97 protein-coding genes, 1 tRNA gene and 1 other RNA gene (1 of these 99 cut by a window edge) are annotated in these 113,497 nt (G+C 67.5%); 47 read left to right on the top strand and 52 right to left on the bottom strand.

Annotated features, from left to right (window positions below; translation table 11 throughout):
- Window positions 1-356, top strand: partial view of a tetratricopeptide repeat protein gene (locus tag AB4120_RS10780; protein ID WP_441642221.1) — the 3' end only. 496 nt of this gene lie to the left of the window's left edge; only the last 356 of its 852 coding nucleotides appear in the window; its start codon lies beyond the left edge, outside the window; its stop codon occupies window positions 354-356.
- A 58-nt stretch (window positions 357-414) separates the two neighbouring features.
- Window positions 415-966 (top strand): nucleoside 2-deoxyribosyltransferase, encoded by a 552-nt coding sequence (locus tag AB4120_RS10775; RefSeq protein WP_149136583.1) that lies wholly within the window; start codon window positions 415-417, stop codon window positions 964-966.
- 14 nt (window positions 967-980) lie between these two features.
- Here the strand turns inward: AB4120_RS10775 and AB4120_RS10770 are convergent, their stop codons facing one another.
- The 6 genes from AB4120_RS10770 to AB4120_RS10745 all read right to left on the bottom strand — a co-directional run bounded on the left by AB4120_RS10770 (window position 981) and on the right by AB4120_RS10745 (window position 7,046).
- Window positions 981-1,586 carry a PqiC family protein gene (locus tag AB4120_RS10770; RefSeq protein WP_149136582.1) on the bottom strand — a complete coding sequence of 202 codons (606 nt, stop codon included), beginning with the start codon at window positions 1,584-1,586 and terminating at the stop codon, window positions 981-983.
- A complete protein-coding gene (locus tag AB4120_RS10765) occupies window positions 1,583-3,247 on the bottom strand; it encodes a PqiB family protein (RefSeq protein ID WP_149136581.1) in 1,665 nt (554 codons plus the stop codon). The genes AB4120_RS10770 and AB4120_RS10765 overlap by 4 nt, the downstream gene beginning before the upstream one ends.
- Entirely contained in the window at window positions 3,234-4,013 is a 780-nt protein-coding gene (locus tag AB4120_RS10760) for a paraquat-inducible protein A (protein WP_144197364.1), read from the bottom strand. Before AB4120_RS10760 ends, AB4120_RS10765 begins: the two co-directional genes overlap by 14 nt.
- Complete coding sequence (locus tag AB4120_RS10755; protein WP_149136579.1) at window positions 4,010-4,690, bottom strand: paraquat-inducible protein A; 681 nt, start codon at window positions 4,688-4,690, stop codon at window positions 4,010-4,012. Before AB4120_RS10755 ends, AB4120_RS10760 begins: the two co-directional genes overlap by 4 nt.
- Window positions 4,687-5,790 (bottom strand): AI-2E family transporter, encoded by a 1,104-nt coding sequence (locus AB4120_RS10750; protein WP_149136578.1) that lies wholly within the window; start codon window positions 5,788-5,790, stop codon window positions 4,687-4,689. Before AB4120_RS10750 ends, AB4120_RS10755 begins: the two co-directional genes overlap by 4 nt.
- Before the next feature lie 116 nt (window positions 5,791-5,906).
- Window positions 5,907-7,046, bottom strand: a complete 1,140-nt coding sequence (locus AB4120_RS10745) for an HPP family protein (RefSeq protein WP_441642220.1) — start codon at window positions 7,044-7,046, stop codon at window positions 5,907-5,909.
- Between the two features lie 106 nt (window positions 7,047-7,152).
- On the opposite strand from AB4120_RS10745, the gene AB4120_RS10740 reads away from it, so the two are divergent.
- Window positions 7,153-8,997 (top strand): chloride channel protein, encoded by a 1,845-nt coding sequence (locus AB4120_RS10740; protein ID WP_149136576.1) that lies wholly within the window; start codon window positions 7,153-7,155, stop codon window positions 8,995-8,997.
- Here AB4120_RS10740 and AB4120_RS10735 read toward each other — a convergent pair.
- The gene (locus AB4120_RS10735) at window positions 8,985-9,407 is read right to left on the bottom strand and encodes an Lrp/AsnC family transcriptional regulator (RefSeq protein ID WP_144197369.1); all 423 of its coding nucleotides are present in this window, start codon (window positions 9,405-9,407) and stop codon (window positions 8,985-8,987) included. The genes AB4120_RS10740 and AB4120_RS10735 overlap by 13 nt on opposite strands.
- A 143-nt stretch (window positions 9,408-9,550) precedes the next feature.
- Between AB4120_RS10735 and AB4120_RS10730 the strand changes: the two genes are divergently transcribed.
- Both AB4120_RS10730 and AB4120_RS10725 read left to right on the top strand, forming a co-directional pair.
- Window positions 9,551-10,429, top strand: a complete 879-nt coding sequence (locus AB4120_RS10730) for a dimethylarginine dimethylaminohydrolase family protein (RefSeq protein ID WP_441642219.1) — start codon at window positions 9,551-9,553, stop codon at window positions 10,427-10,429.
- A 13-nt stretch (window positions 10,430-10,442) separates the two neighbouring features.
- Window positions 10,443-11,492, top strand: coding sequence for an ornithine cyclodeaminase (locus tag AB4120_RS10725; RefSeq protein WP_262389475.1), 1,050 nt, complete (start codon window positions 10,443-10,445; stop codon window positions 11,490-11,492).
- Between the two features lie 130 nt (window positions 11,493-11,622).
- On the opposite strand, the gene AB4120_RS10720 is transcribed toward AB4120_RS10725, so the two are convergent.
- The 5 genes from AB4120_RS10720 to AB4120_RS10700 form a co-directional block, all read right to left on the bottom strand.
- Entirely contained in the window at window positions 11,623-12,222 is a 600-nt protein-coding gene (locus AB4120_RS10720; protein WP_144197371.1) for a helix-turn-helix domain-containing protein, read from the bottom strand.
- Between the two features lie 457 nt (window positions 12,223-12,679).
- Window positions 12,680-14,050 carry a sigma-54-dependent transcriptional regulator gene (locus tag AB4120_RS10715; protein ID WP_222944696.1) on the bottom strand — a complete coding sequence of 457 codons (1,371 nt, stop codon included), beginning with the start codon at window positions 14,048-14,050 and terminating at the stop codon, window positions 12,680-12,682.
- On the bottom strand, window positions 14,040-15,962 hold the full coding sequence (locus AB4120_RS10710) for a sensor histidine kinase (RefSeq protein WP_441642218.1): 1,923 nt from the start codon (window positions 15,960-15,962) through the stop codon (window positions 14,040-14,042). The genes AB4120_RS10715 and AB4120_RS10710 overlap by 11 nt, the downstream gene beginning before the upstream one ends.
- A 229-nt stretch (window positions 15,963-16,191) precedes the next feature.
- A complete protein-coding gene (locus tag AB4120_RS10705) occupies window positions 16,192-17,502 on the bottom strand; it encodes a dicarboxylate/amino acid:cation symporter (protein WP_149136575.1) in 1,311 nt (436 codons plus the stop codon).
- A gap of 239 nt (window positions 17,503-17,741) precedes the next feature.
- Window positions 17,742-20,486, bottom strand: a complete 2,745-nt coding sequence (locus AB4120_RS10700; RefSeq protein WP_441642217.1) for a diguanylate cyclase — start codon at window positions 20,484-20,486, stop codon at window positions 17,742-17,744.
- Between the two features lie 326 nt (window positions 20,487-20,812).
- Here AB4120_RS10700 and AB4120_RS10695 point away from each other — a divergent pair, with 326 nt between their 5' ends.
- The 4 genes from AB4120_RS10695 to AB4120_RS10680 all read left to right on the top strand — a co-directional run bounded on the left by AB4120_RS10695 (window position 20,813) and on the right by AB4120_RS10680 (window position 25,120).
- Window positions 20,813-21,694: a c-type cytochrome gene (locus tag AB4120_RS10695; protein WP_149136574.1), complete on the top strand. Its 882-nt coding sequence runs from the start codon at window positions 20,813-20,815 to the stop codon at window positions 21,692-21,694.
- Window positions 21,695-21,923: 229 nt separating this feature from the next.
- Window positions 21,924-22,382 (top strand): (2Fe-2S)-binding protein, encoded by a 459-nt coding sequence (locus AB4120_RS10690; protein WP_092298240.1) that lies wholly within the window; start codon window positions 21,924-21,926, stop codon window positions 22,380-22,382.
- Between the two features lie 13 nt (window positions 22,383-22,395).
- Window positions 22,396-24,663: a molybdopterin cofactor-binding domain-containing protein gene (locus AB4120_RS10685; protein ID WP_441642216.1), complete on the top strand. Its 2,268-nt coding sequence runs from the start codon at window positions 22,396-22,398 to the stop codon at window positions 24,661-24,663.
- A 172-nt stretch (window positions 24,664-24,835) separates the two neighbouring features.
- The gene (locus AB4120_RS10680) at window positions 24,836-25,120 is read left to right on the top strand and encodes a winged helix-turn-helix domain-containing protein (protein WP_149136572.1); all 285 of its coding nucleotides are present in this window, start codon (window positions 24,836-24,838) and stop codon (window positions 25,118-25,120) included.
- Here the strand turns inward: AB4120_RS10680 and AB4120_RS10675 are convergent.
- A complete protein-coding gene (locus tag AB4120_RS10675) occupies window positions 25,117-25,992 on the bottom strand; it encodes a DUF1653 domain-containing protein (protein WP_262389666.1) in 876 nt (291 codons plus the stop codon). The genes AB4120_RS10680 and AB4120_RS10675 overlap by 4 nt on opposite strands.
- A 252-nt stretch (window positions 25,993-26,244) precedes the next feature.
- On the opposite strand from AB4120_RS10675, the gene groES reads away from it, so the two are divergent.
- Together groES and groL are read left to right on the top strand one after the other, a co-directional pair.
- Window positions 26,245-26,535 (top strand): co-chaperone GroES, encoded by a 291-nt coding sequence (gene groES / locus AB4120_RS10670; RefSeq protein ID WP_008644494.1) that lies wholly within the window; start codon window positions 26,245-26,247, stop codon window positions 26,533-26,535.
- A 37-nt stretch (window positions 26,536-26,572) separates the two neighbouring features.
- A complete protein-coding gene (groL, locus tag AB4120_RS10665; RefSeq protein WP_144197379.1) occupies window positions 26,573-28,216 on the top strand; it encodes a chaperonin GroEL in 1,644 nt (547 codons plus the stop codon).
- 127 nt (window positions 28,217-28,343) lie between these two features.
- Here the strand turns inward: groL and AB4120_RS10660 are convergent, their stop codons facing one another.
- From AB4120_RS10660 to AB4120_RS10605, 12 genes are all read right to left on the bottom strand, one after another.
- The gene (locus AB4120_RS10660; RefSeq protein ID WP_149136571.1) at window positions 28,344-29,132 is read right to left on the bottom strand and encodes a metallophosphoesterase; all 789 of its coding nucleotides are present in this window, start codon (window positions 29,130-29,132) and stop codon (window positions 28,344-28,346) included.
- 176 nt (window positions 29,133-29,308) lie between these two features.
- A complete protein-coding gene (locus AB4120_RS10655) occupies window positions 29,309-30,361 on the bottom strand; it encodes a TadG family pilus assembly protein (protein WP_441642215.1) in 1,053 nt (350 codons plus the stop codon).
- Window positions 30,362-30,387: 26 nt separating this feature from the next.
- Window positions 30,388-30,873: a TadE/TadG family type IV pilus assembly protein gene (locus AB4120_RS10650; RefSeq protein WP_149136570.1), complete on the bottom strand. Its 486-nt coding sequence runs from the start codon at window positions 30,871-30,873 to the stop codon at window positions 30,388-30,390.
- Between the two features lie 17 nt (window positions 30,874-30,890).
- On the bottom strand, window positions 30,891-31,835 hold the full coding sequence (locus AB4120_RS10645; protein WP_149136569.1) for a type II secretion system F family protein: 945 nt from the start codon (window positions 31,833-31,835) through the stop codon (window positions 30,891-30,893).
- Window positions 31,836-31,887: 52 nt separating this feature from the next.
- A complete protein-coding gene (locus AB4120_RS10640; protein ID WP_149136568.1) occupies window positions 31,888-32,865 on the bottom strand; it encodes a type II secretion system F family protein in 978 nt (325 codons plus the stop codon).
- Between the two features lie 9 nt (window positions 32,866-32,874).
- Window positions 32,875-34,287 carry a CpaF family protein gene (locus tag AB4120_RS10635; RefSeq protein WP_149136567.1) on the bottom strand — a complete coding sequence of 471 codons (1,413 nt, stop codon included), beginning with the start codon at window positions 34,285-34,287 and terminating at the stop codon, window positions 32,875-32,877.
- Window positions 34,288-34,320: 33 nt separating this feature from the next.
- Complete coding sequence (locus AB4120_RS10630; protein ID WP_149136566.1) at window positions 34,321-35,514, bottom strand: AAA family ATPase; 1,194 nt, start codon at window positions 35,512-35,514, stop codon at window positions 34,321-34,323.
- A 39-nt stretch (window positions 35,515-35,553) separates the two neighbouring features.
- Window positions 35,554-35,865, bottom strand: coding sequence for a hypothetical protein (locus AB4120_RS10625; RefSeq protein ID WP_149136565.1), 312 nt, complete (start codon window positions 35,863-35,865; stop codon window positions 35,554-35,556).
- A gap of 26 nt (window positions 35,866-35,891) precedes the next feature.
- Window positions 35,892-37,688: a type II and III secretion system protein family protein gene (locus AB4120_RS10620; protein WP_441642214.1), complete on the bottom strand. Its 1,797-nt coding sequence runs from the start codon at window positions 37,686-37,688 to the stop codon at window positions 35,892-35,894.
- A gap of 81 nt (window positions 37,689-37,769) precedes the next feature.
- On the bottom strand, window positions 37,770-38,615 hold the full coding sequence (gene cpaB, locus AB4120_RS10615) for a Flp pilus assembly protein CpaB (RefSeq protein WP_149136563.1): 846 nt from the start codon (window positions 38,613-38,615) through the stop codon (window positions 37,770-37,772).
- Window positions 38,616-38,948: 333 nt separating this feature from the next.
- Window positions 38,949-39,413: a prepilin peptidase gene (locus tag AB4120_RS10610; RefSeq protein WP_149137576.1), complete on the bottom strand. Its 465-nt coding sequence runs from the start codon at window positions 39,411-39,413 to the stop codon at window positions 38,949-38,951.
- Window positions 39,414-39,519: 106 nt separating this feature from the next.
- Entirely contained in the window at window positions 39,520-39,699 is a 180-nt protein-coding gene (locus AB4120_RS10605; protein ID WP_377731478.1) for a Flp family type IVb pilin, read from the bottom strand.
- 1,176 nt (window positions 39,700-40,875) lie between these two features.
- Here AB4120_RS10605 and AB4120_RS10600 point away from each other — a divergent pair.
- Window positions 40,876-42,144 (top strand): MFS transporter, encoded by a 1,269-nt coding sequence (locus AB4120_RS10600; RefSeq protein WP_149136562.1) that lies wholly within the window; start codon window positions 40,876-40,878, stop codon window positions 42,142-42,144.
- 52 nt (window positions 42,145-42,196) lie between these two features.
- Here the strand turns inward: AB4120_RS10600 and AB4120_RS10595 are convergent, their stop codons facing one another.
- From AB4120_RS10595 to hemL, 4 genes are all read right to left on the bottom strand, one after another.
- Window positions 42,197-42,715 (bottom strand): TPM domain-containing protein, encoded by a 519-nt coding sequence (locus tag AB4120_RS10595; RefSeq protein WP_149136561.1) that lies wholly within the window; start codon window positions 42,713-42,715, stop codon window positions 42,197-42,199.
- Window positions 42,716-42,730: 15 nt separating this feature from the next.
- Window positions 42,731-43,528, bottom strand: a complete 798-nt coding sequence (locus AB4120_RS10590; protein ID WP_149137575.1) for a TPM domain-containing protein — start codon at window positions 43,526-43,528, stop codon at window positions 42,731-42,733.
- Between the two features lie 68 nt (window positions 43,529-43,596).
- Window positions 43,597-44,223, bottom strand: coding sequence for a LemA family protein (locus AB4120_RS10585; RefSeq protein WP_149136560.1), 627 nt, complete (start codon window positions 44,221-44,223; stop codon window positions 43,597-43,599).
- 128 nt (window positions 44,224-44,351) lie between these two features.
- Window positions 44,352-45,644: a glutamate-1-semialdehyde 2,1-aminomutase gene (hemL, locus tag AB4120_RS10580; RefSeq protein WP_149136559.1), complete on the bottom strand. Its 1,293-nt coding sequence runs from the start codon at window positions 45,642-45,644 to the stop codon at window positions 44,352-44,354.
- A 249-nt stretch (window positions 45,645-45,893) separates the two neighbouring features.
- Between hemL and AB4120_RS10575 the strand changes: the two genes are divergently transcribed.
- From AB4120_RS10575 to AB4120_RS10550, 6 genes are all read left to right on the top strand, one after another.
- Window positions 45,894-46,064: a rubredoxin gene (locus AB4120_RS10575; protein WP_092298462.1), complete on the top strand. Its 171-nt coding sequence runs from the start codon at window positions 45,894-45,896 to the stop codon at window positions 46,062-46,064.
- Window positions 46,065-46,506: 442 nt separating this feature from the next.
- The gene (locus AB4120_RS10570; protein WP_092298294.1) at window positions 46,507-46,992 is read left to right on the top strand and encodes a response regulator; all 486 of its coding nucleotides are present in this window, start codon (window positions 46,507-46,509) and stop codon (window positions 46,990-46,992) included.
- A 41-nt stretch (window positions 46,993-47,033) separates the two neighbouring features.
- A complete protein-coding gene (locus AB4120_RS10565; protein ID WP_144197394.1) occupies window positions 47,034-47,402 on the top strand; it encodes a response regulator in 369 nt (122 codons plus the stop codon).
- Between the two features lie 130 nt (window positions 47,403-47,532).
- The gene (locus AB4120_RS10560; RefSeq protein ID WP_149136558.1) at window positions 47,533-48,099 is read left to right on the top strand and encodes a chemotaxis protein CheW; all 567 of its coding nucleotides are present in this window, start codon (window positions 47,533-47,535) and stop codon (window positions 48,097-48,099) included.
- A 78-nt stretch (window positions 48,100-48,177) separates the two neighbouring features.
- Window positions 48,178-50,379, top strand: a complete 2,202-nt coding sequence (locus tag AB4120_RS10555) for a methyl-accepting chemotaxis protein (RefSeq protein WP_149136557.1) — start codon at window positions 48,178-48,180, stop codon at window positions 50,377-50,379.
- Window positions 50,380-50,430: 51 nt separating this feature from the next.
- A complete protein-coding gene (locus tag AB4120_RS10550) occupies window positions 50,431-56,505 on the top strand; it encodes an Hpt domain-containing protein (protein ID WP_441642213.1) in 6,075 nt (2,024 codons plus the stop codon).
- An 87-nt stretch (window positions 56,506-56,592) separates the two neighbouring features.
- Here AB4120_RS10550 and AB4120_RS10545 read toward each other — a convergent pair whose 3' ends face one another.
- The 4 genes from AB4120_RS10545 to AB4120_RS10530 form a co-directional block, all read right to left on the bottom strand.
- On the bottom strand, window positions 56,593-57,906 hold the full coding sequence (locus AB4120_RS10545) for an MFS transporter (protein WP_149136556.1): 1,314 nt from the start codon (window positions 57,904-57,906) through the stop codon (window positions 56,593-56,595).
- A 60-nt stretch (window positions 57,907-57,966) separates the two neighbouring features.
- Window positions 57,967-58,749: an SDR family oxidoreductase gene (locus tag AB4120_RS10540; protein ID WP_149136555.1), complete on the bottom strand. Its 783-nt coding sequence runs from the start codon at window positions 58,747-58,749 to the stop codon at window positions 57,967-57,969.
- Between the two features lie 74 nt (window positions 58,750-58,823).
- A complete protein-coding gene (locus AB4120_RS10535; protein ID WP_144197400.1) occupies window positions 58,824-59,066 on the bottom strand; it encodes a hypothetical protein in 243 nt (80 codons plus the stop codon).
- Complete coding sequence (locus AB4120_RS10530) at window positions 59,059-60,495, bottom strand: aldehyde dehydrogenase family protein (protein ID WP_149136554.1); 1,437 nt, start codon at window positions 60,493-60,495, stop codon at window positions 59,059-59,061. Before AB4120_RS10530 ends, AB4120_RS10535 begins: the two co-directional genes overlap by 8 nt.
- Before the next feature lie 191 nt (window positions 60,496-60,686).
- Here AB4120_RS10530 and ppa point away from each other — a divergent pair, with 191 nt between their 5' ends.
- Window positions 60,687-61,214 (top strand): inorganic diphosphatase, encoded by a 528-nt coding sequence (gene ppa / locus AB4120_RS10525; RefSeq protein WP_149136553.1) that lies wholly within the window; start codon window positions 60,687-60,689, stop codon window positions 61,212-61,214.
- A 56-nt stretch (window positions 61,215-61,270) separates the two neighbouring features.
- Here ppa and AB4120_RS10520 read toward each other — a convergent pair whose 3' ends face one another.
- Window positions 61,271-62,494 (bottom strand): GNAT family N-acetyltransferase, encoded by a 1,224-nt coding sequence (locus AB4120_RS10520; protein ID WP_149136552.1) that lies wholly within the window; start codon window positions 62,492-62,494, stop codon window positions 61,271-61,273.
- A 208-nt stretch (window positions 62,495-62,702) separates the two neighbouring features.
- On the opposite strand from AB4120_RS10520, the gene AB4120_RS10515 reads away from it, so the two are divergent.
- Together AB4120_RS10515 and glnK are read left to right on the top strand one after the other, a co-directional pair.
- Window positions 62,703-64,769 carry an NAD(+) synthase gene (locus tag AB4120_RS10515; protein WP_441642212.1) on the top strand — a complete coding sequence of 689 codons (2,067 nt, stop codon included), beginning with the start codon at window positions 62,703-62,705 and terminating at the stop codon, window positions 64,767-64,769.
- Window positions 64,770-64,872: 103 nt separating this feature from the next.
- Window positions 64,873-65,211 carry a P-II family nitrogen regulator gene (gene glnK / locus AB4120_RS10510; protein ID WP_061957551.1) on the top strand — a complete coding sequence of 113 codons (339 nt, stop codon included), beginning with the start codon at window positions 64,873-64,875 and terminating at the stop codon, window positions 65,209-65,211.
- Between the two features lie 78 nt (window positions 65,212-65,289).
- On the opposite strand, the gene AB4120_RS10505 is transcribed toward glnK, so the two are convergent.
- The 3 genes from AB4120_RS10505 to trxB form a co-directional block, all read right to left on the bottom strand.
- Window positions 65,290-65,931: a trimeric intracellular cation channel family protein gene (locus AB4120_RS10505; protein WP_187645182.1), complete on the bottom strand. Its 642-nt coding sequence runs from the start codon at window positions 65,929-65,931 to the stop codon at window positions 65,290-65,292.
- A gap of 5 nt (window positions 65,932-65,936) precedes the next feature.
- Entirely contained in the window at window positions 65,937-66,602 is a 666-nt protein-coding gene (locus AB4120_RS10500) for a Smr/MutS family protein (RefSeq protein ID WP_149136549.1), read from the bottom strand.
- A 99-nt stretch (window positions 66,603-66,701) separates the two neighbouring features.
- Window positions 66,702-67,655, bottom strand: a complete 954-nt coding sequence (gene trxB / locus AB4120_RS10495) for a thioredoxin-disulfide reductase (protein WP_149136548.1) — start codon at window positions 67,653-67,655, stop codon at window positions 66,702-66,704.
- Window positions 67,656-67,840: 185 nt separating this feature from the next.
- On the opposite strand from trxB, the gene AB4120_RS10490 reads away from it, so the two are divergent.
- From AB4120_RS10490 to AB4120_RS10480, 3 genes are all read left to right on the top strand, one after another.
- The gene (locus AB4120_RS10490) at window positions 67,841-70,177 is read left to right on the top strand and encodes a DNA translocase FtsK (protein ID WP_149136547.1); all 2,337 of its coding nucleotides are present in this window, start codon (window positions 67,841-67,843) and stop codon (window positions 70,175-70,177) included.
- 152 nt (window positions 70,178-70,329) lie between these two features.
- On the top strand, window positions 70,330-70,968 hold the full coding sequence (gene lolA / locus AB4120_RS10485) for an outer membrane lipoprotein chaperone LolA (RefSeq protein ID WP_144197409.1): 639 nt from the start codon (window positions 70,330-70,332) through the stop codon (window positions 70,966-70,968).
- 8 nt (window positions 70,969-70,976) lie between these two features.
- Entirely contained in the window at window positions 70,977-71,408 is a 432-nt protein-coding gene (locus AB4120_RS10480; protein ID WP_250025094.1) for a hypothetical protein, read from the top strand.
- Between the two features lie 45 nt (window positions 71,409-71,453).
- On the opposite strand, the gene AB4120_RS10475 is transcribed toward AB4120_RS10480, so the two are convergent.
- Complete coding sequence (locus tag AB4120_RS10475; RefSeq protein WP_186296817.1) at window positions 71,454-71,621, bottom strand: hypothetical protein; 168 nt, start codon at window positions 71,619-71,621, stop codon at window positions 71,454-71,456.
- A gap of 104 nt (window positions 71,622-71,725) precedes the next feature.
- A complete protein-coding gene (locus AB4120_RS10470) occupies window positions 71,726-72,409 on the bottom strand; it encodes a hypothetical protein (RefSeq protein ID WP_144197411.1) in 684 nt (227 codons plus the stop codon).
- 180 nt (window positions 72,410-72,589) lie between these two features.
- Here AB4120_RS10470 and AB4120_RS10465 point away from each other — a divergent pair, with 180 nt between their 5' ends.
- The 3 genes from AB4120_RS10465 (at window position 72,590) to AB4120_RS10455 (ending at window position 75,553) form a co-directional block, all read left to right on the top strand.
- On the top strand, window positions 72,590-73,933 hold the full coding sequence (locus AB4120_RS10465; RefSeq protein ID WP_149136546.1) for a replication-associated recombination protein A: 1,344 nt from the start codon (window positions 72,590-72,592) through the stop codon (window positions 73,931-73,933).
- A 142-nt stretch (window positions 73,934-74,075) separates the two neighbouring features.
- Window positions 74,076-75,383 (top strand): serine--tRNA ligase, encoded by a 1,308-nt coding sequence (gene serS, locus AB4120_RS10460; RefSeq protein ID WP_144197527.1) that lies wholly within the window; start codon window positions 74,076-74,078, stop codon window positions 75,381-75,383.
- Between the two features lie 80 nt (window positions 75,384-75,463).
- Window positions 75,464-75,553: transfer RNA gene (locus tag AB4120_RS10455), tRNA-Ser, on the top strand.
- Window positions 75,554-75,680: 127 nt separating this feature from the next.
- Here the strand turns inward: AB4120_RS10455 and AB4120_RS10450 are convergent.
- Window positions 75,681-76,580 carry a LysR family transcriptional regulator gene (locus tag AB4120_RS10450; RefSeq protein ID WP_149136545.1) on the bottom strand — a complete coding sequence of 300 codons (900 nt, stop codon included), beginning with the start codon at window positions 76,578-76,580 and terminating at the stop codon, window positions 75,681-75,683.
- Between the two features lie 143 nt (window positions 76,581-76,723).
- On the opposite strand from AB4120_RS10450, the gene AB4120_RS10445 reads away from it, so the two are divergent.
- Window positions 76,724-77,488 carry an SDR family oxidoreductase gene (locus AB4120_RS10445; RefSeq protein ID WP_149136544.1) on the top strand — a complete coding sequence of 255 codons (765 nt, stop codon included), beginning with the start codon at window positions 76,724-76,726 and terminating at the stop codon, window positions 77,486-77,488.
- Window position 77,489: 1 nt separating this feature from the next.
- On the opposite strand, the gene AB4120_RS10440 is transcribed toward AB4120_RS10445, so the two are convergent.
- A complete protein-coding gene (locus AB4120_RS10440) occupies window positions 77,490-78,812 on the bottom strand; it encodes a hemolysin family protein (protein ID WP_149136543.1) in 1,323 nt (440 codons plus the stop codon).
- A 118-nt stretch (window positions 78,813-78,930) separates the two neighbouring features.
- Window positions 78,931-79,884 (bottom strand): LysR family transcriptional regulator, encoded by a 954-nt coding sequence (locus AB4120_RS10435; protein ID WP_149136542.1) that lies wholly within the window; start codon window positions 79,882-79,884, stop codon window positions 78,931-78,933.
- A 193-nt stretch (window positions 79,885-80,077) separates the two neighbouring features.
- Between AB4120_RS10435 and AB4120_RS10430 the strand changes: the two genes are divergently transcribed.
- The 4 genes from AB4120_RS10430 (at window position 80,078) to AB4120_RS10415 (ending at window position 84,190) form a co-directional block, all read left to right on the top strand.
- A complete protein-coding gene (locus tag AB4120_RS10430; protein WP_144197417.1) occupies window positions 80,078-81,355 on the top strand; it encodes a D-amino acid dehydrogenase in 1,278 nt (425 codons plus the stop codon).
- Window positions 81,356-81,447: 92 nt separating this feature from the next.
- Window positions 81,448-82,368, top strand: coding sequence for a glutamate/aspartate ABC transporter substrate-binding protein (locus AB4120_RS10425; RefSeq protein WP_149136540.1), 921 nt, complete (start codon window positions 81,448-81,450; stop codon window positions 82,366-82,368).
- Window positions 82,369-82,579: 211 nt separating this feature from the next.
- Window positions 82,580-83,392, top strand: a complete 813-nt coding sequence (locus AB4120_RS10420; protein WP_149136539.1) for a transporter substrate-binding domain-containing protein — start codon at window positions 82,580-82,582, stop codon at window positions 83,390-83,392.
- Window positions 83,393-83,530: 138 nt separating this feature from the next.
- Window positions 83,531-84,190 (top strand): amino acid ABC transporter permease, encoded by a 660-nt coding sequence (locus AB4120_RS10415; protein ID WP_149136538.1) that lies wholly within the window; start codon window positions 83,531-83,533, stop codon window positions 84,188-84,190.
- Window positions 84,191-84,200: 10 nt separating this feature from the next.
- Here AB4120_RS10415 and AB4120_RS10410 read toward each other — a convergent pair whose 3' ends face one another.
- The 3 genes from AB4120_RS10410 to cphA (AB4120_RS10400) form a co-directional block, all read right to left on the bottom strand.
- Window positions 84,201-84,680 carry an SRPBCC family protein gene (locus AB4120_RS10410; protein ID WP_144197421.1) on the bottom strand — a complete coding sequence of 160 codons (480 nt, stop codon included), beginning with the start codon at window positions 84,678-84,680 and terminating at the stop codon, window positions 84,201-84,203.
- Between the two features lie 183 nt (window positions 84,681-84,863).
- Entirely contained in the window at window positions 84,864-87,434 is a 2,571-nt protein-coding gene (gene cphA / locus AB4120_RS10405) for a cyanophycin synthetase (RefSeq protein WP_441642211.1), read from the bottom strand.
- A gap of 30 nt (window positions 87,435-87,464) precedes the next feature.
- Window positions 87,465-90,110, bottom strand: coding sequence for a cyanophycin synthetase (gene cphA, locus AB4120_RS10400; protein WP_149136537.1), 2,646 nt, complete (start codon window positions 90,108-90,110; stop codon window positions 87,465-87,467).
- 254 nt (window positions 90,111-90,364) lie between these two features.
- On the opposite strand from cphA (AB4120_RS10400), the gene AB4120_RS10395 reads away from it, so the two are divergent.
- A complete protein-coding gene (locus AB4120_RS10395) occupies window positions 90,365-92,665 on the top strand; it encodes a cyanophycin metabolism-associated ABC transporter (RefSeq protein ID WP_441642210.1) in 2,301 nt (766 codons plus the stop codon).
- A 34-nt stretch (window positions 92,666-92,699) separates the two neighbouring features.
- The gene (locus AB4120_RS10390) at window positions 92,700-93,170 is read left to right on the top strand and encodes a cyanophycin metabolism-associated DUF1854 family protein (protein ID WP_149136536.1); all 471 of its coding nucleotides are present in this window, start codon (window positions 92,700-92,702) and stop codon (window positions 93,168-93,170) included.
- Window positions 93,171-93,240: 70 nt separating this feature from the next.
- On the opposite strand, the gene AB4120_RS10385 is transcribed toward AB4120_RS10390, so the two are convergent.
- The 6 genes from AB4120_RS10385 to ompA all read right to left on the bottom strand — a co-directional run bounded on the left by AB4120_RS10385 (window position 93,241) and on the right by ompA (window position 98,260).
- Entirely contained in the window at window positions 93,241-93,645 is a 405-nt protein-coding gene (locus AB4120_RS10385; protein WP_144197529.1) for a hypothetical protein, read from the bottom strand.
- A gap of 343 nt (window positions 93,646-93,988) precedes the next feature.
- A complete protein-coding gene (locus AB4120_RS10380) occupies window positions 93,989-95,356 on the bottom strand; it encodes an O-antigen polymerase (protein ID WP_441642209.1) in 1,368 nt (455 codons plus the stop codon).
- A gap of 278 nt (window positions 95,357-95,634) precedes the next feature.
- Window positions 95,635-95,995: a transfer-messenger RNA gene (gene ssrA / locus AB4120_RS10375) on the bottom strand.
- A gap of 54 nt (window positions 95,996-96,049) precedes the next feature.
- Window positions 96,050-96,709 carry a phosphoglycolate phosphatase gene (gene gph, locus AB4120_RS10370; protein ID WP_149136533.1) on the bottom strand — a complete coding sequence of 220 codons (660 nt, stop codon included), beginning with the start codon at window positions 96,707-96,709 and terminating at the stop codon, window positions 96,050-96,052.
- 3 nt (window positions 96,710-96,712) lie between these two features.
- Entirely contained in the window at window positions 96,713-97,468 is a 756-nt protein-coding gene (ubiG, locus tag AB4120_RS10365) for a bifunctional 2-polyprenyl-6-hydroxyphenol methylase/3-demethylubiquinol 3-O-methyltransferase UbiG (RefSeq protein ID WP_149136532.1), read from the bottom strand.
- Window positions 97,469-97,603: 135 nt separating this feature from the next.
- Complete coding sequence (gene ompA / locus AB4120_RS10360) at window positions 97,604-98,260, bottom strand: outer membrane protein OmpA (RefSeq protein ID WP_144197428.1); 657 nt, start codon at window positions 98,258-98,260, stop codon at window positions 97,604-97,606.
- A 447-nt stretch (window positions 98,261-98,707) separates the two neighbouring features.
- Here ompA and gyrA point away from each other — a divergent pair, with 447 nt between their 5' ends.
- From gyrA to aroA, 7 genes are all read left to right on the top strand, one after another.
- Window positions 98,708-101,458: a DNA gyrase subunit A gene (gyrA, locus tag AB4120_RS10355; protein WP_441642208.1), complete on the top strand. Its 2,751-nt coding sequence runs from the start codon at window positions 98,708-98,710 to the stop codon at window positions 101,456-101,458.
- A gap of 81 nt (window positions 101,459-101,539) precedes the next feature.
- A complete protein-coding gene (locus AB4120_RS10350; RefSeq protein ID WP_144197430.1) occupies window positions 101,540-102,109 on the top strand; it encodes a DUF2059 domain-containing protein in 570 nt (189 codons plus the stop codon).
- Window positions 102,110-102,225: 116 nt separating this feature from the next.
- On the top strand, window positions 102,226-103,389 hold the full coding sequence (gene serC, locus AB4120_RS10345) for a 3-phosphoserine/phosphohydroxythreonine transaminase (protein WP_144197431.1): 1,164 nt from the start codon (window positions 102,226-102,228) through the stop codon (window positions 103,387-103,389).
- 57 nt (window positions 103,390-103,446) lie between these two features.
- Entirely contained in the window at window positions 103,447-104,595 is a 1,149-nt protein-coding gene (gene pheA, locus AB4120_RS10340) for a prephenate dehydratase (RefSeq protein ID WP_149136531.1), read from the top strand.
- Window positions 104,596-104,611: 16 nt separating this feature from the next.
- On the top strand, window positions 104,612-105,757 hold the full coding sequence (hisC, locus tag AB4120_RS10335; RefSeq protein WP_149136530.1) for a histidinol-phosphate transaminase: 1,146 nt from the start codon (window positions 104,612-104,614) through the stop codon (window positions 105,755-105,757).
- Between the two features lie 48 nt (window positions 105,758-105,805).
- Complete coding sequence (locus AB4120_RS10330; RefSeq protein ID WP_149136529.1) at window positions 105,806-106,702, top strand: prephenate dehydrogenase; 897 nt, start codon at window positions 105,806-105,808, stop codon at window positions 106,700-106,702.
- A gap of 21 nt (window positions 106,703-106,723) precedes the next feature.
- A complete protein-coding gene (gene aroA / locus AB4120_RS10325; RefSeq protein WP_149136528.1) occupies window positions 106,724-108,037 on the top strand; it encodes a 3-phosphoshikimate 1-carboxyvinyltransferase in 1,314 nt (437 codons plus the stop codon).
- Window positions 108,038-108,050: 13 nt separating this feature from the next.
- Here aroA and AB4120_RS10320 read toward each other — a convergent pair whose 3' ends face one another.
- Window positions 108,051-108,281 carry a DUF2061 domain-containing protein gene (locus AB4120_RS10320; RefSeq protein WP_262389472.1) on the bottom strand — a complete coding sequence of 77 codons (231 nt, stop codon included), beginning with the start codon at window positions 108,279-108,281 and terminating at the stop codon, window positions 108,051-108,053.
- Window positions 108,282-108,448: 167 nt separating this feature from the next.
- Here AB4120_RS10320 and cmk point away from each other — a divergent pair, with 167 nt between their 5' ends.
- The 6 genes from cmk to AB4120_RS10290 all read left to right on the top strand — a co-directional run.
- Window positions 108,449-109,111, top strand: a complete 663-nt coding sequence (gene cmk, locus AB4120_RS10315) for a (d)CMP kinase (protein WP_149136527.1) — start codon at window positions 108,449-108,451, stop codon at window positions 109,109-109,111.
- 40 nt (window positions 109,112-109,151) lie between these two features.
- Entirely contained in the window at window positions 109,152-110,939 is a 1,788-nt protein-coding gene (rpsA, locus tag AB4120_RS10310) for a 30S ribosomal protein S1 (RefSeq protein WP_280527750.1), read from the top strand.
- A gap of 30 nt (window positions 110,940-110,969) precedes the next feature.
- On the top strand, window positions 110,970-111,377 hold the full coding sequence (locus tag AB4120_RS10305; protein ID WP_144197439.1) for an integration host factor subunit beta: 408 nt from the start codon (window positions 110,970-110,972) through the stop codon (window positions 111,375-111,377).
- A 211-nt stretch (window positions 111,378-111,588) separates the two neighbouring features.
- A complete protein-coding gene (locus AB4120_RS10300; RefSeq protein ID WP_092298428.1) occupies window positions 111,589-111,912 on the top strand; it encodes a lipopolysaccharide assembly protein LapA domain-containing protein in 324 nt (107 codons plus the stop codon).
- Between the two features lie 3 nt (window positions 111,913-111,915).
- Window positions 111,916-113,145: a lipopolysaccharide assembly protein LapB gene (gene lapB / locus AB4120_RS10295; protein WP_149136526.1), complete on the top strand. Its 1,230-nt coding sequence runs from the start codon at window positions 111,916-111,918 to the stop codon at window positions 113,143-113,145.
- A 44-nt stretch (window positions 113,146-113,189) separates the two neighbouring features.
- Window positions 113,190-113,497, top strand: a 308-nt coding sequence (locus AB4120_RS10290; protein ID WP_441642207.1) for a 2-dehydropantoate 2-reductase N-terminal domain-containing protein, incomplete at its 3' end; no start/stop codon positions are given.

Here is a 113,497-nt window from a genome sequence, read left to right as displayed (position 1 = left end):
CCGGCGATGCGGGCGCCGCCTACTACCTCGGCCTGCTGTGCCGGGGCGGCTATGGCCGCGCGCCGGACGCCCCGGCAGCCGTGCGCTGGCTCACCGTGGCGGCCGAGGGCGGCGTGGCGCCGGCCATGTTCCTGCTGGCCAATGCCTACCGCGAAGGGGCGGGCGTGCCGCGCGACGACGCCCGCGCCGTGGACTGGTACGAAGCCGCCGCCGAGCGCGAGCATCCGGCGGCCCTCCAGGCCCTGGCCATGGCCTACCTCAACGGCGAACTGGGCCTGGCGCGCGACGACAAGGCGTACCGGCAACACATGGCCGAGGCGGCGCACGCGCTGCGGCACCCGGCGCTGACGCCCTGAGGTGGCTGGTATCCGGTAAGCTGGCATCCCCACGACGGATGCGCTTGCTCCACGCCCCATGAAATCGATCTATCTCGCCGGATTCGACGTTTTCCGCAAGGACGCGCTCGCCCACGGCGCGCATCTCAAGGCACTGTGCACCCGGCACGGCTACGAAGGGCTGTATCCGCTCGACAAGGCCGCGCCGGCCGGGCTCTCCGGCCCCGACACCGCGCAGTGGATCTACGAGGCCAATCTCGCGCTGATCCGGCGCGCGGACCTTGTCATGGCCAATCTCGATGACTTTCGCGGCCCGGGTGAGCCGGACAGCGGCACGGCGTTCGAAGTGGGTTTCGCGGTGGCGCTCCAGAAGCCGGTGTGGGCCTATTCGGCCGACGCCGGCACGCTGCTGGACCGCGTGCGCGTAGGCACCGATGCCGATGGCGATGCGCTCGATGCGCGCGGCTACGTGGTGGAGGATTTCGGCCTGCCCAAGAACCTGATGCTGGCCTGCAGCGTGCGGCTGGTGGCTGGCGACGCCGAAGCCTGCCTGGCCGCGATAGCCGAGGCGGACCGGCGCCGCGCCGCGCGCCGGGCGCAGGCGCTGGAAGCCGGCGGCCCGGAAGACTGACTAATAGATAAGGATCAGGGCCGCAGCGACTGCACGCCGGCGGCGATGTCGGCGGCGGTGGTCGCCACGATCTGGCGATAGGCGGTGACCATGCCGTCCACCTGACCCGGCGCGGGCAGCTCGGTCTGCGTGCGGCCGCTCAGGACCTTGCCGTCGGGCAGCTTGCGCACGGTCCAGGCGATGGTCGCAGCGGCGCGCTGGCCGAGATCGCCATCGAGCCGCACCACCTCCGTGGTCACGCGGTACACCGGCGTCACTTCCGACAGGCCCTGCTGGTAGGTGTCCACCGCGCCGAGCCGCGCCTGCAACTGCTGCGACAGCGCGTCGCGCAGCTCGTCCGGCAGCGGCGACGACCAGCGCGACAGGTCAAGCAGCTTCAGCCCGCCCTCGCTGCCGTCCGCCACTACCAGCTGGGGCCGGTTCAGCCGCTCGGGCACCCGCACCGGGGCCACTTCGATCCAGAGCGGCGTTGTCGTCGCTGCGGGCGCCGTGGCCTCGCCGTTGGCCAGCGTGTAGTAGCGCGGCTCGGGCGAGGCGCAGCCGGCCAGTACTGCCAGCGCGGCGAGTGCAGCCAACGCAGCCGGCGCCATCCTCTTTTTGTCAGCAGATCGCTTCATCATGGTTTCTCCGCCTTGCCGCGCAGCAGCGCCTCGGGGTGGCGTTCCAGGTAGTCGGTCAGCGCGCGCAGGGACACAGCCGTGCGCGTCAGTTCCTGCAGCATGCGCCGCGTGTCCTGCTGCAGCGGCGCGTCAGACGCCAGCGTGCCGTTGGCCGCCGTCAGCGTGCGGCGCGCGTCCTGCAGCGCGGCCAGCACCTGCGGGGCCACGTCGCCGTTGAGCTGGGCCACGAGCTTGTCGGCGGAGGCCATCATCGCGTTCATCGACGCCATGGCCGTGCGCAGGTCCTGCCCGATCTGGTCGAACGGCACTTTGTCGATCCGGTTGACGATATCGCCCAGCTTGGCCTGCAGCGCGTCGAAGGTGCCCGGCGTGGTCGGCAGCTCCGGCATCGCCCCTTCGAGGTTGATGTCGGTCGGCGGCGGCGCCTTCGGGAAGAAGTCGAGCGCCACGTAGAGCTGGCCGGTGAGCAGGTTGCCGGTGCGCAGCTGCGCGCGCATGCCGCGCTTGACCAGCCCCTGCACGATGGCGCGCTTGCGCTCCTCGTCGGCCACGTCGCGCTCGCGGAAGCCCATGCGCGACGGATAGAACTCCACCACCACCGGCATGCGGAACGCCTTCTTGTCGCGCACGTATTCGATGCCGATGGAGCGCACCGTGCCCACCACCACGCCGCGGAAGTCCACCGGCGCGCCGGGGGTCAGCCCGCGCACGGACTGGTCGAAGTTGAGCACGGCCAGCGCGGGCGCCAGTTCGTCGGGCTCCTTCATGGCCTCGGTCTGGTCGCCGGCGAGCAGGTATTGCGTGTTCTCGGCGGCGGCGGTGCGGGCCGAGGAGTTGTCCGGCGACTGGAACGCCACGCCGCCCAGCAGCACCGTCACCAGCGACTGCGTGGAGAGCTTGAGCCCGCCCGCATCGAGCTTCAGGTCCACGCCGCTGGCGTGCCAGAAGCGGGTGTCGGCGGTGACCAGCGTGTCGTACGGCTTGTTGACGAACACCCGCAGCGTGATGTCGCGCCCGTTCGGCTCAAGCTGGTAGGCCACCACCTGGCCCACCTGCACGCGGCGGTAGTAGACCGGCGAGCCGATATCGAGCGAGCCCAGGTCCTGCGCGCGCAGCACGAACTGCCGCCCGGAGGCATCGGTGGTGACTACCGGCGGCACCTCCAGCCCGGTGAAGCTGCGCGTGCTGGCCTGCGACTTGCCGGCATCCACGCCGATATAGGCGCCGGACAGCAGCGTCTCCAGCCCGGACACCCCGCTGATGGCAAAGCGCGGCCGCACCACCCAGAAGCGCGTGTCGGCCACGGCGAAGTTCTCGGCATCCTTGGTCAGCTCGATGATCGCCACCACGTGCGAGCGGTCCGGCGCCAGCCGCACGGACTTCACCAGGCCGATATCGACGTCCTTGTAGCGCACGGCGGTCTTGCCCGGCGTCAGGCCCTCGGCGGTGCGGAAGGTCACCGTGATGTCTGGGCCGCGTGAGGCCAGCGTGTTGATCAGCAGCGAGATGCCCACCACGGCGGCGACGATCGGGATCAGCCAGACCAGCGAGGGCAGCCAGCGCGCGGGCTTGCGCCGCGCGGGCTGGGGCAGGCCGCCGGGCGGGGGAGGCGGGGGCGGCGGGGGCGGCAGGGGAGGCGTGGCGTTGTCAGTGTCGGGCATCGTTGGATTCCGGCAATTCGAGTGAGTCCCACAGCAGGCGCGGATCGAAGCTCAGCGACGCCATCATGGTCAGGACGACCACGGCGCCGAAGGCCATCGCGCCGCCGCCGGGGATGATCGTGGCGAGCGCGCCGGCGCGCACCAGCGAGGCGAGCAGCGCCACCACGAAGATATCGAGCATCGACCAGCGGCCGATGATTTCCACCAGCCAGTACAGCCGGGTCTGCTGGCGGATGCGCCACGACGTGCGCAGGTGTACCGAAACCAGCAGCAGCGTCAGGATCATCATCTTCAGCAGCGGCACGACTATGCTGGCGATCAGCACCACGCCGGCCAGCAGGTGCGAGCCGGACACCCAGAGGTAGATCACGCCCGAGAGGATCGTGTCGCGCTGGGTGCCGAGGATCGACTGCGTGACCATCACCGGCAGCAGGTTGGCGGGGATATAGAGAATATAGGCGGCCAGCAGGAAAGCCCAGGTGCGCGCCAGGCTGGCCGGCTTGCGATGGTGCAGCGTGGCGCCGCAGCGCGGGCAGGGCTCGCCTTCCAGCGTGCGCGGGCTGACCAGATCGCAGGCGTGGCAGGACACCAGCCCGCGCGAGGCGGCCGTGGGCACCTGGGCCAGCGGCGTGCGCTCGTCGTCATCGGTCAGTTCGGCCACCACGTCGGCGGCCATGCGGCGCGAGCGCGCCAGCCGCTCGCGCGCGGCGGCGGTGCGCGAGGCGTGGGTGGGGCGGGGGGGCTGGGGGGGCGCGGCGGGGCTCATGGGCGATGGGTCTCGTCATGGGGCGGCACCTCGTCCGCGCCGGGCGGCTCGAGGTAGTGCCACAGGTCGCGCGGATCGAACGACAGCATCGCCGCCAGCACCACCACCAGCGCGCCGAACGACCACAGCGCCACGCCCGGCAGCACCTGCGCCATGGTGGAGAGCTTCACCAGCGTGACCAGCACGCCGATCATGAACACCTCGATCATGCCCCAGGGCCGGGTCTGGCGGATGCCGCGCACGATGCGGTCGAACCCCGGCGGCATCTGCCGGCGGGCCATCGGCACCAGCAGGTAGCCCATCATCAGCATCTCGGAGAGCGGGAACAGGATGGTGGTGGCGAAGACCAGCAGCGCCACCGGCGCCATCTGGTCCGCGAACAGCGCCTGCACGGCACCGATCAGCGTGGTCTGGGTGCGCACGCCCTTGAGGTCCATCTCCACGATGGGGAAGGCGTTGGAGATCAGGAACAGGATCAGCGCCGTCACCACCAGCGGCAGCAGGCGGCGGTAGGCGCGCGAGCTTTCGCGGTAGAGCGGGCCGCCGCAGCGCAGGCAGGCGGCGCGCTCGCCGGGGGCCAGCGCGGTGCGTTCGTAGAGCGCGTCGCAGTATTCGCAGGCCACCAGCCGGTGCAGGTCCTGCGGGGTGTCGGAAGGAGCGTGCGGCGCCGGCGTCATGCGTCCGGGGTGAGCGTCTTGGGCGGCGCGGCCGTGACGGCGGTCACCGGCGGCCGTTCCTGCGTGCCGATGGTCCAGTCGCGCAGCAGCGCGTAGGCCACCGCCAGCACGGTTGGGCCGATGAACACGCCGAGGAAGCCGAAGGCCAGCGCCCCGCCCAGCACGCCCATCATGATCCAGATCAGCGGCAGGCCGGTGCCCTTGCTGATCAGCAGCGGCTTGACCACGTTGTCCGCCATGCCGACCACGGCGCCGCCCCAGATCACCATGAAGACCGCCCAGCCGGTGTGGCCCGAGTGGTAGAGCCACAGCGCGGCCGGAATCCAGATCAGCGGCGGGCCCATCGGCACCACGGAGAGGAAGAAGGTGATGAAGCCGAGGATGGCAGCGCCGGGCACGCCGGCAATCCAGAAGCCGATAGCGGCCAGCAGGGCCTGGATGAAGGCGGTGCCGAGCACCCCGTAGACCACGCCCTTGACCGTGCTGCCGGCCAGCGCCAGCAGGTGATCGGCACGCTCGCCCGCCACGCGGCGCATGCCGCCGCGCAGCCACTCCACGGCCAGCTCGCCGCCGGTATAGAAGAAGAACGCCAGGACGATGGAGAGCGCCAGCTGGCCCAGCCCGGCGCCAATCGACAAGCCCGCGCCCAGCAGCACATGGCCGACCGGCGCGATCAGCTTGCGCAGGTTGGCCACCATCTCGGAGTCGGCGGTGATGACCTGGTTCCACGCACTGGAGAGCTGGCTGCCGACGAACGGCAGGCTGCTGAGCCATTCGGGCAGTTGCGGAATGCCGTGTTCGGTGTAGCGCTCGACCAGCGCCTGGAGATCGTCCAGATGGGCGGAGAAGCTGGCGCCGGCATAGACGAACGGGCCGAGCACGATAACCGTGGAAATCAGCACGCAGATCAGGGCGGCGATGCCGCGTCGGTTGCCGAGCCAGCGCGTGAGTACGGTGTAGGGGTACCAGGAGGCGTAGGCGAGGATGGCGCCCCACAGCAGCGCGGTGGCAAACGGGGCCAGCACCAGCAGCGAGCCGCCGATCAGCACGATCAGCGCAAAGACGGCGGCGAGCTTTTCAATCAATTGTCCGGAACTCATCGGGCAGATCTCCAGGGGCGCCGTGTGACGGAAACGCCGTAAGCATAGCGGAAATCGATGACAGCGCCGCCGGGGGGCGCTGGCCTGGATGAGTGTAATAGGACGTCAGCCCGCCATCACGACTCCGTGACCCCTCGGCGCAGCAGCGCGGCTACGAGATCGGATTGCGTGACTATGCCGACCACGCAGCGGTTGTCGTCGATCACGGGCACGTGGTGCAGCCCGCCGTCGGAGAACGCCCGGCCCAGCTCCACGATGGGCTGGTCCGGGCGCGCCGTGACCACCGCGCGGGTCATCAGGTCGCGCACGGTGCCGTTCACGCGGCGCGAGTGCATGCGCTGGGCGCGGAAGAAGTCACTCTGGGTGAGGATGCCGAGCAGGCGGCGGCGGCCATCCACCACCGGGAGCGCCTTGATGTGATGGCGCGCCAGCAGCGCGGCGGCGTCCGCGGCGGCCTGGCCGGGGCGCACGGCCACCACGTCGCGCGACATGATGTCCCCGCACGACACATCGCCAAAGCGGCGCCGGTAGGCGCGCAGCTCCGCCTCCACGATGATCGCCTCGAGATCGTCTTCCTCGATGTCCAGGAACTCGCCGCGCGCGGCCAGCACCGCGTCCAGGTCGGCGCGCGTCACGCCCACGCGCTGGCTCGGCGGCACGTCGCGGGTGTGGTGCTGCGTGGCGGCCTCGGGCGGCCGGTGCGGATAGCGCCGCCGGGCGAAGTTGTTGAAGGCGAGCGCGGTCAGCAGCAGCAGCATCGAATTGATGGCCACCGGCATCACCACGAAGCCGAAGCCCTGCGCCTGCACGGCCGGGCCGCCGAGCACCGCTGTGACGGCTACGGCACCGCTGGGCGGGTGCACACAGTGCAGCTGGAACATCAGGGCGATGGCGACCGCCACGGCCACGCCCGCCGCCAGCCCGGGGTCCGGAATCCAGCGCGCGCAGGCCACGCCCACCGTGGCGGCCACCAGATTGCCGCCGATGATCGACCACGGCTGGGCCAGCGGGCTGGCCGGCACGGCGAACAGCAGCACGGCCGACGCGCCCATCGGGGCGATGAACCACGGATTGAAGCCCTGCAGGAAGCGGCGGCAGATCCACTCGGTGAGGAACAGGCCGATCAGCGCGCCAAGGCAGCTTTTCAGGCGCTCGCCACGGCTGGCGGCGATCGGCATCGGCGCGAAAGTGCGCAGCCAGGCACGTGCCTCGGTAACGGGATGGGAGGGTTGGGAAGAGTCGAATTCGGCGGGCATCGAAATCGGGGGCAGGGGCGCTCAGGATGCGGGGGTCCGCAAATATATCATGGCATGATATATTGCGCCGGCCTCCGGACTGCCCACCCCTGCCCCCAACCCGATTATGCCTCTCTCATCACATTCCGGCCCCGCCGCGTTCGAGAAGCGCGACTACGCCGCCAACGGCCGCCTGCCCATGCTGGCCGGCATCGCGCTGGCGATCGGCGCGGTCAGCACCGGCGCCGCCTTCGTGCTGGTCAACCTGATCCGCTTCTTCACCAATCTGTTCTTCTTCCAGACGATCTCCTTCGCGGAGCGCTCGCCGGCCAGCCACGCGCTGGGCGCCTGGGTGATCGTCGTGCCGGTCATCGGCGGGCTCATCGTCGGCCTGATGGCGCGCTACGGCAGCGACAAGATCCGGGGCCACGGCATCCCCGAGGCGATCGAGGCGGTGCTGTTCGGCAAGAGCCGCATGTCGCCGAAGGTGGCCGTGCTCAAGCCGCTGTCGTCCGGCATCGTGATTGGCAGCGGCGGGCCGTTCGGGGCCGAGGGGCCGATCATCATGACCGGCGGCTCCATCGCCTCGCTGCTGGCCCAGTACCTGCACCTGACCGCCGCCGAGCGCAAGACGCTGCTGGTGGCGGGCGCCTGCGCCGGCATGACGGCGATCTTCGGCACGCCGGTGGCCGCGGTGCTGCTGGCCATCGAGCTGCTGTTGTTCGAGCTGCGCCCGCGCAGTCTGCTGCCGGTGGCGCTGGCCTGCGCCGTGGCGGGCTTCCTGCGGCCGTTCGTGTTCGAGGCTGGCCCGCTGTTCCCGCTCCAGACCGCGCCGGCCAGCACGCTGGCGCTGGGCTCGTGCGTGCTGGCCGGGCTGCTGTGCGGCGTGCTCGGCGCCGGGCTGACGCTGGCGCTCTATCGCACCGAGGACGCGTTCGGCAAGTTGCGGCTGCACTGGATGTGGTGGCCGGCCATCGGCGGTCTGGTGGTGGGCATTGGCGGCTATTTCGAGCCGCGCGCGCTGGGCGTGGGCTATGACGTGATCGGCGACCTGCTCAACAACCGCCTCGCGCTGGAGGTGGCCGTGGCGCTGCTGGCCGTCAAGGCCGTGATCTGGATTGCCGCGCTGGGCTCGGGCACCTCGGGTGGCGTGCTGGCGCCGCTGCTGATGCTGGGCGCCGGGCTGGGCGTGGTGCTGGCGCCGGTGCTGCCGGGCGGCTCGCCGGCGCTCTGGGCGCTGGTCTGCATGGCCGGGGTGCTGGGCAGCGTGCTGGGCGCGCCGCTGACTGCCATCGTGTTCGCCTTCGGCCTCACGCATGACAGCGAGGCGCTGCTGCCGCTGCTGCTGACTACGGCGGTGGCCTACGGCTTCTCGGTGCTGACCATGAAGCGGTCGATCATGACCGAAAAGATCGCCCGGCGCGGGCTTCATATCTATCGGGAGTACGGCGTGGACCCGCTCGAACGCGCGCACGTGGACGAGCTGATGACGCGCGAGGTGGTGACCATCGACGCCGACCTGCCGGTGGCCGACGCGCTGCCGCGCTACTTTGGCGATCACACGGCCCAGCGCGCCACCCATCGCGCCTACCCGGTGGTGCGCGCGGGCCGGCTGGTCGGCATGCTCCATCGCACGGCCATCGTCGCGGCCCATGCCGGGGACGCGAGCGACCATGCGGGCCTGCGCTGCGGCGATCTCGTGGCCGGGCAGGGTGATGCCGCGCCCGCCGTGCTGCTGCCCGCGCTGACCGGCCGCGCCGCCGCCGGCCGCATGGCCGAACTGAGCGTGGCGCGCCTGCCGGTGGTGGAGAGCCTGGCGACGATGCGCATCGTCGGCATCGTCTCGCTGCGCGACCTGCTGGCGCCGAGCGGCCATGTGATGCACGAGGAAACCCGCCGCGAGCGGCTGCGCGGGGCGGTGCGCCGGGTCGACCATGCGGGCCATGCGGGCGGGGTGGGTCAGAGCTTGTAGCTCGTCAGCAGGATACTGGTCTCGGTGGCCGAGATCCCCTCGATCAGCCGGATCCGGTCCAGCGTGCGGTCGAACTGCTCCAGCGTATCCGCACGCAGCTCGGCGATGATGTCCCAGCGGCCGTTGGTCGTATGCAGGGTCTGCACATTGGGCTCGCCGCGCAGGGCCTGCAGCACCTGCCGGGCGCGGTTGCCCTCCACGGCCACCGTCATCCAGGCCCGAATGCGGTGCGGCTCGGCCTCGGCCTTCAGCCGCACCGTGTAGCCGACGATCAGTCCTTCCTTCTCCAGTTTGTCGATCCGGTTCTGCACCGTGGCGCGCGAGACGCGCAGCGCCTTGGCCAGCGCCGTCACGGGCGTGCGGGCGTTGTCGCGCAACAGGCTCAACAGTTGCTGGTCGGTGGCGTCCATTGGGGGCTCCTCTGGCGATTTGTCGCCTTATGTTGGCGGATTGTCGAATCGTGCGCGCAATTTGTCCATTTTGCTGGCTATTTGTTGGCGTGGACGGGCATCAGAATGCACCCACGGCAGCCACATCAGACAAAGGAGCCCCCGTGACCGACCGCCCGACCATCCTCCTCATCGCCCCCACGTTCTATGACGTGTCCTACAGCATCAACCCGTGGATGGACCCCGCGGCCTGGGCGCGCGACCCGCGCGGCATGCATCGCCAGGCCCGGGCGTCGTTCGACGCGCTCCACGCCGCGCTGACCGCCGCCGGGTTTGCGGTCGAGGTGGCCGAAGGGGCGCCGGGTCAGCCCGACATGGTGTTCCCGGCCAACGCGGCGGTCGTGCTCGACGGCAAGGCCGTGCTGGCACGCTTCCGCTACCCGCAGCGCCGGGGCGAGGAAGCGCCGTTCGCGGCCATCTTCGAGGCGCTGCGCGCGCGCGGCCTGCTCGACAGCGTGACCACGCTGCCCGAGGGCTGTTATCAGGAAGGGGCGGGCGACTGCATCTGGGACGCGCATCGCGGCCATTTCTGGGCCGGCTTCGGCCCGCGCTCCTCCCGGGAGGCCGCCGATGTCATGGCCGCGCAGTTCGGCCAGGAGGTGGTGGCCCTGGAGTTGGCCACCGAGCAAAGCTATCACCTCGACGTCTGCTTCTGCCCGCTGGCCGGCGGCGAGGTGCTCTATTACCCGCCCGCCTTCTCGGCGGCGGCGCTGCGCCTGCTGCACGCGCGTGTGCCGGCGGCGCTGCGCATCGAGGCCACCGAGGACGACCTGCGCCACTTCAGCGTCAACGCCGTGAATCTGGACGACCAGGTGGTGATGACCCGCACCACGGCGCATCTGCGCGGCGAACTGGGCCGGCGTGGCTACCGGCTGCACGAGGTGGACCTGTCGCCGTACATGCTCTCCGGCGGCGGAGCCTACTGCATGACGCTGCGCCTGGATCGCACCAGCACGCCCGCGCGCCGCGCCGTGGCCGCATGACCAGGAGACCGCCATGACGCCCAGGATGACAACCTTCCTCGACGCCGCCGATGCCGCCACGCTGGTGCGCCGCATTGGCGTCGCCCGGGCCATCGGCGAGGTGGCCGAGCACGTCCGGCATGACTTCCTGCGCTGGCCCGCCTTCGAGAAATCGGCCCGGCTGGCCAGCCATTCGCCGGTAGGCGTGATCGAGCTGATGCCGGTCAGCGACGGCACCCAGTTCGCCTTCAAGTACGTCAACGGGCATCCCGGCAACGCGCAGCAGGCACTGCCGACGGTGATGGCCTGCGGCATGCTGGCCGACGTGCGCACGGGTTTCCCGCTGCTGCTGGCCGACCTGACGCTGGCCACGGCCCTGCGCACGGCTGCTACCTCGGCGCTGGCGGCGCGCGCCATGGCCCGGCCCGGCGCGCGCACGATGGCGCTGGTCGGCAATGGCGCGCAGGCCGAGTTCCAGTCGCTGGCCTTCCACGCCCTGCTTGGCGTGCGCGAGATCCGCGCCTACGACATCGACCCGGCCGCCACCGCGCGGCTGGTGCACAACCTCGCCGGCGTGGCGGGTCTGTCGATCGTGCCGGTGGGGTCGATCTCCGCCGCACTGGCTGGGGCCGACATCGTGACCACGGTGACGGCCGACAAGACCCACGCCACCATCCTCACGCCGGACATGATCCGGCCCGGCATGCACCTGAACGCCGTGGGCGGCGATTGCCCGGGCAAGACCGAACTGCACGCAGACATCCTCCACGCCGCGCGGATCGTGGTGGAGTACGCCCCGCAGTCGCGCATCGAGGGCGAGATCCAGCAATGGCCCGAGGCGCCGGTGCAGGAGTTGTGGGAAGTGCTGTCCGGCGCCGCACCGGGCCGGGTGTCGGCGGACGACGTGACGATCTTCGATTCGGTGGGATTCGCGCTGGAGGACTACGCCGTGCTGCGCTGGCTCCATGCCGCCGCGCGCGCGCATGGCGTGGGGCGGCCGATCGCGCTGGTGGCGCTGCCGCCAGACCCGCGCGACCTGTACGGCTGGATGATGGCGTCCTGCCAGGAAGCCGTGGCAGCGTGAAGGGGTGCGTGAGGGGGCGTGAGGGGTGCGGGCGGGGTGCGGGCGGGGGAGTGTACGGGGCTCTTACTTAATACCGGACGGGTCGATGGGCTCCCCGCTCCCGAAGGAGCAGGGGAGTCAGTCCGGGCGCTCAGGCGCCCACGCGCCCCATCATCAGCTGCGCGCGCAGGAAGCCCTTGATCTCTTCCAGCGACGGCGTCTTCAGGAACACCATGATGCCCCATTGCTGGAGCGCATCGGCCACGCCGTCATAGGCCTGGCGGTTGGTGATGACGGCGAAGATCACGCGTTGCCGGGCGAAGAAGTTCTGGAGCTTCTCGATGATCGCCGACTCGGCGTCGTTCAGCTCTTCCACGTAGTAGAGCACCACGCGCGGCCGGGCATCGACCGAGGTGATGACCGTGTCGACCACGTCCTCGAGCACCTGGCTCTTGAGCGGCAGCGACCACTTGCCCAGCTGGGCGCTGATGCGCTGCGCTTCCTGGTGGTTCGGGTGGAACACCACGAGGTCGAGATCGTGCTCGGCGGCCATGTCGGGCGCGGCGCGGCTCGCCAGCAGGCGGTGGACAGTTTCCTTGTGAATGCGCCGATGGCCGCCGTTGGTCTTCCACGCGCCCAATTCGCCGCGTTCGACCATTTTCTGGACGGTGCCCAACGAGACGTTGAGAAGTTTTGCCGCAGTCCGCGTGCTGTAGTAGGGCTTTTCAGCCAGTTCCGGATCCAGTTTCATCCAATCACCCGTAGTGTCGATCGGCAGCACGGCGCCAGTTGCTCGCCGCGTGGCACCCTCGGACGCGCCACGCCGTTTTGATCCGGGCTGCCGGATTTACTGACCCTGACATTTGCGACCCGCTCCCCGGCCGGTCTTTGTTGCTTTTTCCCGCGCCCGGGCTCAGGTGCCCATGCACGGTGTTGGAACCTGGCAGTCTGTGCCGCCTGTTAGCGTTCCGCCATGCCAATAGTATGGCTTCAACGCGCTGTGCCGCCACGGGGAAATCCGCGATTGGCGTCACACTTTTGTTGTTTAACGTACATCGGGCAGCTTCGGTGGACGGCACCAACGCTGTCGGTTCGCATTCTCGCCGGCATTTTTGCCCGCGAGCCAGTCCCAGCGCACCTCTCAAGGGACACGGCGGCAGCGCGGCAGTTCCCCGTTCGGTACATTCGATACATTGATGCCGACGGCGTTACCCTTTTTCGTGCAGTCCGTACTTCCTGACCTTGTCGAACAAGGTGGTCTTGGCCACGCCCAGCGCCTCGCCGGCGCGGCTCAGGTTGCCGTCGTGGCGGCGCAGCGCATCGGCAATCAGCGCGCGCTCGAACTGCTCCACCGCCTGGGGCAGCGGCAGCGCGTGCGGCGCGGCGCCGCCCTGGGCCGGGTCGCAGCCCAGCCCGAGCACGTGGCGTTCGGCCAGATTGCGCAGCTCGCGCACATTGCCGGGCCAGGGGTAGGCCACCAGCCGCGCCAGTTCGGCCGCCGTGGCCGGCACGGCCTCGCGCTCGAAGCGCAGCGCGGCCTGGGCGACAAAATGCTCGAACAGCTGCGGCACGTCCTCGCGCCGCTCGCGCAGCGGCGGCAGGGCCAGCGTCACCACGTTCAGCCGGTAGTACAGGTCGGCGCGGAACTGGCCGGCGTCGGCCAGCGCGCGCAGGTCCGCCTTGGTCGCCGCCACCACGCGTGCGTTCACCGGCACCGGCAGGTTGGAGCCCAGCCGCTCCACCACGCGCTCCTGCAGCACGCGCAGCAGCTTGATCTGCATCGGCATGGGCATGCTCTCGATCTCGTCGAGGAACAGCGTGCCGCCGTCGGCATGCTCGATCTTGCCGATGCGGCGCCGCGCGGCGCCCGTGAACGAGCCGGCCTCGTGGCCGAAGATCTCCGATTCGAACAGCTGTTCGGGCAGGCCGCCGCAGTTGATCGGCACGAAATGGCGCGCGCGCCGGCCGCTGGCTTCGTGCAGGCAGCGCGCCACCAGTTCCTTGCCGGTGCCGGTCTCGCCGTGGATCAGCACGTTGGCGGCGGTGTCCGCCAGGTCGGCAATCATCTGGCGCAGCCGGCCGATGGCGGGGGAGTCGCCGATCAGCCGAGCGGACAGCGCCTCGCGCCCGGCCAGCCGCGCGCGCAGTTCGGCCACTTCCAGCGCCAGCCGGCGCTTGTCTAGCGCGCGGCGGCACGTGGCTACCAGCCGCTCGGGCGAGAACGGCTTCTCGAGGAAGTCGTACGCGCCTTGTTTCATGGCTTGCACGGCCAGCGACACGTCGCCGTGACCGGTGATCATGATGACCGGCAGCGAGGCGTCGCGCGCCATCAGCTCGCGCAGCAACGCCATGCCGTCGGCACCGGGCAAATGGATGTCGCTGACGACGATGCCGGCGTAGCCGGCCTGCACCTCGCGCAGCGCGGCCTCGGCGCTGGGCACGGCGCGCGTGGCCATGCCCTCGAGCCGCAGCGCCTGCTCGCAGCCCAGCCGCACGTCCGGGTCGTCCTCGACGATCATCACCGTCATCGCGGTCATGCCGGCCGTCATGGCGTCCGGCTGCGGTGCCTCAGCCGACATGGCGCGCCTCCGGCCCGGCCTCTGGCAGGGCGAGCGTAAAGCAGGCGCCGCCCTCGGGATGGTTGATCGCGGTCAGCGTGCCGCCGTTCTCGTTCAGGATGCCGGCGGACAGTGTCAGGCCGAGGCCCAACCCCTCGCCAGCCGGCTTGGTCGTGAAGAACGGCTCGAACAGCCGCGCGAAGGCCGCCTCGGACAGCCCCGGGCCGCTGTCGCGCACGGTCAGGTGGACCAGCCCGCCGCTCTGGTAGGCGTGCAGCGAGAGCCGCGGCGCGGCGCGGCCACCCATCGCGGTCATCGCATCGAGCGCATTGCCGACGAGGTTGACGAGCACCTGCTCAAGCCGGTTCGGGTCGCAGGCCACCATCAGATGCGGATCGATGTCGCGCTCGATGGCCGGCGCCACCGCTGCGATGCGCGTCTCCAGCAGGAACAGTGCGTTGTCCACCGCCTCGGCCAGCCGGGCCGTGCCGCGCTGGCCCACCGAGGGGTTGCGCGCGAAGGACTTCAGCGCGCCCGTGATGCGTCCCATGCGGTCCACCAGCCCGATGATCTTGCCGAGGTTTTCCTGCGCCGTGGCGTGGTCGCCGCGTTCGAGGAACTTGCTGGTATTGCCCGAGAGCGTGCGCAGCGCCGCGAGCGGCTGGTTCAGTTCATGGGCGATGCCGGCCGACATCTGGCCCACCGCGGCGAGCTTGCCGGCCTGCATCAGCCCATCCTGTGCCTGGCGCAGGAAGGTCTCGGTGCGGGTGCGTTCGGCCACTTCGGCATGCAGTTGCTGGTTCGCGGCGGAGAGGTCGGCGGTGCGCTCGGCCACCTTGCGTTCGAGTTCACTGTTGGCCGCCTCCAGCGCCGCGCGCGCCGCCAGCCGCTCGCTGACGATGCGCCGCCGCACGTTCCACGCCGCCCCGAGCAGCAGCACGAAGGCCGCCAGCACGCCGGCCAGCGCCGCACTGTTGAGCGCGGCCACGCGGGCCTGCGAGGTGTTGGTCAGCAGCGTCAGGTTCCAGTCGGTGCCCGGCAGGGCGAGGTGCTGGGCCAGCATCGGCGGGCCCTGGCGCAGCCGCACCAGCGCGTCGCCGCCTTCGCTCGGGCCGGGGCCGAGTTCGCGCACCGTGGTCAGCGCCAGCGGGGGCAGCGGGGCGCGGTTGTACTGGAGCGAGCGGTCCAGCTTCTCGCGCTGGGCCGGCGCCAGCGGGCGCAGCGCGGCCAGCTTCCAGGACGGATCCGAGGCCAGGATCACCACGCCGTTCTCGTCGGTCAGCAGCATCTGGCTGTCATTGCCCTGCCAGCGGTTCTCGAGCGGCTCCAGGCCGATCTTGACCACCGCCACGCCCACCGGCTTGTCGCGGTCGCCTAGCGGCGCGGAGAGGTAGTAGCCAGACTCGCTGCGCGTGGTGCCCACGCCGTAGAAGCGGCCCAACTGGCCTTCGATGGCGCTGCGGAAGTAGGGGCGGAAGCTCAGGTCTTCGCCGAGGTAGCTGTCGGGACGCTGGAAATTGCTGGTGGCGAGGACCTTGCCGCGCGCATCGAGGATATAGACCACGCGGGTGCCGGCCCGGCCGTTCAGCGCGGCGAGGTAGGCGTTGGCGGCGGCCACGCGTTCGGGGTTGCCCGGCTGGCGCAGCAATCCCTCGACGCGGGCATCGAGCGAGAGCAGGCTCGGCACGTAGTCGAAGCGGGCCAGTTCGCTCTCCAGCGTCTGGGCGTACAGGCGCATCTGCACCTGGCCGCGCTCGGCCTGGCGGCTCAGTGCGGTGTCATAGGTCAGGCGATAGCCGAGCCAGCCCGCAGCCGTTACCAGCGCGGCCAGGGCCAGCAGGGCGACGATCGGCGCGGCGCGGCGCCAGGGCGAGGTGCCGCCGCCCCCGCCAGGAGCGAGGCCGGTATCGGCGGAAGACAGGGGGCCGGTCATGAGGAATTCTGTGAGGCGGATGCACAGCCACCAGGTGACGCCGACACCGCATTCCGCGTGCGCGGATCGGGCCGGATCGGCGGCGAGGCACACGTTTTACCATACCCCGCCCACCCCTCGCCCAAATGCCGGCCAAATGCGGGCCAAATCGGGCCGGCCCGAAGCCCCGGTAAACGCAAAAAGGCCCGGCCGCCTGATCGGCAACCGGGCCCTGGCACGCCTGGCCGGCTTACTTGCTGGCCAGCGCCTGAACGGGTGTCAGGCCGGGGTTGCTGTCCGCCGAGGTGTCGTCCTCGTCGGAAAGATCCGGCGCGCCGATCGCGCCTTCGCTTTTGGCGACGACGGTCGTGGCAATCGCATTGCCAAGTACATTGGTCACGGTACGGCCCATGTCCAGGATGTGATCGATCCCCAACACGAGCAGGATGCCGGCCTCCGGCAGGCCGAACATCGGCAGCACGGCGGCCACCACCACCAGCGAGGCACGCGGCACGCCGGCGATGCCCTTGCTGGTCACCAGCAGCACCAGCAGCATGGTGATCTGCTGCGTAAGCGAGAGCTGGATGCCGTACACCTGCGCCACGAACAGCGCGGCGAACGAGGTGTACATGATGGAGCCGTCCAGGTTGAACGAGTAGCCGAGCGGCAGCACGAAGCCCGTGATGCGCGGCTTCACGCCGAAGCGCGTGAGCTGCTCGATCACCTTCGGGTAGGCCGATTCGCTGCTGGCCGTGGCGAAGCCGATCATCAGTGGCGCGCGCAGCTGGCGGATCAGGCGGAAGATGTCGCGGCCCAGGAAGTAGTAGCCGCCGGCAATCAGCGCCACCCACAGCAGCGCCAGCGCCAGGTACAGGCTGCCCAGCAGCTTGGCGTAGATGGTCAGCACGCCCAGGCCCTGCGCCGTGATCACGGCGGACACCGCGCCGAACACGCCGATGGGCGCGAACGCCATCACGTAGTTGGTCACCTTCAGCATCACGTGGCCGAGGCCGTCCACGCCCTGCAGCACCGGCTTGCCGATGCCGTCCTTGAGGGTGCCAAGCGCGAAGCCGAAGAACAGCGAGAACACCACGATCTGCAGGATCTCGTTGGTGGCCATGGCCTCCACGAAGCTCTTGGGGAACATGTGCGCGATGAATTCGCGCAGGTTCAGCGCCCCGGTCTTCAGGTTCGAGGCGGCGTCCGCGGCCGGCAGCGGCAGGTTCATGCCGTGGCCCGGCGCCAGCAGGTTGGCCATCACCAGGCCCAGCAGCAGCGAGGTGATCGAGGCGCCCAGGAACCACGCCATCGCCTTCAGGCCGATGCGGCCGACCGCCTTGCCGTCGCCCATGCCGGCGATGCCGGCGACCAGCGTGGCGAACACCAGCGGGCCGATGATCATCTTGATCATCCGCATGAAGATGTCGGTGAGGATGGAGAAGTGATCCGCGATCGATTTCGCGGTGGCGGCGTCGGGCGCCAGGTGGTGGGCAGCGGTGCCGGCCAGAACGCCGAGCAGCATCGCGATGAAGATCAGTGTGGGCAGTCGCTTCATTGTCATCGTCAGTACATCCTCCTTGGGGTCGGGCACGTAGGCGTCGCGCCCTGACAGCGGCGCCTAGGCGTGCACGAGGCGTGCCAGCGCGGCGGCCCCCAAGGGAGGGTGTAAGTCGATGAATAAAAAGGGAATTTCGATGTGGCGGCGGCGCGGCGTTCGGAAATCCGGACAGCCGGGCGGCAGGGCCATTCGGAAATCCGAACGGCAGGGCGGGCCGGTGTGATGCCGGCGCCCCAAGGGTGTCAGGCCGTGTCCGCCTCGCGCTCCCACGACTCGAGCAGTTGCTCCACCGGCACCGGCCGGCCGATCACATAGCCCTGCGCGTAGTCCACGCCAATCGCGCGCAGCGTGCCCAGCGTCTCCTCGTCCTCCACGGACTCGGCCACGGTCTGCACGCCGAGCCGGTGGCCGATATCGTTGATCGAACTGACGATCTCGCGGTCCACCACGCTGCCGGTGAGGTTGCGGATGAAGCTGCCGTCGATCTTGAGGTAGTCCACCGGGAACTGCTTCAGATAGGAAAACGACGAAAGGCCGGCGCCGAAGTCGTCCAGCGCCACGGTGCAGCCGGTGCTGCGCATCTCGGCCACCAGCCGGCTGGCGGCGGTCATGTTATTGATCAGCGCGGTCTCGGTGATCTCCAGCCGGATGCGGCTGGCGGGCAGCACGGAGTCGCGCAGGGCGTCGTGCAGGAAGGGCAGCAGGAACGGCTCGCCCAGCGAGTTGGCCGACAGGTTGATCGACACCGACAGCCCCGGCACCGCCGCCAGCCGCCGCCCGTACTGGTGCAGCACGTTGCGGATCACCCAGCGGTCGATGTGGCCCATCAGGTCGTAGCGCTCGGCCGCCGGGATGAAGGCGCCGGGCATGATCAGCGTGCCTTGCTCGTCCACCATGCGGACCAGGATCTCGACGTGCCGGCCCTGTTCGCCCTCGCGCAGCGAGCGGATTTCCTGGGCGTAGAGGCGGAAGCGGTTGGCGTCGAGGGCCGAATGGATGCCGGCGGCCACCTCCAGTTCGCGGTGGTGGCGGCGCGCGTCGCTCTCGTCGCGCCGATAGACCGAGACCCGGTTGCGGCCGGCGGCCTTGGCGGCGTAGCAGGCCACGTCGGCGCGGCTCATCAGCTCGCCCACCGGCGGGGCGTCGGCGTCGATGGCGGCGATGCCGATGCTCGCGCCCACATCGTAGACACGGCCTTCCCACGGGAAGCGGCGTTCGTGCACGGCGTCGATGACCTTCTGGCACACATGCTCGGCATGGTCCACCGAGCAGTCCTTGAGCAGCAGCGCGAATTCGTCGCCGCCCAGCCGGGCGAGCAGGTCGTCGGGGCGTACGTGGTGGCGGATCACATAGCCCAGTTCGCGCAGCAGCACGTCCCCGGCGCCGTGGCCGGCGGTGTCGTTGACGATCTTGAAGCGGTCCAGGTCGATAAAGCACAGCGCGGCGCGGTGGCCGTGCAGCCGGGCGGCCTCGCAGGACTCGCGCAGGCGCTTTTCGAACCAGGCGCGGTTGGGCAGGCCGGTCAGGGCGTCGTGGGTGGCCGAGTGGGCCAGTTCGCGCTGGAGCGCCCGGGAGGTGGTGATGTCCTGGAACACCAGCACGGCGCCCAGCACGCCGCCGTCATTGGTCAGCACCGGCGCGGCGGAGTCCTGCACGTCGTGGCGCTCGCCGGTCAGGCTTTGCAGCACGGCGCCTTCCTGGAGGTAGGCCGGGCGCAGGGTTTGCAGACACTGCTCCACCGGGCTGGGGATGGTCACGCCGGTGATTTCATCGACGATGCGGAAGACCTGCTCGAGCGGCTGGCCCATCGCGGCGTCCAGGCTCCAGCCGGTAAGCTGCTCGGCGATCGGGTTCATGAAGGTCACGCGCATCACGCGGTCCGTGCAGATCACCGCGTCGCCGATCGAGCGCAGGGTGATGTGCAGCCGCTCCTTCTCCTCGAACAGCGCGCGGTTCAGGCGGCGCTGCTCGGTGATGTCCCAGTTCGTGCCGACCAGGGCGCGCGTCATGCCGCGGCGCGTGGGGGTGCCTGCGCTGGCGCCGCCGCCGGTGCCGCCTTCATCCTCATCGTCGTGGTGCGAGACCATGGCCATGGCGCGCACGTGGCGTACCTCGCCGGTGGGGCATACCACGCGGTATTCGGTGTCGAAGCGGTGCACGCCGCGAATCGCCTGGCGCATCTCCGTGCTGACGCGGCTCACGTCCTCGGGGTGCAGCATGGCGATCCACTGCGCCAGCGTGGGCGCGCCCAGCTCCACCGGGGTGCCGTGCAGCGCGTGCATGCGGGCATCCCAGGTGATGGTGGCGTTGGTGAAATCCCATTCCCAGATGCCCACGCCGCCGGCTTCCACGGCCAGTTCCATGCGGCGCGCCAGTTGTTCCATGCGCTCGTGGTCCAGCTTGCGGCGGTGGATGTCCTCCACCTGGGCGATGTAGTGGTCCGGGTGGCCGGTCTGCTCGTTGCGCACCATCGACACGGCCAGCAGCGCCCAGCGGTAGCGGCCGTCCTTGTGGCGGTAGCGCTTTTCCATGCGGTAGGCGTCGATCTCGCCGGCGGTCAGGCGCTCCAGCTGGCGCAGGTCGGCGCCCAGGTCGTCCGGGTGAGTGATCAGCTGGAACGGGGTCTCGCGGAACTCCTCGGGCGTGTACCCGAGCAGCTCGCACATGGCGCGGTTCACCAGCTGCCAGCGCCCATCCAGCCCGACCAGCGCCATGCCGATGGCCGAATGCTCCAGCGCCTGCCGGAAGCGCTGCTCGCTGCTGCGCAGGTTGGCGCGGCTCTTGCGATTCTGCGCGCTCATGAAGGCGATGCAGGCGGGGAAGACCGTCACCAGCGCTGCCGAGACCAGCAGCTCGTGGCCGGCCCAGATGGCTGCCACCCCGCCGAGCGTGCACAGTGCCAGCAGCCCGCCCTGCAGCGGCCGCCGCCACGGGGCAGCCGCCGGGGGCGGGGGTTGGAGGGGGTTCGCGGCCGTCTCTGGCGTCATGTCTTGTGTTGTCGATGGCTGCCCCTGTGCATCAGGGGGCGGTCCGGGGTACGGCGGGCGCCGGCGCAATGGTCGCACCCCTGCCCAGCGTATGGCGCAATGTAATCGTTCTGCGGGGCGGACCAGCCCCGAGATACGAGGCATGGCGGGGCGTTGTTGGGGCTGGCGCTCGGGCGCATTTTTTGGTAAGGGGGGTGGGGAAGACCCGATGCCGGGGCCGGTCGGCGTCTGTATCATCGCGCACAGAATCCGCGCCCCGATCCGGCTGCAATCAGGCCGGGGCGGGCCGCGCGGCGGCCGTGCTTCCGCCACGGAGAGGGGAACCCATGGATATTGCGCGATTCTTCCGCATCGCCAGTTCGGCGTCGATTGCTTTCGTTGTCGTGGTGGCGGTGGCCGTGGGCAGTACCTATTGGTGGGGCGGACGCAAGCTCGCGCGGACGGTGAACGTCAGCGTGGCCCCGGTGACGATTCCCACCGACGCCGCCGCCATTGCCCATGGCAAATATCTCTACGAATCGCGCGGCTGCATGGACTGCCACGGCGCCAAGGGTGCCGGCAAGCAGGTCTTCGACGAGCCGAACGGCCTGCGCGTGCGGGCGCCCGACATCACCCAGGCCAACCCCGACGTCGCCAGATACCGCCCCGAGGACTGGGACCGCGCCATCCGCCACGGCGTGGCGCAGTCCGGCCGGCCGCTGCTGATCATGCCGAGCGAGGATTACAACCGGCTTTCAAATGAGGACTTCGGCGCGCTGGTGGCCTACGTGCGCAGCCTGCCGCCGGCCAATGGGCAGCCCGCCGAAGTGCGCTTCCCGTGGTTCGCGCAGGGGCTGTACGGCGCAGGCGTGATCCGGGACGCCGCCGAGAAGATCAACCATGACCTGCCCCCCGCGCCGGCCATTGCCGCCGGGGTGACGCCGGCCTATGGCCAGTACATGGCCAACGCCTGCATGGGCTGCCATGGCGGCGACCTGCGCGGCGGCCATATCCCCGGCGCGCCGCCCGACTGGCCGCCGGCCGCCGACCTGCGCCCGACCGGCGTGATGAAGCGCTACCCCCAGCCGGACCAGTTCGTCGCCATGATGCGCACCGGCAAGCGCCCCGACGGCACCGACGTGAGCCGGGTCATGCCGTTCTCGTCGTTCGCCAAGATGAACGACACCGACCTCAACGCGCTGCATCTCTATTTGTCCGCGACTAAATAGAAGGTAGAAGGGGCGCACTACTAATTAGCAGGGGGCCAGCAAACCTCGGTTTCGCCCCATCCCGGTGCACGTCAACCCATGTGCGGGGCCGACGCACGTTTCTCGAATTTGTTCTATCCTCCGTGGGCACCGCCGGGTGGCCAGGGATCCCGTGCCACGTTGCATGCCAACGAGCCCGGCGGTGCGATGCAAGAAGACTAAGGGCAACGCACCCAAGGAGTTCCCCGCAATGACTACCCTCACCCTCAACGGCAAGACCGTGGACGTGGACGCCGATCCGTCCACGCCACTGCTCTGGGCCCTGCGCGACAACCTCGGCATGACCGGCACCAAGTTCGGCTGCGGCATGGCCGCCTGCGGCGCCTGCACGGTCCACATCAACGGTCAGGCCACGCGCAGCTGCGTGATGCCGATCTCGGCCGTCGCCGGCAGCAAGGTCGGCACCATCGAATCGATGCCGGACGACAAGATCGGCCGCGCCGTGCTCGACGCCTGGCTGCGCCACGACGTGGCCCAGTGCGGCTACTGCCAGAACGGGCAGGTGATGAGCGCCGTGGGCCTGCTGCGCAGCAAGCCGCGCCCCACCGACGCCGACATCGACCAGGCCATGGCCGGCAACATCTGCCGCTGTGGCACCTATCAACGGATTCGCGCGGCCATCAAGGATGCCGCCCGGGCCATCGCCTGAGCGGGGAATCATCATGCGAATTCGTGGCATTGAAGCATTGGCCGGCGGCAGCGGCGCGCCGGTGACCGAGGCGTCCGCGCCGGCCGAAGGCATTGCACCGCTCTCGCGGCGCAGCTTCCTGAAGCTGGGCGGGATGGCCGGCGGCGGGCTGGCGATCGGAATTGGCGGGATGGCCGGCCTCAGCTCGGTCGCCCAGGCAGAGGAGGGCGCGCCCAAGGCGCCGTCCGCGCCGCAGGCGTTCCTGATCATCGCCCCGGACAACACCGTGACGGTGGCCGTGAACCGGCTCGAGTTCGGCCAGGGCGTGCAGACGGCCCTGCCGATGGCGCTGGCCGAGGAACTGGACGTGGACTGGAAGAACGTGCGCGCGGTGCTGGCGCCGGCCGGCGATGCGTACAAGGACCCGGCCTTCGGCATCCAGATGACTGGCGGCTCCACGGCGCTGAACCACTCGTTCCAGCAGTACCGCGAACTGGGCGCGCGTGCCCGGGCGATGCTGATCTCGGCGGCGGCGCAGCAGTGGAAGGTGGACCCGGCGAGCTGCAGCACGTCGCTGGGCGTGGTCACGTCCGGCAGCCATCGCGCGACGTATGGCGAGCTGGCCAACGCCGCCATGGGCCTGCCCGTGCCGGCGCAGGTCACGCTCAAGGACCCGGCGCAGTTCCGCATCGTCGGCAAGCCCACGCCGCGCCTGGATTCGGCCGCCAAGCTGCACGGCGACGCCGTGTTCGGCATCGACACCCGGCTCAAGGACATGGTCGTGGCCGTGGTGGCCCGCCCGCCGCGCTTTGGCGGCAAGGTCAAGTCGTTCAACGCCGACCGCGCGCGCAAGATCAAGGGCGTGGTCGATGTGATGCTGGTGCCCGTGGACCGTGGCGGCAGCGGCGTGGCCGTGGTGGCCGACGGCTACTGGCCCGCCAAGACCGCGCGCGAGGCGCTGGAGATCGTCTGGGAAGACAGCGGCTCGACGGTGAGCACCGCCGCGCTGTTCGACCAGTACAGCAAGCTGGCCACGCAGCCGGGCACGGTGGCGAAGCCGCTGGAGGGCATCGACGCCTCGCTCAAGGGCGCGGCGAAGGTGATCGACGCCGAATACCGCCTGCCGTACCTGGCCCACGCGCCGATGGAGCCGCTCAACTGCACCATGCAGGCCGAGGTGGCCGGCAACAAGGCCACGGCGGTAAAGGTGTGGGTGGGCTCGCAGTTCCAGACCATCGACCAGGCCGCCATCGCCCGCACGCTGGGGCTGGCGCCGGAGAAGGTCACGCTGAACACGATGATGGCTGGCGGCGGCTTCGGCCGGCGCGCGGTGCCGACCTCGGACTATCTGGTCGAGGCCGCCAACGTGCTGCGCACGTGGATCGGCAACGGCCACACCGAGCCGCTCAAGGTGATGTGGAGCCGTGAGGACGACATCAAGGGCGGCTACTACCGGCCGCTGCACGTGCACCGCGCGCGTATCGGCGTGGACGCCAAGGGCGGCGTGGTGGGCTGGCAGCACACCATCGTCGGCCAGTCGATCATCGCCGGCACGCCGTTCGAGCCGATGATGGTCAAGAACGGCGTGGACGCGACGATGACCGAAGGCATCGTCGAGAACGACTACGACCTGCCGCTGCAACTGGCCGTGCACCATCCGAAGGTGGACGTGCCGGTGCTCTGGTGGCGCTCGGTGGGCAACACGCACACGGGTTTCGTCAAGGAGACGCTGGCCGACGAGATGGCCACCGCCGCCAAGCAGGACCCCGCGGCGTGGCGCCTGGCCCGGCTGGACCCGCAGAAGCACGCCCGGCACCGCGCCGCGCTGCAACTGGCGGTGGACAAGTCCGGCTACGGCAAGAAGAAGCTGCCGAAGGGGCATGCCTGGGGCGTGGCCGTGCACGAGTCGTTCGGCTCGGTGGTGGCCTATGTGGTGGACGTGTCGGTGGTCAAGGGTGAGCCGCGCGTGCACCGCGTGACCGCCGGCGTGCATGCCAACCGCGTGGTCAATCCGCTCTCGGCCGAGGCGCAGATCCAGGGCGGCTGCGTGTTCGGGCTGTCGATGATCCGACCCGGGTTTGCCATCGAGATCGAGAACGGCGCGGTGAAGAACAGCAACTTCCCCGACTACCCGCCGCCGCGCATGCCGGACGCCCCGCAGGTGGACGTGTTCTTCGTCCCCTCGCAGGACAACCCGACCGGCCTGGGCGAACCGGGCGTACCGGCCATCGCGCCGGCGGTGGCCAACGCGCTGTTCCGCCTCACGGGCAAGCGCCAGCGCCAGTTGCCGTTCGTGGTCTGAGGCGGGGCCCGGCGGGTCCGGGCCGTTCGCATCGTCTGAGTCAGGCCCCGCAGCCAGGTCCATGTCGCCCCGCTTCCCGTGCCACGGGGGGCGGGGCGAATGCCGTCCAGGCTTGCGTTTGCCCCGTTACCGCGCTACAAACCAGTGCATACACGACGACACGGGGTTGGACATGGCCACTCAGGAAAGCGCGCTGACGTTTGCGCTGCTCGCCGTGCCCGCGCGCGCGGCCATCTGCCGCGCCTTGCTCGAGGCGGGCGACGACGGCCTGCCGGCCGACCAGCTCGCCCGGCTTGCCGGGCTCACCCTCCATCGCGCGGCCCATCACTTCGGCGAGATGGTGCAGGCCGAGGTACTTGTCCTCGTGATTCGCGACCGCCGGGTCGGCTATGTGCTCAAGGCGCGCCGCGAGGTGCGCGAGGCGCTGAGCTACCTCGACAGCAGCGGACTCGACTAGGCCTGGGGCAGGGCGGCTGCAATCCGGGCGATGATCCGGGCGATATTGTCGCGCGCGGGTTGCTCGGCATCGGCAAAGGCGGGGGTCAGGAACAGCCGCTCGCGCTGCGCCAGCGTGGTGAGGAATCCCACGCGGCGCGCCATGAAGGCGGCGTGCAGCGCCGCGCCCGCCAGCCCGGTGCGGCGGGCCAGCAGCGCGCGGTTCTCCTCGAACACGGCGGCCGTGTAGGCATCGAACGCCTCGGCGGGGGCCGCCAGCCGGTACAGGTCCAGATCGAGCACCGTGGCCGCGTCGGGCGTGGTCGGCGCGTGCGTGCGGGTGTCCAGGACGATCTGCATGGCCTGGCGCACCACGTCGGCGTCCACATCGCTCGCCATGTTTTCGATCAACGCCGCCGAAGCGGCTTCGTTGTGCTCGCAGCCGGGCACGTACACCGCGTCATGGAACAGCACCGCCAGCGCCTGCGCCGGGCTCAGCGCGATGCCACGGGCGTGCGCGACATCGAACATCTCCAGCACATGGGCGCGGTCGTGGTAGCGGCGGTAGGGCGCTTCATAGAGCGCCAGCGCCTGGAGCACGGCCTGGCGCGGCAGGAAGCCCAGGCAGTCCAGCGCTGCCGGCCAGTCCGGCGCGAAGCGGGGCACTTCGCCCGCCTCGGTCCGCACTGGCTCGGTGAAGACTTCCGCCGTGCGCACCCACAGGATCGAGCGGTCGCGCATCGACTCGTAGACCACCACGGGCGCCAGGTCGGCCTCGAAGCGGCCCAGGCCGGTCACGCGGTAGGCGCCGCCCTTGTAGTGGCGGTAGGGCATGCCCGGCACGAGGTCCGGGTCGTTCGGCATCGGCATCGGCATGGGCATCAGCATCGGCATCGGAAAGGGATTCGCCAAGATATAGACTCCACGGTTGCGGCGGATCATAAGCTATGCTATAGGGTAAACCCTTGCATAGGGAAACCCCGTATTCAGCCCTTGTCTTGAAAACGACAACCCTCGTCCCTATAATTAGCACTCCCCGGGGGTGAGTGCTAACAGAGCCCTCGCGGTACCCGAAAACTCGTTGGCCGTCGCCTTCAGACGGCCATTTGTGAATCAAAACTCACTTTTTTGTACCTAGGAGTCCGTATGAACCTGCGTCCTCTGCACGACCGTGTGATCGTGAAGCGTCTGGACAATGAAACCAAGACCGCATCCGGCATCGTGATTCCCGACAATGCTGCCGAGAAGCCCGATCAAGGCGAAGTCCTCGCCATCGGCCCCGGCAAGAAGGATGACAAGGGCAACAACATTGCCCTCGACGTCAAGGTGGGTGACCGCGTGCTGTTCGGCAAGTATGCCGGCCAGGGCGTGAAGGTGGATGGCCAGGAACTGCTGGTCATGCGCGAAGAAGACATCATGGCCGTGGTCAACAAGTAATCCACGCGTCACTCGTACAGATCAGGAGAAACAGAACATGGCAGCAAAAGACGTAGTGTTTGGCGACGCCGCCCGTGCCAAGATGGTCGAAGGCGTGAACATTCTCGCCAACGCAGTGAAGGTGACCCTGGGCCCGAAGGGTCGCAACGTGGTGCTGGAGCGCAGCTTCGGCGGCCCGACCGTGACCAAGGACGGCGTGTCCGTGGCCAAGGAAATCGAACTGAAGGACAAGCTCCAGAACATGGGCGCGCAGATGGTCAAGGAAGTGGCTTCCAAGACCAGCGACAACGCCGGTGACGGTACCACCACCGCTACCGTGCTGGCCCAGTCGATCGTCCGCGAAGGCATGAAGTTCGTGGCCGCCGGCATGAACCCGATGGACCTGAAGCGCGGCATCGACAAGGCTGTCGGCGCTGCCGTGGAAGAGTTGAAGAAGCTGTCCAAGCCCACCACCACCAGCAAGGAAATCGCCCAGGTTGGCGCGATCTCGGCCAACAGCGACGCCTCGATCGGCGAGCGCATTGCCGAAGCCATGGACAAGGTTGGCAAGGAAGGCGTGATCACCGTGGAAGACGGCAAGTCGCTGGCCGACGAGCTGGAAGTCGTGGAAGGCATGCAGTTCGACCGCGGCTACCTGTCGCCGTACTTCATCAACAACCCGGAAAAGCAGGTTGTTGCCCTGGACAGCCCGTTCGTGCTGCTGTTCGACAAGAAGGTGTCGAACATCCGTGACCTGCTGCCGGTGCTGGAGCAAGTGGCCAAGGCTGGCCGTCCGCTGCTGATCATCGCCGAAGACGTCGAGGGCGAAGCCCTGGCAACGCTGGTGGTGAACAACATCCGTGGCATCCTGAAGACCGCCGCCGTGAAGGCCCCGGGCTTCGGCGACCGCCGCAAGGCCATGCTGGAAGACATCGCCATCCTGACCGGCGGTACCGTGATCGCCGAGGAAATCGGCCTGACGCTGGAAAAGGCCACGCTGCAGGACCTGGGCCAGGCCAAGCGCATCGAGATCGGCAAGGAAAACACCATCATCATCGACGGTGCCGGCGACGGCTCGGCCATCGAAGGCCGTGTGAAGCAGATCCGCGCCCAGATCGAGGAAGCCACCTCGGACTACGACCGTGAAAAGCTGCAAGAGCGCGTGGCCAAGCTGGCCGGCGGTGTTGCCGTGATCAAGGTTGGCGCTGCCACCGAAGTCGAAATGAAGGAAAAGAAGGCACGCGTGGAAGACGCGCTGCACGCCACCCGCGCTGCCGTGGAAGAAGGCATCGTCCCCGGCGGCGGTGTGGCCCTGCTGCGCGCCCGCGCTGCGATCTCGGCCCTGCAAGGTGAAAACCCCGACCAGAACGCCGGTATCAAGATCGTGCTGCGCGCCATGGAAGAGCCGCTGCGCCAGATCGTGCTGAACGCTGGTGAAGAGGCTTCGGTCGTGGTGGCCAAGGTGATCGAAGGCAAGGGTAACTACGGTTACAACGCTGCCTCGGGCGAGTACGGCGACCTGGTGGAAATGGGCGTGCTGGACCCGACCAAGGTGACCCGCACCGCGCTGCAGAACGCCGCCTCGGTGGCTTCGCTGATGCTGACCACGGACTGCGCCGTGGCTGAATCGCCGAAGGAAGAGTCGGCTCCGGCCATGCCGGGCGGCATGGGCGGCATGGGCGGCATGGACGGCATGATGTAAATCACGCCGGACCAGACGGGGCCTCCGGGTCTCGTCAACGTCTGAAAAGAAACCCCCGCGGGCGCAAGCTCGCGGGGGTTTTTGTTTTGGGGGCGGAGGGGGCGGAGGGGGCGGAGGGGGCGGGGGTCTAGATCTCCACCACCCGCCCCCAGTCAAACACCGGGTTCTCCGGGTTCCCCGTACGTCTCGATATATACCCGCGCGGGTTGCAGACTACGCGGGACTGGTCGATCCAGTAGTCGAAGCTGGTGTGGGTGTGGCCGTGGATCCAGAGGTCGGCTTGCGCCACCAGGTCGGGGCGGCGGGAGAGGAAGCCGGCGGAGACGATGTCGTGGGCGTAGCGGGGGTCCAGGCTGCCGAGGTCGGGGCCGTGGTGGGTGACGACCACGGTCTTGCCGTCGAAGGGTTCGGCCAGCGTGTCCGTCAGCCAGGCGGTGGCCGCGCGGTGGCGGGCCAGGGCGTCGGCGGGGGTGTAGGGGCGGTGCTGGCCGGCCGCGTCGGTGGTCTCGATCAGCCGGTGGTCCACCACCACGCGGGCGCAGGCCTGCATGGCGTCGTCGGCGCGGTCGGTGCCGTAGAGGCAGTAGTCGGTCCACCAGGTGGTGCCGATCACGCGCACCGGGCGGCCGTCAGCATCGGCGTACTCGGCCACGGCGCCGTTGAGCAGCGCCACGTTGGGCGCCGCCTCGGCCGCTTCGGCCATCAGGCGGTCCACGGTGTCGAAGTTGTTCTCGTAGTACTCGTGGTTGCCGGGCACGTAGACCACCGGCACGTCGAAGGTGCGGGCGGCCCAGTCGATGCCGTCGCGGCCGTTGGCGATGTCGCCGGCCAGGATCACGAGGTCCGCCGCGCACGCGGGGACGGCGTCGGTCTGGTTGTGCTCCAGGTGGATGTCGCTGAGGATGCGCAACTTCATGGGGGCTCCCGGACTCGCCATGTGGGTGTGCGGTCGATTCTTCAAAAAAAAGACAGCCTGGTCAAGACCAGGCTGCAAAAGAGGAGCCAGGGGGGCCTCGGCGCTGCTCATGGGGGGCAGCGCGAGGGGCTGGCCGTGCCCGGGAGACCCGGCCGTGCCACTGGCTCCTTTCCTGGCTAGTGGGCCAGTCGCGGGGGGACGTAGCCGCCGTAGTACGGACCGACGCCGCCGCCGCTGTTCGTGACCTTGAAGTTGGGGATGAAGTAGCCCTCGATGTACTTGCCGCTGCCGCCCACCGAGGCGGTGATATGGAACGCCGCGAACGCGGTAATCGGCCCGAGCGAGCCCGGGTTGAGCGACGAGGTGACCGGCAGCAGGTAGTCCTGGTTGACCCCGACATAGTTGTAGTTCGAGGTCTTGGTGCCGTCCTGCATCCAGATCTGGTCGCCGATGGCCACCGGCGCCGGGTTGCCGGTCTGGATCAGGTCGCGCGTGGCGGTGGCGCTGTTGTCGGTGGACTTGAACGTGGTCCACTGGCCCGATTCGCACGGCCCGTAGTGGTAGGCGGAACCGATGCGGAACACATAGGGCTTGTTGGTGGCCGGATCGAGCTTGGGCTGGTTGGTGGCGCTGTCCCAGAAGTTGTTGTACAGGCACTGGCTCAGCGCCACCGGGAACAGCCCGCCATTGCCGATGATGCCCGGCGCCGCGATCACCGCCACGGCGGTGGCCGTGGTGCTCGCCGCGGCACCGTCGAAGATCTGCGCCAGCAGGGTCGGCACCGGCCCGCCGTTGCTGCCCGCGCCGCGGCTGATGGTCACCTGCACCGCGGGCACGTCATTGGACGTCGGCGTGATGTCCTGCGGCTGGAGCCCGGCCGGCGTGCCGGTCAGGTTCCAGTAGCCGGCCTGCACCGTGCCGCTGGTCAGCGTGACCCCGGCGGCCTTGTTCAGACTGATGGCGTTCGTGCCCTTGGTGACGCCGATGGTCCAGGCGGGCTTGGGATTGGCCGGGAACAACCCGGCCGCCCCGGCCAGCGCGGCAGCGTCGGCGGCGTTCTGCAACTCGTTGCGGACGATGGCCAGATGGGCCACATCCACCGCCAGCGCGCCCACCGACAGCACCGAGATCAGCATGAACGGCATCATGATGCCGACGGCGCCGCGCTGGCGCTGCCGGCGGGTCGGTCGGGCGCGTGGCGGGTTCTGCTGCAGGGTTTCCTGGCGCATGGCACACCTCCTGTCTCTGGATTGGGCTACTCGCACAGCATGGTGGTGAGCGCGTTGATCGTCAGCGGCCCGGTGAAGGGCCGGATCAGCGGGCCGAGCAGCAGGCCGTTGAACGTGTACGACACCTGCACGGTCAGCGCGGTCCCGGTCGATGCGCATGGCGAGACCGTCAGCGGGAAGGTGCAGGTGGCGGCGGCGCCATAGGTGACCAGCTTGTTGGTGCAGTAGTTGAGCGCCACCTGCTTGATCTGGGTGCTGGTCATTGCCGGGGACTTCAGCACCACGCCGGCGCGGGCGGCCTCGCGGCTGGCGTTGGTGACTACGGACTTGTCATAGAGCGCGGTGCCGAACTCGATCACGCCGAACACGATGAACAGCAGCAGCGGAAAGATCAGCGCGAATTCCACGGCGGCGGCGCCGGCGTGGCGCGGGCCGCCCGGCTGGCGGTGCCGGGGGAGAGGGCGGCGAAGGGGGCGAAGCGGGCGAAGGGGGCGGTCGGCAGGTGGGCGCATGGCGGTCTCCGGCGGGGTCAGTTGCTGGCCACGCTGCGCAGGGCGGTGACCACCTGGATGGCGGCCGGCCCGAGCAGCACCACGAACAGCGACGGGAAGATGCAGAAGATCAGCGGGAACAGGATCTTGGTGCCGATCTTGGCCGCGCGCTCCTCGGCCAGCGAGTGGCGCTTGGTGCGCAGCATGTCCGAATGCACGCGCAGCGAGTCCGCCACGCTGGTGCCGAAGCGGTCCGCCTGGATCAGCATCGCCACCAGCATGCTCACATCCTCCACGCCGGTGCGCGCCGACAGGTTGCGCAGCGCCTTGTCACGCGGCAGGCCAGCGCGCAGTTCCAGCGTCAGCAGCTCGTATTCCTCGGCCATGGCCGGGCGGGCGGTGCGCATCTCGGCCACCACGCGCAGGATCGCGGCATCCAGGCTCAGGCCGGCTTCCACACAGACCATGATCAGGTCCAGGCTGTCCGGGAAGGACTCGAAGATATCGCGCTGGCGGCGGCGCACCTTCCAGCGCAGCGCGAAGTTGGGCAGGTAGAAGCCCGCCACCGCCACTGCGAACAGTCCTGTCATGAATTCGGACTGCCGCGCGGCCTCCACCTCGCCCACCAGCGCCACCCACAGCGCCATCGGCAGGCCGAACGCGAGCACGGTCTTGATGCCGAAGTAGAACGGAATCGCCTCGGGCGAGCGCCATCCTGCGTGGATGAAGCGCGTGCGCAGCGCGGAGTTCTCCCAGCCTTCCTTCGGCAGCGAGAGCTGCGCCAGCGGCCGGGCCAGCCGCTCCATCTGGCGCATCCATTCGCGGCGGCCGTCCGGGATCGGCGCGCCGCCGGGCGCCTCGCGCTCGATCTGGCCGAGCCGGCGTGCCACGGGGTTCGGGCGCATCACGATCATCGCGACCCAGACCGCGCCGAAGACGATGGCGAAAGTGACGCCCAACAGCAGGATCGTTGTGGTTGGCATGGTTGTCCGGGAATCTTCCCGCCTCGGTAATTGGGGTGCCTGAATGCCTGCCCTAGACGTGGATCCGCACGATCTGGCGCATCCACAGGATGCCCACGCAGGTCATGGCAACGGCGTACCAGAGCATCTGGATGCCGGTCGGGTCGGTCCACAGCGTGGCCATCATCTCGGGATTGATCTGGAACACGATGCCGCCGACCACCACCGGCAGCAGCGTCAGGATCCAGCCGCCGAGCCGGCCCTCGGCCGACAGCACGCGCACCTTGTCCAGCAGCTGCAGCCGCTTGCGGATCAGGCCGGCCACGTTGTCGAGGATCTCGGCCAGGTTGCCGCCGGATTCGCGCTGGATCAGTACCGCAATGACCAGGTAGCGCAGGTCTTCGATCGGTACCCGGTCGGTCAGGCCCGCCAGCGCGTCGTGCAGCGGAATGCCGTAGTTGATCTCGCCGAACACCAGTCCCAGTTCCGTGCCGATGGGCGCCGGCAACTCGTGGCCGGCCATGTCCAGCGCGCTGGGCAGCGAGTGGCCGGCGCGCAGCGCGCGGCTGATCAGGTCGGCGGCCTCGGGCAGCTGCGCTTCCAGCGTGGCGAGTCGCCGGGCCCGCTTGCGCAGCACGAACAGCAGCGGCAGCGTGCTCGCCGCGCCGGCCATCAGCAGCACGGCGTACCACGGCGCGTTCAGCGTCGCCAGCACCATGCCGACGAGGCTGGGCGCCGCCAGCGTGAGAATCAGGAAGCGCCCCACGGAAACATTCATGCCCGATTGCAGCAGCACGTGATCCAGTGCCTGCACGCGCGGCAGCCGCCGCAGCAGACGGGCCAGCGCCGGCGACTGGCTCATCACGCGCTGCTTGAGGATGCCGGCGTCCTGCCCGTGGCCAGCGCTGTTGAGCAGCGCCGCCTCCACGCGATGGCTGAAGCGCCGCGCGTGCTGGCTGTGATACGTGTTCCACCACAGGTAGGCGCCGATCCCGCCCAGCACAATGGCCAGGAACACCGACAGCGCGAAGGCGATCATCATCGGATTCATGGCGCGCTCCTAGACTTCGTGCTGCACGGCGGGGTCGAACAGCGCTTCCGGCAGGTGGATGCCGAAGGCCTGGAGCCGCTCGCAGAACTTCGGCCGCACGCCCGTGGCGCAGAAGTGCCCGCGGATGCGGCCGTCGCGCTCCACGCCCTGGCGGCGGAAGGTGAAGATCTCCTGCATGTTGACGACCTCGCCCTCCATGCCGGTGATTTCCTGCACGCTGACGAGCTTGCGGCGCCCATCGGTGAGGCGCGAGACCTGTACCACCACCGACAGCGCCGAGGTGATCTGCTGGCGCATGGTGCGCGTGGGCAGCGCCAGTCCGGCCATGCTGATCATGTTCTCAAGCCGCGTCAGTGCGTCGCGCGGCGTGTTGGCGTGGATGGTGGCCAGCGAGCCCTCGTGGCCGGTGTTCATCGCGTGGAGCATGTCCAGCGCCTCCGCGCCGCGCACTTCGCCCAGGATGATCCGGTCCGGCCGCATCCGCAGCGCGTTCTTGACCAGCGCGCGCTGGGTGATCTCGCCACGGCCCTCGATATTGGCGGGGCGCGTCTCCAGGCGCAGCACGTGCTGCTGACGCAGTTGCAGTTCCGCCGCGTCCTCGATCGTCACCACACGCTCGTCGGCTGGGATGAAGCCCGAGAGGATGTTCAGCAGCGTGGTCTTGCCGCTGCCGGTGCCGCCCGAAATCAGGATGTTGAGCTTGGCGCGCACCATGGCGTCGAGCAGCTGGGCCATCTCGTCGGTCAGCGTGCTCAGGCCGATCAGGTCCTTGACCTGCAGCGGGTTCACCGCGAACCGGCGGATCGAGAGCAGCGGGCCGTCGATGGCCGAGGGCGGGATGATGGCGTTGATGCGCGAGCCGTCCGGCAGGCGCGCATCGACCATCGGGCTCGATTCGTCGATGCGGCGGCCCATGCGCGACACCATCTTGTCGATCACGCGCAGCAGGTGGGCGTCGTCGAGGAAGGTCACGTCGGTCAGTTCGAGCTTGCCGCGCCGCTCCACGTACACGTGGCGGGCGGTGTTGACGAGGATGTCCGAGATGGTGGGGTCGGCCAGCAGCGGCTCGAGCGGCCCGTAGCCGAGCATCTCGTCCTGGACGTCCGAGACCAGGCGGCGCCGCTCCGACTCGTTCACCGGGTGGTTGCCTTCCTCGATGATCCGCTCCACCAGCTGCGCCAGCTCGCGCCGGACCTGTTCGGGCGGCATGTGCTGGAGGCGGCTGAGTTCCACGCGATCGACCAGCGTCTGGTGAATCTCCAGCGCCAACTGCTGGTAGGCGGGCGTCACCGCGCCCGAGCCGGCCGTGCCGCTGGCAGCGTGGCTGCCGTTGACACCATGCGCGGCGCCGCCATTGGCGCGCGCCACGCGCTCGGGCAGGGCTTCGCCGGCCTGGCGGAAGAGTTGTTCTCGCAGTGACATCTTGGACTCCTGGTGTCGCCGTGGCGGTGCCGGTCAGGCGCGCGCCGGGGCATGGACCTGATTGTTCTGGCCGAACAGCTTGCGCAGCAGGTTGTCGCGGCGCGGCTGGGTGTCGGGGTAGAGCTGCCGGGCCATGTCGGCCAGCGCGCGGGCGATGGCGCTGTTCGGCGCCAGTTGCGCCACCGGCACGCCCTGCTCGCTGGCGTCCCGGGCCGGGCCGGCATCGAGCGGCAGCACATGGGCCACGCGCACGCCGAAGGCGTCTTCCAGCGTGCGCTGGGCGATGCTGGCGTGCCGGTCATCGCCGTTGAGCACCAGGCGCACGCGGTCGGTGTGGTAGCTCAGCGACTGGCAGAGGTCGAACAGCCGGCGGCCCGCGCGCAGGTGGGCCAGGCTGCGGCGCATCACCGCGTAGATCAGGTTGCTGTGGTCCAGCACCACGAGGGTGGCCGGGTTGATATCCTGGCCGATGTCGAAGACCACCGCGTCGTATTGCTGGCGCGCCACGGCCAGGATGCGCTCCAGGTGCGCGGCCTTGATCTCGCCTGCCTTGATCGGGTCGCCGGCGGCGGGCACCACGTCGAAGCCGGGGCAGACGTGGGTCACGCAGGCGTCCAGCAGCGCGGCGTCGAGCCGGTCTACCTGGCGGCAGACATCCGACAGCGTGGCGGGCGGGGTCTGGTCGGTCATCAGGAAGGCGGCGTCTCCATATTGCTGGCTCAGGTCCACCAGCAGCACGCGCTTCTTGTGCCGGGTGGCCACCACGTGGGCGAAGTTGGCCGCCACGAAGGTGGTGCCGCTGCCGCCCTTGCAGGCGGTGAAGGCCAGCACCTGACCCTCGGCGCGGCCATTGCTGAGCGCGTGGCTGGTGCAGCGCTGGAGTTCGTCGCGGAACTCCTGGGCCTCTGGCGGCCAAGGCAGCACGCCCTGCACGCCGGCGCGCATGGCCCGCATCAGCAGGTCGGCGGACGGGTGCGCGGTCAGCAGCATGCACAGCGTTTCCGGATGCTCGGTGGTGATGCGGCGCAGCTGGACGATGTCGTCCGCGCCGACCTCGGGCGCGTCCACGATCAGCAGGTCGGTGCCGAGCGTGAGCGTGGGATCGGCCAGCGCGACGGCCGGCGTGGCTCGCACGCGCTGTACCACGTGGTTGGCGCTCTGGGCGATCAGGCCCGCCACGTAGTGCAGGTGCGCATCGTCGGCGGATACTACGGCGATCTTTGCCATGGCTTCACTCCTGGAAACAGCGTGCGGCGGCCGCGTGGCCTACCGTCCCATGTTGTTGAGACCGCCGGAAGCGCCCACGCCGATCGTGAAGGCGTTGGCGTCGGACTGCGGCGCGCGGAACTGGGTGCCGTAGCGGTCCATCGCCGCCGTGGCGGCGCGCCCGTCGATGCCCGTCACGGGGTCGGTGTTGTTGGAGGCATCGGGGTTCAGGATCTGCATCGCCCGCAGGGTCCGTACGGCGTCGCCGAACTGCTTGTCGTACATCGGCGTGGTGGCCATGCAGCCGGAGAGACCCGCGACGGTGCCGAGCAGGGCCGCGAGCGCGGCGGGGCGAAGGAAGTTGGTCGTCATGATGTGCTCCTGGTTCGGGTCTGCGCTTACGCGCCGGCGGCGCCTTCGGCGGTGGGGGCGGGCACGCTCGTGGTGGGCGCGGCGGAAGGGGCCGTCAGGGGGGCCGCAACCGGGGCCGCAACCGGGGCTGCAACCGGGGCTGCAATCGGGGCCGCAACCGGGGTGCCAACAGGGGCGGGCAGCGCGGCCGGGGCCGGGCGGGCGGGGTGGCCTTCCATGTTGCCGTTGATGTAGACCTCGCCCGGGGTGGTTGGCCCGAAGGTGTCGGTCGGCAGCGGGTAGTTGGCCGGCAGCGGCTTCACCAGGCGCGGCGTGACCACGAACACCAGCTCGGTGCGGTCCTGCTGGAAGTTCGTGCTGCGCATCAGGGTGCCCACCACCGGCAGTTCGCCCACGCCCGGCAGCGCCTTGAGACTGCCCGTGATGTTGTTCTTGATCAGCCCGCCGATGGCGAAGCTCTGGCCGTCGTAGACCTGCAGCGTGGTGGAGGCCCGCCGCGTGTTGATCAGCGGCAGGATCGACGTGCCCGACACGTTCGGCGCGGTCAGCGCCACCCCGGTCGGCGAGAGCTCGGACACCTCCGGCGCCACCTTGAGGTTGATGCGGCCGTTTTCCATCACCGTCGGCGTGAACTTCAGCCCGACGCCGAAGGTTTCCTCCTGCAGGACGATGGTGGTGCCCGTGCCGCCGAAGCTCTGCGGCACCGGGATGAACACCTTGCCGCCGGCCAGGAAGCTGGCCTCCTGCCCGCTGATCGCCATCAGGTTCGGCTCGGCCAGGATCTTGACCAGCCCGTCACCCTTCTGCGCGTCCAGCGCGAACTTCAGCGGCAGGTTGTTGGCCTTGCTGAAGGAGAGCAGGTCCGGCGCGCCGGAGAGGAAGTTGGCCAGCAGCCCGAAGCTCCAGCTGCCGAACGCAGCGTTCAGGTTTGCGGCGGAGCCCATCTGGTCGATCAGGCTCTTGGAGACCTCGGCCACCTTCACTTCGAGCATGACCTGCTGGGGCGCTTCCACCACCAGCATGTTGATGATGCGTGGGCTGCGTACCGGCATGCCGGCGTTGGCGGGATTGTTGGCCATGACGCCGTTCTGCTGCTGGCCCTGGGCCGCGCCGCCCTGCGGGTTCTGCGCGGGGCCGCGCGTCTGGCGCATGACAAAGGCGTTGGCGATATCCAGCACCTTCTGCGCCTGCACCGAGTCCGTCACCGTGCCGCTCAGCACCAGGCTGTCTGCGGCGGAGGAGACCCGCACGCGGCGTGCGTCGGGCATCAGGTCGCGCAGGGTGGCCTGGAGCCCGCCGGGATCGGCGCCGACCACGAGGTCGATCACGCTGCACGAGCCGCTGCGGCCCTGCACGATCATATTGGTGGTGCCCACTTCCTGGCCCAGCACGTAGAGCGTCTGCGGGGAGACCAGCATCGCCTGCGCCACGTTGGGGTTGCCGAGCGAGCGGGCCTTCACCGACTCCGGCATCTCGATCATGGTCGATTTGCCAACCGGCACCTGCACCTCGCGCCGTTCGCGCATGGCGCCGACGCAGTTCGGTCCGCGTGCCGGCGCGGTGTCTCGCGGCGCGGCCGCCGCGGCGGCGACCCCTCCCTGGACACTGCCCTGCATGTTCCCCTGCATATTGCCAACCGCCGCGAGGCGAACCGGGCGGGCGGGGCCGGCGGCGTTGGCCGTGGCCATCGCCGCCTCCATGCCAGCCTGCCCCCGGGCAGGCGCGCCCCACAACATGCCCAAAGCCGTCAATGCGAGCACGGTGGCCTGCAGTTGCGGTGCGATACGGCGCGCTGCGCCTTGATGCGTGGTGATGCGATCCATGATGTTCCCCCGGTGGGTTCGCGCAGTCATTGCGGGCAGTTACCGCGTGGGCCTGCCTTTCTCAGACGCGTGAGCCGTGGTTCAAAAGCATTCCTGGTTGTGCTGGTTGCCGCTGATGACGCCGATGCAGGTACCGGAGAAGGTTTTCTCCGCCACGCGCCGCACCACCTGTACTGTCCGGGTCACGGGGGCGGCCGCCGCGATCACGGGTTCCTTGAGGAGGGAATGCTTGGTGGCGCCGGCGGTCTCGGCCGGGCGCGGGTCCATCTGGTTGCGCAGCACCAGCGAGAGCGAGCCCACGCTGCGTGCCAGGTCGAGCTTCTCGGCTTCGTCGGGCGACACTTCCAGCGTGACCGCGTTCACCACCTTCGGCTTGGTCTCGTCGCGGTTCACCTCCTGGGCCACGGCCAGCACCAGGATCTTCTCGAGCACGATCTTCGAGATCGACTGGTCGGTGCGCTCGGCGCTGGCCTTGCTGTCCTGCTTGTCCTTCTGCGTGTTGACGATGATGTCGACGAAGCTGCCTGGCAGGGCGAAGCCGGCCACGCCGACCACGTCGTTCACGCGCACGGTGATGGCGCGCTTGCCATTGGCGATGACCGCCGAGAGGCCGCCCTTGGTGCCCACCGGCGTCAGCTTGGACTCCAGCACCGGCTCACCGCGCGAGAGGCTGGCCTTGGTGACGCGGCCGGCGAGCGAGGCGGCGTCCTGGACCACGCCGGGCGGCAGGCTGGCGGCGGGCCAGTCCACCAGCTTCACGGCCTCGGGGGTGATCTGCTGGCCCAGGCTGATGTCGGCGGCTGCCACGGCCACCTTGGTGATGCCGTTGCTGCCTTGCTGCAGCAGCCAGCGGGACGCGAGCATGACGGCGCTGAGCCCCGCGACGGTGGCGATCAGCAGCATGAACAGGATGCGCAGGTTCTTCATTTTCGGCTCCTCTTGCTCAGAAGAAGATGGTGCGATGTGCCAGGGTGCGCGGGCACGTGGCGGGAATGGCGGGGCGTCCGGCGCGCCTGGCGGCGCGGTGGCGTCCGGGCCGGCGGGCGGCATCCTGGCCGCCGGCGGCTGTCATGTGGTGGCCTGGGCGCGACCCGGATCCGTGGCGGTGTGCCGAGGCGCAGGGCCTGGCGTCTCCATGTGGCGCATGCATGCGGCTGCTGTGGTGCATGGCGATTCCCCCGTTCCTGGTCCCTGTTGTCACGGCATCGGGACCTTCTCGTTAGTGGCGCGCAAGCCGGAGGCGCGCCGTCTCCGTGTTGTTCAGAACAGCTCCCACTTCACCAGCAGCGTGGCCGCGGCGATGGCCAGGCCATACGGCAGCCGGACGGGCTTGCGTGCGGCGGCCCGGCGCGCCGCAGCGATGCGGCGCAGCAGCAGGGCGGCGATGGCCAGCGCGCCGCCGGCCAGGAAGCCGACCACGGCCACATGCGCGGCGCCCGCCACGCCCATGAAGGCCCCCACGGCCCCCATCAGCTTCACGTCGCCGGCGCCCATGCCGCCCATCAGGTAGACCGCGAGCAGCATGACCGCGCCGGTGGCGGCCCCGCCGATCCAGACCAGGGCGCCGTCCGCCGGGCCGTGGGTGGCGACCTGCGCCACCAGGGCCAGGGCCAGTCCGGCGGCCACGAGCCAGTTCGGGATGCGGCGCGAGCGGACATCGCTCACGGCAGCGACGATCACCATGGCGACGAGGCTCAGATTGGCGGCTGCGGCAACGGAGAACATGGCGGCCTTCCCGTGGATGGGTGCGATCGATGCGATCGGCATGTCAGGAATCTGGCCGGACCGGGGCCCATGGCGCGGAGCCCGGTCCGGGGGTACCGGAAGTCGTTCAGGCCGCGGAGAGCGCGGTGGCGATCGAATTCCAGATGGTGCCGACGGCGGTCTTCACGGTGGTGCCATAGGTCACCATCACGAGGGCCACGAAGGCCAGCAGCAGGGCGTACTCCACACCGGCTGCGCCGTCTTCTTCACGAACGAAACGCTTGATGCCATCGAACATGGTGGACATGTCTTTCTCCTTCACTTCACGGTTGGTGGGGAAAAAAGCGCCCGCTGGAGATCGGGCACAAGGTTTCGGCCGAACTTCCGACCGAGGCCAAACCGAAAAAGCCGCACTGTCGTGACATCTTTCCGATTCCACCTGGCTCAGGCTTGCGCACGCCCGGCAAGGCCGGTCGAACGCTTGTCACCCGATGCATGGCCGCTCCCTGCGGCATGCATCCTGGGCGGGTGCCGCGTACCGGTCCGAACTTCTCCAGGGACCGAAACGCGCCTGAAATGCTGCAAAACTGCGAGGCTGCGCGGCGTGCCGCTGGGCCGGACCGGCCATGCAGCTGGCCGGTCGCTTTTTCCTCCCTGGGCGCTGACTCGCGTCACCGCCGCCCCCGTTCCCACTTGTTCTCTGGATCCGCCTGGCCCCTGTCTTTGCCGGTTGGCCTGGTGTTCCGTGGTTGCGACACATCCAGCGACGAACGTGCCACGGAGGCTAAGTCGTTGATTTGTATAGGGGTGGGGGTTTGCCAATGCGTCGTTTGCGAGACGATGTAACCAAATGTTTCTCGGCAGTTACGAGTCGGCTCATGCACCCGGTTGCGGGTTTTTGCGCGAAATAGGCAGTGCAGTTCCTATATTCGGGCGGCCATGTACCGAATACTTGGCGCCAGCCTGCTCTGGGCCCCGCCGAAAGGCGTAGAAGCGAAAGTGGCCAAAAACGTTACATCTATGAAGCGCCGAGTACGGCATCTTCGGTGGCCCTCATCCTTATGGGCTGGCGGTATGGGGGACACACCTAACTGAAACGCAGTACACCGAAACAGTCGGCGATGCGTTGGGACCGCCCCAGGGTGCGCCCCGGCGGGGGCATCCAGATCGTCCGTTTGGGCGAGGCCAATCGCAGAAGGATTGCCTCCGTCACGTGGCCTCATCCTCGCGGCCTAACGGTGAACCGAAAATCGCAGAAAATGGCCGCTGGGCAAAAACGTTTCAATCATAAAACTAGACCCCCAAATCAACGATTCTCGTTTCGATCATGAAGTCATCGCGGGGGCGCATGGCGTTGCGACGGGCCGGGTGCTGTTACAGCTTGGAAACAGACAGTGGCAATGATTGGTAAGCGTTACACGGTCTGCTCGCTGGGCGGGGGCGTGGTATCTTTCGCAGGTTTTGCACCATGATGGTGAAGATCATGCCAGGCGCCTCCGCGACAACCCCCTCCGATCCCCTCGCTACCCACCCGAACCCCGCCTCCAACGCCCGCTGGCGCGTGCTGGCGGTGTTTTCGCTCGGTTTTCTGGTCTCTTATATCTTCCGGGGCGTCAATCTCGGCTTCGCGCCATTCCTCACGCGCGAGCTCGGGCTGTCGGCGGCCGACCTGGGACTGCTCACCAGCTTCTATTTCCTCGGCTTTGCCTGCGCGCAACTGCCGGCCGGCATCCTGCTCGACCGCTACGGCCCGCGCCGCACCGAGGCCGCGTTGCTGCTGCTGGCCGTGGCCGGCTCGCTGGTGTTCGCCTTCGCCCCGGGCATGGCCGGCCTGGCCGCGGGCCGGGCGATGATCGGCGTGGGGGTGTCCGTCTGCCTCGGGGCGGCCATCCAGGCGCTGTCGATGTGGTTCCCGCTGTCACGCATGCCTTTGCTGAACGGGCTGGTGATGGCTATCGGCGGGCTGGGCGCGGTGGTGGTCGGCAGCCCGCTGTCGTGGCTGCTGGCCTGGACGGACTGGCGCACCGTCAGCATCGGGCTGGCGGCGCTGACGTTCGCCATGGCCGTGCTGCTCTGGTTTGGCGTGCCGGACGCCCGTCGCGCGGGCGAGGAAACCTTCGCCGAACAACTGCGCGGCACGCGGCTGATCCTGGTCAGCGAGAAGTTCTGGCGGGTGGTGCCGCTGACGCTGCTGAACCAGGGCATCTTCCTGGCCGTGCAGACGCTCTGGGTCAGCGCATTCATGCGCGATGTACAGGGGCTGGCGCCGTCCGAGGGCGCGCGGTTGGTGTCGGTGATCGGCTTCGCCATGATGGCCGGCTGCGTCGGCGCGGGCTGGGCCGCCCGGCACCTGGAACGGCGCGGCGTCAGCCTCTACGCGTTCGCCGGCTTCGGGATGACCGGCTTCATCGTCGTGCAAGTGCTGCTGATGGCGCGGCTGCCGTTCCTGCCGCTGGGCGTGTTGTGGGCCGCCTACGGGGTCTTCGGGTCCAGCGGGATCCTGACCTACGCGCTGCTGGCGCGCCGTTTCCCCGATGCGCTGATCGGGCGGGCGACAACCGCCATGACCCTGACCGTGTTCCTGGCAACCTTCGTGTTCCAGGTGGGGATCGGGTTTGTGCTGGACTTCTGGCCGTCATCCGGCGGGCATTATCCGGTGGCGGCGCATTTAGTGGTGTGGGGTGGGTTGGTGGGGCTGCAGGTGCTGGCGGCGGGGTGGTATTTGATGGAGAAGAGAGGGGGGAAGGCTTGAGATTTGGGGTTCTTGGCTGTTGAGCCCGTTGGGCTCAACAGCCAACCCCCCTTCAAAGCACGATCGGCCGATCCTCCAGCTCATTCCGATTAAACCCATCCCCCGACGGAAAATGCTCCGTCAGCAGCGCATGGATCTTCCCCACCGCCTCCAGCACCGGCCGTACCGACAACGACTCCCGTAGCCCTACCGTCAGGTCGGCGCAAACCTTTTGCCAGACCCGTGCACTGACGCAGGCGTCAATGCCTCGGTCTGCGAGGATTTCCACCGCGTGGTCGGCCAGGTTGATATAGAGCAGCACGCCCGTGTGGTCCTCGGTGTTCCACACCTCCAGCGCCCCGAACAGCGCCCGGGCGCGTTCGCGCGGCGTGGTGCCGCGCCAGGCCAGTTCCCACGGCATGCCGGCCTCGATCACCACGCGGACTTCCCCGCGATGGTGCTGTTCGCCGGCGTGCACGGCCACCTGCAACTGGTGCTGGGCCTCGGCGGGAAACGCCTTGCGCGCCGCCGATGACGTAGTGCCCAGGTGCCGTAGCGCCCGCTTGAGAGACTTCTCCCTGATTGCTTTCATCAGCCCGTCTCCCGATTACCAGTTACCTGAGGCGCCGCCGCCGTCGAAGCCGCCGCCGCCTCCGCCACTGAATCCGCCACCGCCACCCCCGCCGCCGAAGCCGCCACCGCCGCCGCCCCAGCGGCGCCCGGCCTCATAGCCACCCAGCCCGCCCAATCCGCCGGCGGTGGTGGTGGGCCAGCCGCGCCGGCCGGTCACGATCTGTGGGCCGCGTCCGCGCCGCAGGATCGCCGAAAGAAAGAAAAATACGACGATGGCGAGCGGGAACAGCACGGGCAGCCAGTCATTGAGAGCGGAGGCCGCCGCGTTGCCAGCTTTCCTGTCGGGCCCCGGCAGCGCCTCCTTGTCGATGGCGGCCTGGATGGCCGAGATGCCCGCCGCGAGGCCGCCATAGAAGTCGTTCTGGCGGAAATGCGGGGCCATCACGTCGCGCAGGATGCGCGAGGACACCGCGTCGGTCAGCGACCCCTGCACGCCGCGCCCGGTCTCGATCCGCATCTTGCGCAAGCCGGGCGGATTGTCCTTGGCGATCAGCAGGATCACCCCGTCGTCGATGCTCTGGCGCCCCGCCTTCCACGCGTCCGCCACGCGGATGCTGTACTGGTCGATGGTCTCCGGCTCGGTGGTGGGCACCATCAGCACGAAGATCTGGCTGCCGCGCTGTTGCTCGTACTCGGCCAGCACGTTCTCCAGCGCCGCGCGCTGTTGGGGGGCCAGCGTGCCGGTCAGGTCGGTCACCCGCTGGGTGAGCGGCGGCACCGCGACGAACCCGTCGGCGGCGCGGGCGGATTGGCCCGCGAACACGGCGAACATCGCCGCAAGGCATAGCCAGATGCCGAAAAAGCGGAGCAGGGCGGCGCGCATGATGGCGATGTGCCGCGTCAGAACTTGACGGCCGGCGGCGCGGAGATGGCCTTCTCGTTCTCCACCGTGAACGACGGCTTGACCGGGTAGCCGAACACCTTGGCCGTGAGATTGGTCGGGAAGCTGCGCGCCAGCACGTTGTACTCCTGCACCGCCGCGATATAGCGCTGCCGTGCCACGGTGATGCGGTTTTCGGTGCCTTCAAGCTGCGATTGCAGGTCGCGGAACGCAGCATCGGCCTTCAGTTGAGGATAGTTCTCGGAGATCGCCAGCAGGCGCGACAGTGCGCTGGTCAGTTGCCCCTGTGCCTGCTGGAAGCGCGCGAAGGCCTCGGGATCATTGAGTGTCTCTGGCGTCACCTGAATGCTGGTGGCCTGCGCGCGTGCCTTGGTCACGGCCTCGAGCGTCTCGCGCTCATGGCTGGCGTAGCCCTTGACCGTGGCGACCAGATTCGGGATCAGGTCCGCGCGGCGCTGGTACTGGTTGACGACTTCGCCCCACGCCGCCTTGACCGCTTCGTCCTTCGACTGGAAATCGTTGTAGCCGCAGGCGCTGAGCAGGCTGGCGAGGATGGCCATGGCCAGCCAGCGGCCCAGGGCGGCGGGCGAGGGCAGGACGAACGGGGATGGGAAGGCGGCGCGCATTGATGAGACTCCTGGAATGGCCGGGGTCGGCAAAATCCAAGTGTAGCGCACGGCATTGGGGCGCCGCCCTCAAGGTGAGGGAAGGATGCGGCGCGCCGGACGCGCCTCATCCTTCACACGACGGGCGCTCAGCCGGCCTGGAACGCGCGCGCGGCCGCTTCCACGGTGGTGGCGATGATCGCGTCGTCGTGCTTCGCCGAGACGAAGCCGGCCTCGAACGCCGACGGCGCCAGATACACGCCCTCGTTCAGCATGGCGTGGAAGAAGCGGTTGAAGTGGCCCACGTCGGCCTTGGTCACCTCGGCGAAGCTGGTCGGCACCGTCGGGGTGAAATAGAGGCCGAACATGCCGCCGATGGCGTCCGCGGCAAACGGCACGTTGGCGGCACGGGCGGCGGCGGTCAGGCCATCGGTCAGCTTGCGGGTCTGCGCGGCCAGCCGGTCGTGGAAGCCCGGCGCCTGGATCAGTTTCAGCGTGGTCAGGCCGGCGGCCACGGCCAGCGGGTTGCCGGACAGCGTGCCCGCCTGATAGACGCCGCCCAGCGGAGCCAGCTTGGCCATGATGTCGCGCCGGCCGCCGAACGCCGCCGCCGGCATGCCGCCGCCAATCACCTTGCCCAGGCAGGTCATGTCCGGCTTGATGCCGTAGTGGGCCTGCGCGCCGCCCAGCGCCACGCGGAAGCCGGTCATCACTTCGTCGAAGATCAGCACGGCGCCGTGCTCGCTGCACAGGTTGCGCATGGACTGGAGGAAGGCGTTCGTGGCGCGCACCAGGTTCATATTGCCGGCTACCGGCTCCACGATCACGGCGGCAATCTCGCCCTTGTGGCGCGCGAAGGCTTCTTCGAGCTGGGTGACGTTGTTGTACTCGAGCACCATCGTGTGGCGCGTCACGTCGGCGGGCACGCCGGCCGAGGAGGGCGCGTTCTGGGTGGTGTCCGCGAAGGTCAGCAGGCCCGAGCCGGCCTTGACCAGCAGGCTGTCCGCGTGGCCGTGGTAGCAGCCCTCGAACTTGATGATCAGGTCGCGCCCGGTGAAGCCGCGCGCCAGCCGCAGCGCGCTCATGGTGGCTTCGGTGCCGGACGACACCAGCCGCACCTGCTCGATCGACGGCACCAGCTTGCAGATTTCCTCGGCCATCTCGATCTCGCCCTCGGTGGGCGCACCGAACGAGAAGCTGCCGGCGGCGGTCTCCTGCACGGCGCGGACCACGTCCGGATGGGCGTGGCCGAGGATCATCGGGCCCCAGGAGCCGATGTAGTCGATATAGCGCTGGCCGTCCGCATCCCACATATAGGCGCCCTCGGCGCGGGTGATGAAGCGCGGCGTGCCGCCCACGGAGCGGAAAGCGCGCACGGGCGAGTTCACGCCACCGGGAATGGTCTGCTGGGCGCGGTCGAAAAGCTGCTGGTTACGGGACATGGCAGGAGTTGTAATCCGATACGGGATGAAAGTGGGCTCGCCGGGGGCCGGAGCCGGGCGGCTTGCGGTCAGATGCCGAAAAAGCAGGCAATCTGGGCGAAATACGCGTCGTTTGAACGGCATCTGCACGCTAACATGCGCGAACGCGACGATATTCGCATGATAGCGCCGCCCCATGGGTGGCGCCGGCGGCGCGGTTTATGTACCATCTGCGCTGGAATTTTAATGGAGAGTGGCAAGAGCCTGCATATGGAATACAAGACTTGGATGTGCCTGATCTGCGGTTGGATCTATGACGAGGCCACCGGTTCGCCGGAAGACGGCATCGCGCCGGGCACCAAATGGGAAGACGTGCCGATCAACTGGACCTGCCCGGAGTGCGGCGCGCGCAAGGAAGACTTCGAGATGGTGGCGATCTGACGTCTGGCCACTGTGCCAGCCGTCGAGGGTCATCGCACCACATCCCGCCTAAGTCGTCGAACAGGCCGAACAGGCCGAAAAGGCCGGCGCGTCGCGCCAAAGCGACAGATCGGCGGGCCGCGCCGGACAAACCGGATTGACGGCCCCACCGCGAGTTGTCACACTTTGCGGCAAAGCGGAACCTCCGTCCCGGCCATGCTGCCGCCTGGCAGCACGGCAAGGGGCGAAAAGCACCGCCATAACATCGCCATAACAGGGCAATAAGATAGCAACACGCAGGGGGCGCACGGGTCGCGCCACCGGCGCCGGTCGGGTTGACCGGGCTTTTTTGAATGGGAATTTGGAAATCGGGGGCCGCCGGCGCGTCAAGCGTTGCCGTGCGGGTGTTCTCAAGTGAATACCGGCGCCTGCATTCGTGCGGGCAGCTGGTCGCGGGAACAGTATGCGGGTCGCTCAAACAGAAGAAAACACGTCCGTCGATGGGGTCAACACCGGCGACGCCGGTGCCGTCAAGGCAGCCGCGGCTTTGCGCCGCAAGATCCTTGTGATCGACGATTCCAGCACGATCCGCCGGACGGCGGAGATCTTCCTGTCCCAGGCAGGCTATCAGGTCATGCTTGCCGAGGATGGCTTCGAGGCGCTCGCCAAGGTCGGCGACATGCACCCGGACGTCATCTTCTGCGACATCCTGATGCCCCGGCTGGACGGCTACCAGACCTGTTCCCTGATCAAGAAAAGCCCGAGGTTCCACGCGATCCCGGTGATCATGCTGTCGTCCCGCGACGGCGTGTTCGACCGTTCGCGCGGCAAGCTCGTCGGCGCGCACGACCATCTCGCCAAGCCCTTTTCCCGTGAAGCCCTGATGCAGGCCGTAGAGACCTGCCTTGGCGGCTGTGCGCAGGAAGAGGGTGCGGTCGTGGCGGCCTGACCCTGAACGCCGCCACGCCAAAGCATCCAGGAAACACACCAATGACCATCAGCAAAATCCTTATCGTCGACGATTCCCCCACCGAAGCGCTGTTCATGTCCGACCTGCTCGGCAAGAAGGGCTTCAAGGTCTCGGTGGCCGGCAACAGCGACCAGGCCATGGCCCGGCTCGAGGCGGAACCTTTCGACCTGATCCTGATGGATGTGGTCATGCCCGGCCAGAACGGCTACCAGACCACCCGCGCCATCAAGCGCGACGACCGCTTCAAGGACATTCCCGTGATCATGTGCACCAGCAAGGGCCTCGACACGGACCGCATCTGGGGCATGCGCCAGGGTGCATCGGACTACATCGTCAAGCCGGTGGACAGCGACGAGCTGCTGACGAAGATCGCCGCGCTGGCCCACTGAGCCAGCGCAGAACGACCTGCCGGGCCCCCGGGCCCGGGGTTTGCCGTCACGCCGCCCGCCGCGATGCGGGCGGGGGTGACGCTGTGTCCGCCCGCCGCCAGGCGGTCTTTCATCCAACGGTATGCCGACCATGAACGCGCCGCGCCAAGACATCCGTGCCCGCCAGACCCGCCTGCAGGACTACCAGGCCATGCTTGCCCGTCGCCTGCGCGACGCGCGCAACCTGCCCGCCGTGGACAGCTACCTCGGCGTGCTGGTGGGCCAGCGCCACTGGCTGCTGCCGCTGCCCGAGACCGGCGAGGTGCTGGAGATGCGCCAGCCGGCCGGCGTGCCGCTGACCCAGCCGTGGTACCGCGGCCTGGTCAACGCGCGCGGCAACCTGCTCGGGGTGATCGATTTCGGGCTGTTCTGCGGCGAGGGGCCCACGCCCGTGCAGCCGGGCAGCAAGATCGTCGTGCTGTCCCGCCAGGTGGAGCGGGCCTGCGGGATCATCGCCACGCGGGTGGTGGGGCTGCGCCATGCCGGCGACCTCTCGCTGCCGCACGGCGACGCCCCGGCGGGCCACGCACCGGATCTCGCGCCTGAATGGCACGGCCCGCGCTTCGCGGACCGCGACGGCCGCGACTGGCAGGTGCTGGACATCCGCCAGCTGCTGGACGCCCCGGCGTTCCTCCAGGTGGGCCGCGTGGTGGCTTGAGCCGATAGCCGATAGCCAATAGTCGAACACCAAGACGCAGTACCAACGAATCAAAAAACAAACGGACAGAGGGTTGCTATGGGTATCAAGAAGATGAGCCTGGGACGCCGGACGGCTGCCGCGGGTGCCGCCGCCGAGGCCGTGGCGCCGCGCCGGTCGGTGTTCGCCAAGGGCAGCGCAGGCGCTGACAAGGGCGGCCTGGGCCGTACCCCGGTGGAGCAACTGTCCGGCTGGCTGTCGCGCATGCCGTTCGCGTCGCAGCAGCGTACGCTGACGGTGGGCGTGGTGGTGTCGCTGGTGGCACTGCTGGCCTCGGTGTATCTCGATAACCGCCAGGCCACCAACGGCGCGGCGCAGATCGAAATCGCCGGTAACATGCTGATGCACTCGCAGCGTCTGGGCAAGGCGGTGCCGGTGGCGCTGCTGGGCAACGCGCAGGCGTTCACGCAGCTGCGCCAGTCCAAGGAACAGCTCACGGCCGACCTGCTGGCGCTCCAGAACGGCAGCGACGAGAAGCACGTGCGCGCCACCTCGGGCGCGGCGGTGCCGCTGCTCGAAACCGCCATGAACTCGTGGAAGCGCTCCGAGAAGAGCGCCGGCGACGTGCTGGCCCAGCAGCCGATTCTGACCACCATCGGCCAGACGCTGCAGATCTTCAACGCCTCCAACCCGGAACTGCTCGAGGCCGCCGAACAGGTGGCCGCCATCAAGCTCCAGGCCGGCGCCAACGCCCGCGAGGTGGCCGCCTCCGCGCAGCTGGTGATGCTGACCCAGCGCCTGGGCAAGAACCTGAACGAGTTCCTCTCCGGCGAAGGCGTCAATCCCGAGACCGCGTTCCTGCTCGGCAAGGACACCAACACCTTCCGCGAGACGCTGGACGGCTTGATGAACGGCTCGGAAGCCCTGCGGCTGTCCGCCGCCACCGACGCCGAGACCCGCAGCTACCTCCAGCAGCTCTCGCAGCGCTTCGAGGCGGTGCAGAAGACCACGCAGACGATTCTCCAGAACCTGCCGGGCCTGATCGCCGCCAAGCGCGCCCAGCAGCAGATCTTCAACGACAATGAGGCCCTGCGCGGCGAGCTGTCCACGCTCCAGACCGCCTACTCGGATGGCGCGCGCTACCGCCCCTGGACCCTCGGCGCGACCATCGTCTCCGCGCTGTCCACGCTGGTGTTCCTGGCCGGGCTGGCCGCGCTCTACCTGCGCGACTCGCGCGTCCGGGCGCTGGAAGCCGAGGCGCGCGAACGCGAGGCCGAAGCCCGACGCCTCGACGAAAAGCGCAACAACGACGCCACCCAGAAGGCCATTCTGCAGCTGATGAACGAGCTGCAGGACATTGCTGACGGTGACTTGACGCGTCAGGCCACCGTGACCGAGGACATCACCGGCGCCATCGCCGACTCGGTGAACTACACCGTGGAAGAACTGAAGGAACTGGTCGGCCGGGTACAGCAGACCGCCGTGGACGTGCAGCAGGCCTCGAGCCAGGTGCAGGAAACCTCGGTGCAGCTGGCTGCCACGACCGAGGAGCAGTCGCGCCAGATCCGCCAGACCGGCGAGTCGGTGGTGGAGATGGCAGACCGCATCACGCAGGTGTCGCGCGGCGCGGCGGAATCCGCCAACGTGGCCCGCGCCTCGCTGGCCGCTGCCGAGCAGGGCCAGCAGGCGGTGGAAAACGCGATTACCGGCATGAATGGCATCCGCGACCAGATTCAGGAAACCTCGAAGCGGATCAAGCGGCTGGGCGAGTCGTCGCAGGAGATTGGCGAAATCGTCGAGCTGATCTCGGACATTACCGAGCAGACCAACGTGCTGGCACTGAACGCCGCCATCCAGGCGGCTTCAGCCGGCGAGGCAGGCCGCGGCTTCTCGGTGGTGGCGGAAGAAGTGCAGCGCCTGGCCGAACGCTCCGGCGAGGCAACCAAGCAGATTGGCGCGCTGATCCGCACGATTCAGACCGATACCCAGGACGCTGTGCACGCCATGGAGCGCAGCACGCAGGGCGTGGTGGAAGGGGCGCGGCTGTCCGATAACGCCGGTGCCGCACTGGTCGAGATCGGCCGGGTGTCGCGCCAGCTGGCGGAGCTGATCGAGCAGATCTCGCAGACCACCTCGCACGAGGCCGGGCTGGCCACCAACGTGGCGCGCCATATCGACGGCATTCTCCAGGTGACCGCGCAGACCACGTCCGGCACGCGCCAGACCGCCACCTCGGTGCGTCAGCTGACGGCACTGACCGAAGAACTGCGTAACTCGGTGTCGCGGTTCAAGATCGCCTGACTTGCATAAAACCTGCATCGAGGCCCGCGCGCGGGCGCAACGGATTGCGTCATGTCATTGAATTTTTCCGTATCGAGCGACGTGGCTGACCCGGCCGCGCCGCAACCACCGGTGCAGGGCGAGGTGGCCGTGCCGGCCCCCGTGCCGCAGCGCGACCTGTCGGTGCTGGCCTGGCTTGCGCCAAGCCTGCGCACCGCGCTGGATGACGCCGCCGCCGAACTTGGCCACTATGTGGACGAGATCCAGCAGGCCCCCGAGGCGCTGGGCGCGCGCGACACCACGTCGCTGCGCCTGGCCGGCCAGCAACTGCACCAGGCCGCCGGGGCGGTGCACATCGTCGGCCTGCGCGGCGTGGATGCGCACTGCCAGGCCATGCGCCGCCTGCTGGAAGCCATCGACGCCGGCACTGTCGCCGCCAGCCCGGAGACGCTCGCCGTGTTCCGGCGCGGCGTGCAGGCGCTGGCCGAGTATGTGGATGACCTGATGGCCGGCGATCCCGAGGATCCGCTGCGCCTGTTCCAGCCCTACGCCGACGCCCTGGTGCTGATGAAGGAGGAGCGCGTGCATCCGGCCGACCTGTGGCTGGAAGAACTGCAGATGCTGCCCGGCATCGTGCTGCCCACACGCTCCACGTCGTCGGTCACGCGCGCGCGCCAGCGCTTCGAGGCCGCGCTGCTCAAGGCGCTGCGCCTGCCCACGCCCTGCACGGATGGCGCACTGCTGCGCGAAGCCTACCTGCCGCTGCAAACCGCGCTGGACGACGTGCGCAACCACGAACAGCATGCGCGCCGCACCACCGATACGCCTGACCGGGGCATCTGGCTGACGCTGTCGATGGTGTTCCGCGCGCTGGCGCACGGGCTGCTGCCGTCCGACCTGCTCGCCAAGCGCTTCGCCGCGCGTGCCCACCTGCTGCTGCGCCAGTACCTGCAAGGGCAGGTGCGGGTGCCGCAGGCGCTGCTTAACGATGCCGTGTTCCTGCTGGTCAGCACCAGCCTCACGCCCGATGGCCCCGAGGACACCACGCCGCCGGCGGTGCAGGCCGCCGTGCAGGTGCTGCGTGCCGACATTGCGCGCAGCCTGCAGGCCTTCCGCGTCGATCCGGCCCACGCCGTGGCGCGCGCCGACTACCGCCGGCGCTACTACGGCTGGCTCGACCCGATCGACACGCGCAACCTCCAGAACGCCGCCGCCGCGATCGAGCGCGCAGCGGCCGACGATCAGGCTGGATGGGAACTGGCGCTGGCCTCGCTGGCCGAGGCGGCGCAGCCGCTGGCCCAGCCCGCGCTCCAGCACTGCCTGAGCGCCGCTGCTGCCCATTCGGCGCATTCGGCTCATGCTGCCCATGCCGGGCAGCGCAACGGGCCCGGCGAGACCGGTGCTGCCCTGGGGCCGACCGGCGTGGCGCTGTTCCTCGCGCGCGCGCTGGCCATGCCCTGGCGCGTGCATGGCCAGTCTGGCCATCCGTCCGCCGCCGAATTTGCCGCGCGCTGTGACCAGCTCGCGGCCTGTCTGGCCGACCCTGCCGCCACCGCGCCCGACTGGCTCGCCGCGATGGTCGAGACCGCCAACGCCCAGGCGCTGCGTGCCGAGGCCGTGACCCGGCTGCGCGCCCAGCTCGACAGCGGCGAGTCCTGGCTCGATACCTTCGACCGCAACGCAGCCCGGCCCGATGCCGTCAACACGCTCGGCGATGCCGCCCAGGCGTTTGGCGGGCTGCTGGCCACGCTGGAGCGCCTGATCGGCAGCGCCGCGATGCCGGAAGGCATCGACGAGGCGGCCACCGCCGCGCTGGCCGCCACGCGCGCCGTGCTGGCGCGGCTGGACGTGCTGCGTGGCATCGACACCCAGCCGGGCCGCGTGGCCCAGTTGTCCGAGATTGCCGCCGAACTCGGCGCAGTGCATGCCTTTGCCGATATCCTCGAATTCGGCCGCCGTCAGCCCGATGCCACCGATGAGGACGCCCTCGCGCCGCGCCGGACCGACGAAGTACCCGCCACCGCGCTGGCCGCCGCGCGCCACGCCGCGATGGACGCCATCCGCGTGGCCGCCGGCGCCGATTCGCCCGAGATCCAGCGCCTGCGCGCCGCCTTGCAGGCGGTGAGCGACCAGGCCGCCATCGACGACGATGCCGCGCTGCGCCGCCAGGCCACCGACGCCACCACGCAGCTGCACGCGTGGCTGGCCGGCAGCGACTCCGCCGCCGAACGCCTGATCGTGGCGCTGGCCGACCCGATGCCCGCCGCTGCGCTGGCATCGTCCGCCGCGCCGTCTGCCCCGATGCCGAGCGACGCCGCCGGGGTGGACGCCGAACTGCTCGAGATCTTCCTGTCCGAAGCCGAGGAAGTGCTCGGCAATATCGCCGCCGATCTCCCGGGCGGGCTGGACGCCCTGCGCGATGCCGACGTGCTGAGCCGCGTGCGCCGCGCCTTCCACACGCTCAAGGGCTCGAGCCGAATGGTCGGCCTGAACCGCTACGGCGAGGCCGCGTGGGCCATCGAACAGGTGATGAACCTGTGGATTGCCGAGGCGCGCGAGCCCATGCCCGCGCTGCTGGCGCTGCTGCACCACGCGCACGACCTGCTGCGCGAGTGGGCCATCGCCCTGCAGGCCGATGCCGGCACCCAGCGCGACATCGCCCCGCTGGTGGCCGAAGCGCAGGCCGTGCGCGAGCCGGGCCAGGCCGACTTGTCCGCCGACGCGGCCCCCGCCGCGCCGGCAGATGCCATCGATTCGCTGGACGCGCTGCTGGCCCACGCCCAGGCCAACGCGCCCGGGCAGACTGCTCCCGCCCCGGCGCAGCCGGTGGTCCCTGAGCAGCCGGTCGCCGAGGCCGAGGACAGCAACGTGCTGCCGTTCCGCCTCTCGGGCGGGCTGGCCAGCGACGACGACCACTACAAGGTGATTGGCCCGGTGCGCATCGGGCTGGCGCTCTACAACGTCTACCTGCAGGAAGCCGACGATCTGGTGCGCCAGTTCGCCACCGACCTGTCCGAGTGGAAGCACGAGAACCATCCGTGCCCGAGCGAGCTGGCGCTGCGCGTGGCGCATACGCTGCAGGGCAGCGCCTCCACGGTGGGGCTGGAGCCGGTGCGCGACATCGCCGAGGCCCTCGAACAACTGCTGTTGCTGCTGGGCCGCCACCCCGTGGTGATGCATCCGGGCGACTTCCGCCTGCTCGACCAGGCCGTGGAGCGGCTGCGTGCGATGCTGCACCAGTTTGCCGCCGGGGTCTGGCCCGATGCGGACCCGGCGCTGTGCCGCAACCTGAACGATTTCGGCGAACGCGCGCTGATGCGCCCGCGCGCCACCGTGACGGGCCAACAGGCGCAGGCGGACCTGGAAGGCTCCGTCGCGCAGCTGTTTGGCAACACGCAGATCCTGCAGGCCACGCCGCTGTCGCCGCTTCCGCCTGTGACCGAGCCGACTGCGCCGACCCCGGCACTGCCGGCCGTGACCGATGCGCCGGCCAGGCTGACGCCGATCACCTCGCTGCCGCCGGTGGCCGCGCCCACGCTGACGCCGGTCACGCCGGTCACGCCGGTCACGCCGGTCACGCCGGTGACGCCGGTGCACGACGCCGTGGTCATTGCCATGCCCACGGGGCCGCGCCCCGATCCGCGTCATGAGCAGGTAGCCGTCGCCCATGTCTCCGCGCAATCGCCGGAGGCGCCGGCGGCCCCGCCCGAAGAATCGCTCGACGCCTCGGCGCTGGATGCCGATCTGGTCGACATCTTCCTGGAAGAGGCGCACGGCAGCCTGCCGGAACTCGGCAAGCTGGTGCGCACCTGGGAAGCCACGCCCGAAGAGACGCAGCAGGGCGGCCTGGTGCTGCGCGCGCTGCACACGCTCAAGGGCAGCGCCCGCATGGCCGGCGCGATGGCGCTGGGGCAGGCCGCGCATGAAATGGAAACGCTGCTGGAAGCCTCCGTGCGCGGCCAGCGCGTGACGCCGGACCTGTTCGGCAAGCTTTACGCCTGGTACGACCGCATCCTCGCCCACGTGGACGCGCTCCAGAACGGCCGCCTGCTGCCGGTGGACGATGCCGACGTGGTGAACGGGCTGGTCGATCCGGACGCGGTGCCCGCCGCCCCGGTCGATGCGCCGGCTGCCATCACCACGGCTGACACCCCGGGCGCCGCACTGGCCACGAACGCCCCGCAACTGCCGGCGGCTGCGGGCAAGGCCCCGGAAGCCGACCGCCAGCGCGCGCTGGTGCGCGTGCAGGCCCGGGCGCTGGACACGCTGATCAACGACGCCGGCGAAGTCGGCGCCACGCGCGCCCGGCTGGACAGCGAGCTGGAAGCGCTGCGCGCCTACCTCGGCGAACTGAACGACAACGTGGGGCGTCTGCGCACGCAGCTGCGCGAAATCGAAATCCAGGCCGAGACGCAGATGGCGTCGCGGATTGCCGAGACCCAGCAGAACCAGGACTTCGACCCGCTCGAGTTCGACCGCTTCACGCGGTTCCAGGAACTGACGCGGATGATGGCCGAGTCCGTGAACGACGTGGCCACGGTGGAGCAGAACCTGCAGCGCGGCTTCGACCGCGCCTCGGGCGACCTGGCCGCGCAGGCGCGGCTCACGCGCGGCCTGCAACGCGGGCTGATGCAGGCCCGCATGGTGCAGTTCGATGCGCTGGCCGAGCGCCTGTACCGCGTGGCGCGCCAGTCGGCCACCGAAACCGGCAAGGAAGTGCGCCTGCTGATCAAGGGCGGCACGGTGGAGATCGACCGCTCGGTGCTGGACCGCATGGCCGGCCCGATCGAGCATTTGATCCGTAATGCCGTGGTGCATGGCATCGAGCCGGCAGACGCACGCCGCGCGGCGGGCAAGTCCACCACGGGCGCGCTGACGCTGGAAGTGCAGCAGGAAGGCAACGAGGTGGTGCTGACCTTCTTCGACGACGGCGGTGGGCTGGATCTCGCGCGCATCCGCGAGCGGGCCATCAGCCGCCAGTTGCTGACGCATGAGGAAGACGCCAGCGACGCGCGCCTGACCGAGATGATCTTCACGCCGGGCTTCTCGACGGCCGATGAGGTCTCCGAGCTGGCCGGGCGCGGCGTGGGCATGGACGTGGTCCGTGCCGAAACCGTGGCGCTGGGCGGGCGTATCACGCTCTCCACCGAGGCGGGCCGGGGCACCAGCTTCACGGTGCACCTGCCACTGACCACCGCCATCACGCAGGTGCTGCTGGTGTCGCTGGGCGGGCGCCTGTACGCGATGCCGAGCGGGATGATCGACCAGGTTCACCAGTTGCGCGAAAAGCCGCTGCTGGAAGCCTACAACGCCGGCCGTTTCGGCGCGACGGCAGGCCCGGGCGCGGGCGTGGAAGCGCCGTTCTACTACTTCGGCACGCTGCTGGAGGAGAGCGCGGCGATTGCCTCGGGCCGCAAGTACTCGCCCGTGGTGGTGGTGCGCTCGGGTGCGGACCGCGTGGCGGTGCACGTGGACGAGGTGATCGGCAACCGCGAAGTGGTGGTGAAGCACATCGGCCCCCACCTGGCGCGCCTGGAAGGCATTGCCGGCGCCACCACGCTCGGCGATGGCGAGATCGTGCTGATCTACAACCCCGTGGTGCTGGCGCAGCGGTTCGTGCGCGAGCGCGGCGAGGTGACGCCGACGGCGCTTATGACATCGACCGAGAACACTGGCGCGGTGGCCGAGTTCGTTGGGGAGGGGGATGCCCGGCCGGTCTCGGGCCTGATGACGCAGCCGACCGTGATGGTGGTGGACGATTCGCTCACGGTGCGCAAGGCCAGCCAGCGGCTGCTGACGCGCGCGGGCTACCAGGTGGTGCTGGCGCGCGATGGCGTGGATGCGCTGCGGCAGTTGCAGGAGGTGATGCCGGACGCGATGCTCGTCGATATCGAGATGCCGAACATGGACGGCTTCGACCTTACGCGCAACGTCCGCGCCGACAGCCGCACCACGCATATGCCAGTGGTGATGATTACGTCACGTACGGCCGAGAAGCACCGCCGCTATGCGGCCGAGATCGGCGTGAACGTCTATCTGGGCAAGCCGTTCAACGAGGACGAACTGCTGCGTACGCTGCGCCAGCTGATTGGCGAGCGCGCCGGCAACGCCGCCGCCTCGGTGGCGCAGATGCTGGGCGACGCCTGACGCATCGCATCTGACGTAGGCAGAAAAAAGGGCCGGCGCTTCGTCAAGCGCCGGCCCTTTGTCTTTGGAGCGATCCGATCCGCCAGCTTATCCAGCCTTGCGGTTCACCATCTTCGCCGGCACCGACAGCGTCAGCGCCGCGCCGGCCACCAGGCAGATCGCCAGCAGGTACATGCCCGAGTCGGTGCTCTGGGTCAGGTCCTTGAGCCAGCCCACGGCGTAGGGGCTGATAAAGCCGGCCAGGTTGCCCAGCGAATTGATCAGTGCGATGCCGGCCGCCGCGCCCGTGCCGGCCAGGAAGGCCGTGGGCAGGCTCCAGAACAGCGGCAGCGTGGTCAGGATGCCGATGGTGGCCAGCGTCAGCGCCACCATGGCCAGCGTGGTGTCGCCATGCCACTGCACCGACAGCACCAGCCCCACCGCCCCGGCCAGCGCCGGCAGTGCGATATGCCAGCGCCGCTCGCCCCGCTTGTCGGCGCTGTACGCCACCAGGATCATGCCGATCACGGCGCAGCCGTAGGGAATTGCCGTCAGCAGGCCGATGTCCAGCGCGCCCTTCACGCCGGTCTGCTTGATGATCGTCGGCAGCCAGAAACTCACGCCGTAGAGCCCCATCACGAAGCAGAAGTAGATGGCGCTCATCAGCCAGACGCGCGGGCTGGACAGCACCTTGCGGATCGGCGGGTCTTCCTTGTGCTGCTCCTCGTTGGCGATGTTGCGCTCCAGCAGCGCCTTCTCGTCCTCGGTCAGCCACTTGGCGTGGCGGATGCGGTCATCGAGGTAGGCGAGCACCCACAGGCCGACCAGGATCGACGGAATGCCTTCGAGCAGGAACATCCACTGCCAGCCGGACCAGCCGTTGTGGCCGTCGAATGCCTGCATGACCCAGCCGGACAGCGGCCCGCCGATCACGCCCGAGAGCGCGATGGCCGTCATGAAGAACGTGGTGGTGCGCCCGCGCCGCTCCGCCGGGTACCAGTAGGTCAGGTACAGGATGATGCCGGGGAAGAAGCCCGCCTCGGCCACGCCAAGCAGGAAGCGCAGCACGTAGAACATGGTCGGCGTGGTCACGAACATCATCGCCGCCGAGATCACGCCCCAGGTGATCATGATCCGCGCGATCCAGATGCGCGCGCCCACGCGGTGCAGGATCACGTTGCTGGGCACCTCGAACAGGAAGTAGCCGATGAAGAAGATGCCGGCGCCCAGCCCGTAGATGGTCTCGCTGAACTTGAGGTCGTTGAGCATCTGGAGCTTGGCGAAGCCCACGTTCACGCGGTCCAGGTAGGCCACCACGTAGCACATCAACAGGAAGGGCACGAGACGCCAGCTCACCTTGCGGTAGGTGGCGTCTTCGAAACCGGCGTCGCGCACGCCGGGGTTCACTGCGGTCGTTGTCATGACTTATCTCCTCATTGGGTTCTTATAAGACTTGCCGCGGGTTGTGAAGGGAGGCGGGCGCTACACGCAGCGCCCGCCGTCCACTTCGATACAGGTGCCGGTGATAAACGCCGCCTCGTCGGAGGCGAGGTAGAGGCAGGCGTTGGCCACGTCCTGCGGGGTGGACATGCGCCCCATCGGGATCGTGGCGAGGAATCTGGCGCGGTTCTCGGGGGTGTCCGGCAGGCCCATGAACTGTTCGAGCAGGCCGGTGGCCCCGATCACCGGGTTGACGCAGTTCACGCGGATGTTGTCCGGGCCGAGTTCGGCCGCCATGGCCTTGCTGGCCGTGATGACCGCGCCCTTGCTGCCGTTGTACCAGACCAGCCCCGGGCGGGGCCGGATGCCGGCGGTGGAGGCCACGTTGACGAAGTTGCCGCCGCCGCGCTGGCGGAAATGCGGGATGAAGTGCCGGGCCGACCAGTAGATGCTCTTGACGTTGACCGCGTAGACGCGGTCGAACTCGTCCTCGGTGATCTCCAGGATCGGCTTGTTGCGATGGGTGGTGCCGGCGTTGTTGACCACGATGTGCACGTCGCCGAAGGCGGCCAGCGTGGCGTCCCGCATGGCGGCCACGTCGTCGCCCCGGGCCACGTCGGCCCAGACCGCGCGCGCGGTGCCGCCGGCCTCGCCAGTCTTCCCATATTGTTCGCGGATCGCGGCGGCGACGCGCTCGGCCGCCTCCAGGTTCAGGTCGGCCACCATCACGGCGGCGCCTTCGCGCGCGAACGTATGGGCGATGCCTTCGCCGAAGCCCGAGCCGCCGCCCGTGACCACGGCCACCTTGCCAGCCAGTCTTGCCATGTCCTGTCTCCTATATAGATAGGCCCGTCGCGGTCTTGGCGCCGCTGGCGGGCATGCTGCCGACGACTTATTAATTAGTGCGCGAACGGCCCCCGTCCGCGCAGGGCGTTGGCCACCATCATCACGGCCAGCAGGAAGGGCAGGGCCACGTAGAGGCACCAGTGGACGCGGTCGCCCACGGTGTCGCCCCATTTGCGCTTGAATACCTGCAGGCGGGGCATGCCGGACGGGTTGGTGGCACGCTTGTTCCGGACATGCCAGGCCATCCAGAAAAAGAAGATGGCGAACGCGACCGACAGAAAATTGATGTTACCCATGTTGAATGGCGATGGTTTTCAGAGTGGTGAATCCGTACAGGGCCTCGAAGCCCTTCTCGCGGCCATAGCCCGACTGGCCGGTGCCGCCGAAGGGCAGCTCCACGCCGCCGCCGGCGCCGTAGTTGTTGATGAAGACCTGGCCGGCGCGCAGCTTGCGGGCCAGCCGTAGCTGGCGGGCGCCGTCGCGCGTCCACAGGCCGGCCACCAGCCCGTAGGCGGTGCCATTGGCGAGGCGCAGCGCCTCTTCCTCGCTGTCGAACGGCATGGCCGCCAGCAGCGGGCCGAAGACTTCCTCCTGGGCCAGCCGGTGGGTGGGCGGCACGTCGCGGAACAGCATCGGCACCTGGTAGTAGCCGGACTCCGGGGCCTCGCCGACGATCTGGCCCTGCGCCATCACGGCAATGCCGGCGTGCTGGGCATCGGAGACGAAGTCCCAGACGCGCTGCTGCTGCTTGCGGCTGATCAGCGGGCCGCATTCGAGGTCGAGCGCGGACGGCCCCACGCGCAGCGACTCGAACACGCCCGAGAGCCGGTCCAGCAGGGTCTCGTAGACGGAGCGCTCCACCAGCAGCCGGCTGCCGGCCGAGCAGGTCTGGCCGGCGTTCTGGACGATGCCGTTGACGATGACGGGCAGCAGCGTGTCCAGGTCGGCATCGGCAAACACGATCTGCGGGGACTTGCCGCCCAGCTCCAGCGTGACCGGCACATGGTTCTCGGCCGCCAGCTGGGCCACGAGCTTGCCGGTCTCGGGCGAGCCCGTGAAGGAAATATGGTTGATGCCCGGATGGCGGGCCAGCGCGGCGCCGGCCTCGTGGCCATAGCCGGTGACGATATTGAGCGCGCCTTCGGGCAGGCCGGCCTCGGCGGCCAGCTCGGCCACGCGCAGCAGGGACAGGCAGGCATCCTCGGCCGGTTTGACCACGCAGGCGTTGCCGGTGGCCAGCGCCGCGCCGACGCTGCGGCCGAAGATCTGGAGCGGGTAGTTCCAGGGGATGATGTGGCCCGTCACGCCGTGCGGCTCGCGCACGGTCAGCACGGTGTAGCCGGGCTGGTAGGGGATGGTCTGGCCGTGCAGCTTGTCTGCCGCGCCGGCGTAGAACTCGAAGTAGCGCGCCACGGCGCGGGCGTCTGCGCGGGCCTGGCGCAGCGGCTTGCCGGTGTCGCGGGCCTCCAGCGCGGCCAGTTCGTCCTCGTGCTCCATCAGCACCAGCGCCACGCGGTTCAGCAGGCGGACACGCTCTGCGGGTGCCATGGCGCCCCAGGCGCCCTCGGCGGCCTGGCGGGCGGCCAGCACGGCCACGCTGATGTCCGTGCTGTTGCCACGGGCAATCTCGGCGAACGGCTCGCCGTTGGAGGGATCGAAAACCTTGATGCGCAGGCCGGAATCGGGGGCGATCAGGCGGTTGGCGACGAAGTGCTGGGCGTGCATGCTTATCTCCGTGCTCGGGTATGGAGCAACTGCTGAATCGGGAATGCCGCATTATCGCGCACCGCGCGGGCCGCGCAAGGCACTTGGCAATTGGGAGGCGGCAACGCGGGAAGCTGGCTTGTCAGCGTGGGGTCAGGAGCGAACCGCTATAATGCCCGCCATCCCACAACACTGGCATTCGGAGAACTCGCATGAGCTTCAACCTCGTCTCCCCGGGCAAGGACCTTCCCAACGATTTCAACGTCATCATCGAGATTTCGGCCCAGAGCGATCCGGTGAAGTACGAGGCCGACAAGGAAACCGGCCTGCTGTTCGTCGACCGTTTCATCGGCACGGGCATGCGCTACCCGGCCAACTACGGCTTCATTCCGCAGACGCTGTCCGGCGACGGCGACCCGGTGGACGTGCTGGTGCTGACGCCGTTCCCGATCCTGGCCGGCGCCGTGGTGCGCTGCCGTGCGCTCGGCATGCTGAAGATGACCGACGAGTCCGGCGTGGACGCCAAGCTGGTGGCCGTGCCCGTGGACAAGCTGAGCCCGGCCACCGCCTTCATGAAGGGCCTGTCCGATGTGCCGCAAAACACGCTCGACCAGATCAAGCACTTCTTTGAGCACTACAAGGCACTTGAGGCCGGCAAGTGGGTCAAGGTGGATGGCTGGGCTGGCATCGAGGAAGCCCACAAGGAAATCACCGACGGCGTGGCGAACTTCAAGAAGTAAGCCGGTTCGCACCAGATCGATGATCGATGGAAAAACCCGCCAGTTTGGCGGGTTTTTTATTCGCCCCGCGCGAACGGGCTGTGATCGTTCAGTTCGTCGAGATAGGCGTCGATGCCCTGGCGCTCGCGGGCCAGGAAACGCTCCACCGCATCGGCGAAGGACGGGTGCGCCAGCCAGTGCGCGGAGCGCGTGGCCACCGGCAGGAAGCCGCGCGCCATCTTGTGCTCGCCCTGCGCGCCGCCTTCGAACGTGCGGAGGCCCTCGGCGATGCAGAATTCGAGCGGCTGGTAGTAGGCGGTCTCGAAGTGGAGGCACGGGTGGTGCTCCAGCGCGCCCCAGTAGCGGCCATAGAGCGTGCTGACGCGCGGATCGGCATCGAACACGACCAGCGAGCTGGCGATGTCGCGCCCGTCGCGGGAGGCCACCACCAGCAGCAGGTTCTCGGGCATGGTCGCGCCGATGCGCCGGAAAAAGTCCAGGTTCAGGTAGGGCGACGAATGATGCTCGCGGTAGGTCTGGCGATAGCAGCGGTTGAAGAACTTCCACGCCTCATCGTCGATCTCCGCTCCTCGCAACTGCCGGAAGGTGATGCCGGCCTCCGCCACGCGGCGCCGCTCCGCGCGGATATTCTTGCGCTTCTTCTGTGAAAGCGTCGCCAAAAAGGCGTCAAAATCGGCGTAGCCGGGGTTGGTCCAGTGGAACTGCACGCCATGCCGCATCATCATGCCGGCTTCGTCCATCAAATCCGCCTCATGGTCGGACGGAAACAGCACGTGCAGCGAGGACATGCCCGATTCCTCGGCCAGTGCCAGCGCAAAGCGCAGCAGCAGGCGGCGCGCGATGTCATCCTCGGCCAGCAGCCGGGCGCCGCGCACCGGGGTGAACGGGATGGCGGACAGCCACTTGGGGTAGTAGGGCACGTCGTGCTGGCGATAGGCATCCGCCCAGGCCCAGTCGAACACATACTCCCCGTAGGAATGCGATTTCGCGTAGAGCGGCATGGCGGCGGCGAGCCGGTCGCGGCCTGTGGCGTGGCCGTTCGGCACCCAAAGCGTCAGGAAGCGCGGCGACCAGCCGGTGTCGTCGGTGGCGCTGCCGCTGGTGTGCATCGCGTGCAGGAAGGCATGGCGCAGGAAGGGCGTGGCGTCAGGCTGGGCGGCCACGAGGGCGTCCCAGTCGGCGACCGGCACCTCGGCCAGGTCCAGGACGATCTCCGTCCGGTAATTGGCCACCGGGGTGTCCGGCTGCGCACTCACCGGCTGACAAGATTCCGACTGCATTCCGCCCGATCCACTCAAGAATTGAAGAATATTTGATCCATCCGACGCCCCATCAGGTGCCGGACGAGTCTACCGGAAGACGTGCGGCGGTGCAGCCATGGCCAGCCAGGTGACGTGCGCGACGGGTGCGCAGTGCGCATCGTAGAATGACAGGGATCACGCCGATTGCCGCACTGGCATGCCGGCGCCCCGAATCCGAAGGCCAGACATGACTCATCCGTTCTTCAACCTGTATTCCCACGGCTTTGCGCGCGTGGCCGTGGGCGTGCCCGAGTGCCGCGTGGCGGACCCGGCCTACAACGCCGACCAGACGCTGGAACTGGCCCGCCAGGCCGTGCAAGGCGGCGCGGCGCTGGTCGCCTTCCCGGAACTGGGCCTGTCGTCCTATACCTGCGATGACCTGTTCCATCAGCGCGCGCTGCTGCGCGAGTGCGAACTGGCGCTCCAGCGCATCGTGGAAGCCTCGGTGTCGCTGCCGGCCGCGCTGGTCGTGGGCATGCCGCTGGTGGTGGAACATCAGCTGTTCAACTGCGCCGTGGTGGTGGCCAACGGCGCCATCCAGGGCGTGGTGCCGAAGAGCTACCTGCCGAATTATTGGGAATTCTACGAGGCGCGCCAGTTCAGTGCTGCGGATTGCGCACCCACCGAGGGCCGCATCTCGCTGCTTGGCGCCACGGTGCCGTTCGGCGCGGGGCTGCTGTTCGAGATCGAGAACATCCCGTTCTTCCGTTTCCATGTGGAAATCTGCGAGGACGTCTGGGTGCCGGTGCCGCCGTCGTCGTTCGCGGCGCTGGCCGGGGCCACGGTGCTGGTGAACCTGTCGGCGTCGAATATCGTCATCGGCAAGTCCGGCTACCGGCACCAGCTGGTGTCGCAGCAGTCGGCGCGCTGCCTGGCGGCCTATCTGTACACCTCGGCCGGCAAGGGGGAGTCGTCCACCGACCTGGCCTGGGACGGCCAGGCGCTGATCTACGAGAACGGCGAACTTCTGGGTGAATCGGAGCGGTTTTCGGACCATTCGCACCTGTTGACGGCCGATGTGGACCTGGAGCGGCTCTCGCGCGAGCGCATGCACCAGACCACCTTTGGCCATTCGGTGCGCCGCCATCGCGAGGAAGTGGAGAAATTCGAGGTGGTGTCGTTCCGCGTGGACGTGCCCACGACGCAGACCCTGCCGCTGGCGCGCAAGGTGGAGCGCTTTCCCTACGTGCCGGCCGATCCGCGCCGCCGCGACGAGCGCTGCATGGAGGTCTACAACATCCAGGTGCAGGCGCTGGTGCAGCGGCTGTCGTCCAGCAAGATCTCGAAGGTGGTCATCGGCGTCTCGGGCGGGCTGGATTCCACCCATGCGCTACTGGTCTGCGCCGCCGCGATGGACCGCCTGGGCCTGCCGCGCGCCAATATCCTCGGCTACACCATGCCCGGCTTTGCCACCAGCGACCGCACGCTCGATCAGGCGCGGCAACTGATGAGCTGGATCGGCTGCACGGCGCGCGAGATCGATATTCGCCCCAGTTGCATGGCGATGCTGAAAGATCTCGACCATCCGTACGCGCAAGGCGAGCCGGTCTACGATGTGACCTTCGAGAACGTGCAGGCTGGCGAGCGCACCAACCACCTGTTCCGGCTGGCCAACCACCATCACGCCATCGTGATCGGCACCGGCGACCTTAGCGAACTGGCGCTAGGCTGGTGTACCTATGGGGTGGGTGACCATATGTCTCACTACAACGTCAACGCCAGTGTGCCGAAGACGCTGATCAGCCATCTGGTGCGCTGGGTGGCCGAAACCGGCCAGGTGGCCGAGGGCGGGGAAGCGGTGCTGACGGCCGTGCTCGACACCGACATCAGCCCGGAACTGGTGCCCGGCGGCACGGGCGCGGACGGCCAGGACAAGGCGCCGGGCCAGAAGACCGAACAGGTCATCGGGCCGTACGAATTGCAGGATTTCAACCTCTATTACACGCTGCGCTTCGGGTTTGCGCCCAGCAAGGTGGCTTTCCTGGCGCTTAGCGCGTGGGGCGATGTGGCGCGCGGCGAATGGCCGAACGGCCCGCATGTTGCGCGTAACGCCTACGAACTTGCCGAGATCAAGCGCGTTCTTGGCATCTTCGTCGACCGCTTCTTCCGCACCAGCCAGTTCAAGCGGTCCTGCGTGCCGAATGCCCCGAAAGTGGGCTCGGGCGGGTCGCTCTCGCCGCGTGGCGACTGGCGCGCCCCAAGTGACGGGGAATCGGCGGTATGGGTGCGCGACCTGGCCCGGATTCCGGACTGATCGAACTGGGGCGAAGGGGCCAAGTGTGCCCATTCCCGCAATCCCGAGGCGGGTTTCGGGCTAGAATCTGTCATCTTCCGACAAACACAGACAGAGGCCAGCCATGAAGCAGATTACCGCCATCATCAAACCGTTCAAGCTCGACGAGGTACGCGAGGCACTGGCGGATGTGGGCGTGACCGGCCTCACCGTAACCGAGGTAAAGGGCTTCGGCCGCCAGAAGGGCCACACCGAGCTGTATCGCGGCGCCGAGTACGTGGTCGATTTCCTGCCGAAGATCAAGATCGAGGTGGTCGTGGCCGAGAATCAGCTCGACACCGTGCTCGATTCAATCGTGAAGGCCGCCCACACGGGCAAGATCGGCGACGGCAAGATCTTCGTGACCGAGATCGAGCGCGTGATCCGCATCCGTACCGGCGAGCAGGACGAAGCCGCAGTCTGACCGGAGCCTATCCGCCAGATCCGCCAGACGGAAAAAAAGCCGGCCCAGCGCCGGCTTTTCTCGTTGTTGAGGCTTCTGCTAGCTTGGCAGTTTCCAGCCAAGCTGCACGGACAGCAGCCGCATGGCCATTGTGACCAGCGCCCCGGTCAGCAGCGCCGCCTCCTGGTCCGCCCGCAGCCACGTCAGTCCCACATAGACCCAGCAGCCCACGAACGAGCAGGTGGCGTAGGGCGAGCGGTCGCGCAGGATCATCGGCACTTCATTGCAGAGCACGTCGCGGACCACGCCGCCGAACACCGCGGAGATGATCCCCATCATCACCGCCACGGTCGGCGTCATCTGCGCCACCAGCGCCAGCGAGGTGCCCGTGACGGAGAACAGCCCCAGGCCGATGGCATCGGCAACCAGCATCGCGCGGTCCGACGCGACCGTGCTCACTACGCGAAATACGATGGCCGCGCCGATCGACATCGCGAAGATCAGCAGCACGTAGTACTCGTGCTCGACCCAGTAGAACGGGCGGCGGTCCAGCAGGACGTCGCGCACGGTGCCCCCGCCGAACGCGGTGGCGAAGGCGACGATGAAGGTGCCGACGGCATCGAGCCGCTGCTTGCGCGCATCCACCACGCCCGAGACCGCGAAGGCGAGCACGCCGACCACTTCCATGACGTGGAGGATCAGCGGCAGCCGCCCCATCAAGAGATCGAACGGCAGGTGCATCGACATCAGGCGCGGGGCTGACGCAGCAAGACCATCAACGCGCCGGCGCCGCCCAGCGACTCGCGCGCCTGGACGAAGGCGATGACCTCCTCCTTCTGTACCAGCCAGCTGCGTACCTTGCCCTTGAGGACGGGCAGCTTGTCCGGCGAGCCGATGCCCTTGCCGTGGATCACGCGCACGCAGCGCACGCCGTTGCGCACCGAGCGGCGCAGGAATTCGGCCAGTGCCTCGCGCGCCTCGTCGCTGCGCAGGCCGTGCAGGTCCACCTTGTCCTGCGGCACCCACTCGCCGCGACGCAGCTTGCGGACCACATCGATGCCGATGCCGGGGCGCCGGAACGACATGGTTTCGTCGATATCGAGCAGATTCTCGACATCGAATTCGTCGGATAACGAGGCTTCCAGCACGGCTTTGTCATTAAGCTGGGTCTGGATGGCGACGGGCGGGGGTTTCTTGGGCGGATGCGCCACGCGGTTGCGGTCGCGCAGGGCGCTGACCTGGCCGACATTGCTGCGGAAGACATTGGCTTCCTCGTCGGCGCGGCGGGTGGCGGCTTCGGCGGCCACGCGTTCGGCCTCGCGGCGCTCGGCGTCAGCCTTGAGATTGTCACGCACCGCGGCCAGATCGTGCAGGCCGAAGCGCTTGGAAGGGGATTTTGCGCCGTGCGACATGGAAAGATTCTCCGGGGGCTCGGCGTCGATTATAAGGGGATTGCGAGGGGGAACGGCCTCCACGCCCTCCATGGCGGAGGGGGGCGGAGGCCGTGACGCTTACTGCAGCGCTTCTACGTAGCGCTGGGCGTCCAGGGCGGCCATGCAGCCCGTGCCGGCGCTGGTGATGGCCTGGCGGTAGATGTGATCCTGCACGTCGCCGGCGGCGAACACGCCCGGGATGTTGGTGGCCGTGGCATCGCCGGACAGGCCGCTCTTGGTCACGATATAGCCGTTCTTCATGTCCAACTGGCCCACGAAGAGGTCGGTGTTCGGCTTGTGGCCAATCGCCACGAACACGCCGGCCAGCTTCAGGTCCTCGGTCTTGGCGGTGTCCTTGGTGCTGCGGATCCGCAGGCCGGTCACGCCCGACTCGTCGCCCAGCACTTCATCCAGCGTATGGTCGTAGCGCAGTTCCACGCGGCCTTCCTTGACGCGCTGGAGCAGGCGGTCTACCAGGATCGGCTCGGCCTTGAACTTGTCGCGGCGGTGGATCAGGGTGACTTTGCTGGCGATATGCGACAGGTACAGGGCCTCTTCCACGGCCGTGTTGCCGCCGCCAACCACCGCGACTTCCTGGTTCTTGTAGAAGAAACCGTCGCAGGTGGCGCAGGCGGACACGCCGCGGCCCATGAACGACTCTTCCGACGGCAGGCCCAGGTACTGCGCCGAGGCGCCCGTGGCGATGATCAGCGCGTCGCAGGTGTACTCGCCCGCATCGCCGATCAGGCGGATCGGCTTCTCGGTCAGCTTGGCTGTGTGGATGTGATCGAAGATGATTTCGGTGTTGAAGCGTTCGGCGTGGGCCAGGAAACGCTGCATCAGGTCCGGGCCCTGCACGCCATTGGCGTCGGCGGGCCAGTTTTCCACGTCGGTGGTGGTCATCAGCTGGCCGCCCTGGGCCAGGCCGGTGATCAGCACGGGCTGGAGGTTGGCGCGGGCGGCGTAGACGGCGGCGGTGTAGCCGGCCGGACCCGACCCGAGAATCAGCACTTTTGCGTGTTTTGCGGACATGTTGCCTTCCTGTGGCCGGCGCACGCGTGCAGCGTTCGCGCCGGTGTAACTCGAAACCGCCATTATAAGTGGGCTGGCGTTTGCCGACTGTTGCAAATTCCAATGGGGCCGATAGCGCGCGCAAGGTTAAAATGGCCGCCATCGTCTACCCCGAGCGATCTGAAGCGATCATCCGAACCCAAGGCATGGCCCGCGCAACCACCACTACCCGTACCGACCCGTCGGCACTCCCCTCGCGAATCGGCAAGCTGCTGGGCGAGGTGCGCTGGTTCCTGCTGCTGGCCGTCACCCTCGGCTTCGTGTGCGTGCTGGCCAGCTACAGCAAGGCGGACCCCGGCTGGTCCCACGCCAGCCAGGTGGCGGATATCCACAATCTGGGCGGCCGCGTGGGCGCCTGGGTGGCGGACGTGCTGTTCTTCATCTTCGGCTTCTCCGCCTACTGGTGGAGCGTGCTGCTGATGCGCCGCTGCTGGCGCGGCTGGCGCACCCTGACCGCCGAACTGCCCGAGCGCGTGCCGGATCCGCAGCACAGCGTGGCGATCAGCTGGATCGGCTTCGGCCTGACGCTGGTGTCGAGCATGGGCCTCGAGGCCATCCGCATGTACCCGCTGCGCGCCGCGCTGCCCCGGGCCCCGGGCGGCGTGCTGGGCGACCTGCTCGGCGGCTGGCTGCAGCTGGCGCTGGGTTTTTCGGGCGCCACGCTGCTGTTGCTGCTGATGTTCGCCATCGGGCTGTCGCTGTTCTTCCATTTCTCGTGGCTCTCCGTGGCCGAACACGTCGGCGGCTTCGTCGAAACGCTGTTCCTCGGCTTCAAGGCCCGCCGCGAGAAGAAGCAGGACCGCATCATCGGCGCCGCGGCCAAGGTGGAACGGACCGAGACCGTGGAAGTGCAACGCGTGCGCCAGGAGGAAGCCACACCGGTGCAGATCGTGCGCCCGCAGGCCGTGCCCAAGCACGAGCGGGTGGAGCGCGAGAAGCAGCAGCCGCTGTTTGCCGATATCCAGGACTCCGACCTGCCGCCGCTGTCGCTGCTCGACCCCGTGCCCGCCCATCAGGAGACGGTGAGCGCCGAAACGCTCGAATTCACGTCGCGGCTGATCGAGAAGAAACTCAAGGACTTCGGCGTCGAGGTCAAGGTCGTGGCCGCCTACCCGGGGCCGGTCATCACCCGCTACGAGATCGAGCCGGCCACCGGCGTCAAGGGCAGCCAGATCGTCAATCTGGCGCGCGACCTGGCGCGCTCGCTGTCGCTGGTGTCGATCCGCGTGGTGGAAACCATCCCGGGCAAGAACTACATGGGGCTGGAGCTGCCGAACCCCAAGCGCCAGACCGTTCGTCTGACTGAAATTCTCGGTTCCCACGTCTACAACGAAAGCGCGTCCAGCCTGACCATGGCGCTGGGCAAGGACATCGCCGGCAAGCCGATGGTGGCCGACCTCGCCAAGATGCCGCACTGCATGGTGGCCGGCACGACCGGCTCGGGCAAGTCGGTGGGCATCAACGCGATGATCCTGTCGCTGCTCTACAAGGCCAAGCCCGAGGCCGTGCGCCTGATCCTGATCGACCCGAAGATGCTGGAAATGAGCGTCTACGAAGGCATTCCGCACCTGCTCTGCCCGGTGGTCACGGACATGCGCCAGGCCGGCAACGCGCTGAACTGGGCCGTGGGCGAGATGGAGCGGCGCTACAAGCTCATGAGCAAGCTGGGCGTGCGCAACCTGGCCGGCTACAACAAGAAGATCGACGAGGCGGCGGCGCGCGAGGAAAAGGTGCCGAATCCGTTCAGCCTGACGCCGGATGCCCCCGAGCCGCTCGAGAAGCTGCCGACCATCGTCATCGTCATCGACGAACTGGCCGACCTGATGATGGTGGTGGGCAAGAAGGTCGAGGAACTGATCGCCCGTATCGCCCAGAAGGCCCGCGCGGCCGGCCTGCACCTGGTGCTGGCCACGCAGCGGCCGTCCGTGGATGTGATTACCGGCCTGATCAAGGCCAACGTGCCGACCCGGATTGCGTTCCAGGTCAGCAGCAAGATCGACTCGCGCACCATCCTCGACCAGCAGGGCGCCGAGGCGCTGCTGGGTATGGGCGACATGCTCTACCTCGCGCCGGGCACCGGGTTTCCGGTACGCGTGCACGGCGCCTTTGTCTCCGATGAGGAAGTACACCGCGTGGTGGAGCAGCTCAAGGCATCCGGCGAGGCCAACTATATCGAGGGCATCCTCGAGGGCGGGCTGGTCGATGGCGATGGCGCGGGCGACAGCCTGGGCGGCGGCGCCGGCATCGGCGGCGGGGGCGGCGAGGCCGATCCGCTGTACGATCAGGCCGTCGAGGTGGTGGTCAAGAACCGCCGGGCTTCGATTTCGCTGGTGCAGCGCCACCTGCGCATCGGCTACAACCGCGCCGCGCGGCTGCTCGAGGACATGGAAAAGGCCGGACTGGTCTCGGCCATGTCGGGCAACGGCAACCGCGACATCCTGGTGCCGGCCGGCGCCGGGGCGGGTGCGCGCGACGACGACTAGGCACGGCCGGGGCGGCGAGGGGCGGTCAAGGGGCGGCAAGGGGTGGTCGGCGTCAAATGTGACGCGTAACATACCGTTACCCCGGTCACAGGAATCCGGCGCCCCGCGCCCGGCTCTAACCGGGCATCCACTACTCAGGAAAGGCTGACTCCATGCGACATCGCATTCTTGCGTCCACCTGCGCCGCGCTCGTGCTGCTGGCGGCTGCCGCATCGGCCGCCCAGGCCGCCGCGACCGACCAGCTGCAGAGCTTTGTGACCAGCGTGAAGACCGCGCGTGGCGAATTCACCCAGAAGCAGCTCAAGGGGCAGGGCGGCGAAGGCAAGGCCGGCGGCACGTCCAGCGGCACTTTCGCGTTCTCGCGCCCCGGCAAGTTCACGTGGCGCTACACCAAGCCCTACGATCAACTGCTCCAGGCCGATGGCCAGACGCTGTACATCTACGATAAAGACCTGAACCAGGTGACCGAGCGCAAGCTGGACAACGCGCTGGGCTCGAGCCCGGCCGCGATCCTGTTTGGCAGCAACGACCTGACCAAGAATTTCGATGTGAAGAATGGCGCCACGCGCGACGGCGTGGAGTGGCTGGAGCTGACGCCGAAGTCCAAGGACACCCAGTTCGAGAAGATCCAGATCGGCTTCAAGGCCGGCAACCTGGAGGCGATGGAGTTGCGCGATGCCTTCGGCAATACCACGCTGCTGACTTTCTCGGCGATGCAGAAGAATCCATCGCTGCCGGCGGACACGTTCCGCTTCACGGTGCCGAAGGGCGCCGACGTGATGAAGCAATGAGGCCCACCATGCCCGCCGATTTTCCGCCGTCGTTCCCGCTGTCGTTCCCGCTGTCTGTCCTGACCCAGCGCCTGCTGGGCGGGGCTGCCGTCCTGCTGCTGGCCGCTTGCGCCCAGGCGCCGGCCAACCGCTTCGACGTGGACGCCTTCCTGCGTGCATCGGACACGGCGATGCCCGAAGTGCTCGGCAATCCGGACTTCCTCAAGGCCACGCGTGTGCCGCACACCCAGTGCGCCACGTTGCTGCAATCGGCGCACAGCGGGGTGCTGGAAGACCTGCCGGCCAGCAATGCGGCGCGCGGGCCGGCATGGCTGCTCCATCCGGCCGATGCGCCGGACAAGGTATGGCTGGTGGTGGGAGTGGCCGGCGGCGAGCGGACCTGCCATGGTCCGCTGCCTGCGGATGCCATGAAGGTGCTGGCCGACCGGGCCAAGGGCTGAAGACTGAGGGCTGAAGACTATGTGCTGGCGGGGGTGGGGCTACGGTTACGCCTGCGCCTCGCGCGCGTAGCGCTGGCGCGGCACCGGCAGCTTCTGCAATTTCTCGCGCCGGATCCGGATCGCTTCCTCGTCGCCGCGCTTGATTGCGGCGCGCAACTTCAACACGGCTTTCCGATATTGCCTCTTCTTGCGGATGCGGGTCGTGATGGCCATGGCAGTGGCTTCCTCCTGGCGAGCCGGCCGTAGGGCCGGCGGGGTTGGAAAAGCTGGGCAAGCCTAGTTAAACCTAGGTAAGCGTCAAGGCGAGCCCCATGGTATCAGAGCAGGAAGCGACGGTTGTCGTTGGGCGGATACTGGCTTTCCACCTTCTTGAAGCGCAGCTTGGTACTGCTTTTGAGCTTGCGCCCCGCCATCTTGCGCTGCAACTGCCGGTGCACGGCGCGGATATGGCCGACCGAGCCCTGGGCATACGGCTGGCCGTCCGTGGCGCCGGGCAGGCCGCCGCCAGCCGCAAGTGCAGCATTGTGCGCTTCTGCCGACTTCTTGATCAGTACGTCCAGCGCCTGGCGCGCGCGCACGGCCGCGTGCAGCGGCCCGTCGGCCGGATTGGCCTTGGCCCGCACCGCATCCTGCGGCAGCCGCACATTGCCGGCCACGCGGCGCAGCGCCGCGCGCAGTTCGGCGCCATCGAGCTGGCCTTCCTGGACGATCCACACCGCGTCGTGCCGCAGCCAGCCCTCCACGTCGGCCAGCCGGCGCAGCAGCGCGGGCATCAGCAGCCGGCCGCCGAAGCGGCGCGTGCGCCGGATCGCGGACAGCCCGATGCGGCGCACCTGCGGGTTCTCGTGGTCGACCAGATCCTCGATCAGGCGGTCGGCCTCTTCCTGCGATCCGATCATCTCGGAAAACTGCCCTGCCAACGAGATTTCTTCCACGCCGCTGAGCTTGTTCTTGCTCGCGAGGCGGGACATCTTGAACAACAGCATGCGGTAACGCAGCATAGGGATCCTCGAACTTGTAACCGATGAACGTCTGCCACGCCCGGTCGGGTGATACACGGGCCATTGGACGTTATCGGCAAGGTTGAAGGGATTCTTTAGGCCCTCCGGCGATGGTCTACACTGTCACGTTCCGCGCCGCGGCAAGGCCGCGCGCGCCCAGATCCAAGAGGTAGAGCCATCGTGGCGGATTCGCTGTTTTCCGACCCCCCTGAACGTTCCCGGCAACCGCTGGCGGAACGCCTGCGCCCACGCACCATCGACGAGGTCATCGGCCAGCAGCACCTGCTGGGGGCCGGCAAGCCGCTGCGCGTGGCGTTTGCCTCCGGCGAGCCGCATTCGATGATCCTGTGGGGTCCGCCCGGCGTGGGCAAGACCACGCTCGCGCGGCTGATGGCCAACGCGTTCGATGCCGAGTTCATCGCGCTGTCGGCCGTGCTGTCGGGCGTCAAGGACATCCGCGAGGCGGTGGAGCGCGCCGAGCAGTACCGCGCCCATGGCCGCCGCACGCTGGTGTTCGTCGACGAGGTGCACCGCTTCAACAAGAGCCAGCAGGACGCCTTCCTGCCGCACGTGGAAAGCGGCCTGTTCACGTTTATCGGCGCCACCACGGAAAACCCGTCGTTCGAGGTCAACGGCGCGCTGTTGTCCCGGGCGGCGGTCTACGTGCTCAAGAGCCTGGACGACGCCGAACTGAAGCAGCTTGTGCTGCGCGCCAGCGAGGAACTGGGCGGGCTGGCCTGGGAGGACGAGGCGCTCCAGCTGATCGTCGGCTCGGCCGACGGCGACGGGCGCAAGCTGCTGAACAATATCGAGATCGTCGCGCGCGCAGCCCGCAACGCGGGGCAGGACCGCATCGACACGGCGCTGCTGGGCAGCGCGCTGGCCGAGAACCTGCGCCGCTTCGACAAGGGCGGCGATGCGTTCTACGACCAGATCAGCGCGCTGCACAAGTCCGTGCGCGGGTCCGATCCGGACGGTACGCTGTACTGGTTCTGCCGCATGCTCGACGGCGGCGCCGATCCGCGCTATCTGGCGCGGCGCATCGTGCGCATGGCCTGGGAGGACATCGGGCTCGCCGATCCACGTGCGGCACGCATCACATTGGATGCGGCCGAGACCTATGAGCGGCTCGGCTCGCCCGAGGGCGAACTGGCGCTGGCCCAGGCGCTGCTGTATCTCGCCATCGCCCCGAAGTCGAATGCCGGCTACAACGCCTACAACGCCGCGCGGGCCTTCGTGGCCAAGGACAAGTCGCGCCAGGTGCCGGTGCACCTGCGCAACGCGCCGACCAAGCTGATGAAGGAACTCGGCTACGGCCACGCCTACCGTTACGCGCACGACGAGCCCGAGGCTTATGCGGCCGGCGAGCATTACCTGCCGGACGACCTGCGCCGCCAGGACTGGTACCAGCCCACGCCGCGCGGCCTGGAAGGCAAGATCGGCGACAAACTGCGCCACCTGCGCGACCTCGACGCGGCCTGGCGCCGCGAACATCGGTCGGACAAGCGTGATGAGAAAGACTGAGACGACTCTGAAAATGCCGGACAAGGCGGGAAGAAGGTGGGAAAAAGGGCGCTGACTCGGTCGCGGCAGGGGGTGCCGGTGCAGTAAAATGGCGCCCATCGCCGGCATGTCGCCGGCACTGCACACCCATCGCTCCCGCAACATGCTCGACATTCAGCTGCTCCGCAAAGACATCGACGCCGTGGCCCAAAGGCTGGCCACGCGCGGTTTTCAACTCGACGTGGCGACGTTCCAGGCCCTCGAGGCCGAACGCAAGCAACTGCAAACGCAGACCGAAGACCTGCAGGCGCGCCGCAACAGCCTGTCGAAGCAGATCGGCATGCTCAAGGGCAAGGGTGAAGACGCCTCCGGCCCGATGGCCGAGGTCGCCGGCATTGGCGACACGCTGAAGGCGTCGGCCCAGCGTCTGGCGGAGATCCAGGAGCAGATCCACGACGCGATCATGTCAGTCCCGAACCTGCCGGACGCGAGCGTGCCGGTGGGCAGCGACGAGACCGGCAATGTCGAGGTACGCCGCGTTGGCACGCCGCGCACGTTCGACTTCGAGGTCAAGGACCATGTGGACGTGGGCGCCAGGCTCGGCCTCGACTTCGAGACCGCCACGCGCGTGACTGGCTCGCGCTTCTCCTTCCTGCGCGGCGGCGTGGCGCGCATGCACCGCGCGCTGGTGCAGCTGATGGTGGACACCCACACGCTCGAGCACGGCTACACCGAGATGTACGTGCCGTACATCGTCAATGCCGCGTCGATGCGTGGCACGGGCCAGCTGCCCAAGTTCGAGGACGACCTGTTCAAGGTGCCGCGCAAGGTGGGCGGCGAAGATGGCCAGGACACCATCGAGAACTTCTACCTGATCCCGACCGCCGAAGTGCCGCTGACCAATATGGTTCGCGACGCCATCGTGGCCGGCGACAAGCTGCCGCTGCGCTACGTCGCCCATACGCCGTGCTTCCGCTCGGAGGCAGGCTCGTACGGCAAGGACACGCGCGGCATGATCCGCCAGCACCAATTCGACAAGGTGGAGATGGTGCAGGTGGTGCCGCCCGAGCAGTCGATGGACGCGCTTGAGCAGATGACCGGCCATGCCGAGGCTATCCTCAAGAAACTGGAACTGCCGTTCCGCACCGTGGTGCTCTGCACGGGCGACATGGGCTTCGGCAGCACCAAGACCTATGACATCGAGGTGTGGATCCCGGCGCAGAACACCTACCGCGAGATCAGCTCGTGCTCGAGCATGGGCGACTTCCAGGCGCGCCGCATGCAGGCCCGCTTCCGCGCGGGGCAGGGCAAGCCGGAACTCGTGCACACGCTGAACGGCTCGGGCCTGGCCGTGGGCCGCACGCTGGTGGCGATTCTCGAGAACTACCAGAACGCCGACGGTTCGCTGACGGTGCCGAAGGCGCTGCAGCCGTATATGGGCGGCATCACAACGCTGCAACCGGAAGCGTAAAATTATTGCGCAAGCCGCTTGCAAAGGCGGGCGCAACATCGCTATAATCTTGGTTTCGCCGCAAGGACGACCAAGTTACCGGAGAGGTGGCAGAGTGGTCGAATGTACCTGACTCGAAATCAGGCGTACCGGCGACGGTACCGTGGGTTCGAATCCCACCCTCTCCGCCAGCATAAGAAGCCACCCAGCAACATCGGGTGAGCAACAAACAGTAGTAACACTCAGACCGACGCACTGTGCAAGCAGGCGTCGGTTTTGTTTTTCTGCTCGTCCTCCCCCCCCCCACACACATCCCATCTACACGTCCCAATATGGCGGACTGCCGATCGCTTCGCGCAGGTGCTCCACCAGCGCCCGCAGCTTGGCGGACGCGCGTCGGCCTTCCGCATGGGCGACGTAGATCGACTCGGCTGCCGGCTGCACGCCGATGTCCACGCTCCGCAACGCCCCCGACTTCAATGCAGCGCCGGCCAGGAAGGTTGGCAATAGCGCGATGCCGAGACCGGCCAGTGCCGCGTCGAGCATCATGTCGCCGTTGTTGACCCGCAGGCGGGCGCGGGCGCGTAGGGAAATCATCTCGCCGTCCTGCAGGAACGACCAGTCCGCGATACCCCGGTTCGTATAGAAGATGCCGTGATGACGCTGCAAGGCCTCGGGCGAATCAGGCGCGCCGCATTGGTCGAGGTAGGCCGGCGATGCCACGAGCAGCCGGCGGCTCGGTGCCAGGGGCCAGGCCACCAGCCGCGAATCGCCGACGGCGCCGTGGCGGATCACCGCGTCGTAGCCTTCCGATGCCGCATCCACGCGGCGATCGTCCAGGTCTAGCAAGAGATCGATGTCGGGATGCCGGGCCAGGAACGGATAGAGCGCCGGCCCCAGGTGCATGCGCCCGAATGTCACCGGCGCGGCAATCCGCAGCGGGCCGGACAGCGTGCCGCGCCGCTCGGCCATTTCCGCTGCGGCGTCCTCCACTTCCCGCAGGATCCGCGTGGCACGTTCCAGGAACGCGGCGCCGTCTTCCGTCAGGCTGACCCGCCGTGTGGTGCGGTGAAGCAGGCGCGCGCCCAGCCCCTGCTCAATCTCGGCCAGCCGCTCGCTGACTACCGACTTCGACAGGTGCAGCCGCCGCGCCGCCTCCGTAATCGACCCGGACTCGGCCACCGCCACGAAACTTGCCACGCCTTCAAGTTTGAACATTGTTCGGTTTTTCCGAAAAGCAGAATCGTGATTAGCACTATACCGCTGTCTAATCCCAGCGCCCATACTGTGTTCAGACGCGGCGCACATGGGTGTGCCGAACCGAAATCGATGAATCTAATCAACGGAAACCGGAGCACATCATGGAACGACTGAACGGCAAGGTGGCGATCATCACGGGTGCGAGCAGCGGCATTGGCCTGGCCACCGCGGAATTGTTTGCGAAGGAGGGCGCGAAGGTCGTGGTTGGCGCGCGGCGCCAGGCGGAACTGGACGCCCTTGTGGCCCGCATTCGCGCGGCTGGCGGCGAGGCCGTGGCACTGGCGGGCGACGTCCGGCAGGAAAGCTATGCCCGCGCACTGGTGGATCTGGCGGTCGAGCAGTACGGCAAGCTCGACATCGCCTTCAACAACGCGGGCACGCTGGGCGAGGGCGGCCCGAGCACCGGGGTGTCGGAAGCTGGCTGGAACGAGGCACTGGCGATCAACCTGACCGGCGCGTTCCTCGGCGCCAAGCACCAGATCGCGCAGATGGCGAAGCAGGGCAGTGGATCGGTGATCTTCACGTCGACGTTCGTGGGTTACACGGTCGGCTTCCCCGGCACGGCCGCCTACGCCGCCAGCAAGGCTGGCCTGATTGGCCTGACGCAGGCGCTGGCGGCGGAATACGGGCCGCAGGGCGTGCGCGTCAATGCGATCCTGCCGGGCGCCGTGGAAACGGATATGTATCGCGAAAAGAACGACACGGCGGAAGCACAGTCATTCATCACCAACCTGCACGCGCTCAAGCGCGTGGGCCAGCCAGAGGAACTGGCGCGCTCGGTGTTGTACCTGGCCTCCGATGACTCGGCGTTCGTGACCGGCACCGCGTCCCTGGTGGACGGCGGCCTCTCCATCACCCGGACCTGAGTCAGCGATCCGCTGCCGTCGCGGCGTTCGGCGTCACCGCGCCGGGCAGCCGCGACACCAGCAACTGGTCGATCTTGTGATGATCGATGTCCAGCACCTCGAAGCGGTAGCCCGCCACGGTGATCGACTCGGACTTCTTCGGAATCCGCTTCAGCGAGTAGATCACCAGGCCGGCCGCCGTATCGACGTAGTCCTCGCCGGGCAGCGAATCGAGTTCGAGCGCCTTCTTGAGGTCCACCAGCGGCGTCACGCCGTCCACCAGCCATGACGTCTCGTCGCGCCGCACGATCTGCTCGTCCTCGGCCGAATAGAGGATGTCTCCCATCAGCGCGCCGACGATGTCGTCGAGCGTGACGATGCCCACCACGAGCCCGTACTCGTTCATCACTACGGCAAAGCTCTCGTGCATCTCGCGGAAGCGCGTCAGGGACTCGGACAGCGTCAGTGTGTCCGGAATCACCAGCACGTTCTTGTCGTGATGCCGGCCGATGTTGCCGAGCACCGTGGCGCTTTCGTCGGCCAGCAGCCGTTGCAGGATGTCCTTTGAGTCGATATAGCCGAGCACGTCGTCCAGGTCGTGCCCGCAGACCGGGTACTGCGCGTGCGGCTGGCTGACCAGCTTGCGGCGCACGCTGTCGGCGGTCTCGTCCAGTGTCAGGTAGATCACGTCGTCGCGCGGGGTCATGATCGCCGTGATGCCCTTCGAATCCAGTTCGAACACATTCTCGATCAGGTGCAGCTCGTGCTTGTGGAGCACACCGGCCTCGGCGCCGGCATCGACCATCGCGGCGATATCCTCGGTGGTGATCTGGTCCACCGGCTTGGTCGGAATGCCGAGCAGCTTCAGCATGGCGTCCGCCGCCGCGTTGAAGATCCACACCACCGGCTTCAGCACGCGCAGCAGCGTGAGAATCGGCTCAATGACCACCACCGCGCAGCGCTCGGGGAAGGTCATGGCAATGCGCTTCGGAATCAGGTCCGCGAACTGGATGAACAGCAGCGTCACCACGAGGAAGGAGCCGATATTGGCCACGCGCAGGGCGTGGGTGGCACTCATGTAGGGAGTCAGCGCCGCGAAGACGAGGTCGGAGACGTGCTTCTCGCCCAGGATACCGGCGAGGATGGCCACGCTGTTCACGCCGATCTGCACGATGGTGAAGAAGTTGCCGGGCTCTTCCTTGAGCCGCAGCACCTTGGTGGCGCGGTGGTCGCCGCGCTCGGACAGGACCTGGAGCTTGGTGCGCCGGGCGGCGGTCAGCGCGATCTCCGAAATCGAGAAGAACGCGCTTATCAGGACGAGGAGAATCAGGGTCAGGACGAACATGTGGGTTTCACGCGCCTGTCGGTGCGGGTTGATGATGGTGCACGCCGCGCGGGTCTGTCAATGCGACGGTTCTCATTGCGATGGTTCTCATTGCGGCGGCTCTCATTTACGGCGGTTCTCATTTGTCGGGCGCGTCGAACTGCACGCGCGGGGCTTCCAGCCGGTGGGGCAGGGTGGCTGCCAGCTCGGCGGCGGCGCTGGTGAACTGGGTGCGCATGTCGTCCACAAGGCTGGAGGCGCCCCGGTGGCTCGCGCGTAGCAACTGGATCTCGAACGGCAGCACCGGTTCGATATCGTGCAGTGCCACATTGGCCGGGTTGGCGCTCAGCGCCGTGTACTGGTCGAGCACGGTCAGGCCAAGCCCCGCATCGACCAGCGCCAGCGCCAGCGAGTAGGTCTGCACCTCCAGCGTGGAGTGCGGCTCCAGGGCGTGGCGCGCCAGCGTCTGGCGCACCAGCAGGCCCAGCGAGGTGTCATCGTCGTAGCCAACGAAGGGGCGGTCCATCAGCTTGTGCATCGACACCGCCCCGCGCCGCCCTCCGCCCGGCAGCGGCAGCGTGCGCGGCACGGCCAGCAGCATCCGCCCCGCGGCCACCGGTTCCGAGGAGATGGCCTCGTGCCGGGGCGGCGAGAAGGCGAAGCCCACGTCGATCTGGTTGGCCAGCAGCGCGTCCACGATCTCGTTGGTGTGGTGGGTTAGCACCTGGACCTGGGTTTCCGGGTGCCGCGCGCAGAAGCGCCGCACCGCCGGCACCAGCAGCGGGTTGGCCAGGCTCGGCGTGGCCGCCACGCGCAGCCGGCCGGCGCCCTTGTGGCGCAGGCTCTCGGACACGCGCCGCACGCGCTCGATCTCCCCATATAGCCTTTCGACATCCCCGTAGAGCGCGGTTGCCTCGGGCGTGGGTTGCAGCCGGCCGCGTACGCGCTCGAAGAGGCGGAAGCCCAGCGAGGCCTCGGCGTGCTGCAACACCCGCGTCACCACGGGCTGGGAGACGTGGAGCAGGCGCGCGGCCTCGCTGACGGTGCCGGTCAGCATGACGGCGCGGAAGACTTCGATCTGGCGCAGGCGCATCGTTGTGGTGCTGGAAATCGTCCGGAAAGGTGCGGGGAAATGGCCTCGATCCCGCCGTGCACTACGGGTAAGCCCGGGTGGCCGGCATCCATAGCCTGGGGACATATTCTGGCACGTATTGGCATTGGGCAAGCCGCGCGCGGTGGACTACGCTCTGGCCCATCGATTCGATATGGATGGCAAGGCAGGTTCGATGCGCATAGCGATTGTGGGAGCGGGGGTGGTCGGCATGACCACAGCATGGCGGCTGGCCCAGGACGGCCACGAGGTCACCGTACTGGAGCGCCACGAGGGGCCGGGCGAGGAGACCAGCTTCGCCAACGGCGGGCAGCTGAGCTACAGCTACGTGGCGCCGCTGGCCGGGCCAGGCGTGCTGTCGAAGGTGCCGGGCTGGCTGCTGGACCGCGATTCGCCGATGCGCTTCCGTCCGACCGCCGACCCGGCCCAGTGGCGCTGGCTGATGGCCTTCGTGCAGGCGTGCAACGCCGCCACCAGCGAGGCGACCACGCGCAAGCTGCTGCGGCTGGCTTTCTACTCGCGCGACCTGATGCAGGCCTTCGTGGAAGGCCCGGAGGCACGCGGCGAGGGCGGCGGCTTCGACTTCGCACGGCGCGGCAAGCTGGTGGTGCATCGCAACGAGGCCGCCTATGCGTCGGCCTGCCGGCTGCTGGACTACCAGGCCAGTCTGGGCTGCGAACAGCAGGCGCTGGACCGCGACGCCACGGTGGCGCTGGAGCCCGCGCTGGCCGGCATTCGGGGCGATATCGCTGGCGCCATCTACACGCCGAGCGAGGAAGTGGGCGATTGTCATCGCTTCTGCCTCTCGCTGGCCCATCTGTTGCAAGGGAAGGGCAATGTGTCGATGCGGTTTGGCACACGTGTCACAGGATTGATGACATCGGGCGTCCAGGTGGTGGGCGTGAGGACGACCGATGACGAGGTGCGCGCGGACGCGGTGATCGTCGCGGGCGGCATCGGCAGCGTGCCGCTGCTACGTCCGCTCGGCGTGCGGCCGATGCTGTGGCCGCTCAAGGGTTACAGCATCACGGTGCCGATTGCCGATGGCGCGCGGGCGCCGCATATCAGCGTGACGGACTTCGCCAACAAGATCGTCTACGCGCGCATCGGCAATACGCTGCGCGTGGCCGGCATGGCGGATCTGGTGCGCGGCGGGCCGACCATCGACCGCGAGCGCGCGCAGACGCTGGTCGCCCAGACCCGCGCCGTGTTTGGCGGCGTGGCCAATGGCGCCGGACTCGACGCTCTGCAGCCCTGGGCCGGCCTGCGCCCGGCCACGCCAGACGGCCTGCCGCTGGTCGGCCCGTCGCGCCTGCCGGGCCTGTGGCTGAACCTGGGCCATGGCGCGCTCGGGTTCACGCTGGCGATGGGCAGCGCGGGGTTGCTGGCGGACCAGCTGGCCGGGCGCGCGCCCGCCATCGGCGCGGAAGATTTCAGTGCGGCCCGGGCCTAGCCGGCCGGCGCACATTGGGTGTTGAAGTTTGTTGTACGGAAGTGGGATTGCCTCAAGCTGATTAAACCAAGCCCCATCAAGGAGCGAAAACCATGAAGTCACTGCGTGTCCGTCTGACCCCTACCTGCCTGTCCACCCGCCTGCTGGCCGCTGCCGTGCTGGCCTGCGCTGCCGCCGGCGCGCACGCCGCCGATGGCGATACGCTCAAGAAGATCAAGGACACCGGCGTGATCTCGCTCGGCTACCGCGAGTCGTCGATCCCGTTCTCGTACACGGACGGCAAGGAGGTCATGGGCTACTCGCACGAGATCCTGTTGCAGATCGTCGACAAGATCAAGACCACGCTGAACATGCCGAACCTGCAGGTCAAGCTGACGCCGATCACCTCGCAGAACCGCATTCCGCTGATGCAGAACGGCACGATCGACATCGAATGCGGCAGCACGACCAACAACCTCGAGCGCCAGAAGCAGGTGGCCTTCTCGAACAGCCTGTTCGTCTACGGTATCAAGATGCTGACCAAGAAGGACTCGGGCGTGACCGACTTCGCCCAGCTCAAGGGCCGCAACGTGGTCACCACGGCCGGCACGACGGGCGAGCGCCTGCTGGTCAAGATGAACGGCGAGCAGGGCATGAACATGAACCTGACCAGCGCCAAGGACCATGGCCAGGCGTTCCTGATCCTGGAAACGGGCCGCGCGGTGGCCTTCGTCATGGACGAGCCGCTGCTGTACGGCGAGCGCACCAAGGCCAAGAACGCGAGCGAATGGGTCGTGGCTGGCGAGCCGCTCCAGACCGAGAACTACGCCTGCATGTTCCGCAAGGACGACGCCTCGTTCAAGAAGCTGGCCGATGGCGTGGTATCGGACCTGATGCTGAGCGGCCGTGCCGAGAAGCTCTACACGAAGTGGTTCCAGTCGCCGATTCCGCCGCGCAACATCAATATGAACTACCCGATGTCGCCGGACATGAAGGCGCTGTACGCGGCGCCGAACGACAAGGCGTTCCAGTAAGGGAGCAGGAGACTGGCGGCGCGCGGCGCGCCGGTCCGTCACGCCGAGTCCCTGACTGGGTGGCGGATCGGTTATATAGCCATAATGAATCGTTATTTCGCGTTTGATAGTGTTTGCGGTAGTGTGGAGCCCGTTATAGGCTCTTAGGAGCCTCCGGTTCGCCCCCAAAAGGGGTAAGCCGGCCCTGACCCCGCATCTCACTGGAGAACTTATGCGCTCGATTCGTACTGGCTTGCTCAAATCCCTGTTGGCTTCCGCGCTGCTGGCTGGCGTTGCCGGATTCACGGCCACGGCCGCCAGCGCCGCCGATCTGCTCGACACGGTGAAGCAAGCCGGCGTGCTCAAGATTGGCGTGGAAGGCACGTATCCGCCGTTCGGCTATCGCGGCGCGAAGAACGAACTCGAGGGCTTCGACGTGGACGTGGCACGGGCCATCGCCGGCAAGCTGGGCGTGAAGCCGGAGTTCGTGACCACCGAATGGAGCGCGATCATTGCCGGCCTGCAGGCGGGCAAGTTCGACATCATCGTCAATCAGGTTGCGGTGACGCCGCAGCGCAAGCAGACCCTCGATTTCTCCACGCCCTACGTCTACTCGGCGGCACAGTTGATCCAGCGCAAGGACGACAAGCGCGAGTTCAAGTCACTGGATGACCTGAAGAACCACAAGCTCGGCGTCAGCCTGGGCAGCAACTACAACGAACTGGCCAAGTCGGTGCCCGGCATCGACGTGAAGACCTATCCCGGCGCGCCCGAGTACCTGCGCGACCTGGCCTCGCAGCGGATCGACGCGGCGCTCAATGACCGGCTGATGGTCAACTACCTGATCAAGAACGCCAACCTGCCGCTGCGCCCAGGCGCCGTGGTGCCCGGTGCCAATACCGAGGTCGCCATCCCGTTCCGCAAGGACAATCCGAAGTTCGCCCAGGCCATCGACAAGGCGCTGGAAGACCTCCGCAAGGACGGCACGCTGGTGAAGCTGTCGACCAAGTGGTTCGGCTCGGATGTGACCAAGGCGGCGAAGTAAGCGGGCCAGGTTTGCACGCCCACCCGGGCCAACCCGCTGCAACCCATACCAACCAGGCCGACTCCGATGAGTCGGCCTTTTTTTCGTGGCCGGATCACGTATGATCCCGGCATTCCGGATTCCCGAACGCCTCCTGCCATGTCCGCCCTCGCCCTCGTGATGGATTCGCTGCCCGTGCTGTTGCAGGGCGCCCTGCTCACGCTGAAGTTCGCCGTGCTGTCGATGGCGTTCGGCCTGGTGATTGGCATTGTGGTCGCGCTGATGGGCATCAGCCATGCGCCGACTCTCAAAATGGTGGCGCGCGTGTACGTCAGCATCATGCGCGGCACGCCGCTGCTGGTGCAGATCTTCGTGGTCTATTACGGGCTGCCGAGCGTGGGGATTGCGCTTGAGCCCACTCCGGCCGGCGTGCTGACGCTGAGCCTCAACGTGGGCGCCTATCTGTCGGAAAGCATGCGCGGCGCCATCCTCGGCATTTCGCGCGGGCAGTGGATGGCGGCCTACAGCCTGGGCCTGACGCCGATTCAGACGCTGCGCTACATCGTCGGGCCGCAGGCGCTGCGGCTGGCGGTGCCGAGCCTGTCCAACAGCCTGATCAGCCTGATCAAGGACACCTCGCTGGTCTCGGTGATTACCGTGACCGAGCTGTTGCGTACCGCGCAGGAAATCATCGCCGCCACCTACCAGCCGCTGCCGCTCTACCTGGCGGTGGCGGTCATCTACTGGATCCTGAGTACCGGGCTATCGGTGTTGCAGCGCGTGCTGGAGCGCCGGCTCTCGCTGCCGGGGCGGCATTGAAGGCCAGGGGCTAGGCGCCGGAAGAGGGCGCCGGTGGCGGCTTGGGGGCCTCGACATTGAGGGGCTTTCCGGTCTCCAGCAGCGTCTTGAGTCCGGCCAGGATCATCGGCCAGCCGTTGCGGCCGCCTTGCAGCATCTGTTCGTCCACCGGCTCGCGATGGGTCTCGCTCACGGTCAGCCGCACCGCCTGCCCCAGCGCGTCAACCTGCCACGTGACGACCACCTCGGGCAGTTCGCGAAAGGCCTCGAGCCACTCCACGCGCCACGTCACCGAGAGCCGGTAGGGCGGCTCGGCCAGCAGCACCACGCCCTGGGAATCCACGCGCCCGTCGTCCATGCGCAGCACGAACGGGCTGCCGACCTGCCAGTCAGACTCCACGCGCCGCCCGAAGAAATACTGTTCGCTCTGCACGGGGTCGGTCAGCGCGGACCAGACCTGCTCGGGTGTGGCGGCGATGTAGGTGACCACTACGGTCTGCGGCGATTGCATGGCGAGCCTCCTCTGGCTGAGACCGGCGGGGCAGGGGCGGTCACATCGGATCGATGGTGGCAGTAATGTGGCACCTGCAACCGTTTCGATGCAAGTGGGCGGACAAGAAAAAAGGCCGGCTCCTGGGAGCCGGCCTTCATACGGATGCAACGACGGTGCAAAGACGGATGCAGCGGGTGCCTGTTACTGTTCCGCGATGCGCTGGGCGATGTGCCCAAGTGCCTCTTCCACCTGATCCACCAGAATCAGACACAGGTCGCCCGGCTTCAGGTGCCCCAGCGCGGTGTCGATCGCCAGGAACTCGCCGCGGATTTCCTCCACGTGCTGTGTGCGCTGTGCGCCTTCCAGCCCTTCGCGCAGCAGCGCCAGCACCTCGCCGTCCTCGCGGCCGCGCTGGCACTGGTCCTGATACAGCACCACCTCGTCGAACACGCCGCCCAGGATCTGGGTTTGCCGGCGGATGTCCACGTCGCGACGGTCGCCCGCCCCGCTGATCACCACCACGCGGCGGTCGCCCTTCATGGTTTCCACCGCATTGCACAATGCCTGGATGGCGTCCGGATTGTGGCCGTAGTCGGCGATCAGGGTGGCGCCCCGGTAGTCGAACACGTTGAAGCGGCCCGGCGCCGTGGCGGCGTCGTTGACGAAGGTGGCCAGCCCGCGACGGATCACGGCCCAGTCCACCCCCAGCGCCCACGCGGCGGCGACGGACGACATCGCGTTCTCCACCTGGAAGCCAATGCTGCCGTTGCGCGTCAGCGGGATGTCCGCCAGCGCAATGCGCACCTGGGTCTCGCCCTCGCACGCCACGATCTCGCCGCCTTCGACGAAGACCACGCGCTTGCCCTGCGCGCGATGCAGCGCCATGGTCGGCAGCCCGGCATCTTGCGCGAAGAACGTCACCGTGCCGGGGCAGGCATCGGCCATGCGCGCGACCATCGGGTCCGCGGCGTTCAGCACGGCCATACCGTGGGGCGCCACGTTCTGGACGATCACGCTCTTGAGCACGGCCAGGTCTTCCACGGTGCTGATGTAGGACAGCCCCAGGTGGTCGCCTTCGCCCACGTTGGTCACCACGGCCACGTCGCAGCGGTCGAAGGCCAGGCCCTCGCGCAGCAGGCCGCCGCGCGCGGTCTCGAACACGGCCGCGTCGACGTCGGGGTGCAGCAGCACGTTGCGCGCGCTGCGCGGGCCGCTGCAGTCGCCAGTGTCGATGCGCTCGCCCTGGATATACACGCCATCGGTGCCGGTCATGCCCATGCGCAGGCCGCTCGTGGCCAGCAGGTGGGTGATCAGGCGCACGGTGGTGGTCTTGCCGTTGGTGCCGGACACCGCCACCACGGGAATACGGCCATCGTCGCCATCGGCGAACATGGTCGAGACGATGGCCTCGCCCACGGCGCGGCCCTTGCCGAACGACGGCTGCAGGTGCATGCGCAGGCCCGGCGCGGCGTTGACTTCGACAATGCCGCCCGCCTGTTCCTCGAACGGCTTGAGCATGGTCTCGCACACGGCGTCCACGCCGCAGATGTCGAGGCCCACCATCTGGGCCGCGGCCACGGCGCGCGCGGCGATGTCCGGGTGGACGTCGTCAGTCACGTCGGTGGCGCTGCCGCCCGTCGACAGATTGGCGTTGTTACGCAGCACCACGCGCGTACCGTTGGCTGGCACCGAGTCGGCGGTCAGGTGCTGCTTGGCCAGCGTGGCCAGCGCGATGTCGTCGAAGCGGATCTTGGTCAGCGACGTGGCATGGCCCTCGCCCCGGCGCGGGTCGCGGTTCACTTCCTCCACGAGCTGGCGCACGGTGTGCACGCCATCGCCAATCACCTGCGGCGGATCGCGGCGCGCCGCGGCCACCAGGTGCTTGCCCACCACCAGCAGGCGGAAATCGTGACCGGGGATGTAGCGTTCCACGAGCACGTCCGAGGAGATATCGGCCGCCACCTCGTAGGCCGTCATCACTTCCTCGCGCGTGCGGATGCGTACCGCCACGCCCTTGCCCTGGTTGCCGTCGCGCGGCTTGACCACCACCGGCCCGTTGATGGCCTGCGCGGCGGCCCAGGCTTCCTCGGCGCTGCGCACCGAGCGGCCCAGCGGCACCGGCACGCCGGCGGCGTGCAGCAGGCTCTTGGTCAGGTCCTTGTCCTGCGCGATGGATTCCGCCACGGCGCTGGTCATATCGGTCTCGGCGGCCTGGATGCGGCGCTGCTTGCTGCCCCAGCCGAACTGCACCATCGAGCCCTGCGTGAGGCGGCGATACGGAATGCCACGCGCCACGGCGGCGTAGACGATGGAGCCGGTACTCGGCCCCAGGCGCACGTCCTCGTCCAGTTCGCGCAGGCGGTGCAGCGCGTCGTCGAGGTCGAAGGGTTTGTCGTCCCGGGCGGCCAGGCATAGCTGTTCGGCGAGTTCGAAGGCGAGCCGGCCGACTTCCTCCTCGCTGTACTGCACTACCACCTGATACGTGCCGGGCTCCAAGGTGGGCGCGATGTTGCTGAAGGTGACCGGGCAGCCGGCAGAGGCTTGCAGGCCCAGCGCGGCGGCTTCCAGCGCGTGGGCCATCGACGGCGTACCGGCCTCATCGTCAGGGCGCAGCGGGCCGATGGCCGGGAAGCGCGCACGCAGGCGGTCTTCGAAGCCGGGCAGGTCGGCCAGCAGGTGCGACTTGTCCGAGCAGGCCACGATGGCCTCGATGGCCGTGTGGCGGCACCAGAGATTCGGGCCGCGCAGGGCCCGGATACGGGAGACTTCCATAGTATTTCCGTTATTTTTCTGGCCGAGCCATCAGGCGCGGCGGCCGCTGCGGCCGACCCACTGGTGTACCTGCTCGACAGTGCCCTCGGGCGAGCCCTCGTCGCACTGGATGACCAGCAGGTCGCCGGCCACCAGTTGCGAGAGCGCGGTCTCGATGGCGGCGCGGCGGGCGCCTTCGTCGATGATCTTGGTCACGCGGCGGCCTTCGTACAGCCCCTTCCTGACCAGCGCGCGGGCCTCGGCATCGGGCAGGTCGCGCTTCACGCTCTGGTCCTCGCAGAGGAACACGCGGTCGAACGCGGCGCCGATGATCTTGCCGTGGTGGACGAGGTCTTCGTCCCGGCGCTGCACACCGGCGCCGAACACCAGCATGCGGCGCTCGGCGGGGAAGCGGTCCAGCGCGGCGGCCAGCGCGGCGAGCGCGGGCGCGTTGTGCGCGTCATCGACGATCACCGTGGCGCCGTGGCGCTCGAACAGCGTGAAGCGGCCCGGCACGTCCACCTGGCCCACGTCGAAGGTCACCACGCCAGCGCGGATCAGGTCGTTGGAGATGCCCAGCGCCCAGCCCGTGGCCACGGCCGCCAGCACGTTCTCGATCTGGAACGCCACGCGGCCCGCGTAGGTCAGCGGAATGGCCGACACATCGGTCAGCGGCAGCTCGCTCTGGCCCGTGGCCATCACGACCTTGCCGTCGCGCACGAACACTGCGCGCTTGCCCGCCGCCCGGTGCGCGGCAATCGCCGGCAGGTCGGCGGTGAGGCCGAAGAAGACCACGTCGCCATCGCACAGCTCGGCCATCTCCACCAGCCGCGCATCGCCGGCGTTGAGCACGGCCACGCCGTTGTCGAGCACCACGTCCACCTGGGTGCGCAACACGTTGTACATGCGGTCCTCGTCCTCGACGTAGTAGTCGCCGAGGTGGTCCGGTTGGGCGAAGTTGGTCACCACGCCAACCTGGCAACGGTCGTACGGCAGGCCCTGCGACAGGATCATGCCGCTATCGTTCTCGAACACGGCCGCTTCCACGGCGCGGTTCATCAGGATACGGTGGCCGGCTTCCCAGTTGGCCTGGTCGCCGGTTTCCACCTGGCGGCGGTCGAGGAACAGGCCGTCGCTGCACGCCAGGCCGGTGTGCTTGCCCGAAAGCTGCAACAGGCGCGCCACCAGCTTGGCCACCACGGTCTTGCCGTTGTTGCCGGTGATGCCGACCACGGGAATGCGGCCGTCATCGGCGCTGCCATCCTTCGCGGCGGGGAACAGATGGTCGACGATGGCGGGGCCCACCGGGCGCGGCGTGCCGTCGGCCGGCTTGATATGCATCAGCAGCCCCGGACCGGCGTTTACCTCGACGATGGCGCCGCGCTGGTCGGCCAGCGGGCGCGAGATGTCCTCGGCCACGAGGTCCACCCCGGCGATATCCAGCCCCACCACGCGCGCGGCCAGCGCGGCATGCGCGGCAACGCTCGGGTGCACGCGGTCGGTCACGTCGAAGGCGACATTGCCGTTGCGCTGGATCAGGATGGTCTTGCCGGCGGGTGCCACGGAATCGCCATCTTCCAGCCCCTGGCGCTTCAGTTCCAGCCGTGCGGCGGAATCGAGCCGCACGCGGTTCAGCGGATGGTCCTCGGTGCTGCCCCGGCGCGGATCGGAGTTGATCTGCGACTCGATCAGTTCGTCGATGGTCGAGGTGCCGTCGCCCACGACGCTGGCCGTCTCGCCCATCGCCGCCGCCACGAGCCGGCCGCCCACCACCAGCAGGCGGTGTTCGTTGCCCGGCACGAAGCGCTCGACGATCACGCCGTTGCCTTCGTCTATGGCCACCGAGTAGGCAGTTTCCACTTCCTCGCGCGTCATCAGGTTGGTGAACACGCCGCGGCCGTGGTTGCCGTCGTACGGCTTGACCACCACCGGCACGCCGATCCGCTCGGCGGCGTCCCAGGCATCCTCGGGGCTCTCCACCATGCGGCCTTCCGGCACCGGCACGCCGCAGGATTCCAGCAGCGTCTTGGTCAGGTCCTTGTCGCGCGAGATCGATTCGCCGATGGCGCTGGTCCGGTCGGTCTCGGCGGTCCAGATGCGGCGCTGGCGCGCCCCGTAGCCGAGTTGAACCAGATTGCCGTCGGAGAGTCGGATGGAGGGGATGTCGCGGTCATCGGCGGCGTCGACGATGCAGGCCGTGCTCGGGCCAAGGCAGTGTTCGTCGACCAGGCGGCGCAGGTTGTCCACGGCCTCGGGCACGTCGAACGGGCGGTCCTCGATCGCGGCCATGACCAGGTCGCGGGCGGTGAACAGCGCGGCGCGCGTCACCTCCTCGTGCCAGGCCCGGACGATTACCTTGTAGACGCCACGCACGGGAGTCTCGCGGGCCTTGCCGAAGCCGCCCGGCATGCCGGCCAGGTTCTGCAGCTCAAGCGTCACGTGCTCGAGGATGTGGCCGGGCCACGTACCTTCCTTGAGCCGCTGCAGGAAGCCGCCGCGCTCGCCAATGCTGCAGCGATGCTCGATCAGCGACGGGAGCCAGGCCGACAGGCGTTCGTAGAACCCCGGGATCTTGTTGGAGGGGAAATCCTCCAGTTCGCCGATATCAACCCATGCCTCCAGCACCGGCCGATATGTCCACATATTCGGGCCGCGCAGCGACATGACATCGAAAATCTCAATGTCCTTCTTTTTCATTGATTTAGCTTGAGGCAGTGGGCGAATGCCCGAGAAATGGGAGCCTAACCTTTCAGTAACGTTTCAACGGCATCGGGGTTGACCCCTGAAGTCCGGAAGACGTTGTGCAGCGCACCAGGCGCCCCGTTTGTTTGCGTTATGTATACTTGCGGGCAAAATCGCGGGCCGCCAGCCGGCTTCCCGCTTAAATTGTTTCAAGTTATGTCCGTGTCTACCCTATTGTGGACGCATTGCGGACGCATTTCGCGCCAATAATGACCCAATCCTCCCCGTCCGTCCCAATCCCCTCCGGCCCGCAAGGTCGTTGGGGCGCCGAGATCGGCACGAGCCTGCAGCCCGGTGAAACCGTGCTGGCCGGCCTTGACCTGGACCTGGACGCAAGGCTGCATTTTACCCAAGGGTGGCTGGTTGTGACCGATCGCCGGCTCATTGCCCGGGCGCCCGGTGAAAAAAACACCGTCGACTGGGAGATCACACCGGCGCTGACGCTGGCCCATGGCGACCATGCCGGGGTCGGCTCGCTGGAGCTGGCCGACGGCCGCGCACGGCTCGGAAGCTGGCGCTACACGCTTGGTTACAATCCCGACGCCTTGCGGCTGGCCGACCAGTTCGAGGCGCGCCGCGCGCTGCTGGCCACCGGCCAGGCCGCGGAGCCGGCCGACGACGACGTCTGCCCCACCTGCAAGGCCCCGCTGCCCCCCGGCGAGGACGTCTGCCCCCAGTGCAGCCGCGACCTGGAGACGCCACCATCCACCTGGGCGCTGCTGCGCCTGTGGCGCTTCGCGCGGCCCTACCAGTGGGAACTGCTGGCCGGCTTCCTGCTGACCCTGCTCGGCACCGCTGCCACGCTGGTGCCGCCGTACCTGACCATGCCATTGATGGACAAGGTGCTGATTCCGTACCAGAACGGCGTGCCGATCGACTATGACCGGGTCAAGATGTACCTGGCCGGGCTGCTCGGCGCCGCGCTGGTGGCGTGGAGCCTCGGCTGGGCGCGGACGTATCTGCTGGCGCGCGTATCGGAGCGCATTGGTGCCGATCTGCGCACAACCACATATGAACACCTGCTAAAGCTGTCGCTGGAGTACTTCGGTGGCAAGCGCACGGGCGACCTGATGGCCCGTATTGGTTCCGAAAGCGACCGGATCTGCGTCTTCCTGTCGCTCCATCTGCTCGATTTCGCGACCGACGTGCTGATGATCGCCATGACGGCCATCATCCTGATCTCGATCAATCCCTGGCTGGCGCTGGTGACATTGGTGCCGCTGCCGTTCATCGCGTGGATGATCCACCTGGTGCGGGACCGGCTGCGCCACGGGTTCGAGAAGATCGACCGTATCTGGTCCGAGATCACCAACGTGCTGGCGGATACCATTCCCGGCATCCGCGTGGTCAAGGCCTTCGCCCAGGAAAAGCGGGAGGTCGAGCGCTTTCGTGAGGCGAACAAGCACAATCTGGCCGTCAATGACCGCGTCAATGCCGTCTGGTCTCTGTTCACGCCCACGGTGACGCTGCTGACCGAAGTGGGCCTGCTGGTGGTGTGGATCTTTGGCATCTGGCAGGTCAGCCACGATGCCATCACGGTGGGTGTGCTAGTCGCCTTCCTGACCTATATCAGCCGCTTCTACACGCGTCTGGATTCGATGAGCCGGATTGTGTCGGTCACGCAGAAGGCCGCCGCCGGCGCCAAGCGGATCTTCGACATCCTCGACCATGTGTCGAGCGTGCCCGAGCCGCAGCGCCCGGTGCACCTCGATAAGGTGGAGGGCGCCATCGAACTGCGCGACCTCGGCTTCCGCTACGGCAACCGTGCTGTGATCCGTGGCCTGAACCTGTCGATCCGGCCGGGCGAAATGATCGGGCTGGTCGGCCACAGCGGCTCGGGCAAGAGCACGCTGGTCAACCTGATCTGCCGTTTCTACGATGTGTCCGAGGGCGCGATCCGCGTGGACGGCATCGACATCCGCTCGCTGCCGGTATCCGAATTCCGCCGTCATATCGGACTGGTACTACAGGAGCCGTTCCTGTTCTTCGGCACGATTGCCGACAACATCGCCTACGGCAAGCCCGACGCCACGCGCGAGGAAATCGTCGCCGCAGCGCGCGCCGCGCATGCGCACGAGTTCATCCTGCGCCTGCCGCACGGCTATGACTCGCTGGTGGGCGAGCGGGGGCAGGCGCTCTCGGGCGGCGAGCGCCAGCGCATCTCCATCGCGCGTGCGTTGCTGATCAATCCGCGCATCCTGATCATGGATGAGGCCACGTCGTCGGTGGACACCACCACGGAGAAGGAAATACAGAAGGCGCTGGACAACCTCGTGCAGGGCCGTACGACGATTGCCATCGCGCACCGGCTGTCCACGCTGCGCAAGGCCGATCGGCTGGTGGTGATGGATCGTGGGCAGATCGTCGAAGTCGGCAATCACGACGAACTGCTCGCGCGCGAGGGTGCCTACTACAAGCTGTACCAGGCGCAGGCGCGCAACGTCGATGCCGATGCGGAACTGCCCAGTGCGGGCGAACGCCTCGATACGGAGGCGGTCAATGCGCAGTGATACCCCTGGTGATTCGATTTCTCGGCAAACGGCTATGCAGACGCCCGACTACACGTTGTCCCGCAACCCGTTCGGCAAGCTCGTCCTGACGATGGCCGACGGCACGGCGCACGAGGGCGTGGTGCCCGTGCGCGCCTTCCCGATTGCCGCGCCCGACGACGGTATCGGCATGATCAGCACCGATGGCCGCGAGTTGGCGTGGATTCCGCGCCTCGATGCCCTGCCGGTGCCAATGCGCGCCCTGATCGAGGCCGAGCTGGCCGCGCGCGAGTTCATGCCGGAAATTCGTAGCATTGTGGGGGTGTCCACCTATGCCACGCCGAGCGTGTGGACGGTGCGGACCGATCGCGGGCAGACCGATCTCGTCCTGCGTGGCGAAGAGGACATCCGGCGACTGACCGGCAGCACGCTGCTGATCTCCGACAGCCACGGCATTCATTACCTGATTCGCGACTTGTTCGCGCTCGATAAGCCGAGCCGCAAAATACTCGATCGCTTTCTTTGATTTATAGTCTTGTTCGCGCAAGCAAAACGGCACGCCCCAGGGCGTGCCGTTTCAATTTCCGGTGGTGGATTTAGTGCAGCATGGACGGCATATCATCGTCTTCGTCATCCCAGTCTTCATGCGTGATGGGAGACTCCGGCGCCATATCCCACACCATGGAATGGAACCGCGGCGTGAACCATTCGCGGAACATGGCCAGGGACATATTCTCGGGCCACATGGAATCATCAAACCATTCGCCCAACATGAATTCGAAGAATGCCTGCCAGCGCTTTTCCACCCAGCGCATAGCAGTCTCCGGGGAATCCGCCACTTCCGACGGCAAGAGGAAGACGCTGGCGTCGTCGCGGACGTCCTCGAGCGACAGGCCTGGCACGGGCTCCGGGTCGACGGCCTTGATCCAGTCCAGGAACGGCTGCTCGGGCAGCAGCATGACCATGGAGCGGTTGAGGGTGAAGCGGGGATGGTCGGTCATGGGGTTGGGCAGGAAGAGGCGGGCGTCCATTGTAGCCCCGCGCGGCCAAGGGACCCATGCGTTATCTCGTGTCTTGGCGGAAGGCTTCAGGAAAATGGCAAATCTGCCGATATCCATGGGATCTGGCATTGGAGATTGGCAATGAGCCTGACATTCCAAGCGCCCGGTGAAGCGGTCGCCCAGACGGCGACGGAGCGCTTTGCCGAGGCGGAGAAACACGAAGACCGGCAAGTACGCTGGGCCGCGCAGGCCGCCATCGCGTTGGATTCCGGCGATATGTACCTGGTGGGCCTGGTGCTGTTCAAGGCCATCCAGGAGTGCGGCATGGAAGCATTTGCCGAACTCAGCGGGCAGACTCCCGGCCGCCTGCAGCGGCTGTGGATGCCGGGTGTGTTGACATCGGTGAACGAGGCTGCACATCTCTTCGGCCTGCTCGGCGTGCACGTGGTGCTGGACCGATTCTATGCCGCGCGCCTGGCAGCGAGCCAGCCGGCGGAATCGGTGCATTGACCGTCTTTGTCGCCGAGAACCGCACGAAGAGCATGTACCAGAAGAACACCTGAACCCAGGTAGACAGCAACGTCGCGTACATATCCTGAAAAAACTGCATTACCAGCGGGAACAAGGTCGCGGAATAAATAAAGATCCACGGCCCGCCGCGATGGCGCATCAGGCGGAACAAGGAGAAGTGCAGGGCCGCCGAGGCAACCGCGAATCCCACTACGCCTGCTGCTCCAAAATCGCGAAAATACGGATCCATGACTGTGAACACGTTGATGCGATCCGGTACATGCACATAATCACGTATAAGCGGTGGTGATTCGAATCCGATGCCTGCCAGCTTGGTAAGCAAAATCTGGAAGAATCGCAGCGAATAACCGCCCAGCGCCAGCGGTTCAGGGTTGCCGTCGGCCACCACGGCCATCGCCATCGTTGGTGACAGCACGTAGACTTTCAGCATCCTCAGGATGCTCTCGACGTTAGCTGTCAGCGAGGCATGGTGGTCCAATCCCTTGCGCGTGAGCAGCGCCACGACGATAAACGAAGCAAGCAACATGACGCCGAGGATGACGGCGCCGCGTAGCCTGAGCTTGCCCGTGGAGATCAGCGGGAAGGCCAGGAAGCAGAACATCATCAGAAAGAACGTCCTGCCAGTGCAGAGGAATGCCATGGCGGTCGCGGATCCGACGCTGATGATCAGGTTCAGCAGGCCCTTTCGCGTTGCCACAAACTGCACCAGACGAATCGACGCGACCACGAAGGCCAGCGGGACGAAATAGGCCAGCAGGCCGTATCCGCCGGCTCCCTCCTCGATCAAGGCAGTGCGTAGCGCGATATAGCCAGTTCTGGACAAAATGCTACCACCGGCCAGTTGCGTTGCTTTCAGATAAAGCAGGGGAACCACTGCCAGGACCGCCCACTGAGCCCAAGTCAGGCAGTGAATTCGGTAGTCAATTTCCACGCTCGCGGGTGTGCGGCGCTTGCCCTGTGTTGCGGCAACCGCGAACGCGAGATACACACAAAGCATGCTCGCCAACAACTGCCAGATATACGGGGATGTGGGCGAGAAGGTCCCGCGTGTCGCCATCAGCCCGACTGTAATGCTGAGCCACAAGCTGAAGAAAATGCTGAATGGATTACCTTGCCCAAGCTTGCCGGCAACCGAAGTGGCAAGACCGATCAACGCGAGCAAGGCACAAATGGCGAGCATGTCGTTCTTGTGGGCGCTGGTTGGCGGGGAGATTCAAAGATAGTGCATGCGGAGTGGCCACGGTTGCGGCTGCTGGCGAGCGAGGGAATGGCTCCGCCGGCGCTATGCGTTGCCGAAGCGGCTGAATGCCATGTAGTGGGAACATTTTCGGCCGATATGGCCGGAGGGGGTATAGGTCGCGGTCCTACAACGACGCATCCGTGCGGCAACAAAAAGCCCGCGAAGCAGGGTGCTATCGCGGGCTTTTCGCCTTCCGAATACAACTACGGACTGAATACTGGTGGAGCCGGCGGGAATCGAACCCGCGTCCGCAAGCCCTCCACAGAGAGTTCTACATACTTAGTTCTGTCATTTGATTTAACCGCCGCATCGCGGACGAACACGCTCTACGACGGCGAGTCACTAGATTTTCGTCCTCGGGCCCGTGACACTCCCGAAGCTTATCTGACGTAAATGACCTCGCAAGTTCTTGCGAACCCTAGCCCGTCAGCGAGCCAGTGCGAGGACGGCTAGCCCTTAGGCTGCCAGTGCGTAACGTTCGTCGTTAGCAGTTATTGCATTCCCATTGATTAACGAGGTGACGGGTCCTCGGTATGCCCTCCACTGCTTCGCAACCCACGTCGAAACCAGGTCGGCCCCAGTGTGAAGATGTAGGAGACGGATTGTACTCGCTTTGGCCGCTGGCCGGGGGCTTCAGTTCCCGAACAGGGCCAGCAGCTCGGCCGGGTGACGGATCAGGTAGTCCGCGCCCCAGGCTTCGGGCGGCTCGCCGTCGCCGCAGTAGCCGTACGCGGCGGTCACCGTGGCCATGCCGGCCGCCTTGCCGGCCTGGATGTCGCGCAGGTCGTCGCCCACGTACAGGCAGCGTGCCGGCGCCACGCCGCTGACCTCGGCCGCGTGCAGCAGCGGGGCGGGGTGGGGCTTGGCATGCGCGGTGGTGTCGCCGCTGACCACGGCCGCGGCGCGGGGCGCGAGGCCGATCGCGGCCACCAGCGGTACGGTGAAGCGGGCGATCTTGTTGGTCACGATGCCCCAGCGGATGCCGGCGGCTTCCAGCCGGGCCAGCACGTCGTCCATGCCGTCGAACAGGCGGGTATGCACCGCGATGTCGGCCTCGTAGTAGTCGAGGAAGGTATCGCGCAGGGCGGGGAACTCGGGGTCGTCGGGCGACTTGCCGAACGCCGCGCCGATCAGGCCGCGTGCCCCGTGCGAAGCCACCGGCCGCAGCTTCTCATAGGCCACGGGCGGCAGGCCGTGTTCCACCACGAGCCGGTTGGCGGCTGCGGCGAGATCGGGGGCGGTGTCGGCGAGCGTGCCGTCGAGATCGAAAAATACCGCGTCGAAGGTGCGCATGGGTCAGCCCGCCGCTTTCGTCGCCGTCTTGCGGAAGGCCATCATGTAATTGACGCCTGTGTCATGGCCGAGCGAGTACGTTTGCGACAACGGGTTGTAGGTCATGCCACGCATCTCGATCAGGTCCAGCCCGGCCTGGCGCGCGAAGCGGGCCATCTCGGATGGCGTGATGAACTTCTCGTAGTCGTGGGTACCGCGCGGCAGCATGTTCAGCACGTATTCGGCGCCGACGATAGCCAGCAGGTAGGCCTTGAGGTTGCGGTTGATCGTCGAGAAGAACACGTAGCCGCCCGGGCGGACCAGCGTCGTGCAGGCGCGCACGATGGAGGCGGGGTCGGGCACGTGCTCGAGCATTTCCATGCAGGTCACCACGTCCACGCTCCCGGGAATGCGCGCGGCGAGGTCTTCGACGGCGATTTCCTCATAGGTGACCGGCACGCCCGACTCCAGGCTGTGCAGGTCCGCCACCTTGAGGGCCTTGGTCGACAGGTCGATGCCGCGTACCGTGGCGCCAAGCCGCGCCATGCTTTCGGACAGGATGCCGCCGCCGCAGCCCACGTCGATCACCTGCTTGCCGGGCAGGTGCGCGATGCCGTTGATCCAGCCCAGGCGCAGCGGGTTCAGGTCGTGGAGTGGCTTGAACTCGCTGTTCGGGTCCCACCAGCGGTGGGCCAGCTCGCTGAACTTGTCGATCTCTTTCGGATCGGCGTTGCGGCCGGGGGTGCTGCCAGCAGGGGAGAGGGTGGAGGTTTGCGACATCGTCAAAGGAGTGGGGTCCCCGGCGCACGGCCCGGAACCTGAGTGCGGAGAGAAGCGTCCGGCAACTGTACCAAAAATAGCGGGCAAAAAAAAAGCCCAGCTTGCGCTGGGCTTTCTTCATCGGAGAGGATCCGATTAACGTGCGCTGCGGGTGCCGACCACTTCGACTTCCACGCGGCGGTTCGGCTGCTGGCAGGCGATCTGTGCCGTGCGGTTGCCCTTGCACGACTTCGGATCCACCTTCAGCTGGCGCTTGCCCTTGCCTTCGGTGTACACGCGGTTGGCTTCCACGCCCTTGCTCACCAGGTAAGCCTTGACGGATTCAGCACGACGGATCGACAGACGATCGTTGTACTTGTCCGAACCGAACGCGTCGGTGTGGCCCACGGCGATGATCACTTCGAGGGTGATGCCTTGCAGCTTCGAGACCAGGTCGTCCAGCTTGGCCTTGCCTTCGGGCTTCAGAACAGCCTTGTCGAAGTCGAACAGGGTGTCAGCTGCGAAAGTGACCTTCTCGCTCGACACAACCGGAGGAGCCACCGGGGTCGGTGCCGGAGCCGGAGCAGCAGCCGGAGCCAGTGCGCCATCGCACAGGGCATTGGCCGTTGCCGGGGTCCAGGAGCTGTCGCGCCAGCAGAGCTCGTTCGTGCCATTCTTCCACACGTACTCGCTCGTACCGTTGCCCCAGTTGTCGTTCACAGCCTTCTTTTCATAGGGGACGGACTGGGCTTGAGCGGATGCAGCCATTACTGCGGTAGCTGCAACGAGCGCGAGCTTGGCAAATTTTTTCATATTTCTCCTCTCAGGATGAGATCACCGCAGGGTTACTGCGAGCAAATGGACGAAAACAAGTCATACATTCTTCGGAGTATAACATTCTCGATGTGGTGGATGCTCCACTTCGAACAATGTCTGGCTCTTCGCTGGGGAATTGTGCCACAAGGCTCGTTTCCTAAGAAGTAAATATATTCGATTCAACCCTGGGGTTTTGGGCCTGTGGTGTTTGTGCAACATCACTCTTGCGGTGCCCGCAAACCCTTGTCCCGTATAGCTTGCGGGCGGTAGGCGCCGCGCTGCGGAGGGCGCCGGCGGGCCCGTTTCCGGGCCGTCCGGTGGGCGTCGGGAAGGGGTGGCGCGCGTGGTAGAATGCCATGTTGCCCGTCCCGGACAGGCGCCCCCGCCGGCGCTCCTGGGGCCAGGGTCTCATTCGCTAAAACCCGCCGCATAAACCAAGCCGCAATGGATCAATTCGCCAAAGAAACGCTTCCGGTTTCCCTGGAAGAGGAAATGCGCCGCTCATACCTGGATTACGCGATGAGCGTTATCGTCGGGCGTGCGCTTCCCGACGTCCGGGATGGCCTGAAACCAGTACATCGGCGCGTGCTCTTTGCGATGCATGAGCTGAATAACGACTGGAACCGAGCCTATAAGAAATCGGCCCGTATTGTCGGTGATGTGATCGGTAAGTATCACCCGCACGGCGACACCGCCGTTTATGACACGATCGTCCGCATGGCGCAGAATTTCTCGCTGCGCTACATGCTGGTAGACGGGCAGGGCAACTTCGGCTCGGTCGATGGGGATAACGCGGCAGCCATGCGTTATACCGAAATCCGCCTGTCGAAGATCGCGCATGAAATGCTCCACGATATCGACAAGGAAACTGTCGATTTCGAGCCGAACTACGACGGTTCTGAAAAAGAACCGAGTATTTTGCCGGCGCGTATTCCGAATTTGCTGATCAATGGCTCGTCGGGTATTGCGGTGGGCATGGCCACCAATATCCCCCCGCATAACCTCAATGAGGTGGTGGACGCCTGCCTGCATCTGCTGCGCAATCGCGACGCCACGGTGGATGACCTGATCGAACTGGTGCCGGCGCCTGATTTTCCGACGGCTGGCATTATTTATGGCATCCAGGGCGTGCGCGAAGGCTATCGTACCGGGCGGGGCCGCATCGTCATGCGCGCCCGGACGCACTTCGAGGACATCGACCGCGGCCAGCGCCAGGCGATCATCGTCGACGAACTGCCGTATCAGGTGAACAAGCGGACACTTCTCGAGCGTATCGCCGAGCTGGTGACCGAGAAGAAGGTCGAGGGCATTTCCGACATCCGCGACGAGTCCGACAAGTCGGGCATGCGCGTGGTGATCGAACTGAAGCGCAACGAGGTGCCCGAGGTTGTCCTTAACAACCTATATAAGAACACCCAGCTGCAGGACACCTTCGGCATGAACATGGTGGCGCTGGTCGACGGCCAGCCGCGCCTGCTGAACCTGCGCCAGATGCTGGACGCGTTCCTGTCGCACCGGCGCGAGGTGGTCACCCGCCGCACCGTGTTCGAGCTGCGCAAGGCGCGCGAGCGCGGCCATGTGCTGGAAGGCCTGGCGGTGGCGCTGGCGAACATCGACGAGTTCATCGCGATCATCAAGGCCGCGCCGACGCCGCCGGTCGCCAAGCAGGAGCTGATGGCCAAGTCGTGGGACTCGGCCCTCGTGCGCGACATGCTTGCGCGTGCCGAAAGCGACACTGCCGGCGGCCGTGCCTCGTATCGCCCGGATGGCCTGCCCGCTGTGTTCGGCATGCAACCGGATGGCCTGTATCGCCTCTCCGACGGCCAGGCGCAGGAAATCCTGCAAATGCGCCTGCAACGCCTCACGGGCCTGGAGCAGGACAAGATCGTCCAGGAATACCGCGAAGTGATGGCGGTGATCGCAGACCTGCTGGACATCCTGGCGCGTCCGGAGCGTATTACGACCATCATCTCCGACGAACTCGGCGCCATCCGCGCCGAATTCGGCGACGAGCGCCGCTCCACCATCGAACTGAACGCGACCGAACTCGACACCGAGGATCTGATCACGCCGCAGGACATGGTGGTCACGCTCTCGCACAGCGGCTATATGAAGAGCCAGCCGATTTCCGAGTACCGTGCGCAGAAGCGTGGCGGGCGCGGCAAGCTGGCTACGGCCACCAAGGAAGACGACTGGATCGACACGCTGTTCGTGGCCAACACGCACGACTACATCCTGTGCTTCTCCAACCGTGGCCGGCTGTACTGGCTCAAGGTGTACGAAGTGCCGCAGGGGTCGCGCAACTCGCGTGGCCGCCCGATCGTTAACATGTTCCCGCTCGCCGATGGCGAGAAGATCAATGTGATTCTGCCGGTGCGCCAGTTCGACGCCGAGCACTTCATCTTCATGGCCACCGCGCGCGGCACGGTCAAGAAGACCGCGCTGACCGAGTTCTCGAACCCGCGCAAGGCCGGCATCATCGCCGTGGACCTGGACGAGGGCGATTTCCTGATCGGTGCCGCCGTGACCGATGGCCAGCATGACGTGATGCTGTTCTCCGACGCCGGCAAGGCCGTGCGCTTCGACGAGAACGACGTGCGTCCGATGGGCCGTCAGGCTCGTGGCGTACGCGGCATGAATCTCGAGGAAAGCCAGTCGGTCATCGCCATGCTGGTAGCGCCGGCAGAAACTGCGGTGGCGGAATCGGCCGAATCGGCAGCGTCGACCGAAGGCGACGCAGGGTCCGAGGGCGCCGTCGCGGCGGTGGGCAGCGTGCTGACCGCCACCGAGAACGGCTACGGCAAGCGCACGCCGATCTCGGAATACACTCGACATGGCCGCGGCACCAAGGGCATGATTGCGATCCAGACCAGCGAGCGCAATGGCCGCGTAGTGGCCGCCGCGCTGGTATCTCCCGAGGACGAGATCATGCTGATCACGACCGGCGGCGTGCTGATCCGCACCCGTGTGGCCGAGATCCGCGAGATGGGCCGCGCCACGCAGGGCGTGACGCTGATCAACGTGGACGAGGGCACCAAGCTGTCGGGCCTGCAACGGATCGTCGAGACCGATGCCGACAATGGCGCCGGGATCGAGGGTGCCGAGGATGCGGACGCCGATGTGGTGGAAGGTGCCGCTGGCACCGCCGGTGCGGAAGGTGCCGACGGCGCAACCGACGCGGACGCGAATTCGTAATTTGTTGCAACAACAGGACGACGGCCGGAACTCGCCAGACGGCCGTGCGGACTAATCGGACATATTTTCCAGGGAGTCATAATGCTCAAAACCTATCGACGTATTGCTGTTCTGGCTGCTTTTGTCCCGACGATGATGGTGGCCCAGGCCGCCCACGCTCAGGCGCAGGATGCCGACAAGACCGCCGCCATCAAGGAACTGCTCTCCGTCATGCAGGCCGACCAGGCCGTGAAGGGCCAGGCCGAAAACTGGCAGAACGGCGCCAAGCAGGAAGCGCCGCTGGTCCTCGAGCAGGTCCTCGTGGAAAACAAGACGCTGAACGACAAGCAGAAGCAGGCCGCTGTCGACAAGCTGAAGAAGAACGGCGCAGTGCAGCGCATGGTGGATGGCGCCGGCACGGCGTTCAACACCGATGGTTTCCGCCAGGACGCCATCAAGGCCCACTACGACGCGTTCGGCAAGTACTACAGCACGCAGGAAATCAAGGACCTGACCACGTTCCTGAAGTCGCCGACGGGCCAGAAGTTCATGGCCAACCAGGGCAAGGCGACCCAGGAAATCTGGGGTTCGATGATGCAGAAGTACGGCCCGCAGGTTGGCAAGTCGATGCGTGACTCGGCCGAGAAGGAAATCGCCGCTGCTGCGAAGTAAGTGATCCGCAAGGAATCGACGGCCGATCCGGCCGCCGAGCCGCTGCCCTAGCGGCGCGCGTTTGAGGGATAATGGCTGCCTGGTTCAAACCGGCAGCCATTTTTCCTTCTTCCTCCATGAACGATCCCCAGAATCCCGCCCTCGCTGGCCTGCAACGCAACGTGGCCGAGCGCGTGTTCAATTTCTCGCCCGGTCCGGCCGCGCTGCCGACCGAAGTCCTGCAGCAGGCGGCCGAGGAAATGCTGTCGTGGCGCGGCACCGGCGTGTCGGTCATGGAGATGAGCCACCGCAGCCGCGAGTTCGAGGGCATCCACAATGAAGCCCTTGCCGATCTGCGCGAACTGCTCCATGTGCCGAAGAACTTCCGCATCCTGTTCCTGCAGGGCGGGGCGATTGGCGAGAATGGCATCGTGCCGCTGAACCTGGCCAGCCGCGTCAATGCGGCCAAGCCGAAGACCGATTTCGTCGTGACCGGCACGTGGTCGGTCAAGACCGAGCAGGAAGCGCGCCGCTATGGCGAGGTCAATATTGCGGCGTCGAGCGCGGATCGTAAATTTACGAAAATTCCGGATGTCGCCAGCTGGAAGCTGTCGGACGACGCGGCCTATGTGCACCTGTGCACGAACGAGACCATCGTCGGCGTGGAGTTCCAGGAGATTCCCGACATCGGCCAGACCGGCACGCACGACAAGGGCCGCATCGTGGTGGCCGACGCGTCCAGCCATATCCTGTCGCGCCCGATCGACTGGTCGCGCGTGCAGGTGGTCTACGGCGGCGCGCAGAAGAACATCGGCCCGGCCGGCGTGACCATCGTCATCGTGCGCGAGGACCTGATCGGCTTCGCGCATCCGCTGTGCCCGTCGGCGTTCAACTGGCGCCAAGTGGCCGAACATGATTCGATGTACAACACGCCGCCCACCTATGCGATCTATATCGCCGGGCTCGTGTTCAAGTGGCTCAAGGCCCAGGGCGGCGTGCCCGGCATCGAGCAGCGCAATATCGCCAAGGCGCGCGCGCTGTACGACTTCCTGGACCAGAGCGACTACTACCGTAACGAGATTGACCCCAGCTGCCGCTCGCGCATGAACGTACCGTTCTTCCTGCGCGATGAATCGCGCAACGAAGCGTTCCTGACCCAGGCGCGCGCGAACGGCCTGGTACAGCTCAAGGGCCACAAGTCCGTGGGCGGCATGCGCGCCAGCATCTATAACGCGATGCCACTGGAAGGCGTGACCGCGCTGATCGACTTCATGCGCGAATTCGAGCGTACTGCCGCCTGACGGCGGGTTTGCACCGATTCTTCCCGGCCGCCCCGGCGCGGCCCACCAGGCTTTGACATGACTAGCGAAGACAAGCGCGCGAACAACGACGCGCCGCCCACAGGGAACCCCGGTCCCAGCGCCCAGGAGCAGGCGCTGTCCGCCGACCTCGCGCCGCTGCGCGGCCAGATCGACGCGGTGGACCGCGAACTGCTGGCGCTGCTGAACCGCCGCGCCCAGCTCGCCCTAGATGTGGGCGAGGTCAAGAAGAAGTACGGCGCGCCCGTGTTTCGCCCCGAACGTGAATTGCAGGTCATCCGCAAGGTGCAGGCCGCCAATCCGGGCCCGCTGCTGGGCGAGAGCGTGGCGTCGATCTGGCGCGAGGTGATGTCCGCCTGCCGTGGGCTGGAAAAGCCGCTTGAGATTGCGTTCCTCGGCCCGGCCGGCACGTTCTCCGAGCAGGCGCTGTACGCGCATTTCGGCCATGAAGTAAGCGGCGTGCCGTGCCCGAGCATCGACGAGGTGTTCCGCGCCGTGGAAGCCGGCACCGTCGAATATGGCGTGGTGCCCGTGGAGAACTCGACCGAGGGCGCGGTGTCGCGCACGCTCGACCTGTTCCTGCAGACCTCGCTGAAGATCAGCGGTGAGATTGCGCTCAAGGTCCATCACAACCTGATGGCTTCCACGCCGGACATGAAGGGCGTAACCGTGGTGCGCGCCCATGCCCAGGCGCTGGCCCAGTGCCAGCACTGGCTCACGGCCAACTATCCGCACCTGGAGCGCCAGGCCGTCTCCAGCAACGCCGAGGCCGCGCGCATGGCGAGCGAAGACCCCACCGTGGCGGCCATCGCCGGGGAGTCGGCGGCCAACCGCTACCACCTGCATCTGGTGCGCACACATATCCAGGACGATCCGCACAACCGCACGCGGTTTGCCGTGATCGGCCGCTATGAGACCGAGCCTTCAGGCAGCGACCAGACGTCTCTTATCCTGTCGGTGCCGAACAAGGCCGGCGCGGTGTACCAACTGCTGGCGCCGCTGGCCGAAAACGGCGTGTCGATGTGCCGGTTCGAATCGCGCCCCGCGCGTAGCGGCGCGTGGGAGTACTACTTCTATGTGGACGTGGAAGGCCACCAGCACGAGCCCGCCGTGGCGCGCGCCCTGGAGGAGCTGAAGCGCAACGCCGCGTACTTCAAGGTGCTCGGCTCGTACCCGTCCAGCAAGTAAGGTTCAAGGAGCGAACATGGCAGAACCCGGCCGCGCCACCGACGACGCGCAGAATGCCGCCCACTATTTTGGGCCGTCCTATGTGAGAAAGATCTCGCCGTACATCGCTGGCAAGCCGATTGCCGAGGTGGCGCGGGAGTTCGGGCTGGACGAGGCGCGTATCGTCAAGCTGGCCTCGAACGAGAACCCGCTCGGCATGCCGGCCTCCGCCAAGTCCGCGATTGCGGCGGCGATGGATGAGCTGGGCCGCTATCCGGACAGCAACGGTTTCGAGTTGAAGGCGAAGCTTTCGGCGAAGTACGATGTCCCGGCTGAATGGCTGACGCTCGGCAACGGCAGTAACGACATCCTGGAGTTGGCCGCCCATGCGCTGGTGCGGCCGGGCGAGTCGATCGTCTATGCGGAATACTCGTTTGCCGTCTATGCGCTCGCCACGCAGGAAGTCGGCGCGCGCGCCATCGAGGTGAAGGCACGTGACTACGGCCATGACCTCGACGCGATGGCTGCGGCGATTGCGCCTGACACGCGCCTGGTCTTCATCGCCAATCCGAACAACCCGACCGGCACGTTCATTCCGGCGGCCGAGATCGAGGCGTTTCTGGCGAAAGTGCCATCCAACGTGGTGGTCGTGCTGGACGAGGCCTATAACGAATATCTCGATGCGGACCAGCAGTACGAGTCCGTGGCGTGGGTGCGCAAGTATCCGAACCTGATGGTCTCGCGCACGTTCTCGAAGGCCTACGGCCTGGCCGGGCTGCGCGTGGGCTACGGCGTGGCCCAGCCGCAACTGACCGACCTGCTGAACCGCGTGCGCCAGCCGTTCAACGTGAACAGCCTGGCCCAGGCTGCCGCCGTGGCAGCGCTTGGCGATGCCGACTTCCTCGGCCGCAGCGCCACGCTGAACCGCGAAGGCAAGGCGCAGCTGGTGGCCGCGTTCGACCGGCTTGGCCTCCAGCATGTGAAGTCATCCGGCAATTTCGTCATGGTCCGCGTGGGCACCGACGATGGTGCCGGCGCGCGCGTGAACCTGGCGCTGCTGAAGCAGGGCGTGATCGTGCGGCCGGTGGCGAACTACGGCCTGCCGCAGTGGTTGCGCGTGACGATTGGCCTGTCTGAAGAGAACGCCGCGTTCATCGCGGCGCTCGAGCAGGCATTGCAGTGATGAAGATGTCCGATTTTAAGTTTTCTGCCACGCTGGTGGCCTGATACCGTGAGCGCTCTGCATTTTTCCCGGGTTGTGATTGTCGGCGTGGGCCTGATTGGCGGCTCGCTGGCGTTGTCGCTGAAGCGCGCAGGCGTGGTGGGCACCGTGGTGGGCGTGGGCCGTTCGGCGGCTTCGCTCGAGAAGGCCAAACTGCTGGGCGTGATCGACGAGATTGCCTCGCTCGAAGACGCCGCGCGCGGCGCCAGCATGATTGTGCTGTGCGCGCCGGTCGCCCAGAACTTCGCGCTGTTGCACGCGCTGGAGCCGCACCTGGAGCCCGGCACGATCGTGACCGACGCGGGCAGCACCAAGTCCGACGTAATCATGGCCGCCAAGACCGCCCTGGGCGACAAGGTGGCCCAGTTCGTCCCCGCACACCCGATTGCCGGCCGCGAACTGAGCGGCGTGGAGGCGGCGCTGAACGACCTCTACCTCGGCAAGAAGGTGGTGCTGTGCCCGCTGCAGGAGAATGCGCGGACCGATGTGGCCGCGGTGCGCGCGATGTGGGAATCCACGGGCGCCGACTGCCATGTGATGTCCGCGGTACAGCACGACGCCGTGTTCGCGGCGGTGAGCCACCTGCCGCACCTGCTGGCCTTCGCGCTGGTCGCCCAACTGGTCAATGCCGAGGACGCCGCGCTGAAGCTCGACTTTGCCGGCGGCGGGTTCCGTGATTTCACGCGCATCGCGGGCTCCTCGCCCGAGATGTGGCGTGACATCTGCGTCGCCAACAAGGAGGCGCTGCTGCGCGAGATCGACACCTATGAGAAGGTGCTCGCGCACCTGAAGGCCCAGATCAAGGAAGGTGATGCCGAGGGCCTGGAGCGCGTGTTCACGCGGGCCAGCGGCGCCCGCCAGAAGTGGGGCACCGCGCGTGCGGCTGTCACCAACGTCGAACCCTGAAGCGCTGAAGCTGCCCACATCATGGAACATCTGACCCTCGCCCCCCTGACGCGTGCTTCCGGCACGGTGCGGCTGCCCGGCTCGAAGAGCATCTCCAACCGCGTGCTGCTGCTGGCGGCGCTTGCCACCGGCCAGACGCGCGTGCGCGATCTGCTGGACTCGGACGACACCCGCGTCATGCTCGACGCCCTGAAGGTGCTCGGCGTGAGCTGGCAGCGCGATGGCGGCGACTGCATCGTCACCGGCTCGGGTGGCAGTTTTGCGAATAAATCGGCCGATCTGTTCATGGGCAACGCCGGCACGGCGATCCGTCCGCTGACCGCGGCGCTGGCCCTGCAGGGCGGCACGTACCGGCTCTCCGGGGTGCCGCGCATGCACGAGCGGCCCATCGGCGATCTGGTCGACGGCCTGCGACAGGTGGGTGCGTCCGTGGATTACCTCGGCACGGAAGGTTACCCGCCGCTCCAGATCAACCCGGCGCAGATCCGCATCGACGCGCCGATCCGCGTGCGCGGCGATGTATCGAGCCAGTTCCTGACCGCGCTGCTGATGACGCTGCCGATGGCCAGCGCGCCGTCCGGCCGCATCGAGATCGAGGTGGTAGGCGAGCTGATTTCCAAGCCGTATATCGAGATCACCCTGAACCTGCTGGCGCGCTTTGGCATCGACGTGGAGCGGCAGGGCTGGGAGCGCTTCATCCTGCCGGCCGGCGCCCGGTACCGCTCGCCGGGCGAGATCTACGTGGAAGGCGATGCCTCCACGGCATCGTATTTTCTTGCGGCCGGCGCGATTGGCGGCGGACCGGTGCGCGTGGAAGGCGTGGGCTTGTCCAGCATCCAGGGCGACGTGCGCTTCGCCGATGCCCTGAACCGGATGGGCGCCAACGTGATGGCCGGCGACAACTGGATCGAGGTACGCGGCACCGAGCGCGACGACGGCCGGCTGAACGGCATCGAGCTCGACTGCAACCACATTCCCGACGCCGCGATGACGCTGGCCGTGGCCGCGCTGTTCGCGGAAGGCACCACCACGCTGACCAATATCGCCAGTTGGCGGGTCAAGGAAACGGACCGGATTTCGGCGATGGCGACCGAGTTGCGCAAGCTCGGTGCCACGGTGGAAGAGGGCGCCGACTACCTGCGTGTGACGCCACCGGCATCTGCAGCCGACTGGCGCACGCCAGCCGAAGGCATCGGCACCTATGATGATCACCGCATGGCGATGTGCTTCTCGCTGGCGGCATTCGGCCCGCTGCCGGTGCGTATCAACGAACCCGGCTGCGTGGCCAAGACATTCCCGGAGTACTTCTCGGTGTTTGCCGGGGTGGCGCGGTAAGCGGTCACTCCGGTCAAATGGTGGCCGTGGCGGGCACGCCGTGCCCGGCGCGCAGGGTGGCCACGCCGGACGCGCCGCGTTCGCGCCGCTCCCAGAACTTGTCGAAGAAATAGTGGGCCACGGTGTTCACGGCCGGCTCGATGAAGGTGATGGCGCCGCTGATGGCCAGGCTGCCGGTCAACGCATAGGTCACGCTGAAGGCGATGCCCAGGTGCATGAGGCCGAAAGTCAGTGTCTTGGCCATGATAGATTGCCTCGCATTCTTGGAGTTGGCTCGGGATTCGGGGTGGCTCGCCCGGGCTGTTCTGTGGGGATGGGTGGCGGGGAGGCCGCCCGTGCGAGCCATGGAACGAATGATAATGATTCCTAATTGATTTTCAAAATCAATAGTTTTTAGCGCACCAATAACCAATGACTATGATCGACGTCATCACCATTGATGGCCCCACGGCGTCCGGCAAGGGCACCGTGGCGCACAAGGTGGCCGACGCCCTTGGCTTTCACCTGCTCGACAGCGGCGCCCTTTACCGGCTCGTGGCGCTGGCGAGCGACCGCGCGGACGTAAACCTGCAGGACGTGTCCACCCTTGCAAGAATGGCGGCCGGCCTCGATGTGAAGTTCGGCCCGGACCGGGTCTGGCTGTCCGGCGAGGAGGTGAGCCAGGCCATCCGTGCCGAGGCCATCGGCAACCGGGCATCGGCCATCGCCGTGCACCAGCCGGTGCGTGATGCGTTGACAGCACTCCAGCGCGGCTTCCGCAAGCTGCCCGGGCTGGTGGCCGACGGCCGCGACATGGGCACGGTGATCTTTCCCGAGGCCCGCCTCAAGGTCTTCCTGACCGCAAGTGTCGAGGCACGCGCCCGCAGGCGCTATAAACAATTGATTGATAAGGGAATTTCTGCTAATATCGAAGACCTTTTGCGTGACCTTGAGGCGCGCGACGCGCGGGACCGTTCCCGTGCAGCCGCCCCGCTGCGTCCCGCCGAAGACGCGCAACGGCTCGATACCTCCGACATGTCGGTGGATGAAGCCGTGGCGCAGGTGCTGGATTGGTACGCCGCCGTAGGGCGTTGAACCGGTCCGGCGCCAGCTGGAGCCTTGCCCCGGATGACCGGTGCGAGGCGTTCATCAACTAACCCCGCTGCGATGGCAGACTGAGCGCGATTGTCGCGCCGGCCAGCGTACTGCGGACTGCTCACACACGTTTATGTCCGACCTGCAAACTAACGAATCCTTTGCCGCACTGTTCGAGGAATCCGTCGCCCGCTCCAATATGAAGGCTGGCGAAGTGATCTCCGCTGAAGTCGTGCGCATCGACCACAACTTCGTGGTCGTCAACGCCGGCCTCAAGTCCGAGGCATTCGTGCCGGTGGAGGAGTTCCTGAACGACCAGGGCGAACTCGAAGTGCAGGCCGGCGACTATGTCTCCGTGGCCATCGATGCGCTCGAGAACGGCTATGGCGACACGATTCTGTCCCGCGACAAGGCCAAGCGCCTGGCATCGTGGCTGAACCTCGAGAAGGCGCTGGAAGACGGCGAGATCATCTCTGGTACCGTGACCGGCAAGGTCAAGGGCGGCCTGACCGTGATGGTCAATGGCATCCGTGCCTTCCTGCCCGGTTCGCTCGTCGACGTGCGTCCGATCAAGGACACCACGCCGTACGAAGGCAAGACCCTCGAATTCAAGGTTATCAAGCTCGACCGCAAGCGTAACAACGTTGTGCTGTCGCGCCGTGCCGTGGTGGAAGCCACGCTGGGCGAAGAGCGCCAGAAGCTGATGGAAACGCTGAAGGAAGGCGCCATCGTCAACGGTATCGTCAAGAACATCACCGACTACGGCGCGTTCGTGGACCTGGGTGGCATCGACGGCCTGCTGCACATCACCGACCTGGCATGGCGTCGCGTGCGTCATCCGAGCGAAGTGCTGTCGGTTGGCCAGGAAATCACCGCCAAGATCCTCAAGTTCGACCAGGAAAAGAACCGCGTCTCGCTGGGCGTGAAGCAACTGGGCGAAGATCCGTGGGTGGGCATCTCGCGCCGCTACCCGCAAGGCACCCGCCTGTTCGGCAAGGTGACCAACCTGACCGACTACGGCGCGTTCGTCGAGATCGAAGCCGGCATCGAAGGCCTGGTCCACGTGTCCGAAATGGACTGGACCAACAAGAACGTGGCCCCGTCGAAGGTTGTCCAGCTGGGCGACGAAGTGGAAGTCATGGTTCTGGATATCGACGAAGACAAGCGTCGTATCAGCCTGGGCATGAAGCAGTGCAAGGCCAATCCGTGGGACGATTTCAGCCGCAACCACAAGAAGGGCGACAAGCTGACGGGCCAGATCAAGTCGATCACCGACTTCGGCGTGTTCATCGGCCTGCCCGGTGGCATCGACGGCCTGGTGCACCTGTCCGACCTGTCCTGGCAGGAAACCGGCGAAGAGGCCGTGCGCAAGTACAAGAAGGGCGACGAAGTGGAAGCCGTGGTACTGGGCATCGACGTCGACAAGGAACGCATCTCGCTGGGTATCAAGCAACTGTCGGGCGACCCGTTCAACAACTTCATCTCGGCCAACGACAAGGGTTCGCTGGTCAACGGCGTGATCAAGGCCGTTGATGCCAAGGGCGCCGTGGTGCAGCTGGCTGACGACGTGGAAGGCTACCTGCGCGCCTCGGAAATCTCCGCGGACCGCGTGGAAGATGCCCGCAACGTGCTGAAGGAAGGCGAGCAGATCACGGCCCTGGTGGTGAACGTGGACCGCAAGTCGCGCAACATCAACCTGTCGATCAAGGCCAAGGACAACGTGGAACAGCAGGAAGCCATGCAAAAGTTCGCGGCTGACACCGGCACGGCTGGCACGACCAACCTCGGCGCACTGCTGAAGGCCAAGCTCGGCCAGGACAACCAGTAATCGTCAGCGCCCGCGCCCGCGAGACCGCCCATGACCAAGTCCGAGCTCGTCGAAAAACTGGCTGCCCGTTTTCCGCAGTTGTTGCTGCGGGATGCGGACATCTCGGTGAAAACGATTCTCGACGCGATGTCCGAAGCCCTGGCCGATGGCCATCGCATCGAGATTCGCGGCTTCGGCAGCTTTGGTTTGAACCGGCGGCCTCCGCGTGTGGGCCGCAACCCCAAGTCCGGCGAACGCGTGCTGGTGCCCGAAAAACGGGTGCCGCACTTCAAGGCGGGCAAGGAGTTGCGCGAACGCGTGGACCGCAGCCCGGGGCCGTCGCATCACGGCCAGACCGTGCATCACGGTAATGGCTCGCATGGCGACCACGCCGCGCAGGTGTCGGCTCCGGCCGGTACGCTGCACGAGGATGGCCAGCTCAACCTGGTTCGGTCCTGACGCGAACGCGGTGACAATCTGGAAGTCTGTTGGAAAGCGCTCCCTCGGGAGCGCTTTTTTGTTTGGGGCGCCACGGTGCGCCGCGCGACCAAACGTTACCGTTTGCCTGAAGTGATTCCGCTACAATGCCGGGAACCCGTCGCCGGGAGCCATGGCGCACATTACGTGCGTCCATGCTTTCGCTGTCCTGAGTCCCGATGGCCGTCACCGCATGAAACTCATCGCCTGGATTTTCCGCATCGTCCTGTTCGCCCTGCTGTTCGTCCTGGCATTGCGCAACACTGAGGATGCGTCCCTGCAGCTGTTCCTTGGCGCCGTGTGGCATGCGCCGCTGATCCTGATCCTGCTGGCCGCGTTCGGGCTGGGTATCGTCGCGGCGCTGGCCGCGGTGGCGCCGGCGCTGATGCGTCAGCGGATGGAGGCCACGCGGCTGCGCCGCGCGCTGGCCCAGGCACGCGTGCCGATGCCGGCGGACACCGTGCCGCCCGAGGCCAAGCCCGGCGTTCCCTATAACGTAGTCGGCCCGAAAGTCTGACCCATGATGTTTGAAACCTGGTGGCTGCTGGTATTGCCGCTTGTCTTTGGCCTTGGCTGGATGGCGGCGCGGCTCGACCTGCGCCAGTTGATCAGCGAGCAGGGCGCACTGCCGCGCTCGTATTTCAAGGGCCTCAATTTCCTGCTCAACGAGCAGCCGGACCAGGCCATCGACGCCTTCGTCGAGGTGGCCCGGCTCGACCCCGAAACCACCGAACTCCACTTCGCATTGGGCGCGCTGTTCCGCCGTCGTGGCGAGACCGAACGCGCGATCCGCGTCCATCAGAACCTGGCCACGCGCCCGGACCTGCCCGAGCCCGAGCGCGAGCATGCGCTCTATGAACTGGGCCAGGACTTCCTGCGCGCCGGCCTGCTCGACCGCGCCGAGGAGTCGCTGCGCCGGCTGATGTCGGGCCCGTACGCGGCGTCGGCCAAGCGCGTGCTGCTGGAACTGTACGAAGTCGAGAAGGAATGGCAAAAGGCCATCGACGCCGCGCGCGAGCTGCAGACGCTCGAGCAGAAGGACTACCGCGTGCAGATCGCCCAGTTCTGCTGCGAACTGGCGCAGGACGCGCTCCAGAAGAAGCGTCCCGAAGACGCCGTGGCGTGGCTGCGCCGCGCGAGCGAGGAGAACCCGGCCAATGTGCGTGCGCCGATCCTGCTCGGCGACGTGGCGATGGCCAGTGGCGACGCCCGCGCCGCGTTGGGCCACTGGCTCGGCATTGAGACGCAGGATCCGGCCTACCTGCCGCTGGTGGCCGACCGCGTGGTCAAGGCCTACGGCACGCTGGGCGAGCAGGGCCAGGCGATCGACTGGCTGCGCGGGCTGCTCAAGGGCAACCTCGCCCCCGAGCTGCTCGATACCGCCTATCGCACCGAACTGGACGTAAACGGTCCGGAGGCCGCCGCCGCGCTGATGCGCGAGCAGCTGCGCCGCCAGCCCACGCTGCTGGCGCTGACGCGGTACTTCGAGGCGCAGGCTGCGGAGATGCAGGCAGTGGAAGCCGCCGCTGCCGATGGCGCCGCCGTGGCCACGGCTGGCGGCGAAGCCGTCGCGCAGGACCAGACGTCGGAAGTGGCCGCCATCCGCGACCTGTTGCAGCTACGCACGCGCAACCTTGCCCGCTACACCTGCCGCGAATGCGGCTTCCGCGCCCGGCTGTTCTACTGGCAGTGCCCCGGCTGCAATCGCTGGGAAACCTATGCCCCACGCCGCTCCGAAGCGCTTGGCTGATCGCAGTCTTTTGTTGAGCCCCTTTTTGTCCTGGAGCTTCTGCTATGAAAGTCACAATTATCGGTAGCGGCTATGTCGGCCTGGTCACCGGCGCCTGCCTGGCGGAACTCGGCAATTCGGTGTTCTGTCTCGATGTGGACGAACGCAAGATCGCCATGCTCAATGCGGGAGGCGTGCCGATCTATGAGCCGGGCCTCAAGGAGCTGATCGAGCGCAATCGCGCCGCCGGCCGCCTGACGTTTTCGACCGACGTGGCCGCCAGCGTGGAGCACGCCGACGTGCAGTTCATCGCCGTGGGCACGCCCCCGGACGAGGACGGCTCGGCAGACCTGCAATACGTGCTGGCCGCCGC

The sequence above is a fragment of the Cupriavidus sp. 2KB_3 genome, assembly GCF_052115685.1.
GTDB classification, from domain to species: Bacteria; Pseudomonadota; Gammaproteobacteria; order Burkholderiales; family Burkholderiaceae; genus Cupriavidus; species Cupriavidus campinensis.
The sequence above is the reverse complement of the archived record's forward strand: the minus strand, read 5'-3'. Positions and strand labels throughout refer to the sequence as shown.

What these genes read in the sequence shown, in the direction of transcription:
- AB4120_RS10320 (WP_262389472.1), bottom strand. Translation starts at nt 108,281, where the DNA reads ATGGCCAAGACACTGACTTTCGGCCTCATGCACCTGGGCATCGCCTTC.
- AB4120_RS10725 (WP_262389475.1), top strand. Translation starts at nt 10,443, where the DNA reads ATGACGCCCAGGATGACAACCTTCCTCGACGCCGCCGATGCCGCCACG.
- AB4120_RS10600 (WP_149136562.1), top strand. Translation starts at nt 40,876, where the DNA reads ATGCCAGGCGCCTCCGCGACAACCCCCTCCGATCCCCTCGCTACCCAC.
- cpaB (WP_149136563.1), bottom strand. Translation starts at nt 38,615, where the DNA reads ATGAAGAACCTGCGCATCCTGTTCATGCTGCTGATCGCCACCGTCGCG.
- AB4120_RS10300 (WP_092298428.1), top strand. Translation starts at nt 111,589, where the DNA reads ATGAAACTCATCGCCTGGATTTTCCGCATCGTCCTGTTCGCCCTGCTG.
- AB4120_RS10415 (WP_149136538.1), top strand. Translation starts at nt 83,531, where the DNA reads ATGTCCGCCCTCGCCCTCGTGATGGATTCGCTGCCCGTGCTGTTGCAG.
- ubiG (WP_149136532.1), bottom strand. Translation starts at nt 97,468, where the DNA reads ATGTCGCAAACCTCCACCCTCTCCCCTGCTGGCAGCACCCCCGGCCGC.
- AB4120_RS10585 (WP_149136560.1), bottom strand. Translation starts at nt 44,223, where the DNA reads ATGCGCGCCGCCTTCCCATCCCCGTTCGTCCTGCCCTCGCCCGCCGCC.
- AB4120_RS10490 (WP_149136547.1), top strand. Translation starts at nt 67,841, where the DNA reads ATGGCCCGCGCAACCACCACTACCCGTACCGACCCGTCGGCACTCCCC.
- lolA (WP_144197409.1), top strand. Translation starts at nt 70,330, where the DNA reads ATGCGACATCGCATTCTTGCGTCCACCTGCGCCGCGCTCGTGCTGCTG.
- AB4120_RS10715 (WP_222944696.1), bottom strand. Translation starts at nt 14,050, where the DNA reads ATGTCGGCTGAGGCACCGCAGCCGGACGCCATGACGGCCGGCATGACC.
- AB4120_RS10685 (WP_441642216.1), top strand. Translation starts at nt 22,396, where the DNA reads ATGCGAATTCGTGGCATTGAAGCATTGGCCGGCGGCAGCGGCGCGCCG.
- AB4120_RS10560 (WP_149136558.1), top strand. Translation starts at nt 47,533, where the DNA reads ATGAACGCGCCGCGCCAAGACATCCGTGCCCGCCAGACCCGCCTGCAG.
- AB4120_RS10655 (WP_441642215.1), bottom strand. Translation starts at nt 30,361, where the DNA reads ATGCGCCAGGAAACCCTGCAGCAGAACCCGCCACGCGCCCGACCGACC.
- AB4120_RS10690 (WP_092298240.1), top strand. Translation starts at nt 21,924, where the DNA reads ATGACTACCCTCACCCTCAACGGCAAGACCGTGGACGTGGACGCCGAT.
- cphA (WP_149136537.1), bottom strand. Translation starts at nt 90,110, where the DNA reads ATGAAAAAGAAGGACATTGAGATTTTCGATGTCATGTCGCTGCGCGGC.
- AB4120_RS10765 (WP_149136581.1), bottom strand. Translation starts at nt 3,247, where the DNA reads ATGCCCGACACTGACAACGCCACGCCTCCCCTGCCGCCCCCGCCGCCC.
- AB4120_RS10385 (WP_144197529.1), bottom strand. Translation starts at nt 93,645, where the DNA reads ATGACCGACCATCCCCGCTTCACCCTCAACCGCTCCATGGTCATGCTG.
- AB4120_RS10645 (WP_149136569.1), bottom strand. Translation starts at nt 31,835, where the DNA reads ATGCCAACCACAACGATCCTGCTGTTGGGCGTCACTTTCGCCATCGTC.
- AB4120_RS10500 (WP_149136549.1), bottom strand. Translation starts at nt 66,602, where the DNA reads ATGTCGCACGGCGCAAAATCCCCTTCCAAGCGCTTCGGCCTGCACGAT.
- AB4120_RS10770 (WP_149136582.1), bottom strand. Translation starts at nt 1,586, where the DNA reads ATGATGAAGCGATCTGCTGACAAAAAGAGGATGGCGCCGGCTGCGTTG.
- AB4120_RS10680 (WP_149136572.1), top strand. Translation starts at nt 24,836, where the DNA reads ATGGCCACTCAGGAAAGCGCGCTGACGTTTGCGCTGCTCGCCGTGCCC.
- gyrA (WP_441642208.1), top strand. Translation starts at nt 98,708, where the DNA reads ATGGATCAATTCGCCAAAGAAACGCTTCCGGTTTCCCTGGAAGAGGAA.
- cphA (WP_441642211.1), bottom strand. Translation starts at nt 87,434, where the DNA reads ATGGAAGTCTCCCGTATCCGGGCCCTGCGCGGCCCGAATCTCTGGTGC.
- AB4120_RS10720 (WP_144197371.1), bottom strand. Translation starts at nt 12,222, where the DNA reads ATGAAACTGGATCCGGAACTGGCTGAAAAGCCCTACTACAGCACGCGG.
- AB4120_RS10540 (WP_149136555.1), bottom strand. Translation starts at nt 58,749, where the DNA reads ATGGCAAGACTGGCTGGCAAGGTGGCCGTGGTCACGGGCGGCGGCTCG.
- AB4120_RS10390 (WP_149136536.1), top strand. Translation starts at nt 92,700, where the DNA reads ATGCAGACGCCCGACTACACGTTGTCCCGCAACCCGTTCGGCAAGCTC.
- AB4120_RS10635 (WP_149136567.1), bottom strand. Translation starts at nt 34,287, where the DNA reads ATGTCACTGCGAGAACAACTCTTCCGCCAGGCCGGCGAAGCCCTGCCC.
- trxB (WP_149136548.1), bottom strand. Translation starts at nt 67,655, where the DNA reads ATGTCCGCAAAACACGCAAAAGTGCTGATTCTCGGGTCGGGTCCGGCC.
- AB4120_RS10555 (WP_149136557.1), top strand. Translation starts at nt 48,178, where the DNA reads ATGGGTATCAAGAAGATGAGCCTGGGACGCCGGACGGCTGCCGCGGGT.
- AB4120_RS10700 (WP_441642217.1), bottom strand. Translation starts at nt 20,486, where the DNA reads ATGACGCCAGAGACGGCCGCGAACCCCCTCCAACCCCCGCCCCCGGCG.
- AB4120_RS10605 (WP_377731478.1), bottom strand. Translation starts at nt 39,699, where the DNA reads ATGTCCACCATGTTCGATGGCATCAAGCGTTTCGTTCGTGAAGAAGAC.
- AB4120_RS10710 (WP_441642218.1), bottom strand. Translation starts at nt 15,962, where the DNA reads ATGACCGGCCCCCTGTCTTCCGCCGATACCGGCCTCGCTCCTGGCGGG.
- lapB (WP_149136526.1), top strand. Translation starts at nt 111,916, where the DNA reads ATGATGTTTGAAACCTGGTGGCTGCTGGTATTGCCGCTTGTCTTTGGC.
- AB4120_RS10650 (WP_149136570.1), bottom strand. Translation starts at nt 30,873, where the DNA reads ATGCGCCCACCTGCCGACCGCCCCCTTCGCCCGCTTCGCCCCCTTCGC.
- AB4120_RS10430 (WP_144197417.1), top strand. Translation starts at nt 80,078, where the DNA reads ATGCGCATAGCGATTGTGGGAGCGGGGGTGGTCGGCATGACCACAGCA.
- glnK (WP_061957551.1), top strand. Translation starts at nt 64,873, where the DNA reads ATGAAGCAGATTACCGCCATCATCAAACCGTTCAAGCTCGACGAGGTA.
- aroA (WP_149136528.1), top strand. Translation starts at nt 106,724, where the DNA reads ATGGAACATCTGACCCTCGCCCCCCTGACGCGTGCTTCCGGCACGGTG.
- ompA (WP_144197428.1), bottom strand. Translation starts at nt 98,260, where the DNA reads ATGAAAAAATTTGCCAAGCTCGCGCTCGTTGCAGCTACCGCAGTAATG.
- gph (WP_149136533.1), bottom strand. Translation starts at nt 96,709, where the DNA reads ATGCGCACCTTCGACGCGGTATTTTTCGATCTCGACGGCACGCTCGCC.
- AB4120_RS10640 (WP_149136568.1), bottom strand. Translation starts at nt 32,865, where the DNA reads ATGAATCCGATGATGATCGCCTTCGCGCTGTCGGTGTTCCTGGCCATT.
- AB4120_RS10435 (WP_149136542.1), bottom strand. Translation starts at nt 79,884, where the DNA reads ATGCGCCTGCGCCAGATCGAAGTCTTCCGCGCCGTCATGCTGACCGGC.
- AB4120_RS10350 (WP_144197430.1), top strand. Translation starts at nt 101,540, where the DNA reads ATGCTCAAAACCTATCGACGTATTGCTGTTCTGGCTGCTTTTGTCCCG.
- pheA (WP_149136531.1), top strand. Translation starts at nt 103,447, where the DNA reads ATGACTAGCGAAGACAAGCGCGCGAACAACGACGCGCCGCCCACAGGG.
- AB4120_RS10425 (WP_149136540.1), top strand. Translation starts at nt 81,448, where the DNA reads ATGAAGTCACTGCGTGTCCGTCTGACCCCTACCTGCCTGTCCACCCGC.
- AB4120_RS10610 (WP_149137576.1), bottom strand. Translation starts at nt 39,413, where the DNA reads ATGTTCTCCGTTGCCGCAGCCGCCAATCTGAGCCTCGTCGCCATGGTG.
- groES (WP_008644494.1), top strand. Translation starts at nt 26,245, where the DNA reads ATGAACCTGCGTCCTCTGCACGACCGTGTGATCGTGAAGCGTCTGGAC.
- AB4120_RS10705 (WP_149136575.1), bottom strand. Translation starts at nt 17,502, where the DNA reads ATGACAATGAAGCGACTGCCCACACTGATCTTCATCGCGATGCTGCTC.
- AB4120_RS10505 (WP_187645182.1), bottom strand. Translation starts at nt 65,931, where the DNA reads ATGCACCTGCCGTTCGATCTCTTGATGGGGCGGCTGCCGCTGATCCTC.
- cmk (WP_149136527.1), top strand. Translation starts at nt 108,449, where the DNA reads ATGACTATGATCGACGTCATCACCATTGATGGCCCCACGGCGTCCGGC.
- groL (WP_144197379.1), top strand. Translation starts at nt 26,573, where the DNA reads ATGGCAGCAAAAGACGTAGTGTTTGGCGACGCCGCCCGTGCCAAGATG.
- AB4120_RS10735 (WP_144197369.1), bottom strand. Translation starts at nt 9,407, where the DNA reads ATGGACGCCACCGACCAGCAACTGTTGAGCCTGTTGCGCGACAACGCC.
- AB4120_RS10745 (WP_441642220.1), bottom strand. Translation starts at nt 7,046, where the DNA reads ATGCCCGCCGAATTCGACTCTTCCCAACCCTCCCATCCCGTTACCGAG.
- AB4120_RS10520 (WP_149136552.1), bottom strand. Translation starts at nt 62,494, where the DNA reads ATGCAGTCGGAATCTTGTCAGCCGGTGAGTGCGCAGCCGGACACCCCG.
- AB4120_RS10595 (WP_149136561.1), bottom strand. Translation starts at nt 42,715, where the DNA reads ATGAAAGCAATCAGGGAGAAGTCTCTCAAGCGGGCGCTACGGCACCTG.
- AB4120_RS10695 (WP_149136574.1), top strand. Translation starts at nt 20,813, where the DNA reads ATGGATATTGCGCGATTCTTCCGCATCGCCAGTTCGGCGTCGATTGCT.
- AB4120_RS10305 (WP_144197439.1), top strand. Translation starts at nt 110,970, where the DNA reads ATGACCAAGTCCGAGCTCGTCGAAAAACTGGCTGCCCGTTTTCCGCAG.
- AB4120_RS10775 (WP_149136583.1), top strand. Translation starts at nt 415, where the DNA reads ATGAAATCGATCTATCTCGCCGGATTCGACGTTTTCCGCAAGGACGCG.
- AB4120_RS10470 (WP_144197411.1), bottom strand. Translation starts at nt 72,409, where the DNA reads ATGCTGCGTTACCGCATGCTGTTGTTCAAGATGTCCCGCCTCGCGAGC.
- AB4120_RS10620 (WP_441642214.1), bottom strand. Translation starts at nt 37,688, where the DNA reads ATGGATCGCATCACCACGCATCAAGGCGCAGCGCGCCGTATCGCACCG.
- AB4120_RS10570 (WP_092298294.1), top strand. Translation starts at nt 46,507, where the DNA reads ATGCGGGTCGCTCAAACAGAAGAAAACACGTCCGTCGATGGGGTCAAC.
- serC (WP_144197431.1), top strand. Translation starts at nt 102,226, where the DNA reads ATGAACGATCCCCAGAATCCCGCCCTCGCTGGCCTGCAACGCAACGTG.
- AB4120_RS10445 (WP_149136544.1), top strand. Translation starts at nt 76,724, where the DNA reads ATGGAACGACTGAACGGCAAGGTGGCGATCATCACGGGTGCGAGCAGC.
- serS (WP_144197527.1), top strand. Translation starts at nt 74,076, where the DNA reads ATGCTCGACATTCAGCTGCTCCGCAAAGACATCGACGCCGTGGCCCAA.
- AB4120_RS10475 (WP_186296817.1), bottom strand. Translation starts at nt 71,621, where the DNA reads ATGGCCATCACGACCCGCATCCGCAAGAAGAGGCAATATCGGAAAGCC.
- AB4120_RS10760 (WP_144197364.1), bottom strand. Translation starts at nt 4,013, where the DNA reads ATGAGCCCCGCCGCGCCCCCCCAGCCCCCCCGCCCCACCCACGCCTCG.
- AB4120_RS10515 (WP_441642212.1), top strand. Translation starts at nt 62,703, where the DNA reads ATGACTCATCCGTTCTTCAACCTGTATTCCCACGGCTTTGCGCGCGTG.
- AB4120_RS10410 (WP_144197421.1), bottom strand. Translation starts at nt 84,680, where the DNA reads ATGCAATCGCCGCAGACCGTAGTGGTCACCTACATCGCCGCCACACCC.
- AB4120_RS10440 (WP_149136543.1), bottom strand. Translation starts at nt 78,812, where the DNA reads ATGTTCGTCCTGACCCTGATTCTCCTCGTCCTGATAAGCGCGTTCTTC.
- AB4120_RS10395 (WP_441642210.1), top strand. Translation starts at nt 90,365, where the DNA reads ATGACCCAATCCTCCCCGTCCGTCCCAATCCCCTCCGGCCCGCAAGGT.
- AB4120_RS10625 (WP_149136565.1), bottom strand. Translation starts at nt 35,865, where the DNA reads ATGACGACCAACTTCCTTCGCCCCGCCGCGCTCGCGGCCCTGCTCGGC.
- AB4120_RS10380 (WP_441642209.1), bottom strand. Translation starts at nt 95,356, where the DNA reads ATGCTCGCCATTTGTGCCTTGCTCGCGTTGATCGGTCTTGCCACTTCG.
- AB4120_RS10750 (WP_149136578.1), bottom strand. Translation starts at nt 5,790, where the DNA reads ATGAGTTCCGGACAATTGATTGAAAAGCTCGCCGCCGTCTTTGCGCTG.
- AB4120_RS10740 (WP_149136576.1), top strand. Translation starts at nt 7,153, where the DNA reads ATGCCTCTCTCATCACATTCCGGCCCCGCCGCGTTCGAGAAGCGCGAC.
- hemL (WP_149136559.1), bottom strand. Translation starts at nt 45,644, where the DNA reads ATGTCCCGTAACCAGCAGCTTTTCGACCGCGCCCAGCAGACCATTCCC.
- AB4120_RS10590 (WP_149137575.1), bottom strand. Translation starts at nt 43,528, where the DNA reads ATGTTCGCCGTGTTCGCGGGCCAATCCGCCCGCGCCGCCGACGGGTTC.
- AB4120_RS10660 (WP_149136571.1), bottom strand. Translation starts at nt 29,132, where the DNA reads ATGAAGTTGCGCATCCTCAGCGACATCCACCTGGAGCACAACCAGACC.
- AB4120_RS10480 (WP_250025094.1), top strand. Translation starts at nt 70,977, where the DNA reads ATGCCCGCCGATTTTCCGCCGTCGTTCCCGCTGTCGTTCCCGCTGTCT.
- AB4120_RS10530 (WP_149136554.1), bottom strand. Translation starts at nt 60,495, where the DNA reads ATGCACGCCCAGCACTTCGTCGCCAACCGCCTGATCGCCCCCGATTCC.
- AB4120_RS10565 (WP_144197394.1), top strand. Translation starts at nt 47,034, where the DNA reads ATGACCATCAGCAAAATCCTTATCGTCGACGATTCCCCCACCGAAGCG.
- AB4120_RS10545 (WP_149136556.1), bottom strand. Translation starts at nt 57,906, where the DNA reads ATGACAACGACCGCAGTGAACCCCGGCGTGCGCGACGCCGGTTTCGAA.
- AB4120_RS10420 (WP_149136539.1), top strand. Translation starts at nt 82,580, where the DNA reads ATGCGCTCGATTCGTACTGGCTTGCTCAAATCCCTGTTGGCTTCCGCG.
- AB4120_RS10675 (WP_262389666.1), bottom strand. Translation starts at nt 25,992, where the DNA reads ATGCCGATGCTGATGCCCATGCCGATGCCGATGCCGAACGACCCGGAC.
- AB4120_RS10535 (WP_144197400.1), bottom strand. Translation starts at nt 59,066, where the DNA reads ATGGGTAACATCAATTTTCTGTCGGTCGCGTTCGCCATCTTCTTTTTC.
- AB4120_RS10550 (WP_441642213.1), top strand. Translation starts at nt 50,431, where the DNA reads ATGTCATTGAATTTTTCCGTATCGAGCGACGTGGCTGACCCGGCCGCG.
- AB4120_RS10630 (WP_149136566.1), bottom strand. Translation starts at nt 35,514, where the DNA reads ATGGCAAAGATCGCCGTAGTATCCGCCGACGATGCGCACCTGCACTAC.
- ppa (WP_149136553.1), top strand. Translation starts at nt 60,687, where the DNA reads ATGAGCTTCAACCTCGTCTCCCCGGGCAAGGACCTTCCCAACGATTTC.
- AB4120_RS10450 (WP_149136545.1), bottom strand. Translation starts at nt 76,580, where the DNA reads ATGTTCAAACTTGAAGGCGTGGCAAGTTTCGTGGCGGTGGCCGAGTCC.
- hisC (WP_149136530.1), top strand. Translation starts at nt 104,612, where the DNA reads ATGGCAGAACCCGGCCGCGCCACCGACGACGCGCAGAATGCCGCCCAC.
- AB4120_RS10575 (WP_092298462.1), top strand. Translation starts at nt 45,894, where the DNA reads ATGGAATACAAGACTTGGATGTGCCTGATCTGCGGTTGGATCTATGAC.
- AB4120_RS10755 (WP_149136579.1), bottom strand. Translation starts at nt 4,690, where the DNA reads ATGACGCCGGCGCCGCACGCTCCTTCCGACACCCCGCAGGACCTGCAC.